97 protein-coding genes and 1 tRNA gene (1 of these 98 running past the window's edge) are annotated in these 115,343 nt (G+C 62.9%); 30 read left to right on the forward strand and 68 right to left on the reverse strand.

The window, feature by feature from the left end; all coding sequences use genetic code 11:
* Positions 1-945, forward strand: a 945-nt coding sequence (locus tag ACK4FH_RS14620; RefSeq protein ID WP_409815348.1) for an ATP-binding cassette domain-containing protein, incomplete at its 5' end; no start/stop codon positions are given.
* Positions 946-948: 3 nt separating this feature from the next.
* On the opposite strand, the gene cimA is transcribed toward ACK4FH_RS14620, so the two are convergent.
* From cimA to ACK4FH_RS14635, 3 genes are all read right to left on the reverse strand, one after another.
* Positions 949-2,592: a citramalate synthase gene (cimA, locus tag ACK4FH_RS14625; protein ID WP_409815350.1), complete on the reverse strand. Its 1,644-nt coding sequence runs from the start codon at positions 2,590-2,592 to the stop codon at positions 949-951.
* A gap of 209 nt (positions 2,593-2,801) precedes the next feature.
* Positions 2,802-4,154, reverse strand: a complete 1,353-nt coding sequence (locus ACK4FH_RS14630) for a glutamate--tRNA ligase (protein ID WP_409815351.1) — start codon at positions 4,152-4,154, stop codon at positions 2,802-2,804.
* Positions 4,151-5,818 (reverse strand): NAD+ synthase, encoded by a 1,668-nt coding sequence (locus ACK4FH_RS14635; protein ID WP_409815353.1) that lies wholly within the window; start codon positions 5,816-5,818, stop codon positions 4,151-4,153. Before ACK4FH_RS14635 ends, ACK4FH_RS14630 begins: the two co-directional genes overlap by 4 nt.
* Before the next feature lie 184 nt (positions 5,819-6,002).
* Here ACK4FH_RS14635 and ACK4FH_RS14640 point away from each other — a divergent pair, with 184 nt between their 5' ends.
* The 6 genes from ACK4FH_RS14640 to ACK4FH_RS14665 all read left to right on the forward strand — a co-directional run bounded on the left by ACK4FH_RS14640 (position 6,003) and on the right by ACK4FH_RS14665 (position 13,989).
* On the forward strand, positions 6,003-7,001 hold the full coding sequence (locus ACK4FH_RS14640) for an NADP-dependent oxidoreductase (RefSeq protein WP_409815354.1): 999 nt from the start codon (positions 6,003-6,005) through the stop codon (positions 6,999-7,001).
* 120 nt (positions 7,002-7,121) lie between these two features.
* The gene (locus ACK4FH_RS14645) at positions 7,122-8,351 is read left to right on the forward strand and encodes an efflux RND transporter periplasmic adaptor subunit (protein ID WP_409815356.1); all 1,230 of its coding nucleotides are present in this window, start codon (positions 7,122-7,124) and stop codon (positions 8,349-8,351) included.
* A 9-nt stretch (positions 8,352-8,360) separates the two neighbouring features.
* Positions 8,361-10,316, forward strand: coding sequence for a MacB family efflux pump subunit (locus ACK4FH_RS14650; protein WP_409815358.1), 1,956 nt, complete (start codon positions 8,361-8,363; stop codon positions 10,314-10,316).
* A gap of 4 nt (positions 10,317-10,320) precedes the next feature.
* Entirely contained in the window at positions 10,321-11,676 is a 1,356-nt protein-coding gene (locus tag ACK4FH_RS14655) for an efflux transporter outer membrane subunit (protein ID WP_409815361.1), read from the forward strand.
* A gap of 114 nt (positions 11,677-11,790) precedes the next feature.
* Positions 11,791-12,816: an NADP-dependent oxidoreductase gene (locus ACK4FH_RS14660; protein ID WP_409815364.1), complete on the forward strand. Its 1,026-nt coding sequence runs from the start codon at positions 11,791-11,793 to the stop codon at positions 12,814-12,816.
* Positions 12,817-12,975: 159 nt separating this feature from the next.
* Entirely contained in the window at positions 12,976-13,989 is a 1,014-nt protein-coding gene (locus ACK4FH_RS14665) for an NADP-dependent oxidoreductase (RefSeq protein WP_409815365.1), read from the forward strand.
* Here ACK4FH_RS14665 and ACK4FH_RS14670 read toward each other — a convergent pair.
* The 5 genes from ACK4FH_RS14670 to ACK4FH_RS14690 form a co-directional block, all read right to left on the reverse strand.
* Entirely contained in the window at positions 13,986-14,594 is a 609-nt protein-coding gene (locus tag ACK4FH_RS14670; RefSeq protein WP_409815368.1) for a hypothetical protein, read from the reverse strand. The genes ACK4FH_RS14665 and ACK4FH_RS14670 overlap by 4 nt on opposite strands.
* Positions 14,595-14,722: 128 nt before the next feature.
* Complete coding sequence (locus tag ACK4FH_RS14675; protein WP_409815369.1) at positions 14,723-16,114, reverse strand: class II 3-deoxy-7-phosphoheptulonate synthase; 1,392 nt, start codon at positions 16,112-16,114, stop codon at positions 14,723-14,725.
* Positions 16,115-16,266: 152 nt separating this feature from the next.
* Positions 16,267-17,649, reverse strand: a complete 1,383-nt coding sequence (gene gor / locus ACK4FH_RS14680; protein WP_409815372.1) for a glutathione-disulfide reductase — start codon at positions 17,647-17,649, stop codon at positions 16,267-16,269.
* A 127-nt stretch (positions 17,650-17,776) separates the two neighbouring features.
* Positions 17,777-18,475 carry a ribose-5-phosphate isomerase RpiA gene (rpiA, locus tag ACK4FH_RS14685; RefSeq protein WP_409815374.1) on the reverse strand — a complete coding sequence of 233 codons (699 nt, stop codon included), beginning with the start codon at positions 18,473-18,475 and terminating at the stop codon, positions 17,777-17,779.
* A gap of 3 nt (positions 18,476-18,478) precedes the next feature.
* The gene (locus ACK4FH_RS14690) at positions 18,479-19,939 is read right to left on the reverse strand and encodes an NAD-dependent succinate-semialdehyde dehydrogenase (protein ID WP_409815376.1); all 1,461 of its coding nucleotides are present in this window, start codon (positions 19,937-19,939) and stop codon (positions 18,479-18,481) included.
* A gap of 166 nt (positions 19,940-20,105) precedes the next feature.
* Between ACK4FH_RS14690 and ACK4FH_RS14695 the strand changes: the two genes are divergently transcribed.
* The 3 genes from ACK4FH_RS14695 to ACK4FH_RS14705 all read left to right on the forward strand — a co-directional run bounded on the left by ACK4FH_RS14695 (position 20,106) and on the right by ACK4FH_RS14705 (position 22,142).
* Positions 20,106-21,248, forward strand: coding sequence for a M14 family metallopeptidase (locus ACK4FH_RS14695; protein WP_409815379.1), 1,143 nt, complete (start codon positions 20,106-20,108; stop codon positions 21,246-21,248).
* Positions 21,249-21,313: 65 nt separating this feature from the next.
* The gene (locus ACK4FH_RS14700) at positions 21,314-21,994 is read left to right on the forward strand and encodes an HAD family hydrolase (RefSeq protein ID WP_409815381.1); all 681 of its coding nucleotides are present in this window, start codon (positions 21,314-21,316) and stop codon (positions 21,992-21,994) included.
* A gap of 72 nt (positions 21,995-22,066) precedes the next feature.
* A tRNA-Val gene (locus tag ACK4FH_RS14705) sits at positions 22,067-22,142 on the forward strand.
* A gap of 32 nt (positions 22,143-22,174) precedes the next feature.
* Here ACK4FH_RS14705 and ACK4FH_RS14710 read toward each other — a convergent pair.
* Both ACK4FH_RS14710 and ACK4FH_RS14715 read right to left on the reverse strand, forming a co-directional pair.
* Entirely contained in the window at positions 22,175-22,981 is an 807-nt protein-coding gene (locus tag ACK4FH_RS14710) for a sulfite exporter TauE/SafE family protein (RefSeq protein WP_409815384.1), read from the reverse strand.
* 149 nt (positions 22,982-23,130) lie between these two features.
* Positions 23,131-23,358: a hypothetical protein gene (locus tag ACK4FH_RS14715; protein WP_409815386.1), complete on the reverse strand. Its 228-nt coding sequence runs from the start codon at positions 23,356-23,358 to the stop codon at positions 23,131-23,133.
* A gap of 280 nt (positions 23,359-23,638) precedes the next feature.
* On the opposite strand from ACK4FH_RS14715, the gene ACK4FH_RS14720 reads away from it, so the two are divergent.
* Positions 23,639-26,104, forward strand: coding sequence for a patatin-like protein (locus tag ACK4FH_RS14720; RefSeq protein ID WP_409815388.1), 2,466 nt, complete (start codon positions 23,639-23,641; stop codon positions 26,102-26,104).
* Positions 26,105-26,108: 4 nt separating this feature from the next.
* Here ACK4FH_RS14720 and ACK4FH_RS14725 read toward each other — a convergent pair whose 3' ends face one another.
* The 8 genes from ACK4FH_RS14725 to ACK4FH_RS14760 form a co-directional block, all read right to left on the reverse strand.
* Positions 26,109-26,603, reverse strand: coding sequence for an Hsp20/alpha crystallin family protein (locus tag ACK4FH_RS14725; RefSeq protein ID WP_409815391.1), 495 nt, complete (start codon positions 26,601-26,603; stop codon positions 26,109-26,111).
* A 76-nt stretch (positions 26,604-26,679) separates the two neighbouring features.
* The gene (locus tag ACK4FH_RS14730) at positions 26,680-27,672 is read right to left on the reverse strand and encodes a lysophospholipase (protein ID WP_409815393.1); all 993 of its coding nucleotides are present in this window, start codon (positions 27,670-27,672) and stop codon (positions 26,680-26,682) included.
* 92 nt (positions 27,673-27,764) lie between these two features.
* The gene (locus ACK4FH_RS14735) at positions 27,765-29,882 is read right to left on the reverse strand and encodes a TonB-dependent receptor domain-containing protein (protein ID WP_409815396.1); all 2,118 of its coding nucleotides are present in this window, start codon (positions 29,880-29,882) and stop codon (positions 27,765-27,767) included.
* A gap of 43 nt (positions 29,883-29,925) precedes the next feature.
* Positions 29,926-30,372 carry a hypothetical protein gene (locus tag ACK4FH_RS14740; protein ID WP_409815398.1) on the reverse strand — a complete coding sequence of 149 codons (447 nt, stop codon included), beginning with the start codon at positions 30,370-30,372 and terminating at the stop codon, positions 29,926-29,928.
* Between the two features lie 91 nt (positions 30,373-30,463).
* Entirely contained in the window at positions 30,464-31,063 is a 600-nt protein-coding gene (locus tag ACK4FH_RS14745; RefSeq protein ID WP_409815400.1) for a uracil-DNA glycosylase family protein, read from the reverse strand.
* Between the two features lie 41 nt (positions 31,064-31,104).
* Complete coding sequence (locus ACK4FH_RS14750; protein ID WP_409815403.1) at positions 31,105-32,256, reverse strand: acyl-CoA dehydrogenase family protein; 1,152 nt, start codon at positions 32,254-32,256, stop codon at positions 31,105-31,107.
* Between the two features lie 87 nt (positions 32,257-32,343).
* Entirely contained in the window at positions 32,344-32,880 is a 537-nt protein-coding gene (locus tag ACK4FH_RS14755; protein WP_409815406.1) for a PAS domain-containing protein, read from the reverse strand.
* A 126-nt stretch (positions 32,881-33,006) separates the two neighbouring features.
* The gene (locus ACK4FH_RS14760; protein ID WP_409815409.1) at positions 33,007-33,516 is read right to left on the reverse strand and encodes a PAS domain-containing protein; all 510 of its coding nucleotides are present in this window, start codon (positions 33,514-33,516) and stop codon (positions 33,007-33,009) included.
* A gap of 154 nt (positions 33,517-33,670) precedes the next feature.
* On the opposite strand from ACK4FH_RS14760, the gene ACK4FH_RS14765 reads away from it, so the two are divergent.
* Positions 33,671-34,123, forward strand: a complete 453-nt coding sequence (locus ACK4FH_RS14765; protein ID WP_409815412.1) for a PaaI family thioesterase — start codon at positions 33,671-33,673, stop codon at positions 34,121-34,123.
* Between the two features lie 38 nt (positions 34,124-34,161).
* Entirely contained in the window at positions 34,162-35,223 is a 1,062-nt protein-coding gene (locus ACK4FH_RS14770) for an LLM class flavin-dependent oxidoreductase (RefSeq protein WP_409815415.1), read from the forward strand.
* Positions 35,224-35,238: 15 nt separating this feature from the next.
* Here ACK4FH_RS14770 and ACK4FH_RS14775 read toward each other — a convergent pair whose 3' ends face one another.
* From ACK4FH_RS14775 to ACK4FH_RS14785, 3 genes are all read right to left on the reverse strand, one after another.
* Positions 35,239-36,654, reverse strand: a complete 1,416-nt coding sequence (locus tag ACK4FH_RS14775) for an MFS transporter (protein WP_409815418.1) — start codon at positions 36,652-36,654, stop codon at positions 35,239-35,241.
* A 248-nt stretch (positions 36,655-36,902) separates the two neighbouring features.
* On the reverse strand, positions 36,903-37,514 hold the full coding sequence (locus ACK4FH_RS14780) for a glutathione S-transferase family protein (RefSeq protein WP_409815421.1): 612 nt from the start codon (positions 37,512-37,514) through the stop codon (positions 36,903-36,905).
* 23 nt (positions 37,515-37,537) lie between these two features.
* Positions 37,538-38,797: a NupC/NupG family nucleoside CNT transporter gene (locus tag ACK4FH_RS14785; RefSeq protein ID WP_409815424.1), complete on the reverse strand. Its 1,260-nt coding sequence runs from the start codon at positions 38,795-38,797 to the stop codon at positions 37,538-37,540.
* Between the two features lie 250 nt (positions 38,798-39,047).
* On the opposite strand from ACK4FH_RS14785, the gene ACK4FH_RS14790 reads away from it, so the two are divergent.
* A complete protein-coding gene (locus tag ACK4FH_RS14790) occupies positions 39,048-39,953 on the forward strand; it encodes an SDR family oxidoreductase (RefSeq protein ID WP_409815425.1) in 906 nt (301 codons plus the stop codon).
* A gap of 125 nt (positions 39,954-40,078) precedes the next feature.
* Here ACK4FH_RS14790 and ACK4FH_RS14795 read toward each other — a convergent pair whose 3' ends face one another.
* The 3 genes from ACK4FH_RS14795 to ACK4FH_RS14805 form a co-directional block, all read right to left on the reverse strand.
* Complete coding sequence (locus ACK4FH_RS14795; RefSeq protein ID WP_409815428.1) at positions 40,079-41,287, reverse strand: acyl-CoA dehydrogenase family protein; 1,209 nt, start codon at positions 41,285-41,287, stop codon at positions 40,079-40,081.
* 19 nt (positions 41,288-41,306) lie between these two features.
* Positions 41,307-41,603 (reverse strand): putative quinol monooxygenase, encoded by a 297-nt coding sequence (locus ACK4FH_RS14800; protein WP_409815431.1) that lies wholly within the window; start codon positions 41,601-41,603, stop codon positions 41,307-41,309.
* Between the two features lie 144 nt (positions 41,604-41,747).
* Positions 41,748-42,548 (reverse strand): crotonase/enoyl-CoA hydratase family protein, encoded by an 801-nt coding sequence (locus ACK4FH_RS14805; protein ID WP_409815433.1) that lies wholly within the window; start codon positions 42,546-42,548, stop codon positions 41,748-41,750.
* Between the two features lie 215 nt (positions 42,549-42,763).
* Here ACK4FH_RS14805 and ACK4FH_RS14810 point away from each other — a divergent pair, with 215 nt between their 5' ends.
* Complete coding sequence (locus ACK4FH_RS14810; protein ID WP_409815435.1) at positions 42,764-44,245, forward strand: sensor histidine kinase; 1,482 nt, start codon at positions 42,764-42,766, stop codon at positions 44,243-44,245.
* 4 nt (positions 44,246-44,249) lie between these two features.
* On the opposite strand, the gene ACK4FH_RS14815 is transcribed toward ACK4FH_RS14810, so the two are convergent.
* The 4 genes from ACK4FH_RS14815 to ACK4FH_RS14830 form a co-directional block, all read right to left on the reverse strand.
* The gene (locus ACK4FH_RS14815) at positions 44,250-45,335 is read right to left on the reverse strand and encodes an SDR family oxidoreductase (RefSeq protein ID WP_409815438.1); all 1,086 of its coding nucleotides are present in this window, start codon (positions 45,333-45,335) and stop codon (positions 44,250-44,252) included.
* Positions 45,336-45,456: 121 nt separating this feature from the next.
* Positions 45,457-46,587, reverse strand: coding sequence for an acyl-CoA dehydrogenase family protein (locus tag ACK4FH_RS14820; RefSeq protein ID WP_409815440.1), 1,131 nt, complete (start codon positions 46,585-46,587; stop codon positions 45,457-45,459).
* 44 nt (positions 46,588-46,631) lie between these two features.
* Positions 46,632-47,819, reverse strand: a complete 1,188-nt coding sequence (locus ACK4FH_RS14825) for an acyl-CoA dehydrogenase family protein (protein ID WP_409815441.1) — start codon at positions 47,817-47,819, stop codon at positions 46,632-46,634.
* Between the two features lie 229 nt (positions 47,820-48,048).
* Positions 48,049-49,029, reverse strand: a complete 981-nt coding sequence (locus ACK4FH_RS14830) for a nicotinate-nucleotide--dimethylbenzimidazole phosphoribosyltransferase (RefSeq protein WP_409815443.1) — start codon at positions 49,027-49,029, stop codon at positions 48,049-48,051.
* Between the two features lie 235 nt (positions 49,030-49,264).
* On the opposite strand from ACK4FH_RS14830, the gene ACK4FH_RS14835 reads away from it, so the two are divergent.
* Entirely contained in the window at positions 49,265-49,513 is a 249-nt protein-coding gene (locus ACK4FH_RS14835; protein WP_409815445.1) for a DUF1289 domain-containing protein, read from the forward strand.
* A 412-nt stretch (positions 49,514-49,925) separates the two neighbouring features.
* Here the strand turns inward: ACK4FH_RS14835 and ACK4FH_RS14840 are convergent, their stop codons facing one another.
* Together ACK4FH_RS14840 and cobA are read right to left on the reverse strand one after the other, a co-directional pair.
* Entirely contained in the window at positions 49,926-50,144 is a 219-nt protein-coding gene (locus ACK4FH_RS14840) for an alkylphosphonate utilization protein (protein ID WP_409815448.1), read from the reverse strand.
* Between the two features lie 69 nt (positions 50,145-50,213).
* The gene (gene cobA / locus ACK4FH_RS14845; RefSeq protein WP_409815451.1) at positions 50,214-51,110 is read right to left on the reverse strand and encodes a uroporphyrinogen-III C-methyltransferase; all 897 of its coding nucleotides are present in this window, start codon (positions 51,108-51,110) and stop codon (positions 50,214-50,216) included.
* A gap of 135 nt (positions 51,111-51,245) precedes the next feature.
* Here cobA and ACK4FH_RS14850 point away from each other — a divergent pair, with 135 nt between their 5' ends.
* From ACK4FH_RS14850 to ACK4FH_RS14860, 3 genes are all read left to right on the forward strand, one after another.
* Positions 51,246-51,944, forward strand: a complete 699-nt coding sequence (locus tag ACK4FH_RS14850) for a TIGR02281 family clan AA aspartic protease (protein ID WP_409815454.1) — start codon at positions 51,246-51,248, stop codon at positions 51,942-51,944.
* 113 nt (positions 51,945-52,057) lie between these two features.
* Positions 52,058-53,557, forward strand: coding sequence for a phosphomannomutase/phosphoglucomutase (locus ACK4FH_RS14855; RefSeq protein WP_409815457.1), 1,500 nt, complete (start codon positions 52,058-52,060; stop codon positions 53,555-53,557).
* 4 nt (positions 53,558-53,561) lie between these two features.
* Complete coding sequence (locus ACK4FH_RS14860) at positions 53,562-54,665, forward strand: phospholipase (RefSeq protein WP_409815459.1); 1,104 nt, start codon at positions 53,562-53,564, stop codon at positions 54,663-54,665.
* 3 nt (positions 54,666-54,668) lie between these two features.
* Here the strand turns inward: ACK4FH_RS14860 and ACK4FH_RS14865 are convergent, their stop codons facing one another.
* The 7 genes from ACK4FH_RS14865 to ACK4FH_RS14895 all read right to left on the reverse strand — a co-directional run bounded on the left by ACK4FH_RS14865 (position 54,669) and on the right by ACK4FH_RS14895 (position 62,352).
* On the reverse strand, positions 54,669-55,502 hold the full coding sequence (locus tag ACK4FH_RS14865; RefSeq protein ID WP_409815460.1) for a sulfite exporter TauE/SafE family protein: 834 nt from the start codon (positions 55,500-55,502) through the stop codon (positions 54,669-54,671).
* 14 nt (positions 55,503-55,516) lie between these two features.
* The gene (gene dusA, locus ACK4FH_RS14870; protein ID WP_409815462.1) at positions 55,517-56,512 is read right to left on the reverse strand and encodes a tRNA dihydrouridine(20/20a) synthase DusA; all 996 of its coding nucleotides are present in this window, start codon (positions 56,510-56,512) and stop codon (positions 55,517-55,519) included.
* Positions 56,513-56,621: 109 nt separating this feature from the next.
* Positions 56,622-57,818 carry an LLM class flavin-dependent oxidoreductase gene (locus ACK4FH_RS14875; RefSeq protein WP_409815464.1) on the reverse strand — a complete coding sequence of 399 codons (1,197 nt, stop codon included), beginning with the start codon at positions 57,816-57,818 and terminating at the stop codon, positions 56,622-56,624.
* Positions 57,819-57,989: 171 nt separating this feature from the next.
* Positions 57,990-59,471, reverse strand: coding sequence for a flavin-containing monooxygenase (locus ACK4FH_RS14880; protein WP_409815467.1), 1,482 nt, complete (start codon positions 59,469-59,471; stop codon positions 57,990-57,992).
* A gap of 172 nt (positions 59,472-59,643) precedes the next feature.
* A complete protein-coding gene (locus tag ACK4FH_RS14885) occupies positions 59,644-60,282 on the reverse strand; it encodes an OmpW/AlkL family protein (RefSeq protein ID WP_409815469.1) in 639 nt (212 codons plus the stop codon).
* A 136-nt stretch (positions 60,283-60,418) separates the two neighbouring features.
* A complete protein-coding gene (gene mltF, locus ACK4FH_RS14890) occupies positions 60,419-61,774 on the reverse strand; it encodes a membrane-bound lytic murein transglycosylase MltF (RefSeq protein WP_409815471.1) in 1,356 nt (451 codons plus the stop codon).
* A gap of 134 nt (positions 61,775-61,908) precedes the next feature.
* Positions 61,909-62,352: a MarR family winged helix-turn-helix transcriptional regulator gene (locus ACK4FH_RS14895; protein WP_409815473.1), complete on the reverse strand. Its 444-nt coding sequence runs from the start codon at positions 62,350-62,352 to the stop codon at positions 61,909-61,911.
* Between the two features lie 122 nt (positions 62,353-62,474).
* Here ACK4FH_RS14895 and ACK4FH_RS14900 point away from each other — a divergent pair, with 122 nt between their 5' ends.
* Positions 62,475-63,125, forward strand: a complete 651-nt coding sequence (locus ACK4FH_RS14900; RefSeq protein ID WP_409815475.1) for a glutathione S-transferase family protein — start codon at positions 62,475-62,477, stop codon at positions 63,123-63,125.
* An 87-nt stretch (positions 63,126-63,212) separates the two neighbouring features.
* On the opposite strand, the gene ACK4FH_RS14905 is transcribed toward ACK4FH_RS14900, so the two are convergent.
* From ACK4FH_RS14905 to ACK4FH_RS14920, 4 genes are all read right to left on the reverse strand, one after another.
* Entirely contained in the window at positions 63,213-64,442 is a 1,230-nt protein-coding gene (locus ACK4FH_RS14905; RefSeq protein ID WP_409815476.1) for an acyl-CoA dehydrogenase family protein, read from the reverse strand.
* A 24-nt stretch (positions 64,443-64,466) separates the two neighbouring features.
* Positions 64,467-65,594, reverse strand: coding sequence for an acyl-CoA dehydrogenase family protein (locus ACK4FH_RS14910; protein ID WP_409815479.1), 1,128 nt, complete (start codon positions 65,592-65,594; stop codon positions 64,467-64,469).
* Positions 65,595-65,792: 198 nt separating this feature from the next.
* Positions 65,793-67,064, reverse strand: coding sequence for a serine hydrolase domain-containing protein (locus tag ACK4FH_RS14915; RefSeq protein WP_409815481.1), 1,272 nt, complete (start codon positions 67,062-67,064; stop codon positions 65,793-65,795).
* Between the two features lie 37 nt (positions 67,065-67,101).
* Positions 67,102-67,602 carry a MarR family winged helix-turn-helix transcriptional regulator gene (locus ACK4FH_RS14920; protein ID WP_409815483.1) on the reverse strand — a complete coding sequence of 167 codons (501 nt, stop codon included), beginning with the start codon at positions 67,600-67,602 and terminating at the stop codon, positions 67,102-67,104.
* Positions 67,603-67,694: 92 nt separating this feature from the next.
* Between ACK4FH_RS14920 and ACK4FH_RS14925 the strand changes: the two genes are divergently transcribed.
* The 5 genes from ACK4FH_RS14925 (at position 67,695) to ACK4FH_RS14945 (ending at position 77,584) form a co-directional block, all read left to right on the forward strand.
* Entirely contained in the window at positions 67,695-68,867 is a 1,173-nt protein-coding gene (locus ACK4FH_RS14925; protein WP_409815486.1) for an efflux RND transporter periplasmic adaptor subunit, read from the forward strand.
* A gap of 22 nt (positions 68,868-68,889) precedes the next feature.
* Positions 68,890-72,030, forward strand: coding sequence for an efflux RND transporter permease subunit (locus tag ACK4FH_RS14930; RefSeq protein WP_409815489.1), 3,141 nt, complete (start codon positions 68,890-68,892; stop codon positions 72,028-72,030).
* Positions 72,031-72,145: 115 nt separating this feature from the next.
* Positions 72,146-72,682 carry a hypothetical protein gene (locus tag ACK4FH_RS14935; RefSeq protein ID WP_409815491.1) on the forward strand — a complete coding sequence of 179 codons (537 nt, stop codon included), beginning with the start codon at positions 72,146-72,148 and terminating at the stop codon, positions 72,680-72,682.
* 93 nt (positions 72,683-72,775) lie between these two features.
* Entirely contained in the window at positions 72,776-75,427 is a 2,652-nt protein-coding gene (gene pepN, locus ACK4FH_RS14940) for an aminopeptidase N (RefSeq protein WP_409815494.1), read from the forward strand.
* Positions 75,428-75,679: 252 nt separating this feature from the next.
* Complete coding sequence (locus ACK4FH_RS14945; RefSeq protein WP_409815496.1) at positions 75,680-77,584, forward strand: PAS domain-containing sensor histidine kinase; 1,905 nt, start codon at positions 75,680-75,682, stop codon at positions 77,582-77,584.
* On the opposite strand, the gene ACK4FH_RS14950 is transcribed toward ACK4FH_RS14945, so the two are convergent.
* From ACK4FH_RS14950 to ccmI, 18 genes are all read right to left on the reverse strand, one after another.
* Positions 77,581-78,966 carry a glutamine synthetase family protein gene (locus ACK4FH_RS14950; protein WP_409815499.1) on the reverse strand — a complete coding sequence of 462 codons (1,386 nt, stop codon included), beginning with the start codon at positions 78,964-78,966 and terminating at the stop codon, positions 77,581-77,583. The two genes, ACK4FH_RS14945 and ACK4FH_RS14950, sit on opposite strands and share 4 nt — an antisense overlap.
* A gap of 77 nt (positions 78,967-79,043) precedes the next feature.
* On the reverse strand, positions 79,044-80,384 hold the full coding sequence (locus ACK4FH_RS14955; RefSeq protein ID WP_409815502.1) for an NAD(P)/FAD-dependent oxidoreductase: 1,341 nt from the start codon (positions 80,382-80,384) through the stop codon (positions 79,044-79,046).
* A 54-nt stretch (positions 80,385-80,438) separates the two neighbouring features.
* The gene (locus tag ACK4FH_RS14960) at positions 80,439-80,987 is read right to left on the reverse strand and encodes a periplasmic heavy metal sensor (protein ID WP_409815504.1); all 549 of its coding nucleotides are present in this window, start codon (positions 80,985-80,987) and stop codon (positions 80,439-80,441) included.
* Positions 80,984-81,499, reverse strand: a complete 516-nt coding sequence (locus tag ACK4FH_RS14965) for a hypothetical protein (protein ID WP_409815507.1) — start codon at positions 81,497-81,499, stop codon at positions 80,984-80,986. The genes ACK4FH_RS14960 and ACK4FH_RS14965 overlap by 4 nt, the downstream gene beginning before the upstream one ends.
* 11 nt (positions 81,500-81,510) lie before the next feature.
* The gene (locus tag ACK4FH_RS14970; protein WP_409815509.1) at positions 81,511-82,107 is read right to left on the reverse strand and encodes an RNA polymerase sigma factor; all 597 of its coding nucleotides are present in this window, start codon (positions 82,105-82,107) and stop codon (positions 81,511-81,513) included.
* A gap of 115 nt (positions 82,108-82,222) precedes the next feature.
* On the reverse strand, positions 82,223-82,921 hold the full coding sequence (locus ACK4FH_RS14975) for an EF-hand domain-containing protein (protein WP_409815511.1): 699 nt from the start codon (positions 82,919-82,921) through the stop codon (positions 82,223-82,225).
* A 145-nt stretch (positions 82,922-83,066) separates the two neighbouring features.
* Positions 83,067-84,365, reverse strand: a complete 1,299-nt coding sequence (locus ACK4FH_RS14980) for an aminomethyltransferase family protein (RefSeq protein ID WP_409815514.1) — start codon at positions 84,363-84,365, stop codon at positions 83,067-83,069.
* A complete protein-coding gene (locus tag ACK4FH_RS14985; RefSeq protein WP_409815516.1) occupies positions 84,362-85,942 on the reverse strand; it encodes a phytoene desaturase family protein in 1,581 nt (526 codons plus the stop codon). The genes ACK4FH_RS14980 and ACK4FH_RS14985 overlap by 4 nt, the downstream gene beginning before the upstream one ends.
* Before the next feature lie 3 nt (positions 85,943-85,945).
* A complete protein-coding gene (locus ACK4FH_RS14990; protein WP_409815519.1) occupies positions 85,946-87,544 on the reverse strand; it encodes a phytoene desaturase family protein in 1,599 nt (532 codons plus the stop codon).
* 220 nt (positions 87,545-87,764) lie between these two features.
* Positions 87,765-90,698, reverse strand: a complete 2,934-nt coding sequence (locus ACK4FH_RS14995) for a bifunctional [glutamine synthetase] adenylyltransferase/[glutamine synthetase]-adenylyl-L-tyrosine phosphorylase (RefSeq protein WP_409815522.1) — start codon at positions 90,696-90,698, stop codon at positions 87,765-87,767.
* 69 nt (positions 90,699-90,767) lie between these two features.
* A complete protein-coding gene (locus ACK4FH_RS15000) occupies positions 90,768-92,168 on the reverse strand; it encodes a sensor histidine kinase (protein ID WP_409815525.1) in 1,401 nt (466 codons plus the stop codon).
* Positions 92,155-92,832 (reverse strand): winged helix-turn-helix domain-containing protein, encoded by a 678-nt coding sequence (locus ACK4FH_RS15005; RefSeq protein WP_409815528.1) that lies wholly within the window; start codon positions 92,830-92,832, stop codon positions 92,155-92,157. The genes ACK4FH_RS15000 and ACK4FH_RS15005 overlap by 14 nt, the downstream gene beginning before the upstream one ends.
* A gap of 150 nt (positions 92,833-92,982) precedes the next feature.
* Entirely contained in the window at positions 92,983-94,434 is a 1,452-nt protein-coding gene (locus tag ACK4FH_RS15010) for a DegQ family serine endoprotease (protein ID WP_409815633.1), read from the reverse strand.
* Between the two features lie 177 nt (positions 94,435-94,611).
* Positions 94,612-95,088, reverse strand: coding sequence for a cytochrome c-type biogenesis protein CcmH (locus tag ACK4FH_RS15015; RefSeq protein WP_409815531.1), 477 nt, complete (start codon positions 95,086-95,088; stop codon positions 94,612-94,614).
* A 4-nt stretch (positions 95,089-95,092) separates the two neighbouring features.
* Positions 95,093-97,075: a heme lyase CcmF/NrfE family subunit gene (locus tag ACK4FH_RS15020; RefSeq protein ID WP_409815534.1), complete on the reverse strand. Its 1,983-nt coding sequence runs from the start codon at positions 97,073-97,075 to the stop codon at positions 95,093-95,095.
* Positions 97,072-97,554 carry a cytochrome c maturation protein CcmE gene (ccmE, locus tag ACK4FH_RS15025; protein WP_409815535.1) on the reverse strand — a complete coding sequence of 161 codons (483 nt, stop codon included), beginning with the start codon at positions 97,552-97,554 and terminating at the stop codon, positions 97,072-97,074. Before ccmE ends, ACK4FH_RS15020 begins: the two co-directional genes overlap by 4 nt.
* A 119-nt stretch (positions 97,555-97,673) precedes the next feature.
* Positions 97,674-98,606, reverse strand: a complete 933-nt coding sequence (locus tag ACK4FH_RS15030) for a chitosanase (protein WP_409815538.1) — start codon at positions 98,604-98,606, stop codon at positions 97,674-97,676.
* 31 nt (positions 98,607-98,637) lie between these two features.
* A complete protein-coding gene (gene ccmI / locus ACK4FH_RS15035; protein WP_409815541.1) occupies positions 98,638-99,741 on the reverse strand; it encodes a c-type cytochrome biogenesis protein CcmI in 1,104 nt (367 codons plus the stop codon).
* A gap of 154 nt (positions 99,742-99,895) precedes the next feature.
* Between ccmI and ACK4FH_RS15040 the strand changes: the two genes are divergently transcribed.
* Entirely contained in the window at positions 99,896-102,055 is a 2,160-nt protein-coding gene (locus ACK4FH_RS15040) for an acylase (protein ID WP_409815544.1), read from the forward strand.
* Between the two features lie 3 nt (positions 102,056-102,058).
* On the opposite strand, the gene ACK4FH_RS15045 is transcribed toward ACK4FH_RS15040, so the two are convergent.
* Positions 102,059-103,915, reverse strand: coding sequence for an ATP-binding protein (locus ACK4FH_RS15045; RefSeq protein WP_409815546.1), 1,857 nt, complete (start codon positions 103,913-103,915; stop codon positions 102,059-102,061).
* 188 nt (positions 103,916-104,103) lie between these two features.
* On the opposite strand from ACK4FH_RS15045, the gene ACK4FH_RS15050 reads away from it, so the two are divergent.
* Both ACK4FH_RS15050 and ACK4FH_RS15055 read left to right on the forward strand, forming a co-directional pair.
* Positions 104,104-105,327, forward strand: a complete 1,224-nt coding sequence (locus ACK4FH_RS15050) for a CaiB/BaiF CoA transferase family protein (protein WP_409815548.1) — start codon at positions 104,104-104,106, stop codon at positions 105,325-105,327.
* Between the two features lie 3 nt (positions 105,328-105,330).
* Positions 105,331-106,356: a D-cysteine desulfhydrase family protein gene (locus ACK4FH_RS15055; RefSeq protein WP_409815550.1), complete on the forward strand. Its 1,026-nt coding sequence runs from the start codon at positions 105,331-105,333 to the stop codon at positions 106,354-106,356.
* A gap of 5 nt (positions 106,357-106,361) precedes the next feature.
* Here the strand turns inward: ACK4FH_RS15055 and ACK4FH_RS15060 are convergent, their stop codons facing one another.
* Positions 106,362-107,783 (reverse strand): hypothetical protein, encoded by a 1,422-nt coding sequence (locus ACK4FH_RS15060; protein ID WP_409815551.1) that lies wholly within the window; start codon positions 107,781-107,783, stop codon positions 106,362-106,364.
* Between the two features lie 284 nt (positions 107,784-108,067).
* Between ACK4FH_RS15060 and ACK4FH_RS15065 the strand changes: the two genes are divergently transcribed.
* Entirely contained in the window at positions 108,068-108,274 is a 207-nt protein-coding gene (locus tag ACK4FH_RS15065; protein ID WP_409672473.1) for a cold-shock protein, read from the forward strand.
* A gap of 129 nt (positions 108,275-108,403) precedes the next feature.
* Complete coding sequence (locus tag ACK4FH_RS15070) at positions 108,404-109,765, forward strand: YihY/virulence factor BrkB family protein (RefSeq protein ID WP_409815554.1); 1,362 nt, start codon at positions 108,404-108,406, stop codon at positions 109,763-109,765.
* A 602-nt stretch (positions 109,766-110,367) separates the two neighbouring features.
* Here ACK4FH_RS15070 and ACK4FH_RS15075 read toward each other — a convergent pair.
* The 7 genes from ACK4FH_RS15075 to ACK4FH_RS15105 form a co-directional block, all read right to left on the reverse strand.
* A complete protein-coding gene (locus ACK4FH_RS15075; RefSeq protein WP_409815557.1) occupies positions 110,368-110,847 on the reverse strand; it encodes an RT0821/Lpp0805 family surface protein in 480 nt (159 codons plus the stop codon).
* Positions 110,848-110,969: 122 nt separating this feature from the next.
* Positions 110,970-112,349: an ATP-binding protein gene (locus tag ACK4FH_RS15080; RefSeq protein WP_409815560.1), complete on the reverse strand. Its 1,380-nt coding sequence runs from the start codon at positions 112,347-112,349 to the stop codon at positions 110,970-110,972.
* On the reverse strand, positions 112,339-113,010 hold the full coding sequence (locus ACK4FH_RS15085) for a response regulator (RefSeq protein ID WP_409815563.1): 672 nt from the start codon (positions 113,008-113,010) through the stop codon (positions 112,339-112,341). Before ACK4FH_RS15085 ends, ACK4FH_RS15080 begins: the two co-directional genes overlap by 11 nt.
* 18 nt (positions 113,011-113,028) lie before the next feature.
* The gene (locus ACK4FH_RS15090; RefSeq protein ID WP_409815566.1) at positions 113,029-113,346 is read right to left on the reverse strand and encodes a PepSY domain-containing protein; all 318 of its coding nucleotides are present in this window, start codon (positions 113,344-113,346) and stop codon (positions 113,029-113,031) included.
* A 72-nt stretch (positions 113,347-113,418) separates the two neighbouring features.
* Positions 113,419-114,090 carry a nitroreductase gene (locus ACK4FH_RS15095; protein WP_409815568.1) on the reverse strand — a complete coding sequence of 224 codons (672 nt, stop codon included), beginning with the start codon at positions 114,088-114,090 and terminating at the stop codon, positions 113,419-113,421.
* A 28-nt stretch (positions 114,091-114,118) separates the two neighbouring features.
* Positions 114,119-115,138, reverse strand: coding sequence for an acyl-CoA dehydrogenase family protein (locus ACK4FH_RS15100; protein ID WP_409815571.1), 1,020 nt, complete (start codon positions 115,136-115,138; stop codon positions 114,119-114,121).
* A gap of 12 nt (positions 115,139-115,150) precedes the next feature.
* Positions 115,151-115,343, reverse strand: partial view of an acyl-CoA dehydrogenase family protein gene (locus tag ACK4FH_RS15105; RefSeq protein ID WP_409815572.1) — the 3' end only. 959 nt of this gene lie beyond the right edge of the window; the window shows 193 of its 1,152 coding nt (coding positions 960-1,152); its start codon lies beyond the right edge, outside the window; the stop codon is at positions 115,151-115,153.

The raw sequence follows: 115,343 nt of genomic DNA on the forward strand, positions 1-115,343 counted from the left end.
AACTGGAGCCACTACCGCGCGCAGAAGGTAATCGAACTTCAGGCAGCGGAGCACGACCTTGTGATTGCCCAACGAAAACTGAAGGACACCGCACGCAAGTCTCAAGAGATCCGCGAGAAGCAGGCGCAGCGGGACAAGCGGGGGCGAGCGAAAAAGGCGAAGGGTGCCCTGCCGCGCATTCTGCTCGGCGGCCGCAAGAATAGTGCCGAGGCGGCGGGCGGCAAGAATGCCCGGCTTGCAGAGAAACGGCAGATGCAGACCAAGGAGACAGCTGAAGCAGCTTGGGTCAAGATTGAAGTGCTGCAGCCGTTCACCGTGACGCTGGCATCCACGGGTCTTCACGCTGGACGCGTGGTGCTGGAGGCGCACGACCTCCATGGCGGCTACGACCCCGACGGACCGATCATTCGCAATTTTTCGCTGATCGTCGCAGGGCCGGAGCGTATCGCGATTGCCGGTGCGAACGGGTCGGGCAAGACGACGCTGCTGAAAATGCTGACGGGGGAACTGCCGCCATTCTCCGGTGCCGCCCGGATCCATGTTCCTTTCGCCATGCTCGATCAGCAGGTGAGCGCCATCGACCGGAACCAGACGGTGATGGAGAACTTTCTGCGGCTCAACCCCGATATGGACGAGAATTCATGCAGGATGGCTCTCGCCCGGTTCCGTTTTCGCGCCGAGGCGGCACTGCCGCGGGCGGGCACATTGAGCGGTGGCGAGATGCTGCGCGCGGGGCTTGGTTGTGTGCTTGGGGGCCGCCGCCCTCCCTCGCTTCTCATTCTCGATGAGCCGACAAACCATCTTGACATGGAGTCGATCGAAATTCTTGAAGCCGGGCTCTCGGCCTATGACGGCGCGCTGGTCGCAGTCAGCCACGACGAAGCGTTCCTCGATGCTATCGGCATCAAGAGGCGGGTAACGATCGGAGCGGAGAAGATGCGCTGACGCTCACGCCCCGGCCTTCTCCCGGCGCGGTGCATTCTTCGCCGGTGCGCCATCTCGCAGCAGCTTCCAGACGATCGAGTCATTCAGCGCCTGGAAGGAGGCGTCCACGATGTTGGGCGAGACGCCGACTGTGAACCAGCGATTTCCCTTGCCATCCATGCTCTCGATCATCACGCGCGTCACGGCTTCGGTGCCGCTTGTGAGGATACGCACCTTGAAATCCGCAAGGCGCAGATCCTCGATATAGGGCGAGTATTTGCCGAGATCCTTGCGGAGCGCCTGATCGAGCGCGTTGACGGGGCCGTTGCCCTCGCCCACAGAGATCAGCTTGTCGCCATCGACTACCACCTTCACCGTCGCTTCCGACACGGTGACGAGATCGCCGAGCGCGTTGTAGCGGCGCTCGACAAGCACGCGGAAGGATTCGACGTCGAAGAATTCCGGTACTTCGCCGAGGATGCGCCGCGCGAGAAGCTCGAAGGAGGCTTCTGCGCCATCATAGGAATAGCCGAGGAATTCGCGCTCCTTCACCTCGTCCAGCAGGCGCTGGATGCGGCGGTCCTTCGGGTCGAAGGCGATGCCCGCCTCTTCGAGGCGCGCGAGGATGTTCGACTTCCCGGCCTGATCGGAGACGGCGATCTTGCGCTTGTTGCCGACGCTTTCCGGCGGCACATGCTCATAGGTTTTCGGGTCCTTCAGGATCGCCGAAACATGGATGCCGGCCTTGGACGCGAAGGCGCTTTCGCCGACATAAGGCGCATAGCGGTTCGGCGCGCGGTTCAGCACTTCGTCAAGCGTGCGCGAGACATGGACGAGGCTCTTCAGGCGTTCAAGAGTGACGCCGATCTCGAAGCGGTCCGCATAATGCGGTTTCAGCAGCAACGTCGGGATGAGCGAGACCATATTGGCATTGCCGCAACGCTCGCCGAGCCCGTTCAGCGTGCCCTGCACCTGGCGCACGCCGGCGCGGATGGCGGCGAGCGAATTTGCCACTGCGTTCTCGGTGTCGTTATGCGCATGGATGCCGAGACGGTCGCCCGGCACGCCCGATGCGATCACATCGCCCACGATGCGCTCCACTTCATCCGGCAGCGTGCCGCCATTGGTGTCGCAGAGCACGGCCCAGCGCGCACCATTGTCGAGCGCGGCGTGGACACAGGCGAGTGCATATTGCGGGTTCGCCTTGTAGCCGTCGAAGAAATGCTCGCAGTCGATCATGGGCTCGCGGCCCTTTGCCGCCACGGCCTTCACGCTGTCCTCGATGCTTTCGAGGTTTTCCTCATTGGTGATGCCGAGAGCGACCGCGACCTGAAAGTCCCAGCTCTTCGCGACGAGGCAGACGGCATCCGTATCCGCGTCGAGCACAGCGGCGAGGCCCGGATCGTTCGAGGCCGAGCGCCCGGCCCGCTTCGTCATGCCGAAGGCGGTGAATTTCGCGCGTGTAAGTTTCGGGCGATCACCGAAGAAGGCCGTGTCGGTGGGGTTCGCGCCGGGATAGCCGCCCTCGATATAGTCGAGCCCAAGTTCATCGAGCAGGCCCGCAATCAGGCGCTTGTCCTCGACGCTGAAATCGACGCCGGTCGTCTGCGCGCCGTCGCGCAGCGTGGTGTCGAAAAGATAGAGGCGCTCTTTGCCTGTCGTGCTCATGGTTCCATTCCGCATCGTGGAGGGCGCAAAGGCCCGTCATTGGGTGGCAATCCGCCACCGGCCCGTCCGTGTTCCACAATGTTTGCAAGCGTGCTTGTACGGCGGCGGCGGAGCTATGTCAGCCGCTAATAATCAGACCCTGGATGATCGGGAAAGCCGGGTTCATGCCGGTATCCTCAGTCACTCGCCGTTAACAAACTCTAACGATTTCAAGCCGTTAGACCGGAAAGCCGGGCTTCGGCCCGCTTCCTTCCGATGAGAGGTAGCAGGTTTTTCAGTTCCGGTCCATGCGGCAAGGCGGTGAGCGCGAGGCGGAGCGGCATGAAGAGCGCCTTGCCCTTGGCGCCTGTTGCGGCCTTCACGGCATCCGTCCAGAGACCCCATGTCTCCGGCCCCCAGGGCTCGGGCGGCAGCGCGGCGGCGGCGGCGGAAGCGAAGCCCATGTCATCGATGACGGGCGCCACCGGTCCTTCGACCACGCGGGCCCAGTCCGCGGCTTCCGCAAAAAGCGCGAGATTGGGCTTCACCGCCTCCCAGAAAGCTTCGCCGAGATCGCAGGAGAGCGCGGCGAGGCGCGGCTTCGCATCCGCATAGGACATGAGGTGGAGGCAGGCGGCGTTGATGCGGGCGAGGTCCGCCGGGTCGAAGCGGATGTCGGCGCGGCCGAGGCGCGATATGTCAAAATGCGCCGCCAGTTCATCGAGCGAGAGCGAGGCCTCTACCGCATCGGGCGTGCCGAGGCGGGCGAGAAGCGAATTGAGCGCCATAGGCTCGAAGCCTGCCTCGCGCAGCGCGCGCAGCGAGTATTGCGCGGCATCGTTGCGCTTCGAGAGCGGCTTGCCGTCCGGCCCGTTCAACAGCGAGTAATGCGCGAAGACGGGCGGTACAGCGCCCAGCGCGCGGATGATCTGGATCTGCACACCTGTGTTGGTGATGTGGTCTGCGCCGCGAATGACATGGGTGATGGCGAAGTCGATGTCGTCCACGATGCTGGGCAGGGTGTAGAGGAAGCGGCCATCCTCGCGGATCAGCACCGGGTCCGACAGTGAGGCGCCATCGACCTCGACATGGCCCTGAATGAGGTCCTCGAAATTCGTGTGCTCGTGGTCGAGCTTGAAACGCCAGTGAGGCTTGCGGCCTTCGGCATCCAGTGCGGCGCGCTCGTCCGCCGTGAGCTTGAGCGCCGCGCGGTCATAGACCGGCGGCAGGCCGCGCGCGAGCTGGCGCTTGCGGCGGCGGTCGAGTTCGGCGGCGCTTTCATAAGCCGGATAGAGACGGCCTGCTGCCTTCAGTTTTTCTGCCGCCGCCTCATAGGCTGCGAGGCGGTCCGACTGTCGGGCAAAGATGTCGTGGCGCAAGCAGAGCCATGCAAGATCGGCCTCGATGCCAGCCGCATATTCCGCGGTCGAGCGCTCATCATCCGTATCGTCCATGCGCAGCATGAACTTGCCGGCATTCTTCCTTCCAAAGAGGAAGTTCAGCAGCGCCGCGCGGGCATTGCCGACATGGAGCTCGCCTGTCGGCGACGGGGCGAAGCGGACGATGACGGGACTACCGCTCATACATCCTGATCCCGGAAGCCGTTGACGATCGGGTAGCGGCGGTCGCGTCCGAAGTTGCGCGCGGTGACCTTGACGCCCGGCGCAGCCTGACGGCGCTTGTATTCGGAGATATAAAGCAGATGCTCCACGCGCTTCACGAGATCTCGGTCATGGCCACGTTCGACGATTTCGCGCACCGACATTTCCTCTTCCACGAGGCAGTGGAGAATGTCATCGAGCTGCTCATAGGGCGGCAGCGAATCCTCGTCCTTCTGGTCGGGACGGAGTTCGGCGGAGGGCGGGCGCGTGATGATACGCTCGGGAATCACCCTGCCCTTCGGCCCAAGGCAGCCCTTCGGCATGTTCTCGTTGCGCCAGCGCGACAAGCGGAATACGCGGGTCTTGTAGAGATCCTTGATCGGATTGAAGCCGCCATTCATGTCGCCATAGATGGTGGCATAGCCCGCCGAGACTTCGGACTTGTTGCCCGTTGTCAGCAGCATGGAGCCGAACTTGTTCGAGATCGCCATGAGAATGACGCCGCGCGCACGGGACTGGAGGTTTTCCTCCGTCGTGTCGGTCTGCGTGCCCTCGAAGAGTTTTTCGAGTGCGACGGTGAAACCCGTCACCGGCTCCTCGATCGGCACGATGTCGTAGCGCGCGCCAAGTAGCTTTGCGCAGGCTTCCGCATCTACGAGGCTTTCCGAGGAGGTGTAACGGTAAGGCAGCATGACGCAATGAACCTTGTCGGCGCCCAGCGCGTCGACGGCGATGGCGGCGACAAGTGCGCTGTCGATGCCGCCGGAGAGGCCGAGCACGACGCCCGGAAAGCGGTTCTTCTTCACATAGTCGCGAAGACCCTGCACCACTGCGAGATAGAGCGCCTCGTCGCCTTCCTCGATGGGCGCCACTTCGCCCTGCGCACAGACCCAGCCCTTTTCGCCGCGCGACCAGTCGGTGATCGCGATCTTCTCTTCCCAGGCCGGCATCTGCAACGGCAGCGAGAGATCGGCATTGAGCACGAAGGAGGCGCCATCGAAGACGAGTTCGTCCTGTCCGCCGAGCTGGTTCACATAGGCCATGGGCAGGCCGCTTTCCCTGATGCGGGAAATCACGAGCTGCATGCGTGCGTCGAACTTGTTGAAATCGTAGGGCGAACCGTTCGGCACCAGCAGGATTTCCGCGCCTGACTCCTCAAGGCACTCGACCACATCCGGGAACCAGATGTCCTCGCAGATGGGCACGCCGATGCGCACGCCGCGCACGTCGAAGGGACCGGGCATGGGCCCATCGTCGAAGACTCGCGGTTCGTCGAAGACGGAATAATTCGGCAGGTGCACCTTGGCGCGATAACCGCGCACCTCGCCCTTGTCGAGATAGAGCACGGCATTGAAGAGCTTGCCGTCATCGGCCATCCAGGGGCAGCCGATCAGTACGCCGGGGCCGCCATCGACCGTCTGCCGCGCGAGATCGATCGCGGCGGCGCGGGCGGCGCGCTGGAAGGCGCCTTTCAGGACCAGATCCTCGGGCGGGTAGCCCGTAAGGAACAGCTCGGAAAAAACGATCAGATCCGCGCCCTCAATCTCGGCCTCGCGGCGGGCCTCAACGGCCTTTTGCAGATTGCCGGCAATATCGCCCACCACGGGGTTCAACTGGGCCAGAGCTATGCGAAGCTTGTCGGTCATTTTTCGAAGCAATTCCGGGCGGTTATGCCCCAAGGATATGGGGATTCAGCCTCGCGGTTTTAGCCGTTGAGGGACGCACTCACAATAGTTCAGGCGTGAACAAGCCAAAGCGGCTTTGAGGGATGCACCTCCACGCCGGGGCAGCTAGGCTGCCCGGAACCGCAAAACACCTGAGGAGGACCCGATGACCGTGAATCGCCAGATCCTGCTGACCGAAACGCCGCAGGGGAAACTCGCCGAAAGCCATTTCAAGCTTTCAGAGGGTCAGGTGCCCGAGGCGAAGGACGGCGAATTGCTGCTGCGGACGCGGCTCATCTCGCTCGATGCAGCAAACCGGGCGTGGATGCAGGGCGCGACCTATCGCTCGGCCGTGAATGCCGGAACGGTCATGGCGGGGGGCTCCGTCTCGGAAGTCGTGGAAGCAAAGGCGCCGGGCTTTGCGAAGGGTGATCTCGTTTTCGCCGATACGGGCTGGCAGGACTATGCCGCCCTGCCCGCCAAGGCCGCACAGAAACTGCCGAAGATGGAACCCCTCTCCCACCTTCTCAGCGTCTATGGCATCGCGGGACTCACGGCCTATTTCGGCCTTCTCGAAGTCGGCAAGCCGAAGGCGGGCGACACAGTAGTCGTTTCCGCGGCGGCGGGTTCCGTCGGCACGATTGTCGGGCAGATCGCGAAGATCAAGGGCTGCCATGTCATCGGTATCGCGGGCGGCGCGGCGAAGTGCAAGCTGCTGACCGATGAACTCGGCTTCGATGCGGCCATCGACTACAAGGCCGAACCCGTGGGCAAGGCGCTGCGCAAGGCGGCGCCGAACGGGATCGACGTCTATTTCGACAATGTGGGCGGCGACATTCTGGAAGCCGTTCTCTTCGGCATGAACAATTATGGCCGCATCGCCTGTTGTGGGGCGGTGTCGCAATATGACGGCGCGGCGCCGGCGCATGGGCCACGTGGCATTCCGGGCCTCGTCGTCGTGAAGCGGCTTACCATGCAGGGCTTCATCGTGACGGACTATCAAGACAAGCAGAATCAGGCGCTGGCCGAGCTTCAGGGCTGGGTCGCATCCGGCAAGCTGAAAGTGAAGGAAGACATCATGGACGGGCTCGAGAACACGCCGAAGGCGCTGGTCGGGCTGCTGGCGGGCGATAATATCGGCAAGCGCATGATCCACGTTTCCTGAGCCACTTGTTTTTCGCTGCTTTCGGCCGATTTTCAGGAAGGCGTCCGGGTTCCTGCGACGGAACGGGCGCCTTTCTCCGTTATAAGGAATGGGGACGCTTCGCAAAGGCCGGCAAGACGCATGGGATATGAGAGCGATACGAAGAACGGTGCTTCCTCCGGCACGCTGGCGCTGGCCACGCGCCTTGCGGCCACGTGGCGCAACTTCCCCGCTGCTGTCCGCTGGGGTTCCATCGCGGCTATTGCCCTGATCTTCTACTGGATCGTCTCCAGCCTTTTCTTCGGCGGCGAGAAGGTCTCCTATCGCACCGTGCCCGCGACACGCGGCACCATCGAACAGACAGTGACCGCGCTCGGCTCGTTGCAGCCGAAGAACTATGTCGATGTCGGCGCTCAGGTTTCAGGTCAGCTCAAAAGCGTCCATGTCGAGGTGGGCGATACGGTGAAACAGGGCGACCTGCTCGCCGAGATCGACGCCAAGGTTTACGAAACGGAAGTGGCAGGGGCGCGCGCGAGGCTTACCGATCTCGAATCGCAGCTTGCAGGCGCGGAGGCCGAACTTGTGCTCGCGCGGCGGCAATATGCGCGCAATCTCGATCTTGCCAAGATCGATGCCGTGAGCCGCGATGCGCTCGACACGAGCGAGACATCCGCCAAAACCGTCGCTGCACGGATCGGCTCGCTCAAGGCGCAGATCGAACAGCAGAAATCCACCGTCGAAGGCGGCGAAACCAATCTCGGCTTCACGCGCATCTATGCGCCGATCGATGGCACGGTGACGGCACAACAGGCATTGCAAGGCCAGACGCTCAATGCGAACCAGACCGCACCCACCATCATGACGGTTTCGGACCTTGCCACCATGACGGTCGAGGCGCAGGTGGCGGAGGCCGATGTCAGCAAGCTGGAAGCCGGGATGCCGGTCTATTTCACCACGCTTGGCGCACCGGAGCGGCGCTGGAATTCCACAGTCCGGCAAATCCTTCCAACACCCGAGATCGTCAACGAAGTTGTGCTCTATACAGTGCTGGTCGATATTGCCAACCCCGACGGGCGGCTGATGAAGGACATGACGGCGCAGGTGTTCTTCGTGCTCGGCCGCTCGGAAGACACGATCATCGTGCCGGTGAACGCGGTGACAGAGAGCCGCGACGGCACAGCGCGCGTCAGCGTGATGGGCGAACGCGGGCCTGTGGAGCGCGAAGTTCAGCTCGGCCTCACCAACCGCATGAACGCGGAAATCCTCTCCGGCATCGAAGAAGGCGAGCGCGTGGTGACAGGTGTCATTTCCGGCAGTGCGCCTGCGAGCGGCGCAGGCGGCCGCACGACGCGCCGCATGGGCTTCCTGTAGGGGACGGTCATGCATGCACCCGACCCACGAGGCAAGCCGCCTCTGATCGAACTCAGGGATGTGACCAAGGTCTATCGCACCGGCGGACAGGAAGTGCGCGCGCTGGACGGTGTGTCGCTGACGATCCGGCATGGCGAATTCGTCGCCATCATGGGTCAGTCGGGCTCCGGCAAGTCCACGCTGATGAATATTCTCGGCTGCCTCGACCGGCCTAGCGGCGGCTCCTATGAAGTTACAGGCACGAATGTCGCCACGCTGACGAGCGATGAACTGGCCGCGCTGCGTCGCGACACGTTCGGCTTCGTATTTCAGCGTTACAACCTGCTCTCCACCATGACGGCGACGGAGAATGTGGAGCTTCCGGCCATCTATGCGGGCACCACCCGGATCGAGCGGAGCGCGCGCGCGAAAGGCTTGCTGGCAAGGCTCGGCATGGCCGACCGCGCGGCGCACCGGCCCGGCGAACTTTCCGGCGGTCAGCAGCAGCGCGTTTCCATCGCACGCGCCCTGATGAACGGTGCCGACGTTATTCTCGCCGACGAACCCACCGGCGCGCTCGATACGCAAAGCGGTGCCGATGTGCTCAAGGTTCTGAAGGACCTGAACGCGGAAGGGCATACGATCATTCTGATCACGCATGATGCGGAAGTTGCGCGACATGCCGACCGCCAGATCCATATCAGCGACGGGAAGATCATTTCCGACAGCGGCGCCAGTTCACCACACAGCATCGCATCGCCTTCCGACGCACCAGTCGGACACGGATTCGTCATCCAGACTGAAATCGCAGAAGCGGTGAAAATGGCTTTCCGCTCGCTCCGCGCCAACATCTTCCGTACGGCGCTGACATTGCTCGGTGTCGTCATCGGCGTCGCGGCGGTTGTCGTCATGCTCGCCATCGGAGACGGCAGCAAGGAGAATATCGTATCGTCGATGCAGAGCATGGGCACCAATCTTCTTGTCATCAGGCCCGGCGCGCCGGGCATCAGGTCGAGCGGCGACATAGCCACGCTGACCACGGCGGATGCGGAAGCGATCCGTGAAGTCGACAATGTGGTTGCCGTCGTTGCAGAGCGCAGCACGGCGAGTACGCTGCGCTTCGGCAATGTGGACTATCGCACACAGGTCGAAGGTACCTGGCCTGAGATGACGACCGTGCGCGACTGGCACGTCGCGCAAGGCGGCTTCTTCACCGAAGCGGACCTCAACGGCTATGCGCCGGTGATCGTGCTCGGCCAAACGGTCGTCAATGCCCTCTTCCCAAGCGGCGAGCACGCAGTCGGCCAGTATGTGCTTGTCGGTAATATTCCCTTCGAGGTTGCAGGCGTGATGGCGCCGAAAGGTGCCGCCGCCTTCGGCCGGGATCAGGACGATGTCGCCTTCGTGCCGCTGACAACCGGCTTCATGCGGCTCTTTGGCCGGCAATATGCAAATTCAATCACCGTAAAGGTGGCCGATTCCGACCGTGTGGCGGAGACGGAAGACACAATCCATGCCCTGCTTCTGGCGCGGCACCGGACCGAAGATTTCCAGATCCGCAATACGGCCTCGATGCTCGAAACGCTCGAAAGCATGTCGAACACAATGACGATCCTGCTCGGCTCCGTCGCAGCGATATCGCTTCTTGTTGGCGGCATCGGCGTCATGAACATCATGCTGGTAAGCGTGACGGAGCGGACGCGCGAGATCGGCATTCGCATGGCAACGGGTGCGCGAATGAGCAACATTCTCGTTCAGTTCAACACGGAGGCGCTGGTGGTCTGCGGCGTCGGCGGACTTATGGGCGTCGCGCTCGGACTCTCATTGGCACAGGGACTTTCGGGCGCCGGGCTCAATATTGCGATCAATCCCATGCCGTCGATCCTCGCCTTCAGTTGCGCCGTGCTGACGGGGCTCGTTTTCGGCTATCTGCCGGCCCGCAAGGCGGCGCGGCTAGACCCCGTGGTCGCGCTGGCATCGGAGTAGAGAAATGAAGACCTGCTTGCATCGTTTCACCGTTGTTGCCGCTACCCTCGCCCTCGCCGCCTGTTCGATGGCGCCGGACTATGAGCGGCCGCAGACAGGCGCGGCGCAGGTGTGGAGCGGGCCGCAGGCGGCGGGTACGCCGGTGGGCGCCGAATGGTGGACCTCTTTTGGCGACCCGGAACTGACGCTGCTGATGCAGATGGCGCTGTCGGCCAATCTCGACATTGCGCAGGCTCTCGCCCGTATTGACCAGTCGCGCGGCGCTGCCCGCGCCTCAGGCGCATCCCTGTTGCCGCAACTTTCTGGAAGCGGTGGCGCTACGACACGTGCAACCGATGGCGGCTCATCCCGCGAGAGCGCCGATATCGGCCTGTCGGCAAGCTACGCTCTCGATATCTGGGGCCGCTATCGCAATCAGGCGAGCGCGGCGCGCTTCTCGCTCGATGCCACGACCTTCGACGGCGAAACGACGGCGCTTCTCGTTCAGTCGCAGGTGGCGGCAACCTATTTCACGATACTCGCCGTGAAGGACCAGATCGCGATTGCCGAGGAGTCGCTTGCGGCGGCGCGCGGCACGCTCGACATTGTCGAAGCGCGCTACAATGCGGGCAGCATTTCCGGCCTCGATCTCGCGCAGCAGCGCAACACGGTGGCGAGCATCGAAGCGGGGATACCCTCGCTCAAGGCGAACCTTGCCGCGCAACAGAATGCACTCGCAATCCTCATCGGGCGGACGCCGGGCGCCTTCGGCATCGAAGGCGAGACGCTCGCGCGCGCCACCTTGCCCGCGATTGCAGCGGGACAGCCATCCGGCCTTCTGGAGCGGCGTCCAGACATCAAGAGCGCGGAGGCACGGCTCAAGAGCGCAAATGCCGATATCGGCGCGGCGCGGGCCGCCTTCTTCCCGAGCCTCGATCTTTCGGCCTCCCTCACGCGGAGCTTCGCCACCGCCTCGCCTGCCGAGACTCTGACATCGGCTGGCGCCTCGCTCCTCGCGCCGATCTTTTCCGGCGGCTCGCTGGAAGGCAACCTTCTATCCGCAAATGCGCGGCAGCGGGAACTTGCCGCGGGCTATCAGCTCACCGTTCTCAACTCGTTCGGCGAGGTCGAGAATGCCCTAGTCAATGTGGAAGCAACGGCGGAGCGCGAACGGCTGCTAACCATCGCCGCCGAGGAAGCAGGCAAGGCCTATCAGCTTGCGGAAGCGCGCTACCGCGCGGGCGCGAGCGATCTCCTTTCCGTGCTCGATGCGCAGCGCACCTGGCTTTCCGCGCGCGACAGCGCGGCGCAGGCAAAGCTCAACCGCTATACGACGGCGGTGGACCTTTTCGTGGCGCTGGGCGGTGGCTGGCGGAGCTGACCGTTCATCCCTTCACAACCTGTTGTTCAGCAGCGAAGGGGGCTTTGCTTCCACCGGGGGTGAAAGGCGGCTAGGCTCCACCCAACGAAAATCCCAAAACGGTGGAGGACCCCCATGACCAATCTCAGCTCGAAGGAAATCCGGCTCAAGGCGCGGCCTGTCGGCATGCCGAAGGAAAGCGACTTCGAACTCGCGACAGCCGATGTGCGCCAGCCGGGCGATGGCGAAGTGCTTGTGCGCAACATCTGGATGTCGGTCGATCCCTATATGCGCGGACGCATGATGGACCGCGAAAGCTATGTGCCGCCGTTCCAGATCGGCAAGCCGCTTGAAGGCGGCGCCATCGGCCAGGTCGTCGAGTCGAAAAGCGGCAAGCTGAAAGTCGGCACCTATGTGAACCATATGTGGGGCTGGCGCGAATATGCGACGGGCCCTGCGGAAGGCTTCACGCCGGTCGATCCGGCGCTTGGCCCCGTCGAGGCGTTTCTCGGCGTGCTCGGCATGCCGGGCATGACGGCCTGGGCCGGTCTCTTCAAGGTGGCGGGCCTCAAGGACGGAGACACCGTGTTCGTCTCCGCCGCTTCGGGCGCTGTCGGCGCTGTCGTCTGCCAGCTTGCCAAGGCGCATGGCTGCTATGTGGTGGGTTCCGCCGGCTCCGACGAGAAGTGCAAGTGGCTCACCGATGTCGCCGGTATCGACAAGGCCATCAACTACAAGACCTGCGGCGATCTCACCAAGGCGGTGGCGGATGCCTTCCCGAAAGGGATCGACGTCTATTTCGAGAATGTCGGCGGCGCGCATCTCGAAGCGGCGATCAACGCCATGCGTCCGAACGGACGCATGGCGCTCTGCGGCATGATCGAGCAATATAACGACACCACGCCGCGGCCCGGCCCGACGAACCTCATCCAGATCGTCGGCAAGAGCCTGATGCTCAAGGGCTTCATCGTTTCCAACTACTTTCAGCATATCGGCGAGTTCTATGCCGAAATGGGCCCGCTCATTCAGGGCGGCAAGATGAAATGGGAAGAAACGATTGAAGACGGCATCGAGAACGCGCCCAAGGCTTTCCTCAATCTCTTCAAGGGTGCGAATTTCGGCAAGATGCTGGTGAAGATCGGCCCCGACAAGGCAGTGTGAGCGGTACCCACATCTACTCCTTCACTCGTCATGCCCGGACTTGATCCGGGCATCCAGAGCCGCCTGGTTCAGCGCCTGCGGCTCTGGATTGCCGGGTCAAGCCCGGCAATGACAGAATAAGAAAAGACGGGACAAGAAAGCCGGGGAGGAACGAAAACCATGCCGACAAAAGCGAAACGCTGGGTGCTGGCTTCGCGGCCGGAGGGGAAGCCGAAGGCGGATAACTTCCGTCTGGAGGAAGTTGAGCTGCCGGAGATCGGCGACCACGAAATCCTGATTCGTACGGAACATCATTCCGTCGATCCCGGCATGCGCGGGCGGCTTTCCGGCGACAGCTACACGGCGGCGCTTCCCGTTGGCCAGACCATCGACAGCGCGATGGTGGGCGTGGTGGAGCAGTCGAAGAACGAAAAGTTCAAGCCGGGCGACCGCGTGACCGGCGGCTTCGGCTGGGTGACGCATGCCATCTCGAATGGGCGCGGCGTGCAGATCCTTCCGCCGGAGATGTATCACGGCAAGCTCCGCCCTACCGCCGCCATCGGCGTGCTCGGCATTCCGGGCCTCACATCCTATTTCGGCCTGCTCGATCTCGGGCAGCCCAAGGAAGGCGATACGGTGCTGATCTCCTCCGCCGCCGGTCCCGTCGGCGCAACTGCCGGGCAGATCGCCAAGATGAAAGGCTGCCGTGTCGTCGGCATCGCGGGCTCGAAGGAAAAATGCGATTACGTGAAGGGGCTCGGCTTCGACGCCTGCTTCTCCTATCGCGGCGTGGACCTGAAGGCCGCCATCAAGGAACACTGCCCCGAAGGCGTCGACATCTATTTCGACAATGTGGGCGCGGAAATGCTCGATGCGGCAATCCTCAACATGAAGGAGCATGGCCGCGTCGTCGTCTCCGGGCAGGTCAGTGAATATAACCGCGCGGATGACGAGCTTGTCGGCATCCGCAATGTGACGCGCTTCATCACACATCGCCTGCGCATGGAAGGCCTCGTCGTTTTCGACTATTTCAAGCAATTCCGCGAGGCGCAGACCGAAATGGCCGGATGGATACATGCCGGCAAGCTGCAATATACCGAAGACGTGTCGGAGGGGATCGAAGGATCGGCCGCCGCCTTTATCGGCCTCTTCGAAGGCGAGAATCTCGGGCGGCGGCTTATCAAGGTGAGCTAGAAGTCGTAGCGCAGGCCGAGCGTTACGAAGTTCGAGGCGTCCGTCACGCCGTTGAACAGGCCGAAGACGCCTGAGCGGTGCTGCAGCCGGGTGACGAGCGAGATATCGGGATGGGCCGGGAGCGCGAACGTCGCCTGCAGGTTGAACTGGTTCAACGTGCGCGAGCGGCTGCCATCCGGCTGGCGCTCAAGCTGCGGAAACTCGGTCGTGTAGGACGGGCCGAGACCGACGGCAGCCGTCGTCACCAGATATTCATTCCACGGGAAATCGTGCCAGCGCGCATAAATCGCTGTGCCGAATTCGTGATAATTCTCGCGGCCATGATGCCAGGCATACATGAGCTCGCCTTCGAAGCTCAGCGACTGGCCATACCAGCCGAGCAAACGCGAGACGGTGAGCGCCGCCACATGGTCGGATGTACCTTCGACATAGAAGAAGTTTTCCAGCACATCGCTGAAATTGTCTTCCGTTCCCTCGCCAATAAAAGCGGTGACGGCATAAAGCTTGTCGTCCTCGGCGGGGCCACGCCATTTCGAAGCGTCGGCAGGCGCCGCGAGCGCGCACATGAAAAGGACCGCCGCAGCCAGATGCAGCGGCGAAGACATGATTTTCGGGCTCACTGGCGCTCCTTGTGCCTGTAATGCCCCCCCGCTCCCTTTTACCGATTCCCAGCCGGCAATGCAAAAGGCCCGGCGTTTCCATCGGGCCTTTTTACTTCATCCGTGAACCGATCTTACCAGGCGCCTAGGGCGACCTGTTGTTCGCGGCGGGCTTCGGCCCGCTCCTTCTTCAGCCCTTCGGCGATGAGGAAGGCGAGTTCGAGCGACTGGCTGGCATTGAGACGCGGATCGCAATGCGTGTGATAGCGGTCTCCAAGATCGGTTTCCGAAATCGCCTGCGCGCCGCCGATGCATTCGGTGACGTTCTGGCCGGTCATTTCGAAATGGACGCCGCCCGCATGCGTGCCTTCGGTGCGATGCACGGCCATGAAGGCCTGCACCTCGGCGAGGATGCGGTCAACTGGCCGCGTCTTGTATCCCGACGATGCCTTGATCGTGTTGCCGTGCATCGGATCGCAGGACCAGACCACCTTCTTGCCTTCGCGTTCGATGGCGCGAATGAGCTGCGGCAGATGCTTCTCGACATTTTCTGCGCCGAAGCGGCAGATAAGCGTGAGCCGTCCGGCCTCGTTCTTCGGGTTGAGAATATCCGTCAGACGGATCAACTCTTCCGGGTCGAGCGAGGGACCGCACTTCATGCCGATCGGGTTCTTGATGCCGCGCATATACTCGACATGACCGTGATCGGGCTGGCGCGTGCGGTCGCCGATCCAGAGCATATGGGCCGAGGTGTCGTACCATTCGCCCGTGGTGGAATCGATGCGCGTCATCGCCTGCTCGTAACCGAGCAGCAGCGCCTCATGGCTCGTGTAGAAATCCGTCGTGTGAAGCTGCGGCTGCGATGCGCCGTCGATGCCGCAGGCGCGCATGAAGTCGAGCGCCTCGGTGATGCGGTTCGCAAGCTCCTCATAGCGCGCGCCTTCGGCGCTGTCAGCGACGAAGCCGAGATTCCAGCGATGCACGAAATCGAGGTCGGCATAGCCGCCATTCGCGAAAGCGCGAATGAGGTTCAGCGTCGAGGCAGACTGCGAATAGGCGCGCAGCAGCCGCTCGGGATCGGGCACGCGTGCCGCCTCGTCGAACTCGATGCCGTTGATGTTGTCACCCAGATAGGACGGCAGCGTGATTTCGCCGATCGTCTCGGTGGGCGAGGAACGCGGCTTTGCGAACTGGCCGGCGATGCGCCCGACCTTCACCACGGGCGAGGCGGCCGCAAATGTCAGCACCACCGCCATCTGCAGCAGCACGCGGAACGTGTCGCGAATATTGTCGGCGGAAAATTCGGCGAAGCTCTCGGCGCAGTCGCCGCCCTGCAGCAGGAAAGCACGGCCTTCGCAGACCTCTGCGAGATCTGCCTTCAGCTTGCGGGCCTCACCTGCAAACACGAGCGGCGGATAGGAGCGCAGGCGCGCTTCAACGGCGGCAAGCGCCGCCTCATCCGGGTATGCCGGGAGATGCTTGGCGGGCTTTGCGCGCCAGCTCTCCGGTTTCCAAGTCTCCGCCATCGTCTTCTCTCCGAAACGCAAGAAAGGCCACGGGCCCCGCCCGGTCCGGCGGCTGCCCCACACCCTTCATATGGAAGGCGGATATATAGTCCACAAGGGCTCTAAAGGGAAGCCTAAGCCCTTGATCCGGCTCAGGGACGCGGGAATCGCGGTTAATCTGCGGCCTTTGCGGCGGGCGGCTGCCACTTCTCGCGCAGGGTGACGAGTTCCTCCGCCGCCGTGGGGTGGACGGCGATGGTCATGTCGAACTGGGCCTTGGTCGCCCCCATCGTCACGGCAATGCCGACCGCCTGGATGAGTTCGCCCGAACCCGGCCCCATCAGATGAACGCCAAGCACCTTGTCCGTCTTCGCATCCACGATGAGTTTCATGAAGGTCCGCTCCTGAGAGCCGGAGAGCGTGTTCTTCATGGCGCGGAAAGTGGTCTTGTAAAGGTCGATCTCGGCGCATCGGGCGCGGGCGAGCGTTTCGGTGAGGCCGACCGTGCCAAGCTCCGGCTGGGAGAAGACGGCGGTCGGAATGATCGAGTGATCGACCATCACTTTCCGGCCGCCATAGACCGTGTCGGCAAAGGCATGGCCTTCGCGGATCGCCACCGGCGTCAGGTTTGCGCGATCGGTCACGTCGCCCACGGCATAGATGCTCGGGACGGAGGTCTGCGAATATTCATCCACGATGACTTCGCCGTTCTTACCGAGCTTCACGCCCACAGCTTCGAGGCCAAGGCCTTTCGTGTTCGGTACGCGGCCGGTCGCATACATCACGGCGTCCGCTTTCACGACATCGCCATTGGTCAGCGTCAGGCGAAGCTCTCCCCCGGCCTTGTCGATGGATTTGATGTCGGCGTCCATCCTGAGGTCGACGCCCTTCTTCGCCATCTCCTCGGCAAGAAGCGCCCGCAGGTCGTCGTCGAAACCGCGCATGAAGAGCGGCCCGCGATAGAGCTGCATGGTTTTTGCACCAAGTCCGTTGAAGATGCCGGCGAATTCGACTGCGATATAGCCGCCGCCCACGACCACCACCCGCTTCGGCAGTTCTTCGAGGTGGAATGCCTCATTGGAGGTGATCGCATGTTCGATGCCGGGAATCTCCGGCAGGAAGGGCGTCGCGCCGACCGCGATCAGGATACGCTCGGCAGTCACTTCCCTGCCCGTCGCCTCAAGGCGCACCTTGTGCGCATCGACGACCGTCGCGCGGCTTTCGATGATCTCGACGCCGGCGTTCTGCAGGTTGCGAATATAGATGCCATTGAGGCGATCGATTTCCTTGTCCTTGTTGGAAATGAGCGTCTTCCAGTCGAAGCGGGCGCCCTCGACAGTCCAGCCGAAACCAGCCGACTCCTCGAACTCATCGGCGAAATGGCTTGCATAGACGAAAAGTTTTTTCGGGACGCAACCCCGAATGACACAGGTGCCGCCAACGCGATATTCCTCGGCGACGGCCACGCGTGCGCCGTAATTCGCCGCGATGCGCGCAGCGCGCACCCCGCCCGAACCCGCACCGATAACGAAGAGGTCGTAGTCATATTTGGTCATGGCGAAGCTTCCGCTTTATCTACTTCGTCATTGCCGGACTTGATCCGGCAATCCTGGGGCCGCGCGCACCGAACTTGCGGCTCTGGACCCCCGGGTCAAGCCAGGGGTGACAACAATTAAAGTGTTGTCATTTTTTCTCGATGATATCGGTACCCGAAGGCGTTCCCACAATGGCAAGCGTGGCAATGCCCACAAACAATCCATTGTCGACGACGCCTGGAACACGGTTCAGCGCCGGGGCGAGCGCATCCGCGTCCGGAATGACACCGAAATCGCAGTCATAGATAAAATTGCCATTGTCGGTGAAGAAGGGCTCGCCATATTCATCCGCGCGGCGCGACATCCTGCCTGTGCAGCCGAGAGCGCCCGCCACTTCCGCAATCTTGCGCGCGGTGACAGCGGCGCCAAAGGGCACCACCTCGACGGGCAGCGCAAAGGCGCCAAGCGTCTTCACAACCTTTGACGCATCGGCAATCACGATCATGCGGTCGGAAGCGGTCGCGACGATCTTTTCTCGCAGCAGCGCGCCGCCGCCGCCCTTGATGAGCCGAAGTTCGAGGTCCAGTTCATCGGCACCATCGACGGTCACGTCGAGATGCGGCATATCGTCGAGATTGGAGAGCGGGATGCCGAGACTTTCGGCGAGCTTGCCCGTGCGCTCCGATGTCGGAACGCCGACAATGTCCAACCCCTGCTTCACCTTTTCGCCGAGCGCGCGAACAAAGTGTTCCGCCGTTGAGCCCGTCCCAAGGCCGAGTTTCATGCCGGGTTTCACGAAATCCAGCGCGCGAATGGCGGCTGCTTTCTTCTGTTCGTCAGCATTCATCGCTCAAAGCCCCGCCATCGCGACATATTTCACTTCGAGGAATTCCTCGATCCCCCAGGGTCCGCCTTCACGGCCGAGCCCCGACTCCTTGAAGCCGCCGAACGGCGCGACTTCGGTCGATATGATGCCGGCATTGACGCCGACGAGGCCATATTCCAGCGCCTCCGCCACGCGCCAGACGCGACCGATGTCGCGGCTGTAGAAATAGGAAGCGAGGCCGAAAGGTGTGTCGTTTGCAAGTGCGATCGCTTCCTCGTCCGTCTCGAAACGGAAGACCGGCGCAAGCGGCCCGAACGTTTCCTCGCGTGAAGCCATCATCTCCGGCTTCATGCCGGTCACGACGGTCGGCTCGAAGAAAGAACCGCCCTTCGCATGGCGCTTGCCGCCGGTCGTCACTTTCGCGCCGCCTGCGAGCGCATCGGCGATATGTTCCTCGACCTTTTCGACGGCTGCCATGTCGATCAGCGGGCCTTGCGCTACGCCTTCCTCGAAACCGGAACCGACCTTCAGTGCCGCGACTTTCGCCGTCAGCTTTTCCACGAAGGCATCATGCACCTTCGCCTGCACGAGAAAGCGGTTGGTACAAATGCAGGTCTGGCCGGTGTTGCGGTATTTCGAGGCGACAGCGCCTTCCACGGCTGCATCTATGTCCGCATCGTCGAAAACGATGAATGGCGCATTGCCGCCGAGTTCAAGCGCGACCTTCTTCACAGTGGCGGCGGATTGCACCATCAGCTCCTTGCCGATTTCGGTGGAGCCTGTGAACGTTACCTTGCGCACCAGCGCGTTCGACGTCATTTCCCCGCCAATGGCACCTGCCTTGCCGGTGATGACGCTGAGGAGGCCAGCGGGAAGCCCGGCACGGGCGCCAAGCTCCGCCAGTGCGAAGGCGGAAAGCGGTGTCGCCGTTGCAGGCTTCACCACCATCGAACAGCCGGCGGCGAGCGCCGGTCCTGCCTTTCGCGTAATCATGGCGGCCGGAAAATTCCACGGCGTGATGGCGGCGCAAACGCCGATAGGCTGTTTCAGCACGACGATGCGCCGGTCGCTTGCCGGTGCGGGCACGATGGAGCCGTAGATGCGCTTTGCTTCCTCCGCGTAATATTCGACGAAGGAGGCGGCATAGGCGATCTCGCCTTTGGCTTCGGCGAGCGGTTTGCCCTGCTCAGCGGTGAGGATCGCGGCGAGGTCGTCCTGATTTTCCATCATCAGGTCGAACCAGCGGCGGAGCACGGCAGCGCGCTCCTTCGCCGGACGCGCTGCCCAGCCCTTCTGTGCCTGGTGCGCCGCCTCGATGGCCTCGCGCGTTTCCTTCACACCGAGCGAGGGCACGGTGGCAATCACTTCTCCAGTTGCCGGATCGGTGACGTCGATCTGCGCCGCATCGCCGCCCGCCCATTTGCCATCGATGAAACACCGGGTTTTCAGCAGGGATTTATCCTTGAGGCGCGTCACGAGGGTCATGAAAATTCCTGAAATCCGGCGCTTCCGGCGGGCATTCTTGCGTTTGCCTGCCTCACCGCGTGATATAGTTAAAAGAAGTGCGCAAGTTGGCCCCGCAGCAGGGCCATTCCCTTGTTAGCATTTCACGGCGGGTGCCGGAAAGGCCCCGGAAGGACATTGCAGCGGCATGAAGGCGAGCGCGTATTTTTCAGAGACATATGAGCAGGCCCGCAGGCGCTTTCTCAGCGCTGCGGAAGCGGCCGGCGCGCGCCTCGAATCATACGAAAACCCGAATGCGCTGGGGCCCGGAGGCATGCGCCTTTTCATGGACACGGCCTGGTTCGGCCCGGCCAACGCCGAAACGGTGCTGCTCAATGTGAGCGGCACGCATGGCGCCGAAGGCTATGGCGGCTCCGCGGCGCAGACCGCCTGGATCGCCGAGATGGGCTCTGCGGCACTGCCCCATGGCATTGCGATGCTGATGGTCCATGCGGCCAATCCTTTCGGCTTTGCCTGGGGTCTGCGCGGCACCGAAAACAATGTCGATCTCAACCGCAATTTCCTGGACCACACCAAGCCGCATCCTGAAAACGCCCTTTACGACGAGTTGCACAAGATCCTCTGCCCCAACTCCATGAGCGAAGACGCCGTGCAGAAGATGCTCGCGGAGGGAGCGCGCTTCGTCGAGAAATACGGTCAGTGGGCGCTTGAAGATGCGATTAGCCGCGGGCAATACACGCATCCCGACGGCTACCATTTCGGCGGCACGGCGCCCGAGTGGTCGAATACGACGCTCAAAGGCATCATCGCGCGCGAACTCGCGTACACCCATCGCGTCGGCCTTGTCGATTGGCATTCGGGGCCGGTGGGCGACGGGGAACTCATCTATCTCTGCTATTCGGAGCCGGGCAGCGCCGCCTTCACCCGTGCTGCAAACTGGTGGGGCCGCGAGGCGCTTGATCCGAAGACCGTCGACGCCATGTGGGGCTCGAAGCGGCCAACGCGGCGCGGCACCATGTTCTGGGGCATAGAGGATATGCTCGCGCCCCATGCGCAGTTCAGCGGCGCCGTCGTCGAGTTTCGTTCGGCTCAGGCAAAGAACAATGCAGCGAAGGCCATGCGCGTTCCGATGCTCGAGCGATGGCTGCGTTTCATCGGCGGCTTCGACGCGCCCGAGGCTCCACTCTATTTCGAGGAGATCCGTGAGGATTACGCGCCGCGCCGTGAAAGCTGGCGCGAGAATGTGATTACGAACGGGCTTGCCTGCTACGAGACAACGCTCAATGGCCTCGCCGAGTGGTCGCGCGAGGGGCTGAAGGCCGCCGATTGAAGCCGGACTTGCGCGACGCCATGCGCCGTGCGAGAGAGGCCCGTGTCACATTGTTTCGGACGATCATGCCCCGCCCCACCCTTCTCTTCGATCTCGATGGAACGCTCGCCGATACGGCAGCCGACCTCTGCGAGACGCTGAACGTCATTCTCGAACTCCACGGGCGCGAGCGGGTACCGAACGACAGGGTGCGGCATCTGGTCGGTGGCGGCGCGCGGGTGCTGCTCGAACGCGGCTTCCGTGAGACGGGAGAGCCCGCCAGCGAGGCACTGCTCGACCGCAGCTTCCACGAATTCCTCGACTATTATGGCCGGCACATCGCCGACCACACGAAGCTCTGGCCGGGCGTGCGCGACCAGCTCGACCTTCTGGCCGAACGCGGCGCGCTGATGGCCGTCTGCACCAACAAGGTGGAAGACCTGTCGCGAAAGCTCCTCGAAATGCTGTCGATCGACCATTATTTCCCGGTCGTGATCGGCGGCGACACGCTGCCTGTGAAAAAGCCCGACCCCGAACATCTTTTCGAGGCGATCCGCAGGCTCGGCGGCGAGAACGCACATTCCGTCATGGTGGGCGACAGCGAGACCGACGTGCACGCGGCGAAAAACGCGAAATTGCCCTCGATCTGCGTCACCTTCGGCTATACGCGCATCCCCGTGGCCGAACTCGGGGCAGAGGCGACCATCGATCATTTCGACGAGTTTCCGGCAGCACTGGCAAGGATCCTGCCCGCCCATTTCGGCTGACAGGCGCTTGACTTCGGACAGGGCCCGCGCCTATAGACGGGCTCCCTCGCCCGAGGGCGCGCCTGGCGCAGCGGACGGTTAGCTCAGTTGGTAGAGCACTGTGTTCACATCGCAGGGGTCACTGGTTCGAGTCCAGTACCGTCCACCATTTTCCCAGCATCTTTAGTGACTTGGCGGCGTTCACAGGAACGCAGCCATAGCCGGTATGCCGGACCAGACGATGTAGACGCCGGTAGCGATGACGATTGCGGCGAAGACGACCGAGAGCGCTTGGCGCGAGCCGGCGAGGCGCTTTGCCAGCGCGAGGCCGGCAAGCGAACCGGCGAGACCGCCCGCCACCATCAGCCCCGCCGCCTGCCAGTCGATCAGGTCCGAAATGGCATAGCTCGTTGCCGTAGTAAGGCCGAAGACCGTCACGGAGACAAGCGACGAACCGATGGCGTTCAGCATCGGCATGGCCGTGGCGGTGATGAGGCCGGGGACGATGAGGAAGCCGCCGCCGATCCCGAAGAAGCCGGAGAGACCGCCCACCATGAAGCCGGTGCCTGCCAGCGGCGGCAGGAGGCGCGGCGCCGATGCCCGGTCGAGGCGGACATCCGGATTGCCGCCCTGCCCGCGGCGGATGAACATGGCAGCACCGACCAGCACCATGACGCCGCCGAATAGCGCCAGCAGCACCTCGCCATTCATCGCCTTGCCGAGGCGCGCGCCCAGCGCCGCACCGGCGATGCCGGCTGCGGCAAAGACCAGCGCACAAGGCCATTTGACGGTATGGGCGCGGGCATGCATGGCAAGGCTGAAGGCAGCATTTGCGGCCACCGCCAATGCCCCTGTGCCGATGGCGATATGCGGGGAACCGACCCCGACGACATAGAGCAGCAACGGCACAGCGAGTATCGAGCCGCCGCCGCCGATGAGCCCGAGCGAAAGGCCAACCAGCATGCCGGAAAGGACGGCCAGCAGGCCGAAGGCAAGTGCTGGATCCATGGTGCATCTCTCCATGATGGAGCCACAGATCACCTGCAGCCGTCCCGCAATATTTACATATTTTGGCGGTAATATAAATGATGCATCCTGCCGCATGTACGCTATCGGCCGGGATGGCGGCGTCATGGAGCGGCCTCTCAAGGCCGCGCCTATTTCGCGTCCGGCAGCGGCAGGAACGCGGAAATCGCCGTGCCCTTGCTGGGCGCACTCTCGACGCGCGACTTGATCCACTGCCGGTCCTTGTCGATCAGGGAAACGAGCGCGATCGGCGTTTCGAAAATCAGGGACGCTATTCGCGACAACCGGTTGAAGGCTGCTTCAGCCGGCGTGTCCAGAATTTCATATTGTCGGAGCGCCTTGAGACGCGCAGCTTCCATTTCGGCGTCCATTTCCAGACGAGACTGTCTCAACTTCCCAAAGGTGGCGTTCGAGTCGCCGTCTGCCGTCATTTGACGGGGATTCGTGTGCCGGGTGATCGGGCGGCCGCCTTGCCTGCCCGTATCAGCCTCGAAATGGCACCGGAATCCCGGGTTTTGCCAAGGGATTATGGTCCCATTGCATCGTTAATTGGTCGTGAAATCCTGTTCCACTAGACTTAACCGGGCGGAAGTGCCGCGGGACACCGGGGCAAAGGCCGGATAGGGGCAGCGGCGTGTCATGAAGGAAAAGGAACTCAGGATCGCGCTGGTCTGCTATGGCGGCGTGTCGCTCGCCGTCTATATGCACGGCGTGACCAAGGAAATCCTGAAGCTGGTGCGCGCTTCGCGCGTCTATCACCACGACCTCGGCCGCTCGCACAAGACCAACGCAGCCTATTCCGATGTCGACCACCCAGACCGCGAGACGGATACCGAAGAACTCTATTTCGAACTGATCCAGGCGATCGGCCAATCCGTTGAACTGCGCGTTTTCGTCGACACGATCGCGGGCGCTTCCGCGGGCGGCATCAATGGCGTTCTGCTCGCGCGCGCACTGGCGCATGACCTGCCGGTCGATGCGCACCGCAAGATGTGGCTCGAACAAGCCGACATCGTTGCGCTGATGGACGAGAAACATATCGCCGGACGCTGGGACAAGCTGTTCATGAAGCCGCTGTTCTGGGGGATGACCGATAAATGGCTCGCCCGCTATGCGCCCGATATCGAGATGCGGCAGAAGCTGCAGCGCTTCACGCGGTCGCGCTGGTTCCAGCCGCCTTTCTCGGGCTCGATCATGAGCGGGATGCTGCTCGATGCGTGCCGCGCCATGGGCGAGCCCGAGCCCAAAGGATCATCGCTTCTGCCCACCGGTCACCGGCTCGATCTGATCGTCTCCGTGACCGACTTTCACGGCTACAGCCAGAACATTCCCCTGCACGACCCCGCGTCGATCCGGGAACGCGAGCACAGGCATGTCCTCAAATTCACCTATTTCCAGCACCCGAGCGGCGCGCTGCAGAGCGATTTCGATCTCGATCATGTGCCGGGCCTCGTCTTCGCGGCACGCGCAACATCCTCTTTCCCCGGCGCTTTCCCTCCTGCCCGGATCGGCGAAATCGATGGCGTGTTGAAGGCGCAGGAGATTGAGTGGCCCACAAGGAACGAATTTCTTGCGGCGAACTTCTCACCGCTGATCGCAGCGGGCTCGGACCCGGTGAAGGCGTCCTTCATCGACGGCAGCGTGCTCAACAACAAGCCGTTCGCGGAAGCGATTGCTGCCATTCGCGGCAGGCCCGCCTACCGCGAAGTGGACCGCCGCATCGTCTATATCGACCCGGACCCGAAGGGTGCGCGCGTCGAAGGCGGCGGGGCGGCGCCCGGCTTCTTTCACACGATCCGTGGCGCGCTTTCCGACATTCCACGCAATCAGCCGGTTCGCGACGAACTTGAAGCACTCCATGATTTTTCGGAGCGGGTGCGCCGCTACCGCCAGATCGTCTCGGCGACAAGACCGCATGTGCGCGCGCGCGTCCTCGAACTGTTCAATGGAAGCGCCGCAAAACTTCCGGATGCCGATGAGCTTGTCTCATTGCGCAACAAGGCGAATGCGCAGGCCGCCATCGAAGCAGGTTATGCCTATGACGCCTATGTGCAGCTCAAGGTTGCCTCCGTTCTCGACCGGATTACCAATATTGTCGCCGATCTCAGCGGCTCGGTGAAACACCCGAGCGACAGGCTGGCGCTGTCGCGCACGGTTGAGACATGGGCAAACGAAAGCGACATCTTCCCCGTCAAATGGGCACTCCATGCGGCAGGCGGGACGGAGCCGAGCAAGGAAGATGCGTGGGTGCGCTTCCTGCGCGAATTCGACATCAGCTTCCGCGTCCGGCGGCTGCGCTTCGTGATCCGCCGCCTGAACGAGCTCTATCAGAATATCGAGACGGATGGCGACGGCGCCGCCGCGGAAGCGCTGGACGAATTCAAGACAAGCCTTTATCGCTGCCTTGAACGTGTCCAGTCGGAAACGTCGGCCCGGCTGCGCACGCCGGAAACGAGGCGCCTGTGCCGTCTCATCTATGATGATGGCATAGCAGAGCCGCACGAGATCGATTCATTCACGGCGCATATCGCGCCGCAGATCAATCTTGTCGGGCTCGACAAGGAAGTCGATGCGCGCTTCATAGCGATGGCCGAAACCGGACTGCCGGACGAAATTCGCAATGAACTTTTACAGGCCTATGTCGGCTTTCCCTTCTTCGACGTGCTGACGCTGCCGCTCAACAAGTGGCAAGATCTCGACGATGTGGACACGGTGCTGGTGGACCGGATAAGCCCGGAAGATGCGCGCGCGATCCGCGAAGGCGGCGCCCCCGCCACACTGATGGGCCGCGACCTCGGCTATTTCGCCGCCTTCTTCAGCCGCCGCGCGCGCGAGAACGATTATCTCTGGGGGCGGCTCCATGCCGCCGACAGGCTGGTCGACATCGTGGCAAGTAGCGCGCCCGGCGCCATCGCCAAGGCGGGGCTCGACCTCGACCAGCTCAAGGCGCGCCTCTTCCGGGCTATCCTGAAGGCCGAGCGCGCACATCTCGAGCATGTGCCGGAACTCTTCGCCGATCTCGAACGGGAAATCCGGATTCGCTTCGGCGAGGAAAAAGCGCCTGCCGGCGACTTGCACGGCGAGGCGCTTTCACAACAGGCTTGACGCGTCAGCCCTTGCCTATCGAAATCCGCCGGCTAGCGGGCCTTGCGCCGGCCCGTTTGGGCATGGTGACGGTGAGTACGCCCCTGTCGAACTTCGCGGCGATCTTCTCGTCATCGACATCGGAGGGAAGTGTGAAGACGCGCTGGAAGCTGCCATAGTTACGCTCCAAGATGCGCGCCTTGTCCTTTTCGTCCGTCTTTTCGTATCGCTTCTCGCCCTTCAGCGTCATCACGCCTTCATGGACGGAAAGGTCGACATCTTTTTCGTCAAGGCCAGGCAGTTCGGCCGTGAGCGAATATTCCTTGTCGGTTTCGTGAAGATCGACGCTCGGTGCGATCTGACCTGCGCCGAAGCGGGCGAAGCCCGGCATGTCGAGAAATCCACGACCGAACGCTCGGTCGATCAAGCCGTTCATTTCCTCGCGAAACGAGGAAAAGGGGTCGTGGGAGAAAAGCGACGGCAACCGGCCGTCTTCATTCTTGCTGACTTCATTGGCCATTTTTCCTCTCCTTTCAGACCAAGACAGCGCCTTTAAGAACAGGATCGGGTGTTGAACCCGCATGGAATCTAGGCGTTCATCCGGGATTCGCAAGAGGGCCACAAGGTCGCAGGTCGGCATCCGCGCCAGAGGGAAGCGGCGCTTGCCGCGCCTCGACCCAGGCGGCGATGTCGCGCCAGACGGTCTCGCGCTGCTTGTCGCGCAGCAGCATGTGATGGCCAGCCGGATAGCAGGCAGGCTTTACCTCGACCTCTCCCGCCCGCATGGAACGCAGGGCGGCAGCGGCGGCATGGGACGGCACGATCTCATCCCTTGCACCATAGAGCAGCAGCACCGGAACGGGAATCCGGTCCGCCGCCTTGAAGGCCTCGTCCATCAGCGTGACGAGACCGTGAAGCGTGCCGATTTTCGTTTCCTTGATGACAAGCGGATCGCGACCAAGCGCGCGCAGCATGTCGATATTGTCCGAGGGCCAGATTTCGAGGCCGCTGCCGGTGAGCGTTGCCGAGGGCGCAAGCCGCGCGGCCGTCCAAAGCGTTGCGGCATAGAAGCGGTTGAGGTTCTGCCAGCCCCAGACGGCGGGTGCGGAAAGAACAAGCCCGTCGACTTCCGGCGGTTCTGGCAGCGCCATCATGCGCATGGCGACGGCCCCGCCCATGCTGGTGCCAAGCACATAGAGCGGCAAGCCCGGATGACGCTTTCGGATAAGCGCAACTGCGGTCGCGGCATCTTCAGCCATGCGCGTATCGCCCGCCCAGAGCCCGCGCCCCGGCGCGCTGCCAAAGCCGCGCTGGTCCATCGCGTAGACCGCAATACCCTGCCCGGCAAGAAATTCGCCGGGACCGAAAGCACCGAACGTGTTGGAATAGTCGTTGAAGCCATGCAGGCCGAGAATGACAGCCTTCGGATTATCCGGCTCGAAGACCAGTAGCGGCAGATGTGCGCCATCGGCCATGATCGCGCGAAGGGGCGAGGCCGTTGCAAGGCGCGGCTCGAAAACGGGATCGCCCACGGCCATGAGGCGCGGCGCACAGGCAGAAAGCGCAAGCGAGAGCAGAATGGCGAACAAGACATGCGGCATCTGCCAAGAATAGCGTATCGCACAGGCCGATACGAGATCGCGGAGGGAGGCGGCGGATTGCGCGCCGCCTCCCTCCGATTTCAGAACTCGAAATTCATCTGCAAATAAGCCGAACGGCCCGGCTCGTTCACCTGAACAACCGTCGGGTCGAAACCATTGGCGCGGTTCAGATGAGACGCATAGGACGCGTCGAGAATATTCGCGACGCCCGCCCGCAATTCGACCGCTTCGGCGAGTTTCCAGCTGCCAAAGATATCCAGTGCGGCATAGCCAGGTGTTTCCTGAACATCCAAGCCCGAGCCCGTCGCCGGATCGAGATCGACGCGCGTCTGCTGTGCCGCCCAACGCATGCGCATGCCCGCGCTCCACTCCGTCACCTGACGGACTATCTCCACGCTGCCGCTCAAGGGCGGGATCTGGTAGAGCGCGCGACTGTCGGTCGTATTCTTGCCCCAGGTATAGGCAAGATTGCCGTTAACGCGCCATGACGGGGCAAATGCCCACTCCGCCGCCATATCGAAGCCCGCAAGCTCAGCATCGACATTGCGGTAGATATTCGCGCCATTGGCAACGAGAACACCAGCCTGACCGCGCGCCCTGTCGCGGGTGATGTAGTCCGACACATTGTCGTACCAGACGCTTGCCGAGGCTTTCCAGTCGCTGCGATCGGTTTCGAGCCCAAGATCGATCTGATGGTGCTTTTCCGGATCGAGCCCCGGATTGCCAACCCATGCATTCGCATTCAATGGGCCGCGGGCAATGCCGCGCTCGGTCGCATCTGCGGTACGAACCGCGCGGCTCGCGCCGACCCAACCCGAGAACGAGCCGAAATCGTGCGTCACACGGACGAGACCGCTGACATTGGTTTCATTGCGATCGGTATCCGATATGCCATAGGTCGCGGCATAGAGTTGGCGGGCGGCGATTGCGCCCATCCCGGCCGGCAGCAGATCGGCCTTCGTCGCCTTGACCGAAACGAAATCCGTGCGGATACCGGCTGTGAGTTCCGTTCTTGCTGCCAGAGGTGCCTTTGCCTCGGCGAAGACGCCAATATTCTCGATCTCCATACCTGGCCAAGTGTAGTTGGAAATGGCCGTTGGCGGAACGGCAAGCATCATCGAGGAATAGCTCACCGCGTCGCGCTCATTGCGGCGGTAGTCGCCACCGAGTGTCAGTTCCACTTCGCCAAATCCGAAGACGCCCGCAAGACGGCCACCCACCGTATTGGATTCCGCCTCGGTCAGCATGGTCATCATGGCAGGTGCGCGAAGCGAGAAATTGTCCATCACGTGATCGACATATGAACCGTAGATGTTGGCCTCGATGCGCTCGAGCGCAGCACCGCCTTCGACATTGTGACCGAGCGACATGCGGTAGGTATTGGTTGCGGTCCAGGGCGCATCCATGCCTGCGCCGGCGAACAAGGCATCCTCCACGACATTGCGCTCGGCGGACAATGCGATGGCCGAACCTGCGCCGTAGCGCCAGCCGACTTCGCTGCCACCGCCAAACTGCTCGAAGGCGGAGCGCACTTCGCGCCCGTTGCCGTCATCGTAATTGTCGGCGCGGCGCGCGGTTGCGAAAGCCCTTGCATATCCGCCATCTGCCGACAGACGGCCCTGAGCGAGGCCATAGCGTTGAAATCCGTTCGATTCGATTCCGGCTTCCACATTGCCGGAGACGCCTTCCTTGAATGCCGCAGGATCGGCGCGGTCGATGGAGATGGTGCCGCCAGGTGCGGGCGGACCATCGATCACTGTCTGATAGCCGCGGCGCAGGGTGATGCTGTCACCCGATAGAAGCATCATCGACGATGAAGGCGGGTCCATGCGGTTCGGGCAGGCACCGAACACATAGGCACCGTCGCTGACGACGGCGACGCGGTCTTCCGACATGCCGCGAATGCTGATGTCCGATCCGTGGCCGCCCTGACGCCCCGCCGAGACGCCGCGGAGCCGGCCCAGGAGTTCGCCGAGATCGCGGGCGGGCGGGCCTGCCACTTCGTTGGGATTGATTGTTTCGGCTGCCTCGACCCGCCCGATGACGACGAGTTCTTCAAGGGCGATGCTGACTTCGATTTTGGCCGCGTCTTCTTCGGCGAATGCCGATCCGGCACTGAAAGCTGTCATCAGAGCGATGGATGCGACGCCCGCGCGCAATGCGGTACGGCGCTCCATAAAGGAACGATTGAGAAACATTTTCAGGATTTCCTGTCTTGTATGTCTGAATTCGGAGATATCTTCAGACTTGGACAGGTGGACCCCTTGTGAGGGCAGGCGGCGTTTCCGTGCCGTGTGGCATCAGAATCGCTTCGGCAGGACGGGAAAATTCGGGAATACGCGCCGGCCGCAATCGGGTGAAGATTTTGTCGCGAAACTCAACCAGCGCGGCAGTCGCCATCGGTGCACAGAAACCGATGGCAGGCGCATGTTCCTCATCCCTTTCAGGCAAGGGGGCGCCTGCTTCGTCCAAATAGATGACCTTCATGCCGCTGCCGGTACAGATGACGATGCGATCACCGAACAGGCCGGACATCTCGGAAGGTTGCGCGGAAAAGCTGCCTGCAAAGGCAGGTGCAATCATCGTGAAGGCAATGAATGAAAGGAGAATATGCGACACAAGCAGGGGCACACGACGACGGCGCCGCGATGCACTTCCTGTCTTCCTTGTGTATTGCAAAACAGCCACCGGCCCAATCCCCAATTCTTTCTAGTATCGGCGGCGCGCCGGCGGTGTCAAAACGCTTGGGCCCACAGCGATGTGACGTGATGACGCAGCTTCATGCGAGAAGACGCCGGACGTCGTGTTTCAGCACAGGCAGCAGTTCTTCCTCGAACCACGGATTGTGATTCAGCCACGCATTGTTGCGCCATGAAGGATGCGGCAAGGGAAGGCAGCGGGGATAGTATTCCTGCCATGCCGCGACTGTTTCCGTGAGGCTCTTCTTCCGCGCCGGGCCCGGATGCCAAGCTTGCGCATATTGCCCGGCGGCAAGCACGAGCTCGATTTGCGGCATGAGGTCGAACAGTGGCGCACGCCAGCGCGGCGCGCATTCACGGCGTGGCGGCAGGTCGCCGCCCTTCGCATCGAGGCCCGGAAAGCAGAAGCCCATCGGCACGATGGCGATGCGCGACACATCGTAGAATTCATCCGGCGTCACACCCATCCAGTCGCGCAGCCGGTCGCCGCTCGGATCGGTGAAGGGCGTGCCGGAGGCATGAACGCGGGTGCCGGGCGCCTGACCGGCAATGCAGATGCGCGCCTTGCCCGACACGCGAAAGACAGGACGCGGCTCATGGGGCAATGCCCCGCCCTTCGGCGCCTCGACGCAAAGGCGGCAGGCGCGGATCTCGGCCGAGAGGCGTTCGAGCTTCGTCATGCCCTCATTGTGCCGCGCCGCCCGCCGAACGCCAATCGCGCTTAGCTCACCGCCCGCAGAAGGTTGCGCGCGATGATGACCTGCTGCACCTGGCTCGTGCCTTCATAGATGCGGAAGATGCGCACATCGCGATAGAAGCGCTCGATGCCGTAATCGGCGACATAGCCGGCGCCGCCATGCACCTGCACCGCGCGGTCGGCGATGCGGCCCACGGCCTCCGAGCAGAAGAGCTTGCAGCAGGAACTTTCGGTCGCAACATTCTCGCCCGCATCCCGGCGGCGGGCAGCGTCGATCACCATGCAGCGGCCGGCATAGGCTTCCATCTTGGAATCCGCAAGCATCGCCTGCACGAGCTGCAGATCGCCGATCGGCGCGCCGAACTGTTTGCGCTCGGCGGCATATTTCACGCTGTCCTCGACGAGCCGGTCGGCCACGCCGATGCAGACGGCGGAGATGTGAAGGCGGCCGCGCTCCAGCACCTGCATGGCGGTGACGAAGCCCTTGCCCTCTTCCGCGCCGAGCAGGCAGGAAGCGGGAATGCGCGCATCCTCGAACACGACGTCGCAGATATGCGCGCCCTGCTGGCCCATCTTCTTTTCCGGCTTGCCGATGTGGATGCCGGGAATGTCGCGTGGCACGACGAAGGCGGATACGCCCTTCGCGCCTGGCGTCTTCGGATCGGTGCGCGCCATCAGCGTGAAGGCGTCAGCCTTGTTGGCATTGGTGATGTAGCGCTTGGTGCCGTTCACGACATAGTGGTCACCGTCGCGGATCGCGGTCGTCTTGAGCGAAGCGGCATCGGAGCCCGCTTCCGGCTCTGTCAGCGCGAAGGAGATGATCGCCTCGCCGCTCGCAATTTTCGGCAGCCAGTATTCCTTCTGGTCCTGACGGCCATGCATGACGATGCCCTGGCTGCCGATGCCGACATTGGTTCCGATCACGGAGCGGAAGGCGGGGGAGGTGCGGCCAAGCTCGAACATGAGGAGGCATTCCTCCTCCATGGTGAGGCCGAGGCCGCCATATTCCACAGGTACGGAAATTCCAAACAGGCCGAGTTCCTTCATTTCCTCGACGATCTCGTCCGGCACCTTGTCGGTTTCGGAGACCTTGTCCTCGATCGGACGGAGACGTTCGTCCACAAAGCGGCGGACGGAGGAAATGAGTTGTTCGCGTGTTTCGGCGTCGAGGGCCATGTGCATTCCCGGAGCTTGATTTCTGAAAGGCTGCGGGAATTTAGGGCATGGGCCGCCGGGGGTCAAAACCCCGTGACCGGGCCGAAATCAGGATTTCGGGAGCGCTCGCGAAACGGCGGCGCCAAGGATGCGGTCGGTCCGCTCTCCGCCCACCGTCAGCGGCAAGTAGACCGCCTCGACCTCCACGCGGCCGCGGGCGGTATATTCCATCGTTCCGGCAACGGCATAGGGGCGCTGCCCCTCCGCCACGAAGCGATAGAACTCGAACAGGACTTCATTGAAGCGGCCGGTATGCGTGTGGCTTTCGATGACGCGCTGGCCTCGGTAATTCGTTCCATGCGCATCGACAAAATCACCCCCCAGCAGCCGGTAGCTGACATCGAAGGGCTCCCAGTCGATCTGCACGACCAGAAGATTGGGCATGTGGCGCGCGAAACGGACAGGGTCGATTTCATCGGGGCGCGGCATGACGCACTCGCCGCGCAATTCGTTCCAATAGGCAAGCATGTCGATGCAAAGCGGTTCGCGCAGGTCCTTCAGGCGTCGAAAGGCAATGCCATGCGCGCAGGCTTCCGCCAATACATCGCCGGACTCCATCCTGCGCTCTTCTGCGAGAACTACCATGCCCATACCCGAACTGCACAGCGGCCGGGAGGCCGCCCCTTAACGCGCAAGATTGACCCCATTTCCCTAACGGACCTTGAATCCGAATGGTAAATACCGGACGAAATGACCGTCCCGGAATGGGGCTCAGGCGTCGTAGTGAGCCGCACCGAGAATCCGGTTCACCCGGCCGTGCTCGTCTGCTACCGGCAGATAGATCGCCTCGAAACGGCGGAACTCCTTGTCGAGGAAGCTCATCGCGCCACGCGCCGCGACCGCCTCCCGGCCGGCCGCTACATAGGAATAGAAATCGTGGAGGGAGGCGCCATAGCCCGGCCAGGGCCTGTCCAGGTCGCGGACATCCTGGCCCTTGAAGTTCGATCCATGAGCATCGATGTTCTCCTCGCCGACCAGCGTGTAGCTGAAGACCGGCGGCTCGCCCGTGACCTGAATGATGAACATGCGCGGCAGCAGGCGCGGAAAGCGAATCGGGTCGACTGCCGAACGCAGGGGTAGCCCGCCCTCAGGCCGTTTTTCGAGCCAATGATGCCAGAAAGCGACCAGGGCAGGATCGCACAATTCTTCCGGCGCTATCCGCTGCGCGCTTTGTTCGATACGCCGGTTTTCCTGCATGGCCGCCATTGCGAGATGCCGCATTTCAGTTCCCAATGGGAGCAGAGTGGCCATTTTCTGTAACGAAGGACTTAACGCACCATCGTAAAGCGGGCGCGACGCTCGCTGCGGGCTTTGGAATGTGCCGTCTTCCTGATAGTAAGGCGCGCAACCGCCAATCACGACAAGTCGAGTACCGATGAATACCAGCCTGAGCAGCCGCCTCGCCGGCTATGAAACATGGGAAGGCCACGATCCTTTCGAGGATCATGCCGGGCCATTCTTCTTCCGGAAAAACGATGACGGGAGCGTGACCTGCGCCTTCGAGGCAACGCCGCTGCACTGCAATGGCGGCGGGTTCCTGCATGGCGGACTGCTGATGACCTTCGCCGATTTCTCGCTCTTCGCTTTCGGCCGCGACATTCTGCAGGGACCATCGGTCACGGTTTCCTTCTCGGCGGAGTTCACCGCCGCCGCAGGCGCCGGTGAGTTCATCGAGGCGCGGGGCGAAATCGTCCGCAATACGGGCAGCATGGTCTTCGTTCGCGGTCAGGTATTCACCGGCAAGGGCGCGGACGAGCGCATCCTTCTCAACTATTCCGGCATCGTGAAGCGCGTGAAGAAGCGGCCGCTGGAAAAGCAGGAGTCCTGATCCACAATTCAGGGAGACTGAAGCAGGAGGCGTGTTCGATGGTCAGCTTGAGCGTTCTCGATCAATCCCCGATCCGCAAGGGCGGCACGGCGGCGGAAGCCTTCGCCAACACGATCGGACTCGCGAAGGCTGCCGAAGGCTTCGGCTATTCGCGCTACTGGCTTGCCGAACATCACAACACGTTTTCATTCGCAGGCTCTGCACCCGAGGTTTTGATTGCCGCCGTCGCGGCGGCGACGAGCCGCATCCGCGTCGGCTCGGGCGGCGTGATGCTGCCGCATTACAGCCCACTCAAGGTCGCGGAATGTTTCCGTGTTCTCGAAACGCTTTACCCGGGGCGCATCGACCTAGGGCTTGGCCGTGCGCCGGGCGGCGACATGCGCACCACACGGGCACTGCAGCCGGGGCCTCAGGCCTATGATGTCGGTGTCTTTCCGCAGCAGGTGGAATTGCTCCGGCAGTTCCTCGAAGATTCGATGGGCCTGCAGGGCGAGGAAGGCGGCTTTCCTTCCGATCACCCCTATCGCGGGCTTCACGCAACACCGCGCGGACCGGGCTTGCCCGATCTCTGGATGCTCGGCTCCGGCGGCGATGGGGCAATCATCGCAGCGCAATACGGCATGGCCTATTGCTTCGCGCATTTCATCAATCAGGATGCCGGTACGCAACCGCTTGAAATCTACAGGCGCAACTTCCGCGCCTCGCGCGATCTGGCGAGCCCGCGCGGCGGCATTGCCGTCTCCGTAACCGTTGCCGATACAGAGGAGGAAGCGAAACGCATCGCCTCCTCGCGCAATCTCTGGGTCATGCATCTGTTGCAGAACCGGGCCGGCGCCTTCCCTTCCATCGAGGAGGCGCTCGCCTATCCCTACACCGATCAGGACAGCGTCATGCTGCGCGCCATCGAACAGCGCGGCTTTGCCGGTGCGCCGGAACAGGTGTGTGCGAAGCTGCTGGCACTTGGTGAGGCGCATGGCGTGGACGATTTCACGATCCTCACCATCACCTATGACCAGAAGGACCGGCTGCGCTCATATGAGCTGCTTGCAGACGTGATGGGCGTAACGGCTTTGCGGACCGGGGAGACGATTTCCGCCTGATTTACCTGCCCTTTGCTAGTCCGCCATCATGCGGCGCATTTCGGTTCGCCGCGCGATGCGCCGTTCCAGCGCCGTGCGCAGACGCTGCTGGCGCGCCTGCGTGATCGGATAGCGCAGGATGATTGCGATGGATATGAGCCAGAGGATCAGAGGCACGATGCAATACATCGCCAGCAGCACGAACAGCGCTTCGGGCGAATTGTCCCTCGACGTGGCGCTGAAACCGGCAAAGGCGAGAATGGGCAGCGCGAGCCCGACGCCCATCGCCTCGAATATCTTGCGGATCATCCCGGTGAAGGCAAAGAGAAAGGCCGCCCGCGGCTCCCCGCTTTTCAGCGTATCGAGATCGACGACATCGGCCATGATCGAGGGCCCGAGAATGGGCGCCGCGCCGAGTGCGAGCCCCTGCACAATGTTGATGAGCACGAGGCAGGGCAGCACCCAATCGGGTGCGGCCGGTTTCACCGCATAGATCACGACCGGCACCAGCGCAAATACGAACATGGAGGCAAGGCCTGCCACCGCGATCGCCTTGTGCTTGCCCATGCGCCCGCCAAGCCAGACCCAGAAGGGCGAACCGATGACGCCGGAGACGAACAGCACGAAAATCAGGATCGTGCCCGCCTGACCGATCTCCGCCACATGTTCGAAGAAGAAGATAACGACACCGATATTGATGGAACCGGCGAGGGCGCCGAAGATCGAGCTCAGCAATACAATACGGAACGGTCCGTTCTTCATGGCAACGCGAAGGCCGCGCCGGAAGGGAATGGTGTTCGCCTGAAAAATGGCGGGCTCCGGCACCGAGGCAAAAGCAATGAAGGCGCAGAGCGGCAGCAGGGCAAATGTGAGCCAGCCAAGTATGCCGACCGCGGAGCGGCTGGCCGCTCCTTGTGCTTCTTCCGCGCCGTCCAAATAGGCACCGGCAATGGGGGCCGAGATCGCGATCAGGAGCCCGATCAGCAGGAATATCTCGCGGCTGCCGGTGATGCGGTTGCGCTCGCGGTAGTCGCCGGAGAGTTCGGCGCCCCATGCGCCATAGGGAATCGTGATGAGCGTGTAGCCGAAATAGATCGCCGCAATCCAGGTGAGGAGGTAGAGATTTGAAACCTCTTCAGGCGGCACAAACAGCATCAATGCCGAAATCATCATCACGGGCACGCCTGCAACTACCCAGGGGCGGCGGCGGCCGAAGCGCGTCCGTGTACGGTCGGAGAGACGGCCGATCAGCGGGTCGGTAAACACATCCGAGAAGCGCGCCAGCATGAGGATAAAGCCAACGGCGGCAAGATCGAGCCCGAGTGTGCTGGAATAGAAAGGCGGGATATAGACCGCGACCGGCAAACCGATCACGGCAAGCGGCACCACGAGCTGGCCATAGGCGACAAGCTGCCAGTTCGTCAGGCGCTTTTCGCCATTCACCTCCGCCATAAGTTCCTCCCAAAGCGCTTGGCCCGGCCGATAGTAAATTCAATTTACTAACTTGTCAGCCCGGATCAATCGAAACCGGCGCGCTCCCGCGATTTTCCGGTTCAGCCTGCGTTCAGGTTCGGGACGCCATTCTCAGCCTTGCCGATGCGTAAACAGTATGTCGGTCACGTTTCCGCTCCGGTCCTTCAGGCAGGGCGGAACGTATTGGCGGCGTCCATTCCGTACCCCGTGGACGCCGCCTTTCCTTTTCAGGCGGCCGCGCTCGGCCGGGACGATACCCGCTTGTGCCAGGCATGGAGATGCGGCGTCTCCTCCGGCATGTCGAGCCCGGCAAATTTCGCAAAATCCACAACGCAAAGCGCCATGATGTCGGCGGCGGAGAAATAGCCGCCAAGGATGAAATCGCGTCCCTCAATTTCGCGGTCGAACCAGCGCATGGCCGCTGCCGTCGCCTCCCGGTTCGACTCGCCGAACTCCGGAAACTGCTTCACGACTTTCGCCGTGTAGGGATGGGCGTGGCGCCAGAAATTGCCGACCGGCCCCATCAGCACGAATTCGACGCGGCGGAGCCACATATCGACCTGCGCCCGCTCCAGCGCATTGCGGCCGAAGAGCGGATTTTCCGGGTGCAACTCCTCGAGGTAGCGGCAGATCGAAACGCTTTCGGAAATGATGGTACCGTCGTCGAGTTCAAGTACCGGCGTCTGGCCGAGCGAATTCTTTTCGCGGAATGCGTCCGACTTGTGTTCACGCTTTGCGAGCGCGACTTCCTCAAGTGGAAGATCGATCCTTTTTTCCGCCGCGAAGATGCGCACGCGGCGCGGGTTCGGCGCAGGCATGGCCGAGTTATAGAGTTTCATTCATTCCTCCCCTTTTTTGTTTTTCAGATGATGAGACCGATCACCGCGCCCGTCATGGAGGTCGCGAGCGTGCCGGAAACGATGGCGCGTGTACCGAGCGTCACTATGTCATGCCGCCGCGAGGGCACGAGGGCCGTCAACCCGCCGATCAGGATGCCGACCGAGCCGAAATTCGCAAATCCGCACAGCGCATAGACCATGATGAGGGTGGAACGATCCGACAGCGCGCCTTCCTGCAAGCCGGCGAGATTGAGATAGGCGATGAACTCGTTGAGGATTGTCTTCGTGCCCATCAGCTGCCCGGCGGCATGCATCTCGCTTGCAGGAATGCCCATGGCCCAGACGAGCGGCGCAAAGACCCAGCCAAGCATGCGCTGAAGCGTCAGCGCCTCGCCCGCCACATCCGGCAGCAGCGCGAGAATGATGTTCACCAGCGCGACCAGCGCCACCATGACGACAAGCATGGCGATGATGTTGAGGAGAAGCTGCAGCCCTTCGAAGGTGCCGCGCGTGACCGCATCCATGCTGCTCTGATATTCGAGGAAGGGTACGTCTTCGCCTATGCCGGTTGGTGTCGCGCAGGGCTCTTCGGGCACCATCAGGCGCGCGATCAGGATGCCGGCGGGCAGCGAAATGAGCGAGGCAACGAGAATCTGGCCAAGCGCGCCGGGGACGACGGGCGCGATGATGCTCGCATAAAGAACGAGGACGGTGCCCGAAACCGTTGCGAGGCCGACCGTCATGGTCATGAAGAGTTCAGCGCGGGTCAGACGCTCCAGATAGGGGCGGATAAGGAGCGGCGCTTCCACCATGCCGACGAAGGCATTGGCGGCGGAGGCAAGCCCCACGGCGCCGCCGATGCCCATCGTTTTCTGCAGCACATAGCCAAAGCCGCGCGTGACCCAGCCAAGGATGCGCCAGTGCCAGAGCACGGCGGAAAGCGCCGACATGACGAGAACGAGCGGCAGGGCCTGAAATGCGAGGATGAAGCTGTTTTGCGGGGCGCTCGCCTCGAAAGGCGGTTCGCCGCCGCCGGCATAGCCGAATACGAAGCCCGTCCCCGCCCGTGTCGCCTCGGTCAGCGCATCAACAACGCCATTGAGAGCCAGCAGGGCGCCCTGCGAGGCCGGGAGTTTCAGCAGGACCAGCGCAAGGCCGATCTGGATCGCAAGGCCCACTGCCACCGCCCGCAGAGAGAAGGCGCGGCGGTTCTCGCTCAAGCCCCAGGCGAGCGCGATGAAGAGGGCGAGGCCGAAGGCGCTCTGCAGGGCGTAGGCGGTCATGGGCGGTAGGTTTCCGGGCTGATACGGCAAGGGAATCTGCGGGTTCGGCCATCATAGGGGTGGCGCTGCCTCACGCAACGGGAGGCCCCTTTTTCGGGCGGCCCCCCTGCCCTTGACCCCCGCCCGGCACTCATGCACAAAGTCCCGCAAGTTATTCCGGGCTCTGCCCTGAGCCCTTTAAACCAAGGGTTCCGGCGGCCCTTTTCTTCCCGGTCCACTCGGCCCGACAGTCCAACTGGAGAATATACCCATGAGCATTCGTTTTGACGGCAAGGTCGCCATTGTGACCGGCGCGGGCGGCGGTCTTGGCCGGTCCCACGCGCTGGAACTCGCGCGGCGCGGCGCGAAAGTGGTGGTGAACGACCTGGGCGGCGACCGCACGGGCGCCGGCGGCTCGTCGGAAGCGGCCAAGAAGGTCGTCGAGGAAATCAAGGCTCTGGGCGGCGAGGCGATCGCCAACGGCTCGTCGGTGACGGATGACGAAGGCGTCGCCAACATGGTCAAGCAGACCATGGACCAGTGGGGCCGCATCGACATTCTCATCAACAATGCCGGCATCCTGCGCGACAAGTCCTTCTCCAAGATGGAAATCCAGGACTTCCAGCTCGTGGTCGACGTGCACCTCATGGGCACCGTGAAGCCGACCAAGGCCGTCTGGGAAATCATGAAGGCGCAGAATTACGGCCGTATCGTCGTGACCGCCTCCTCGACCGGCCTTTACGGCAATTTCGGCCAGACCAACTACGGCGCGGCGAAGCTCGCAGTCGTCGGCTTCATCAACACGCTGAAGCTCGAAGGTCAGAAGAACAACATTCACTGCAACGCGCTGGCGCCGGTCGCCTATACGCGCATGACCTCCGACCTTATGCCGCCGGAAGCCGAACAGATGCTGACGCCGGACAGCGTGTCGCCGGGCGTGATGTTCCTCGTCTCCGAACAGGCGCCGACGGGCATGGTGCTCTGCGCGGGTGCCGGCGTGTTCGCTGCCGCGCGCATCGAGGAGTCCGAAGGCCTGTTCCTTGGCCGCGAAGGGCTCACCGCCGAGAAGGTTGCCGAGAACTGGGACAAGATCTCCGACTTCTCGAACGCCACCCCCTTCTTCATGGGCGGCGAGCAGACCGGCAAGTTCCTCAAGCTCGCGACGGGCGGCAAGTAAGCCTCTCGCGCAAGCCCGAGAGATCGAAGGGGAGCCCGAGCGGCTCCCCTTTTTGCTGCGGCATTGTTAAAGCAAAACGGGCGCCGAGTGACCGGCGCCCGCTTCTTTTCGGTTTGCGCTGTGGCTCAGAGGCCGAGCACGGCTTTCGCCATGATGTTGCGCTGGACTTCGTTCGAGCCCGCATAGATCGAGGCCTTGCGGAGCGAGAAGTAATAAGGCGCCGCGGTGAAGGCGCCTTCCGGTCCCACTTCCGGTTCGTTCGTGTCGATCAGGCCGTTCTCGATGGTCGGCTGGGCATAGTCGCCGAGCACTTCCACCATGAGCTGCGAGACTTCCTGCTGCAGCTCCGTGCCGCGGCATTTCAGCAGCGAGCTTTCAGGCCCGACATTGCCGCCGATCGAGAGCGAGGAAAAGATGCGCAGCTCCGTGAACTCCATGGCCGTGATCTGGCTGCGAATGTCGGCATAGCGCGCCTTGAAGGCGGGCGTATCGGCGACAGGCGTGCCATCCACGAGGACTTCCTTCGCCATCTCGCGCACTTCGTCGAGCGCGCTGTAGAGGCCCGGCGAATAGGGATTTCCGCGCTCGAACTCGAGCAGGTATTTGGCGTAGGTCCAGCCCTTGTTCACTTCGCCGATCAGGTTTTCCTTCGGCACCTTCACGTCCTGGAAGAAGACCTGGTTGACCTCCTGGTTCGGCGCCGACGTTGCGTCGAGGCAGATGATCGGATCGACGGTGATGCCCGGCGTCTTCATGTCTATCAGCAGGAAGGAAATGCCTTCCTGCGGCTTGCCCTCGTTCGATGTGCGGACGAGACAGAAAATCCAGTCCGCCCACTGGGCGACAGAGGTCCAGATCTTCGAACCGTTGACGAGGAAATGGTCGCCCATGTCCTCGGCCTTGGTCTTCAGCGAGGCAAGGTCCGAGCCCGCGCCCGGCTCCGAATAGCCCTGGCACCAGAGCACATTCGTTTCAAGGATGTCAGGCAGGAAACGCTTCTTCTGTTCCTCGGTGCCGAATTTCATGATGACGGGCGCCACCATGGTCGGGCCGAAGGGAATGGTGTGCGGCACGCCGGCACGGCCCATTTCCACGTTGAAGATGTATTTCTGCGACTGGGTGAAGCCCGGACCGCCATATTCCTGCGGCCAGTTGGGTGCAAGCCAGCCCTTCTTTGCCAGCGACTTCTGCCACTGGATATGGGCTTCCTTGGTGATGTAGCCGTGTTTCGAACGGGCATGCAGACGGCGCATTTCCGGCGTGTAACACTCGTCGATGAACTGGCGGACTTCCTGACGGAAGGCCTCGTCTTCCTTGCTGAATGCGAGATCCATGTGCGAATTCCGTTGTGGATTACTCGACCTTGTCGAGGAACTGAAGCGTGGGAGCACCGCCGAGAACCGCACCGAGGGCGGGGCCTGCAGCACGGAAATAGTCCGTCTTGCCATGAACGTCCAGGTCAGCCTGGGTGGCGTACTGCTCCATGACGATATAGGTCGAGGGGTCGGACTTCGACTTGAAGAAGTCGTACTGGAGGCAGCCCTTCTCGTTGGCCTTCACCTTGGCGCGGAGTTCGCCGAAGACTTTCTCGAATTCGGCTTCCTTGCCGGCCTGGACCGGAAGAGTGGCCACAATACCGATGATGCTCATGTTTCGCTCCCGTGTTCGGAGGGCTCTCGGCCCGTTTTGATTTGTTGCGGGGGACTTTAGGGGCAAAGCGCCCCCGCTTCAATGCGCACCGCCCCCTCTGCTGTTCGCCGGAGACGGGGGTGCTGTTCAATTCCTGACGGCGGTTCAAGACCCCTTGTAGTTTGGCGCCCGCTTTTCGAAGAAGGCGTCCAGCGCCTCCTTGTGGTCGTCCGTGTGGTGGGCCAGCGCCTGCATCGAGGCCGACATTTCCATGATGGTATCGAAGTTGGTCAGCATGCCCTGACGGAGCAGCTGCTTCGTCATGCGCAATACGTCGGGCGCCTGATTGCAGATCTTGGCAGCGACCGCTTTGGCTCTGTCCATCAGCTCGGCCGCAGGCACCACTTCGGAGACGAGGCCCCAATCCTTTGCCGTGGCGGCGTCGATCGTGTCGCCGGTATAGAGAAGCTCCGAGGCGCGGGCCATGCCGATGATGCGCGGCAAGAGCCAGGCGCCGCCATCGCCCGGCACGAGGCCGATCTTCAGGAAGGTCGCGCCGAAGATAGCGCTGTCGGCGGCGATGCGCGTATCTGCGAGACAGGCGACGTCATTGCCGAGGCCGATCGCCGGGCCGTTGACTGCGGCGATCACCGGCACTTCGATGCCCCAGACGGATTTGACGATGCGGTGGATACCGTTGCGGTAGCGCTCGCGGATATGGACGCCGGGTCCGCCGAAACCGTCGCCGCCCTCGCGCATGGCCTTCACATTGCCGCCGGCGGAGAAGGCTTTGCCCGCCCCGGTGAGAATCACACAGCGCACGCCGCGATCGGCATTGATGCGGGCTGCGGCTGCGGAGAAGTTCTCCGCATCTTCCGGCGCGCCCAGCGGGTTGCGGCTTTCGGGCCGGTTGATGGTCAGCGTCACGACCGGACCGTCTTTTTCGAAAATCAGCGGATCGCTCATTCCTGAATTGCCTCTCTGATGTGCATTTTTCTTGCAGCCTTATCGCACGGCCTGCCCGCTGTGCAAAAATTGCCGGATCGAGAGCGGATTATGGCCCCTTAACCATGTCTCGGAAAACCTTATTAAGACTTTTGCCCGAGGCTGGCGCTTGAGGATTCCGGCAGCCGCCCACGGGCAGCACAGCCGGATAGAGGTGGGCCGATAAAGGGCGACTCATGGCACTCGGCGATCCGCGGCGAACATCCGAAATGCCGCGCCAGTATAGCTGGCGCAGCATGATACTGCCGTTTCAGGCGCGCGGCCCGAACGGGGAAAAGCTTTCGCCCGAAACCCGGCTTGAACAGATGCGGATGCTGGTGGAAAGCCAGAGGCTGCCCGTGCCTTATGCCTTTCCCATGTTGATGGTGCCATATTCTCTTTGCTTTCTGAGCAACCTTGCCTGGTACTGGATCGCGATTCCGGTTCTTCTTGTTTTTGCGGCAAACTGGCATAACCGGCAGACGATGGCGGCCTTCGAGGCAGCGCAACCCACTGCAGCCGACGTTCCTTACTGGGAAAAGCGCTTCGTCATTGCTGTCGGCCTGTTTGCGGCAAGCTTTTCGTCCACGGCCTATTTCCTCTGGGTGCCCGGCGATCTCATTCTGCAATCCATCGTACTGGTCGCACTGCTGATCGTGCTGGCGCCGATCGCCCTAATTACATCCTGCTTCCTGCCGGCATTCTATGCGAGCATCGTTCCGCTGGTCGGTGCAGCGGCCTTCGTGACGCTCAGCCACGGAGACCTTTTGCATCTGGCGACTGCCGCCGTACTGATCGTGTTCGCCGCCTTGCTGGCGCAGCTCACAGCCCGGCTCAACCGGATCATGTTGCATTCGATAACGCTCAGGGAGGACAAGTCCGGCCTGATCGAGCAGCTATTCAAGGCGAAGCGTGACTCAGATGCGGCGCGCGCCCGCGCCGAAGAGGCAAACCGTGCGAAATCTCATTTCCTGGCCAATATGAGCCATGAGCTTCGCACACCGCTCAACGCCATCATCGGCTTCTCGGAAGTGATGTCGTCGGAAATCTTCGGCAAGCATGCCATTCCGACCTACAAGGAATATGCCCACGACATCAACCGCTCCGGCCAGCATCTCCTCGGCCTCATCAACGATGTGCTCGATCTTTCGCGCATCGAGGCGGGGCGCTTCCAGATCACGGAAGAGGAAGTCGATATTGCGCAGCTTGCGGAGGACTGCCGCCGGATCGTGGAGATTCGCGCGCAAGCCCAGCGCATCGGAATCGTCGCCGAGTTTGAAGGCAATCTTCCGATCGTCTACGGCGATGCACGGGCGCTACGCCAGACCTGGATCAACCTGCTGACCAATGCCGTGAAGTTTTCGCCGCCCGATACAAATGTCCGCCTGTTCGCGCGAATGGAAGAAAATGGCGAGTTGCGCTTCGGCGTCCATGACAATGGGCCGGGCATTGCGGAATCGGAAATCGAGAAGGTGCTGCAGGCCTTCACGCAGGGCGCCTCCGGCCTTGCGCAGCCGGGCAAGGGCTCGGGCCTTGGCCTCTCCATCGTGAAGGGCCTGCTTGCCGTGCATGGCGGGCGCTTCGAACTTAAGAGCGAGCTTGGCAAGGGCACGCAGGCAGAATGCGTACTGCCGCCGCAGCGGCTGCGGGCAAAGCGGCATATGGCGCGCATCGCCTGATCGCTCAACGCGGCGGGAGCAGCCGCTTTTCCTGAAACAGCCGGAAATACTTGCGGAACATCTCTTCCGTATCGATGAACTCGTGGAAGCCCGCGCGGCGCAGCGCGATGGTGGAAACGATGGCGGCAGGCGTGTCGCGATCTGCGCCATAGGCCATCGTGAAATCCGCATAGAAGAAGGACTCACCGACGAAGGATGCCATGTCCGGCGCGTCGAGATTGTATTTCGCGCGGATCGTATCCCACTCCCCTGCCCGCTTCGGCATTTCGGCGCCAAGCGACATGGGCACGGTCTCGCCGGGCTTCATGCCCAGCGCATCCGCGATGGCGGGCCAGACATTCTTCCAGACAAAGACATCGCCATTCGTGACATTGAAGATCGCGTTTTCCTGCCGGTCGCGGACACCGGCCCAGGCAATGGCATCGGCGAGAAGATCGGCATCGACAGCTTCCAGCACGGATGAGGCGCCGCCCGGATAGGCGAGCGGCCTGCCCTGTTCTTTCAGCAGCGCGCCATAGACGCCGATGGCGGGAATGAGGTTCATCGCCGCGCCAAGCGAGAAGCCAAAAATGATCTGCGGACGAAAGATGGTCCAGTGCCAAGGGCGGCCCTGTTGCTTCGCGCGGAGATAGTCTTCCTGATCCCAATAGAAATTGGGCTGCTCCTTCATTTCGTCGCGATCTTCGCGCGCGGGCACGGAAAGCGGGCGGACATGGGCGCCATAGGCTTTGGTGCCCTGCAGCAGCGAGACATGGCGAAGCCGCGGCGCGGCTTTCTCCAGCGGGTCGAACAGGTTTTCCAGCATCCGCCTGTTTGTCTCGATCTGGTCTGCTTCACACCAGCCGGCGACGAGACCGGGCTTCTCGTAAAGCGCCGCATAGACGATGCGCGTGACATCGCTCATGCCCGAGAGCGCATCGGCACAGGCGGCACGGTCCGTCAGATCGAGCGGGAGATGCCTCGCGCCGAACGTCTCGAAGGGCTTTCGGCGGGAAAGCGCCGTCACCTTGTAGCCGCGCTCGGCAAAATGCTTCATGGCGGCAAAGCCGACAAGGCCCGTGGCGCCCGCGACGAGAATGTGTTCCTGCATGGCTTTCCTCCCTGTTCTTAATCTTACCTCAAAGCCTAGAAGCGGGGATAAGCGAGGTCAAAGCACCAAAAGAAAAAGGCCGCTCCGGGGAGCGGCCTTGATCGTTTGAGCTTGAAGCAACTTACGCGGCTTCCGAGTAGCGCTTCAGCTGGTAGTCGACATTGCCGAACTGGGTGTCGATCATGGTCAGGCGCTTGAAGTAGTGGCCGACATTGAGCTCGTCGGTCATGCCCATGCCGCCATGAAGCTGCACGGCCTGCTGGCCGACGAAACGGCCGGCCTTGCCGATCTGCACCTTGGCGCCGGCAGCGGCGCGGGTGCGCTCGGCGTCGTTTTCGTCGAGCTTCAGGTTCACCATGTAGGTCATGGAGACGGACTGTTCATAGGCCATGAACATGTCGACCATTCGGTGCTGCAGCACCTGGAACTTGCCGATCGGCACGCCGAACTGCTTGCGCGTCTTGCAGTATTCGACGGTGGCGGTGTTCAGCTCCTTCATGCAGCCGATAGCTTCGGCCGAGAGGGCGGCAATCGCCTGATCGGTGATCTTCTCGACGAGGGGCAGACCCTTGCCTTCGGCGCCGATCAGCGCATCCGCATCGACCTTCACGTTCTCGAATGTGATTTCCGAGGCACGGCGGCCATCGACCGTCGGATAGTCGCGCGTGGACACGCCCGTTGCCGACTTGTCGACGATGAACACCGAAACGCCGTCACGGTCGCGCTGGCCTCCCGAGGTGCGGGCCGTCACGATGAGCTTCTGCGCCCAGGGCGCGCCGAGCACGACGGCCTTGTAGCCGTTGATGACGTAGCCCGAGCCATCCTTCTTCGCCGTCGTCGTGAGATCGGCGAGGTTGTAGCGGCCCTGCGGTTCGGCATAGGCGAAGGCCCAGACCGTTTCGCCGCCGATGATGCCGGGAATATGCGCTTCCTGCTGCGCGGCCGAGCCGCCTTCACGCAGGAAACCGCCGGCGATCACCACCGTCTCGACATAGGGCTCGATGACGAGGTGGCGGCCGAACTCTTCCATGACGATCATGGTTTCGATCGGACCGCCGCCGAGACCGCCCATCTCTTCGGAGAAGGGCGCGGCGAGCAGGCCAAGCTCGGCGAACTGCGCCCAGATTTCCGGACGCCAGCCATCGGCCGACTTCGCAACCTTGCGGCGCGTATCGAAGTCATATTTGTCGCTGAGCAGGCTCTGCACGGTATTGCGGAGCAGGGTCTGCTCTTCGGTGAACGAAAAATCCATCTCTTCCGACCTTCCCCTGTTGGTGTTCTTTTTGTGCCCGAACCTTAAAGGCCGAGCACCATTTTCGCGATGATGTTGTGCTGAATCTCGTTCGATCCGCCATAGATCGAGGTCTTGCGCATGTTGAAGTAATCCTGCGCAACGCCCTGCGACCCTTCGGGGCCGGGGATGAACTCGTTGCCGGTGACTTCGAGGCGCGGCGCCTGAACGAGCGCGTAGTTGCCGACGGCTTCGACGGCAAGCTCGGTGATGCGCTGCTGGATTTCCGTGCCCTTGATCTTGAGGATCGAGGCTTCAGGTCCGGGGCCACGCCCCTTGCTTTCGGCGGCGAGCGTGCGCAGCTCCGTCACTTCGAGAGCCGAGAGATCGATCTCGACTTCGGCGACCTTGCGGGAGAACTCGTCCGTCTTCATCAGCGGCGTGCCGTCGACCAGCTCGGCAGTGGCGAGCTTCTTCAGGCGTTCGATCGCCTTCTTGGAGCGCGCGACGCCTGCAATGCCCGAGCGTTCGTTGCCGAGCAGGAACTTCGCATAGGTCCAGCCCTTGTTTTCCTCGCCGATGAGGTTTTCGGCCGGCACCTTCACGTCTTCGAGGAAGACTTCGTTCACTTCATGCGAGCCGTCCATCGTGATGATGGGGCGGACCGTGATGCCCGGCGTCTTCATGTCGATCAGGAGGAAGGAAATGCCTTCCTGCTGCTTGGCCTCCGGATCGGTGCGGACGAGGCAGAACATCCAGTCGGCATGCTGGGCCAGCGTCGTCCAGGTCTTGGAGCCATTGACGATGTAGTGATCGCCTTCGCGGACAGCCTTGGTGCGCAGGCTCGCAAGGTCCGAGCCCGAACCGGGCTCCGAATAGCCCTGGCACCACCAGTCGTCGCCCGAGAGGATGCCCGGCAGGAAGCGCTTCTTCTGTTCTTCATTGCCGAAGGTGTAGATGACGGGGCCGACCATCGAGAGGCCGAAGGGCAGAAGCGGCGTCGTCTCGGCGCGCGCATTCTCCTCGTTCCAGATATAGCGCTGCGTGATCGTCCAGCCGGTGCCGCCATATTCGACCGGCCAATGCGGCACGACCCAGCCCTTCTTGTAGAGTACGCGGTGCCACTTCAGGATGTCGTCCTTCGACATCTCGCCGCGGCGAGCGCCCTTCAGCTCGTGGGGATAATTGTTGGCGATGAACTCGCGCACTTCGTCGCGGAAGGCGAGCTCGTCGGGGGAGAAGCGCATATCCATGGGTCAACCTCCATAGCGGCAGTCGCGCGAGCGGGCGATACCACCGCGCTGTCCTGCCGGATTACCATTGCACTGGCCCGGTGCCGCCCCGAGCGGTTTACCCGCCAATCCCGCGTCCTGAAGCCTTTTATTTTGGCGGTGATAATAGTGCCAAGCGTCTGCGTTGCAAGGGCACCCTCATATAAGCAACGAACGGGGCGCTGAACGGATTTGAACGGCGCCGCCGTATTCAAAGCATGTCCCGCGTGACGGTCCCACCATGCACCGCGAGGGCCGATTTCACGAGGCCGAGGGCGAGTGCTGCGCCCGCCCCTTCCTCGAGCCGGATGCCGGTTTCGATGAGCGGCCGCTTGCCGATGGCGGCGAGAAGACGCGCATGGGCCGGGTCGCCCGAGGCGTGGGCAGCGAGGCAATGGTCGATTGCGGAGGGCTTCAGCTTCCAGAGAAGCGCGGCCGCCGCGCAGGTGACGAATCCATCGAGCAGGACCGGGATGCGCTGGTAGCGCGCGGCGAGGATGGCGCCTGCAATCGCCGCGAGTTCGCGCGAGCCAAGACGGCGCAGCGCCTCCAGCGGGTCGGCGAAATGACCGTCATGGGTGGCGAGCGCCCTGGTGGCCGCTTCATTGGCGAAAGGAGACCCATCGGACCAGTCTTCCGCGCGGCCACCAAAAAGGGCCGCCATGAGCGCCGCGGCGGCGATGCGCCCGCCCGCGCCCGCCGCGCCGAGGCAGAGGAGATCCGTGCCGCCCGCGATTGCCTCCATGCCGAAGGCCATGGTCGCGGCGCAGCCTGCTTCGGACAGCGCCTCGCGGTCACGGATGTCGGGCACCGGCATGTCGAGCGCGAGGTCGAAGACCTTGAGGCCCGCTTCCGCGCCGAGGGCAAGCTGGTTCACCGGGGCGCCGCCCGCGGCATAAAGCTCGACAAGGCGGTGTGTTGCATTGGGTTCCGCACCCGGCATGGCGCGGCCGAGTTCGCTGGTGCCCGCGAAGATCGCGATGAGCGGGCGGGAAATGGCGGGTTTCGTCATTCCGGCCCAGGCGGCCATCCATTCGGCGATTTCGGCGAGGCGGCCAAGCGCGCCGGGGGCGACCGCGAGTGCCGCGGTGCGGGCGGCAGCGGCCTCGCGCGCCTCCGCATCTTCGGGCGGCAGGCCCTCCAGAAGGTTCCTGATATCGTCGAATGGCAGGCCGGTTGCCGCGCGGGACATTGACGCCTCGGTTCTCGCGTGAAAGGAAGTGACGGCTCTATATACTCTTGTGCGAGTGGAGAGAACCCCGGGTAATCCGAGACGCACGTTACTGCAGCTTTACTTGATTGCCCTCAAACGCCGGGCGCGCCCATCCAGGCGCTCGACTTGCGCGCCTAGCGGCGCGGCGGGCGGTCGCCCTTGCCGTTTTCGGTAAACCGAAAACGGTAATCAATGTCCGATAGCAAGGTTTTCCATGAGTGTTTCCCAGTCCATCAAAAGCCCCTGCCTTCGCGTCTGCGCCGTGGACGGGCGAGCGAATGCCTGCCGGGGCTGCGGGCGGTCGCTCAAGGAAATCGCCAATTGGGGTGCGATGAGCGAGGCCGAACGCGACGATGTGCTGCAGCTCCTGCCCGCGCGGATCGAGGCGCTGGGCGAGCGGGCGAGCAACCGCGACGAGGCGCTCACAAAGATTGCCGATCTGCTCGGCGACCGGGCGCACTGAAGCAGCCGCTCGGGCCGAAGCCTTTACGGGTTTGCCAAGGGAAGGTGCGCGGGGCGCATCGAACTCGGCCGCACATGTTTACATGTGCATGTCATGTGGGAGCGGCTTCGTTCCGCCCCGCGCGTTGCGGCGCTCCCTTTGGAGGAGACTCCCGGGGGCCGGGCTCTGGATCGCCCTTTCCGCAGGACCGCAACCCCACTCCACACATCAGGCCAGTCCGGACGCGCCTTCCCATGAAGCGGGTGCGATTAATATGGGGGCGGATTCAGGGGCGGGGATAAGTTTTTTTCGGAAGGAAAAAAGACGTGGATGGCCCGGACCAGCCGGGCCATGACGGTTTGGGTTGATGATGAGGGTGCGGCCCTGGACCCCCCGGGTCAAGCCCGGGGGTGACATGCTGAGGAATGGTGCGTCAGGCCTTCTTCAGGAATTCGGTCTTGAGGACGACGCCCTTCACTTGTGGGGTGTTGCACTCGATATTGGCCGGGTCGCCGGTCAGGCGGATATTCTTGATGAGGGTGCCGCGCTTCAGTGTGACGGATGTACCTTTGACCTTGAGGTCCTTGATGACGGTGACGCTATCGCCATCGGCGAGAATGTTTCCGTTGCTGTCCTTCGTTTCATCCGACATTCGGCTGCCCTTCCTTCCGGCGTTGAAGGTCCTCTTTAGGCAGCGGGAGGGAGAAGCGCAAAATCGTGCCTAGACCGCGTCTTCAATGCCGCGGAGGTTCAGCGGGTCGCGTTTCAGGATGCGGCCTTCGAGGGCGCCGAGCCAGTCGAGGCCTTCGCGGAGTTTCACGACATCGCCGATGACGATGATGGCCGGGGCCCTCAAGTCCGCGCGGGCGACGTCTTCCGCCGCATTGCCGAGCGTCGTTTCGAGGACCGACTGGTCCTTCAGCGTGGCGTTGCGGACGAGGGCGACGGGCTCATCGGCGCGGCGGCCATTTTCGATCAGGAGTTTCGAGATCGCGCCGAGATGCGACATCGCCATGTAGAGGACGATGACGGGCGAGCCCTTCGCGATCGATGGCCAGTCGAGATTTTCCGGCACGTCGCCGCCCGCCATATGGCCGGTGACGAAGGTGACGGCGTGGTTCACATCGCGGTGCGTGACCGGGATGCCGGCATAGCCGAGGCCGCCAATGCCCGCCGTGACGCCCGGCACGAGGCGGAACGGGATGCCTGCATCGACAAGCGCCAGAGCCTCCTCGCCGCCGCGGCCGAAGACGAAAGGGTCGCCGCCCTTGAGGCGCAACACACGTTTGCCGGCGCGGGCGAGCTCCACCAGACGGGCGGAAATATCGCGCTGCTTCGGGCTCGGCTTGCCGCCGCGCTTGCCGGAATATTCGAGCGTGGCGCGCGGGTTTGCGAATTGCAGGACGGTTTCATCCACCAGCGCGTCATAGACGACGATATCGGCCTGGCGGAGCGCGTTCAGCGCATGAAGCGTGAGGAGGCCCGGATCGCCCGGCCCGGCGCCGACGAGCCAGACCCAGCCCGGCTCGAAATCCGGCAGGCCAAGACGCGACGCAGCCTCCACCGCACCTTCCGGTGCGGGGCTGCGACCGAGCGATATGACCTTGCCATCCGTCATTTTACCAAATCTTTTGGTTATTTAATCTCTTCGCCAATCATAACATGTAAATAAGGAGCTGTCGCGCATCTTAAAAGGGGTAAAATCGGCCTGCGCGTTACGCATTTCACACCCTCCTGCGCTAGACTCCCGGCCATGAGACAGAACAATTGGACATGGGCCGCGCTCTTTCTGCTCGGGCTTGCGGCACTCGTGCTTTTCCTGATGAACCGCTTTCCCGACGCGCTGGAAAGCGAAGACAAGCAGATGCGGCTCGTCTACAGCCTGCTGCTGCTGACCTTCGTGGGCGGGAGCCTGATCCTCGGCTGGCGCGAGCGAGCCGGCCTCGCGCTCAAGCAGGCGCTGGCCTGGGTGGCGATCGGGCTGGTGCTTGTGATCGGCTATTCCTACCGCGATGTTTTTTCCGACATGGGGATGCGGGTGCAGTCCGAACTTGTGCCCTCCTCGCCTGTCGAGCGGGAGCCGGGGACGGCCTATCTTTCGCGCGGGATGGGCGGGCATTTCCATGCCGATGCGCTGGTCAACGGAACGCATATCCGCTTTCTCGTGGACACGGGCGCGAGCGATGTGGCGCTGACGCAATCGGACGCGCGACGCCTCGGCATCGATCCGGCAGCACTCAACTACACAATCTCCTACCAGACGGCGAATGGCGTCGTCCGCGGGGCACGGGTGATGCTGGACGAGGTCAGCGTCGGCGCGATCTCGCTCAGGAACGTGCAGGCCTCGGTGACGGAAGGCGACGGACTTGGCGTGTCGCTGCTCGGCATGAGCTTTCTCGGGCGGCTTGGCGCCGTGGAGGTGCGCGGCGAGCGGCTTGTCTTGCGCGAATAGAAGCCTAACTACTGCCGCAATCGGCGCCCAGAAATTCGTGCCTCGACTTATCCCCGCCCCGCTGTTCCGGTATATAACCGCCAGATTCCGGCAATTCCGCCTTCGGAGACCTCATGTCATTCAAGCCCCGCGCCGATCTCAAGCCCAACACGCCCGAATTCGAGAACCTGCCGCTCGTCTCGCCGAACGGCTTTCGCGAATATGATGCGCGGTGGCTCTTCGAGAAGGAAATCAATCTCGTCGGTATTCAGGCGCTGGGGCTCGGGCTCGGCACGCTGATCCATGAAATGGGCGTGAGCCCGCGCATCGCGGTGGGCCATGACTTCCGTTCCTATTCCACCTCGATCAAGCAGGCGCTCATCATCGGGCTGATGAATGCTGGCTGCGAGGTCCACGACATCGGGCTTGCACTTTCGCCCGTTGCCTACTTCTCGCAATTCGCGCTCGATGTGCCCTGCGTCGCGATGGTGACGGCGAGCCACAACGAGAATGGCTGGACGGGCGTGAAGATGGGCGCGCAAAGGCCGCTCACATTCGGGCCGGACGAGATGAGCCGCCTCAAGGAAATCGTGCTCTCCGGCAATGGCAAGCCCCGCGATGGCGGGCGCTATATTCGCGTCGAAGACATGGCGGCGCGCTATATCGCGGACCTTACCGATCGGCCGAAAATAAAACGCAAGCTCCGCGTGGTCGCGGCCTGCGGCAATGGCACGGCGGGCGCCTTTGCGCCGAAGGTTCTCGAAGGCATCGGCGTGGAAGTGATCCCGCTCGATTGCGAGCTCGACTGGACATTCCCGCGCTACAACCCGAACCCGGAAGACATGGAAATGCTCCATGCGCTGCGTGACAAGGTGCTTGAAACAGGCGCCGATGTGGGCCTCGGCTTCGACGGCGATGGCGACCGATGCGGCGTGGTGGACGATACGGGCGAGGAAATCTTCGCCGACAAGGTGGGCGTGATGCTGGCGCGCGACCTTTCCGCGCAACACGCCAATGCGCAATTCGTGGTCGACGTGAAATCGACAGGTCTCTTTCTCACCGACCCCGTTCTGATCGCCAATGGCGCGAAAACGGACTACTGGAAGACGGGCCACTCCTATATCAAGCGGCGCGCGCATGAACTGAAGGCGCTGGTCGGCTTCGAGAAGTCCGGCCACTATTTCTTCAATCCCCCGATCGGGCGCGGCTATGACGACGGGCTCGTCTCGGCCATTGCGATCTGCGACATGCTGGACCGCAATCCGGGAAAGAAGATGTCGGACCTGCGCGAGGCGTTGCCGAAGACATGGGGCTCGCCCACCATGTCGCCCTATTGCGCGGACGAAAAGAAATACGAAGTCGTGGACCGGATGGTGCGGCTCTTCGAGGAAATGGAGACGAAGGGCGAAAAGCTCATCGGCCAGAAGATCCGCGACATCGTGACGGTGAACGGCGTTCGCGTGACGGTGGAAGACGGAACATGGGGCCTTGTGCGCGCCTCGTCCAACAAGCCGGGGCTTGTGATCGTGGTCGAAAGCCCGACATCGGAAGCAAACATGCGCGCCATCTTCGCCGAGATCGACCGGCATCTCTCGGCGCAGCCGGAAGTCGGCGAATACGACCAGAAGATCTGAAGCGGTGTCCGCCACGCCCCAGGAAAAGCTGATCGACGCGATCGATACGCTGCTGCCGGCGTTGCTGCAGGGGATGGACGCGATGTCGTTCATCGCGCGGCATCTGCACCCGCCGCTGCTGCCGTCGCTTGCCGAACAGGCGGCGCCGATTGCAGCGAAGCTGAAGGAGGCGCGGACGCCCTTCGATGCCGTCGAATGGCCGGAGGAGCTTCGCGCTTTCGCTGTCCATGTGCGCGAGGCGACGGACGAGACGGAAGCGGCCTTCGAGGGGCTGCGCGCGGCGGCGGACGACCGTGAGGCATCGGCATCGGGCGGGCCGGTCTTCGCGGCCTATCGCGCGCTCCGCCACGGGCCTCGCGCCATGGAAGCGCTCTACCCCGTTTCGGCGATGCTGGCACCGGTCAGCCGCTTCTTCCTCGACGACGATGCACGCAACGATGCGGTGCTGATCGGGCGGCTGACGGAAGGCGCGGCGCGCGCGAATACCGGCGTGCATCACTTCGGCAATGCAAAGGGAGACCGCGGCGGCTTTTCGCTTTATGTGCCGGAGACCTATGACGGCACCGGAGCGCTGCCGCTCATCGTCGCGTGCCATGGCGGCAGCGGGCATGGGCGCGGTTTCCTGTGGAGCTGGCTCAGGACGGCGCGTTCGCGCGGCTGCCTGCTGCTCTCGCCGACCTCTCTCGATGCGACATGGTCGCTGATGGAGCCGGAAACGGACGGGGCGAGCCTTGCGCGGATGATGGCGCATGTGCGCGGGACGTGGCGCGCGGACGAGAGCCGCATTCTCCTCACCGGCATGAGCGATGGCGGCACCTTTACCTATCTTGCGGGGCTTGCGGGCGGGCCCTTCACGCATCTCGCGCCCGTTTCCGCCGCCTGGCACCCGATGCTGATGGGAATGGCGAGCCCTTCGCGGATTGGGGGGCTGCCGGTCTACATCACGCATGGCGCGCTCGACTGGATGTTTGCCGCCGACATGGCGCGGCTTGCCTATGCCGAACTCTCGGCGGCGGGGGCGAATGTCACCTACCGTGAAATCGCTGATCTCTCGCATACCTATCCGTCGGAAGAGAATGCGCGGATCGCGGACTGGTTTCTCGGCTGAGGGTCAGCCGAAGAGCCGGTAGAACATCTGGAAGGATGTCAGCACAAGGAAGAATGCGAAGGCGCGGATGAGCGCCTTCTGGCTGATGGCGTGGGCCAGAGCGGCGCCCCAGGGCGCGGCGAGCACCGAGAGCGGCGCGATGAGCGCCATGCCGACAAGGTTCACATAGCCGAGGCTCAAAGGCGGCAGGGCCGGATCGTTCCAGCCCGCCCAGACGAAGCCGATAACGGCAGGCACCGCGATGAGCACGCCGAGGCCGGAAGATGTGGCCACCGCCTCCCGCGCGTCCTTGCCGTAAAGTGTCATGAAGCTGACGGCAAATGTGCCGCCGCCGATACCCATGAGTGCGGAGAGGACGCCGATGACGCTGGCGACGGAATATTGCGCGGGCATGCCCGGCAGTTTGGTGCCGAGGCGCCAGCTCTCCTTGCCGAAAGCGAGATTGGCGGCGACGAGAAGCGCGATGGTGGCGAAGACGGCGGTGAGAACATCGCCGCTGACCCAGGCTGCGATCAGCGTGCCGCAGACGACGCCGACCAGAATGGGCAATGCCCATGAACGCAGCATCTCCCAATCGACCGCACCCTTTTTCGCGTGCGCGCGGACGGAGCGGATGGAGGTCAGCACGATGGTGCCGAGCGATGTGCCGACGGCGAGATGCATGCGCACCGCCTCGTCGATGCCGAGCAGCGTGAAGACGTGATAGAGCACCGGCACAATGACGATGCCGCCGCCGACGCCGAGGAGGCCGGCCAGCACACCCGCGACAAGCCCTGTGACGATGAGGCCCGCCGCGAAGGGCGCGAGTTCGATGAGCGACATGGATTCGATGGGCATGGAGCGGCGGTTCTCTATTGGGCGGCGGCGGCCGCAGGAAGGCTTGAGACTTTCTGCATGGCCTCGCGGATGACTTCGATTCCGGCGCCGGCGCGGGGCGCATTTTCCGATATGTGACGGCGGAAGGCGCGCGCACCGGGCTGGCGCTGAAAGAGGCCCAGTATATGGCGGGTCATGGCGTGCAGATGCGTGCCTTGCGCGAGTTCCCGCTCGACATAAGGCAGGAAGGCTTCCAGCACATCATGGCGCGAGAGCGGCGCGGCGGCTTCGCCATAGAAGCGTGCATCCACCTCTGCCAGAACATACGGGTTCTGATAGGCGGCGCGGCCGAGCATGGCGCCATCGACATGGGCGAGGTGATCCGCCGCTTCGTCGAGCGTCGCAATCCCGCCATTGATGATGATTTCCATCTCCGGCATCGACTGCTTCAGGCGATAGACCAGCGGATAATCAAGCGGCGGGATGTCGCGGTTCTCCTTCGGCGAGAGACCCTCGAGCCAAGCCTTGCGCGCATGGACGATGAGCGTTTCGCAGCCCGCCTCGCGGACAGCGCGCGCCATCGCCGGGAGCGCCTCTTCCGGTTCCTGCTCATCGACGCCGATGCGGCACTTCACGGTGACCGGAACGGATACGGCCCCGCGCATCGCCTCGACGCAGCGCGCCACGAGATCCGGCTCGCGCATCAGGCAGGCACCGAAGCGGCCGGACTGCACGCGGTCGGACGGGCAGCCGACATTGAGGTTCACCTCGTCATAGCCAAAGCCTTCCGCGATCCGCGCGGCCTCGGCGAGATCGGCTGGCTCCGAGCCGCCAATCTGCACGGCGACGGGATGTTCCGATGCGTCGAAGCCGAGAAGACGCTGGCGATCCCCATGCAGCACGGCGCCCGTCGTCACCATCTCCGTATAGAGAAAGGCGCGGCGCGAAATGAGGCGTAGGAAGAACCGGTCGTGACGATCGGTCCAGTCCATCATGGGCGCGACGGAGATGGTGGCGCGACTTGCGTTCACAGGCTCTGTCCAAGGATGCGAACCGCCCGGCACGGCCGGGCGGTTGCTTTGGGTCACAGACGGGTTTTAGCCCGGGGGCACCTGAAAATGCAAAACGGCCTTGAGGCGACTACTCACCCGCCTTCTTCTGCGCCTTGGCCGCGCGTTCGTCGGCGTGTTTCTGGATCATGGCGCCGGCGGCCTGCATGGCCTGACCCATGAAATTCGCGCCGTTCTCCGTCACCCATTCGTAGGAGGCCTGACGGCTTTCATTGGCGCGCTTGAACACGGGCGCGATATGCTCGGCCCAGAGGCGATAGGAATTCACCGTCGCGTCCCAAGGCGCCCAGTTATGCGCAAGCTGGAGGAAGGCGCCGAACTGGCCCTGCTTGGCCTGAAGCCGCTTGATCTGTTCGATCGCATCATCCGGCGTACCGATCACGGCCTGACCGCTTGCGATCATCGCATCGACAGGGTCCATGCCTTCAGGCAGCGGCGGCGCGAGCGGATTGAGATTGGCGAAATATTCGCGCCACTTGTGAAGCCCCCATTCGACATTCTTGCGGGCCTGTTCGCGGCTTTCGGCAATATGCACCGGACCGACGAGGCGCAGCTTGCCGCGGTCCATCACCTGCCCGTTCTCGGCGGCGATTTCGCGGGCGATCTGCCAGTTGGTCGAAAGTGCATCGAAGCCATCGGCATTGGTCGCGGCGACGCAGAGCATGCCGAGGCCATATTTGCCGGCGGCGCGACCGCCCGACGGGCTTACCGCGCTTGCGACGCAGATTTCGGGATGCGGATGCGAATAGGGAGTGAGATGCGCGCGAGCATTGACGAGGTTGTACCAGTCGGTCTTTTCGGTCACGACCTCGCCATTGAAGAGGCGCATGATGACGAGCAGACCCTCGAGCATGCGGTCGCGCTGCGTCATCGGGTCGATGCCGAGCATCATCGCATCGGACGGCAGCAGGCCGGGGCCGACGCCGAACATCACGCGGCCGCGCGTCATGTGATCGAGCTGGAGGATGCGGTTCGCCGTCATCAGCGGATTGTGATAGGGCAGCGAGACGACGCCGGTGCCGAGCTTGATGCGTCTGGTGCGTTCGGCGGCGGCGGCAATGAAGAGTTCGGGGCTAGAGATGATTTCAAACCCTGCCGAATGATGCTCACCAATCCAGGCCTCTTCATAGCCGAAGCGGTCGAGATGCTCGATCAGTTCGAGGTCGCGCTGGAGCGCTTCCGTCGGGTCGCGATCGGTCGGATGGAACGGCGCCATGAAGATGCCGTTGCGCATGGGCACGAAGTCCCGGTCATTCGCTGCAGTCATCTGGAGTTTCCCCGTATTGCCGGCCGTTTTTTTTGCGGCCGCTGTCGTTGCATTCAAAAGCGATGACCGATCATCGCCCCTGAAATGCGCAGAGTCGAGACTGCCCGAACAAATCTGCTCGAACGCCAGCCTGCCGTTGAGGAAATCAGCTTGCCTTGAAGGTCTCGCGTCTCAACGTCCGACGAGAGAAAACTCATCGAAATCCGGGTGGCGCATTTCCCACCAGTATTTGGCGGTGAAGCTCGACCAGTTGTTGGTCACGCGGCCATCCGCCGTCTTGTACCAGCTCGAGCAACCGGCAGCCCAGACGGTCTTCTGCATGTCCTGCTGGAGGTTACGGTTGAATGCTTCCATCGCGGCGGGCTTCACATCGAGATAGCGCAGGCGATCCTTTACGATCGTTTCGATGCACTGGGAAATGTAGTTCACCTGGCATTCGAGCATGAAGATGATCGAGTTGTGACCGAGATTGGTGTTCGGTCCGTAGAGCATGAAGAAATTGGGGAAGCCTGCGACGGCGACGCCGCGATGCGCCTCTGCGCCGCGCGCCCACACGGCATTGAGATCGGCATGGCCGCGGCCCGTAACCTTCATCGGCGCGAGAAAGTCCGTCGATTCGAAGCCGGTCGCACAGATGATGACATCGGCGGGATACGAGACACCGTCTTCCGTCACCACGGCGTTCTCCGTCACCCTGGCGATGCGGCTTGTCTCGACATGGACATTGTCGCGGGCGAGCGCGGGATACCAGTCATTGGTGAGCAGGATACGCTTGCAGCCAGCCGGATAATCGGGCGTCAGCTTCTTGCGGAGTTCGGGATCCTTGATATGGGTTTCGAGTTCCTTCAGCGCCGCCTTCTCGAAGAGCTTGCCGAAGAAGCTGCCCTGCACGAAGGCAAGGTAGTTCCGCTCCAGCATCAGATATGTCCACCAACGCTGCAGGCGGACGAGCGCGGGCACGGCGCGAAAGAGATTCTTCTCCCATTCGCGAAAGGGACGGTCGGGCTTCGGCACGCACCAGTTCGGCGTGCGCTGGAAGATGGTGAGATGCCCCACCTTCGGCGCGATTTCCGGCACGAACTGGATGGCACTTGCGCCATTGCCGATGACGGCGACGCGCTTGCCTGCGATACCGACCGAGTGATCCCAGCGCGCGGAGTGGAAAGCCGCGCCCCTGAAGGTCTCAAGCCCTTCGATCTTCGGGAAGGCGGGACGGTTCAACTGGCCGACGCCCGAGACGACGGCATTGGCCGTAAATTCCTCGCCCGAAACCGAGCGGATGCGCCAGAGGCCCCGAGCCTCGTCGAAATGGGCTTCCGCGATCTCCGTGTTGAAGCGGATATGCGGCAGGAGCTTGTATTTGCGCGCCACGCCTTCGAAGTAGTCGACGATTTCCGGCTGGGGCGCGAATTTGCGGCTCCAGTCCGGCTTCGGCTCGAAGGAATAGGAATAGAGCATGGAGGGCACATCGCAGCCCGAGCCCGGATAGGTATTGTCGCGCCAGGTGCCGCCGACGCTTGCCGCCTTTTCATAGATGGTAAAGGGGATGCCCGCCTTTTGCAGGCTGATCGCCATGGCAAGTCCGCCCGCGCCTGCGCCCAGAATGGCGACGCTGAAGGCCAATCCCGCCTGCGGCTTTACACTCTCGCTCACGCTCACTCTCCCCGGTCGGCAGTCTATTGGTATTTCAGCGGCAAAAGAGGCTAGCAGGCCCCGAATTGCCTAGGGTGTTTGCCCTATCTGCTACACCAAATGACGGCCGGGCTCAATTGGCCCCGGCGCCGGGAGAAGCGGGCGGGCCGGCGCTCGGCCCGCCCTGCCCTTGTCAGAAACGGTAGCCGACACCGACACCGAAGAGCCAAGGATCGAGATCGACCTTGGCGTTGATCGCGCCGCCGTTGATCGACACGTCGGTGGAGAGGAAAATCTTCTTCACGTCGAAGTTCACATACCAGCGATCGGCAACCGCATAGTCGACACCGGCCTGCAAGGCCCAGCCGAAGCTGTTGTCGTAGTCGATGCTGGTAACGGCGCCGCCCGGTGCATCTTCATTGTAGAAGACGGTGTAGTTCACGCCCGCACCGACATAGGGGCTCAGGCGCTCCTTCGGCATGAAGTGATATTGCAGCGTCAGCGTCGGCGGCAGGAGGCTCACCTTGCCGAGATCGATGCCGGTCGGCGTGTGCGATACCTTGTGGCGCGTCGTGCCGGCAATGAGTTCCAGCGCGATGTTGTCGGTGAGGAAATAGGTGAAATCGATTTCCGGTACGACGTCATTCGACACATTCACATCGCCGCCCAGCACGGTGACGGAGGCGCTTTCGTCCGGCACCACCCAGAGGGCGCGCGCACGGACCATGATGTCGCCTGCCGATTTGCCCGTGAAATCCGCATGGGCGGGAGCCGCCGCCAGCAAGGCTGCAGCGACCGCGACGCCTGCGCTCAGTTTCCGCTCGATTTTCATTTGGTGTTTCTCCGGTTCGATGCGCCGAGCCCCGTCGGCGGCGCGCTACCGGATTACTTTCCGCCTAATATCCATAATTTGAGAGTGGTCATTCGGTCGCAGGCCGCGCGCGAAATGTCGCAGTTTTTACAGGGGCTTATGTCCCAGCGCCGCCGTCAAGTATGTGCATATAGGTGCGGACCTGCTGGACAAAATGGACCGCCTGCCCGCCCCGTGCCCGGCCGTGGCGGAGGCTTTCGGCATAGTTGGCATTGTTGAGCAGGGGCAAAACCTGGCGCAGATCCGCCCAGCTATCCCGGTCGCGGCCGAGGCGGGTGGCAAGGGCACGTGCGTCATAGACATGGCCGAGGCCGAGATTGTAGGCGGCGAGCGCGAACCATGTGCGATCCGGCTCCTCGACACTGACCGGGATACGGCTTTTCAGGTCGGCAAGATAACGTGCAGCGGCGTTGATGCTTTCATGGGCGTCAAGACGATCCTGGACACCTAGCTCGCGCGCCGTCTGCTGCGTCAGCATCATGAAGCCGCGCACGCCTGTGGGGCTCACGGCATCGGGGCGCCAATGCGACTCCTGATAGGCGATGGCGGCGAGCAATTGCCAGGGCAATCCATTGTCGCGAGCGGCACGGCGAATGACCTTTTCATAGTCCGGCAGGCGCTCTTCAACGGCGCGGCGGAAGGCGCGGATGTCGACATAGTCGAAACGCGGCAGGAACCCGAAGAAACGCCTTTCCAGTGCGGCGAATGTGCCGGACTTCTTCATGCCCGCCAGCCAGAGGCGCATGGGCTCGGCGAGGTCTTCCGAACCTGGCGCCAGAAGCCATGCAAATGGCATTTCGCCCGATATGGCAAAGGCCTCCGCGATTTCGGGGTGATAGGGGTTGGCCACGCGCAGCAGGATGGAGTCGAGCACGACGCAGTCGAGACGGGCTTCCGATATGCGGCTCAGAAGCTCCTCCGCCGACTGATTTTCAATCGACGGGCGCACGCCATCCACGCCCTCGAGCGCGGCGAGCAGGGCTTCCGCCGCCGGTGTGCCTGCCGAGGCGGCGACGGAGAGCCCTTTCAGACCGGCGGGCGCCTTCGGGCGCGGCAGATCGCGGCGGCAGGCGACAAGCTGGCGAACCCGCTCATACTCACCGCCGACCGCGAAGGCCTCCCTGCGGGCCGGAGTGAGGCCGAGCCCGGCCGCGGCGATGTGGCCCTTACGGGCCGCGAGCGCCTTCATCACGTCCTTCTCGGTGTCGTAGAGACGGAATTCGACAGTGACATCGAGCGATCTGGCGAGGCGCTGCATCGCCTCATATTCGAAGCCGGTCAGACCATCTATACCGTCGTAATAGGTCGTCGGTGCCTCGCGCGTCAGCACGACGAGACGGCCCGCTTCGCGAATATTCTCAAGACCCTGCGGCACAGGCGGCACATAGACATAGAGATAGATGAAGTGATTGACGCCGAAGAGTGCCAGCAGAACGGGAACGACCCAGGGCAAACGGCTGCTGCCACGGGGCAGCAAGCGCCGCAGCGAGCTTCCCATCTTTGCAATGAATTGAAGCAAACAGCCCCGCCGCTCGATGTTCCCGACGGCGCAGATTAGCACAAATCGGGCACGACAGGATCAGCCGGTCACGCGATAGCGCTAAGCCCTGCGCGCAGCGCATCGGGGTCGCCGCCGATTTCCTTTTCGAGCGCGGCGTGCTCGCTTTTCCACACTGGCACGGCTGCGCGCAGCACCTTGCGGCCTTCAGCGGTCAGGATCAGTTTGCGGCTGCGCCTGTCTTCAGGGTCCACCTCGATCGAGATCAGGCCCTGACGTTCGAGCGGCTTCAAATTCGCCGTCAGCGTCGAACGGTCCATTGCAAGGAACTTCGCGACCGGGCCCATCGCCACCGGCTCGCGCCGGTTCAGCACGTTCAGCAGTGAGAACTGCCCACTGGTGATGCCATAGGGACGCAGCGCATCGTCGAAACGGCGGGCGAGCGCGCGGGCGGCGCGCTGCGCATGCAGGCAAAGGCAGTGATCGCGAATATGGATCGTCGCCTCGGCAAGGTCGTTTTCTTTTCTGGTCATGTCCGTCGCCCGCCAGATTATTGTTGATATCAAACTTTATGTATTATATTGATATCAAAACATTACTGCAAGCGGCGCGTTGTCGCCCCCCTGCGCAGGACCAGACCAACAGGAGCATGAGCATGAGGACCTTCAGTTCGTTCGAATGGGTGCCGGATTTCGCTCGCGGTCACGTGAAGGAGTTCCGCGTACGCTGGGCGCTGGAGGAAGCGGGCCTTCCTTACGAGGAGTTGTGCATCTCGCAGGACGACAAGGTCACGCCCGCATATCTGCAGAAGCAGCCTTTCGCGCAGGTGCCCTGCTACGAAGACGGCGAGGTCTCGATGTTCGAGTCCGGTGCGATCCTGCTCCATCTCGCGGAAAAGTCGGAAGTGCTGATGCCGCGCGATGCACAAGGCCGCGCGCGGACCATGAGCTGGGTCTTCGCGGCGCTGAACTCGGTGGAACCTGCAGTGTCCGCTGTCACGCATATCGACCTTTTCTTCAAGGATGAGGAATGGGCGAAACTCCGCCGCCCGGGTGCGGTGGAATTTCTCCAACATCGTCTGCGGCAACTCGCCGGATGGCTTGGCGACCGCGATTGGCTCGAAGACCGCTTCACCGCTGGCGACCTGATGATGACGACGGTGCTCCGCGAAGTGCGGCAAGAAGATGTACTCGCCCAGTTCCCGACCTTGCGCGCCTATCGCGCGCGCTGCGAGGCGCGCCCCGCCTTCCAGAAGGCGATGCGCGACCACCTCGCGCTTTACGCCAATGCCGACGCGGCGGCGTGAAGAAATCACTCGACACAAAGAGAAAGGCCGGATCTTCCGATCCGGCCTTTTGCTTTTCGTCAGAAGGAAAGTCCTACATTCCCTTCTTTATTTTCCTTTGGGTGCCTGATTGAACGGCAGATCCTTGTCCACGCGGACATCGCCCGGAAGCCCGAGCACGCGCTCGGCGACGATGTTGCGGAGGATTTCGTCCGTGCCGCCCGCGATGCGGTAGCCGGCCGCGCCGATCCACTGTTCGGTATAGGCGCCGTCGGCCGGCGAGAGCTTGCGGTCGCGGATGACGCCGCCCATGTCCTGCAGGTCCATGCCGAAGGAGCCGAGATCCTGCATCTTCTTCGCGGCGACGATCTTGGAGATCGACGATTCCGGCCCGGGCGTCTCACCTTTCGACAGAGCGGTGAGCGTGCGGAAGCGGGTGAACTTCAGTCCCTGCGCCTGCACATACCAGTCGGCAATGCGCTCGCGCACACCGCCATGGCGGATCGCCGGTTCGCCCGCGATGGTCACGTCGCGCGCCAGCTCGATGAGATCGTCCGTATCGGCATTGCCCTGAGAGCCGCCAACCGCGAGACGCTCGTTCATCAGCGTGGTAAGCGCGACCTTCCAGCCGTCGCCGACATTGCCGAGACGCTGGCTGTCCTTCACGCGGAGATTGGTGAAGAAGACTTCGTTGAACTCGGCGCCGCCCGACATCTGCTTGATCGGACGCACTTCCACGGCCGGGTCCTTCATGTCGATCCAGAACATGGTGAGGCCCTTGTGCTTGGGCACATTGGGGTCGGTGCGGACGAGCAGGATGCCGTAGTCGCAGAAATGGGCGCCCGACGTCCAGACCTTCTGGCCGTTGATGACCCATTCGTCGCCATCCTTCTCAGCCTTGGTACGCAGGCCTGCGACGTCCGAGCCGCCAGCGGGTTCGGAGAAAAGCTGGCACCAGATCTCGTCGCCGCGCACGGCGGGAGCGACGAAGCGCTTCTTCGCTTCTTCGGAGCCCCAGGCCATCACGGTCGGAATGCACATGCCGAGACCGATGGCGAAGATGCCGCCGGGCACGAGATAGTTCGCCTCTTCCTGGCCGTAGATCACGTTGTGGATGGTGGTGCCGCCACCGCCGCCCCACTCCTTCGGCCAGGTGATGCAGGCATAGCCGGCTTCGGCCTTCTTCGCCTGCCAGGCTTTCGACTGGGCGATCATTTCCTTGAGGTCGCGCGGCAGCTCAGCGCCCTTCGCGTCGGCCTTGCGGGTTGCGTTCTTGTCGAGCCACGCGCGCACCTGCTGGCGGTAGGCGGCTTCTTCCGGTGTATCGTTGAAATCCATTTTCGTTTCTCCCGAATGTCCTGATTAGGCCGCGTTCTTCGCTTCAAGGCGCGAGACGAGTTTTTCCTTCCACTGGATCGGCGCGCCGATCGTGAGGGCAAGGAGTTTCGCGCGGCGATAATGGAACTGGCAGTCGGATTCCCATGTGTAGCCAATGCCGCCATGCGTCTGGATATTTTCCTGCGCAGCAAAGACATAGGCGTCCGAGCCGGCAATGCGAGAGGCTGCGGCAGCTTCGGTGAGTTCGGCACCCTCGTCGTTGAGCATCATGGCGCCGAAATAGGCGTTCGACTTCGCGAGTTCCTTCTTCACATACATGTCGGCGAGCTTGTGCTTGATCGCCTGATAAGAGCCGATCTGGCGGCCGAAGGCATAGCGCTCCAGCGCATAGTCGCGCGCCATTTCAAGCGCCGCTTCTGTACCGCCCACCTGTTCGAAGGCAAAGAGCACCGCCGCGCCGTCCAGCACGCGCGAAAGCTGCGACCAGCCTTCACCCTGCTTGTCACCGAGAATTTCGGCGGGCGCATCCTTCAGCGTCAGCGTGACGTGCTGGCGCGAAGGGTCGATGGTGCGGACAGGCTCGGACGAGACGCCGCCGGCCTTGAGATCGACGATGGCGAGCGAAATCGCCTGCTCGCCGGAGCCGCCGGTGTTGACCGCCACGATGGCGACCGAGGCCGCGGCACCATCGGCAACGGGCTGCTTCACGCCGTTCACCTTGCCGCCCGCAAACTTCGTTTCGATGTTGCGCGGGTTGGCGGCGTGGAGACCTTCGGAAACGGCGACCGTGCCGATGATTTCGCCAGCGGCGAGCTTCGGCAGCCATGCTTCTTTCTGTTTCTGCGTTCCGAAAAGCTTGATCGCCTCGGCCGCGAGATAGATCGAGGACGAGAAAGGAACGGGCGCGGCGGAGCGGCCAAGCTCTTCCGCGATCACGCAAAGCTCAAGCGCCCCGAGGCCGAGACCGCCGAACTCTTCCGGGATCGCGGTGCCGGTGAGACCCATCTCGACAAGGCCCTTCCAGACCTCTTCGGCATAGGCCTCTTCCTTTTCGAGCACACGGCGCGTCACCGTCATCGGGCTCTTGTCCGAGAGGAACTTGCGCACCTGCTCCTTCAGCATTTTCTGGTCGTCGGAAAAATCGAAATTCATGATGTCTCCCTTTATGCCTTTCGGGCGTAAGTCATGCGTTTCTCGGGGCGCATCGGCGGCCCGGGCACGTTGTTTGGCGCGCATTCTCCCTACATTGAGGGCATATGAAAAGGGCCATGCAATTGACGCCGCGTCGGCTTGGGATGTGGCGGCGCCGCCCGGCCGAATCCCCGCCCATATGCGGGGTTTCAGTGTGAATTACGATGATTTCGGGCTTTCGGATCGCCGCCGTCGTACTATCAGGATTGCAGCCGCAATGAGGATCACGGCCCAGCCCGCAAGCAGCGCGAACCCGGCCAAAGGGATCATCGCGTCGAGTGCCCGCATATCCACGCGGCCGGTGTGCCAATAGACCCATTCGCCGCCCAGCGTTGCCGCGAGGTCAGGATTGCCGGTCGCGAGCATGATGATGCCGTCGCCGGTTTCCGGATCAAGCCGGGCGGTGGTTTCTATTGCCGGGAAGTTCATGCCGTCATGGCCAATGATGAAGCCGCCGCCCGGCGCTTCGGCATAGAGCATGACGCCGAGCCCCCAGATGGGCACACCATATTGCGAGGCATGGGGCGCTGACATGGCGGCTGCGAGGGCGGGCGGCAGAAGGCTGCGGCCTGAGCCCTGCATATGCGCTTCCAGGAAACGGATGAGGTCAGCGGCACTTGCATGCAGCGATGCGGCGGCGGGCGCGGCGAAGTCGCGATAGGCGCAGGGCTCACCCGCCTCATCGAAACAGGGGGCAAGCCCGGCCCTCTCCGCATCCGCCGGATCGAAAGTCGCCCCCGACATGCCAAGCGGCTCGAAAACCTCACGCCTCATATATTGGCCGAACGGTTCACCCGAGATTTCCTCGATCAGAAGCTCAAGCAGCGCATAGCCGCCGCCCGAGTAGCTCCAGGTGCTGCCGGGTGCGAGGCCAACGCGGGTCCGCCCATCGGCGCCGGGCATGGGGTCTGCCGCCTCTGTAAGCGATGCCTCGAGCGTCTGAACAGGTGTGCCCGGCTCGAAGCCGAGATAGCCGAGGCCATCCGTCAGGCCGGCGGTATGAGACAGCAGCCGCCGCGCGGTGACGCCCTGCGTTCCATATTCGCTTTCAGGAAGCTGCCAGCGCGTCAGGTAGCGCGACACGGGTGCATCGAGGTCGAGCTTTCCATCGGCGGCCAGTTTCATTACGCCGAGCGCTGTCGCCCATTTGCTGAGCGAGGCAAGCTGAAACAGCGTGTCGCGGGTAACGGGCTCGCCGGCGGAAACATAATGTTCACCGAAGATATCGCCCTTTTCGATCAGCACGAAGGCGACCGCGCCCTGCTCCGCCGCGTCGATTGCCTCAATCGAAGTCGAGAAGAACGATGCCACATCTCCGTGCGGAGCGGAGCCGGCGCGCCACCAGCCCTGGGTGGTGCCGGCGAAAAGAAGCGCGGCCCAAAGCGCCATCGCCAGCAAGGTAGACAGAAATAGAATCGAGAGCCTGCGCATAGGCGATGGTTGCCGATTGCGCGGCGCGCCTCAAGCCTCAACGGGCGGCGGCGCGGTCGCTTCGTGGCGCCTGCTCCTGTCCCTGTTCGGCTGCTTCAAGGTTATCCTTGATGCGGCGAAGCATGGCGAGAAAGGCTTGGTATTCCTCGGGTGTGAACCCTTCGAGCGCCACGTCGAACATGGCGAAGGCCGCGCCCCAAAGGGGATCGTAGAGGCGTTCGATGGCATCGGTGAGATAAACGCGGCGGACGCGGCGGTCGGCCGGGTCCGGGCGGCGCTCGACAAGGCCAACTTCCTCCATCCGGTCGATGGTGCGGCCAAGTGGCGCCTTTTCCATCATCACGAGGTCGGCAATCTCGGTCTGGGTTAGCCCGTCGTGCTGGCGCAACGCGGCAAGGACGCGGGACTGGGGCACGGTAATGCCCGTGCCGGAGGCCTGCAAATGCCGGTCCCAGGCGCGCTGGAAGAGCCGGTACACATCGCGGTGCAGCCAGCCAAAGTCCTGATCTGGGCTCGCCTTTGCCTTTCCGGCGGACATGAAACGCCTTTCCTGAATCCTCTTCCTCTATATCGTAACCAAGGATACCATAACAAGATACAAGTTCTCCCCGCCGCGCGCCGGGGATCCAAGTGAGGTTCGACATGCTGTTCCAGGCGATCCGTTTCCCCGCCCTCGCGCTTGCCGCGCTCATGCTTGCCGGCTGTGGCGAAGACGCGCCGGAACAAGAGGCGGATGCCGGGCGCGACGCGATCCCGGTTTTCGCGGAAACGGTCACCGCAGAAGAACTGGCGGAACCGGTCACCGGCACAGGCACCATCGCCGCACACAAGACAACGCCGCTCGGCCCACGTGTCGACGGCATCATCGAGGAAATCTTCGTGCGCGTGGGCGATCGTGTGAAGGAGGGTCAACCGCTCTTCCGCACGCGCGATGCCGAATGGAAGCTCAAGGTCGCCGAACTCGAAAATCAGGTGAAGCTCGCCGAGGCCGATGTGCGCAACGCGCAAAAGACCTTCAACCGTTCGTCCGAACTGCACGAAAAGGGATTTGTCTCAAGCGGCAATCTCGACGATGCGCGGCGCGGCCGCGATGCCGCGAATGCGCGCCTCGGCATGGCAAAGGCGCAACTCGCCTCGGCCCAGCAGATGCTCGACGACTGCGTCGTCACCGCGCCCTTCGACGGCGTCATCACGGCGCGCGATGTGGACGAAGGCAAGTTCATGGCAACCCGCATGGGCGGCATGGGCGGACCCGGCGGCGTGCTCGAAATCATGAAGATCGACATCGTGGCTGCGATCGTGAACGTGCCGGAAGTCTATCTCTCCAAATTCGAGGTTGGCACCAAGGCGACGATCTATATCGACAGTATCGACCGGTCCTATGAATCCTATGTGGCAATCATCAACGACCGTGTGGATCATGTGACGCGCTCGGTCGAAATCCGCCTGCCGATCCGCAACGAAGATTATGAAGTGAAGCCCGGCCTGTTTGCGCGGGTCGAGGTGCATCCGCGCGCCCGCCACGTGCTGACATTGCCGCGCACCGCGCTGCTCGGCACGGAGGCGGCCCGCTATGTGTTCACCTCGGACGCCGGGAAGGCGAAGCGTGTCAACATCGCCGTGCGCCAGATCGATGCCACACGCGTGGAAGTGCTGGACGGGCTGAAGGAAGGCGACAATGCACTGACCGGGCCCAATCTGCCGCTTCTGGTCGAAGGGATGCCGGTACGTATCGAACTGCGCCCCGGACAGGTGGATGTCACGGCGGCGAGCAACCCGGACAGCGGGACGGCGACGCGCTGAGCGCGAGCGAGGAGTAGACCCCATGTGGATTGCCGACGTTTCCATACGCCGCCCCGTTTTCGCCATCATGATTATCGGTGCGCTGGTCGTATTGGGGTGGATTTCGCTCGGGCGCGTAGGCGTCGACCTGTTTCCGAAAGTCGAGTTTCCCGTCGTCTCGGTGACGACCAAGCTCGAAGGCTCTTCGCCTGAAGCTATCGAAAGCGACGTGACCGATCCGATCGAAGAGCAGGTCAACACGACATCGGGTATCGAAACGCTTTCCTCCACCAGCGCGGAAGGTCTGTCGCAGGTCGTCATTCAGTATGACCTCGATGAGAATGTCGACGTGAAGGCGCAGGACGTGCGCGACAAGGTTTCGCTGGCGCGTGCCAACCTGCCTCAGGATGCCGAGCAGTCCATCGTGCAGAAGGTGGACCCGGACGCACAGGCCATCATGTCGGTAATGATCGCCGGCGATCTGCCGATCCGCGACCTCACGCATTTCGCCGACAAGACGGTGAAGGAACGGCTGCAGCGCATTTCCGGCGTGGGCTCCATCAGCGTGGTGGGCGGACGAGACCGGGAGGTTCGCATCTGGCTCGACGCCGTGAAGATGCGTGCCTATGGCGTGACAGCTGATGATGTGACATCCGCGATCCGCCGCGAACATGCAGAAATTCCTGGCGGCCGCCTCGAAGCCATGGGCGGTCTCACCGAATTCTCAATGAAGACCAAGGGCGAGATTTCATCCGTCGAAGGCTTCCGCAGCATTCTCGTCGCCTTCCGGCAGGACGGCGCGCCGACCACCATTGGCGATGTTGCACGCGTCGAGGACGGCATGGCGGACGAACGCTCCTATGCCGAACTCAACGGCAAGCGAGGCGTCTCCCTCGAAATCCGCAAGCAATCGGGCCGCAATACGGTCGAAGTGGCCCGTGCGATCCGGCAGGAGCTTGACGAAATCCGCAAGATCGCACCCGACAGCGTCAATATCGAAACGGCGCGCGACACGGCAGTCTTCATCGAAGGATCGGCAGCAGACGTGTTCGTCGATATCCAGCTTGGCATCGTTCTCGTCATCGCCGTCACGCTCGCCTTCCTGCTTTCGATCCGTGCGACATTGATCGTTGCCGTGGCCATGCCGACGGCGCTCGTATCGACCTTCTTTGCCTTCTATGTGATGGACTTCACCATCAACATGATGACGCTGATGGCGCTTTCGCTTGCAGTGGGCCTCCTCGTGGACGATGCCATCGTCGTACTGGAAAGCATCTATCGCAAGCTCGAGGAAGGCATGCCGCCGATGCAGGCCGCCTCCGAAGGCACAAAGCAGGTCGGCCTTGCGGTGCTCGCCGCCACGTTCTCGATCTGCGCCGTGTTCGTTCCGATTGCCTTCATGGATGGCGTCGTCGGCCGCTTCTTCTTCCAGTACGGCCTTGCCATTACCTTCTCGGTGCTCGTTTCGCTGCTGGTATCGCTGACGCTGACACCGATGCTTTGCTCGCGCGTGCTGAAACCGGGCGAAACAGACCCTGCGAGCTATAATCGCGTCGCGCGGTTCTTCGACGATGCCTACAATTCTCTCGACCGCTTCTATGGCCGGGTTCTCGGATGGGCGCTCGGTGCGCGCTGGGTCGTTGTTCTTGTCGCCATATTCTCGCTGTTTCTTGCCGTCTTCGTGGCGCGCACAATCCCGATGGCATTCGACTCGCGCGCCGACCGCGCGGAATTCCTCGCAACCGTGGAACTTCCTTTCGGTGCCGGGATGGAGGAGACGCGGATCGTCGCATCGCGCGTCGCCCATGCCATTTCAGGGGTCCGCGAGGTGAGGACGGTGTTCTACACCATCGGCTCCGATGCGCAGCAAAGCGTCAACAAGGCCTCCTTTTATATTGGACTGACGGCGAAGGACGAACGCAAGGACAGCTTCATCCCGATCATGGATGAAACGCGCCTCGCCATGCAGCGCGCGGCGCCAGAAGCCAAGCACATTTCGCTTGCCGATGTGCCCTGGATCTCCGGTGGCGGTTTTGCCGACTTCGCCATGATGTATGTGCTGCAGGGGCCGGACCTTGCGGTGCTGGAGGAAAACGCCAATCACGTCGTCGCACGGATGCGGCAAAGCCCGCTCTTCGCCGACACCAAGACGAGTTACGACTCCGGCAAGCCGGAAGTGCAAGTTCAGGTGGACCGGCGCCGCGCGGCCGATCTCGGCGTGCCGGTGCGCGCGCTTGCGGAAACGGTGCGTGCGACGGTGGGCGGCATGAAGGCGGGCAGCTTCGAGGAGTTCGGTCAGCGATTCGACGTTCGCGTGCGGCTTGAGGAAAGCCAGCGCGACGACATTTCGAAGCTCTCTCTCATTCAGGTGCGGGCCGCGAATGGCAGCCTGATCGACATTTCCAATGTGGCGCGTTTCGATGTTGCCGAAGGTCCGGCACAGATCGAACGGCAGAACAGGGCGCGGCGCATCGCGATCCTTGCAAACAACCCGGAAGGCGCAGCACTCGGGCCGGCTTCCGCCGAGGTGGAGAAATATCTAAACGAGCTCGAGCTGCCCGCCGGCTATTCATGGAGCGCGGAGGGCCGCTCCAAGCGGATGAAGGAAACGGGCGCCGCCATCGGCTTTGCCTTCATGCTTGCGCTCATTGCGCTCTACATGATCCTCGCCTCACAGTTCAACAGCTTCGCCCAGCCTGCGATCATCATGCTGTCGGCGCCGCTCTCCTTCGCGGGCGCCTTCATCGCGCTGAAGATTTCCGGTCAGGAAATGACGATGTTCAGCCAGATCTCGCTGCTGGCCCTGATGGGGCTCGTGATGAAGAACGGCATCCTGCTCGTCGACTATACGAACCAGCTGCGCGAGGCGGGCGCCACGGCCCGCGAAGCCGCGCTGAAAGCAGGGCCTGTCCGCTTGCGCCCGGTGCTGATGACGCAGATCGCGACCATATGCGGCCTGATCCCGGTTGCCTTGTCGACCAGCCAGGGGGCCGAGTTCCGCAATGCCATGGGCATCCTCGTCATCGGCGGCCTCATCTCGTCCACTGCGCTCACGCTTGTCGTGGTGCCGGTCGCCTATACGCTGATGGAAGATGCACGCACCCGGATTGGCCGGATCGGCGGCGCTTTCCGGCGGATGGGGGCGAAACTCGGCGGCAAGGCGCCCGGCGCACCCGCGGAATAGCGCCGATTTTCCGGCAGATCGCTCTAAATCAGCCGATTTCCTTAAGCGAATGCTTACCGCCTGAGGCGCATCATCCCACCCGGATTCACCTATTCGGGCGGAGGCTCCTCGTCAGATGGCGAAAGCGCAGTTCCATAAAAACCAGCGGGTCTATGTGCGCCCGGTGGGCACCTGGGCGACGATCGAGCGGATCGTGCCGCAATGGGTGAAGGACATGGATGAGCCGCTGCGCATCCATTACGACGTCGGCCTTGGCCGCGACTTCGCCGCGAAGGAACTCGAAACCGAGGAAGTCGCCACGCTTTCCCATCTCGATCCCGAGATGGAGGAATGGCATGTGGTGCGCGTCGCCAACAAGTGGCGGGGCGCGGATGAATGCGCCAATCATCCCATTCCAGGCACGCATCCCGTCGTCGTGACGGGCAGCCATGAAGGCGGCGGCTGGCGCGTGCCGGGCGTCGAATACGATCTCACGCCGGACCGCGTGGAATTGCAGGCCAAGGTGATCGCCGCCTCGCCCAAATTCCTCGTCCTCCTGCGCCGCCTTGCCGACTATGCGCGGCACAACCCGGAAAACCTGCCGGACGATGTCATGGCGATCGCGAATGACGCCGATGCGATCGTGACCAGCATCATGGGCCCGGCCACGTAAGGCACGCCGCCCCAATTCCGCCATTCCTCTCGCGAAAATGACGGCCTTGAGCTATCAAGACCGTACGCCTTTTTCCGTGAGTACCGAGCCGCCATGCGCACCGACGACCCCCGCCCGATCCGCCTCAAGGACTATACGCCGCCCGCCTTTGCCATTGCCGAGGTGACGCTCGATATCGAGCTGGACCCGAAGGCGACGCGCGTCCATACGACACTGAAGATGGAACGGAATCCGCATTCGACGGACCGCGTGGCGCCCCTTGCACTCGACGGCGAGAAGCTGAAGCTTCTCGAAGTGAAGATCGATGGCGAGGTGCTGGGCAGGAACCGCTACAGCCTCAGCGACACGCAGCTCCTGATCCATGAGGTGCCTGAAGGCGGTTTCACGCTCGAGACGGTTGCAACCTGCGCGCCGGAGGAGAACACGGCGCTCGAAGGGCTCTATCTCTCGAACGGCATCTATTGCACGCAATGCGAGGCGGAAGGCTTCCGCCGCATCACCTATTATCCGGACCGGCCGGACGTGATGTCCGTTTTCCGGACGCGCATCACCGGCGACCGCAAGGCAACGCCCGTGCTGCTGTCGAACGGAAATCCGGTGAAAAGCGGCAAGACGAAAGACGGGCGGCATTTCGTCGAGTGGCACGACCCCTTCCCCAAGCCCTCCTATCTCTTCGCGCTTGTGGCTGGCGATCTCGCGCAGGTCGAAGACCGCTTCACCACCATGTCCGGCCGCGAAGTGACGCTTCGCATCTTCGTCGAAAAGGGCAACGAGGATCGCTGCGCCTATGCGATGGAAGCACTGAAGCGCGCCATGAAATGGGACGAGGAACGCTTCGGCCGCGAATACGATCTCGACATCTTCATGATTGTCGCGGTGAGCGCCTTCAACATGGGCGCGATGGAAAACAAGGGCCTCAACGTCTTCAACGACAAGTACATCCTCGCGCGGCCAGATACGGCGACGGATGCCGACTATGCCGCGATCGAGGCGATCATCGCGCATGAATATTTCCACAACTGGACGGGCAACCGCATCACCTGCCGCGACTGGTTCCAGCTTTGCCTGAAGGAAGGGCTGACCGTCTTCCGCGATCAGGAATTCACGAGCGATATGCGCTCGCGCGCTGTGAAGCGGATTTCCGATGTGCGGCTCCTGCGCGCCCACCAGTTCCCGGAGGATGGCGGGCCGCTTGCCCATCCTGTGCGGCCGGACAGCTATATCGAGATCAATAATTTCTATACGGCGACCGTCTACGAGAAGGGCGCCGAGCTTTGCCGCATGATCCACACCATGGCGGGCCCCAAGCGCTTCCGCAAAGGCATGGATCTCTATTTCGAACGGCATGACGGCGAAGCAGCGACGGTGGAGAATTTCCTCGATGCGTTGGCCGAAGGCGCCAAGCTCGATCTGTCGCAGTTCAAGCGCTGGTACGAGCAGTCGGGCACGCCGGAAGTACTTGCCTCCGGCCGCTACGACGCGGCGCGCAAGACCTATACGCTGAAAATGAGCCAGGTCTGCCAGCCGACGCCGGGCCAGCGCGTGAAACAGCCCTATCATGTTCCGGTCGCCATCGGCCTTGTCGGACCGGATGGCAAGGACATGCCGCTGACGCTTGACGGCGAGGAGAAACCCGGCGCGAAAACGCGCGTGCTGCATCTGACCGAGCGCGAGGCGACATGGCGCTTCCGCGATGTGAAGGAAAAGCCGGTGCCGTCGCTGCTGCGCGGCTTTACGGCGCCTGTGAAGCTCAATGCCAATCTCAAGGAGCGCGATTTCGTGTTTCTGATGCGCCATGACAGCGACAGCTTCAACCGCTGGGAAGCGGCGCAGCGCTATGCGACAGGACTGCTTGCCGGCATGGTGGAGACGGTGAAGGCGGGCGGCAGTCCCCGCAAGGGCACCGGCTTTGCCGGGATGGTGCGCGACATCCTGCGCGCGAAGAAAACCGATCCGGAATTTGCGGCACAGATCGTTCTCCTTCCGAGCGAGCAGGCGCTTGCCCAGATCATCGGCAAGGATGTCGATGTCGACGCCATTCACGACGCTCGCGAGATTCTGCGCGTATCGATCGCCGTGGAGGCAAAGGATGCGCTTCTCGATTGCTACAACCGCATGGAAGTGAAAGCGGCCTACAGCCCCGATGCCGAGCAGGCGGGGCGGCGCGCCTTGCGCAACACCTGTCTTGCCTATCTGGCCGCCGCACCGGATGGCGATGGCGTAGCGCTGGCAGCGGAGCAATTCCGCCGGGCCGACAACATGACGGACAAGATCGCCGCGATCACCGTGCTTTCCAACATCGACTGCAGTGAACGCGAGGAAGCGCTCGCCGCCTTCCACGACCAATGGAAGAGCGATCATCTCGTCATGGACAAGTGGTTCACCATTCAGGCGCTCTCCTATCTTCCCGGCACGCTTGCCGAAGTGAAGCGCCTCACGGGCCATCCCGCTTTCACCATGAAGAACCCGAACAAGGTGCGCTCGCTGATCGGCAGCTTCGCCAATGCGAACCAGCTTCGGTTTCATGACGCGAAGGGCGCGGGCTATCGCTTCGTCGCTGACAAGGTGCTGGAACTCGACAGACTCAATCCGCAGGTCGCCGCGCGCATGCTCGGTGCCTTCAAGAGCTGGCGGCAGATGGAGCCGAAACGCCGCAAGCTCATGCAGGCCGAGCTGAAACGGATCGTGGGGGTAGAGGGCCTCTCGCGCGATGTTTTCGAGATCGCCAGCAAAACGCTCGCCTGAGCCGTCCCGCCGCGGGACGAAACGGCCGATGGCAGTTAACCCTCTCTTCAGGTTAACCGCTTATTAGGAGTGAATCGGGCCGTTCCCGGTGAGTCCCGTTTGCATCGGTTAACAAAAAGTTAACGCCAGCTATGGACAGCGGGACTCCAAGGCCGAATCATCGTTTCAAGCGCGGTGATTCGTTTCGGCCATGATTGGCGCCACATATCTATTCGGGTGTGGCGCATGGTAGGGTACGAGACGGCGCCGCAGGTGAGTAACAAACGGGGCCATAGCCCGGAGCGGACGGACGAGCGCATGAGCGATGCGACGACGACACGCGAGGACGCAGCCAGGTGGCAGGAAGCCGCGGCGCCGAAGCGGCGCGCACTGCCTGCCGGACTTCTGCCGCGCCTTGCCCTTGGCCTTTCCGCGGTTGCGCTCGGCGCGCTGAATGTCGCGCTCTTCTCGCAGGACGGATTCTCGCGGGCGCTCGCCTTCTCGTCGCTGCTTTCGGGCGGCTATATCATCATCGCCTATATGCTGGTGCGGCTGCGCGAGTCGAAGCTCGATGCGGAAGCGGCCCTTGTCGAGAACCAGCACCGGTTCGACATGGCCTTTGCCGGCGCACGTTGCGGCATCTGGGACTGGGATATCAGCGAAAACCGGATTTACTGGTCATCCGCCATGTTCGACATGGTGGGGCTGAAGCAGCCGTCGAAGCGGTTGTCGTCTGCCGAGATCAAGGTGCTCGCCCATCCCGACGACGCGGACGCGATCGACGAGATTGCCAATGCCGTCAACCGGCCTTCCCGCTCCTACGACACCACGTTCCGTCTGCGCCATGCAGATGGAAGCTGGGTCTGGATGCATGCCAAGGGCCAGGTCTGGAGCGGCGGCCGCTCGGCCGGGTTCCGGCGCAGCGGTGCATCGGCGCTGCAGGCGGGCGACCGGCTTGTCGGCATCACCATCGACATTACCGAACAGAAGCTCGCCGAAGAGCGTGTGTCGGAAGCGAATGAGCGGCTGCGCGACGCCATCGAAAGCGTCGGCGAGGCATTCGTGCTCTGGGATGCGGAGGGGCGCCTCGTCACGGCGAACAGCAAGTTCAGCGAATTCCTCAATATTCAGGAACCCGAGGCAGGCACATCGCGCGGTGCGCTGATGGCGCGGGCCGGCATCGGCGAAGCCTGGCCGGTCGCGAGCGAAAGCGGAGGCGATCAGGCCGTCACCGAAATCCGCCTGCCCGGCGGGCGCTGGCTGCAGATCAGCGAACGGCGGACGAAGAATGGCGGTCATGTGAATGTCGGCACCGACATCACCGGCATCAAGGAACAGGAAGCGGCGCTGACCGACAACAAGCTCGCGCTCGAAAAGACGGTGCGCGACCTCGAGGCATCGCGGCGGAAGCTGCAGGAACAGGCGCGTCAGCTCGTCGATCTCGCCGAGAAATACGCTTCCGAAAAGACGCGCGCCGAAGCGGCGAACCGATCCAAATCGGAGTTCCTCGCCAATATGAGCCATGAGCTTCGCACGCCGCTCAACGCAATTATCGGCTTCTCGGAAATCATGGGCTCGGGCCTCTTCGGCGAACTCGGTTCGCCGAAATACAAGGAATATGCTTCCGATATTCATGCGAGCGGGACGCATCTGCTTGAACTCATCAACGACATTCTCGACATGTCGAAGATCGAGGCGGGCCGCATGACGCTCGAAACGCAGGAACTCGACGTGGCCGAGGTCGTGGACGAGTCGCTCCGCCTCGTTTCCGGCCGCGCCGAACTTGCAAGCGTGAAGGTCGAGAACCTGCTGCCTGCGCTTCCGGCCGTGAATGCCGACAAGCGCGCCGTGAAGCAGGTGCTGCTCAACCTCCTGTCAAACGCGGTGAAGTTCACGCCGGCCGGCGGATCGATCTATCTCAAGGGTGCGACGAAGGATGGCATCGTCACCATCGCCGTCGAGGATACCGGCATCGGCATCCCGGCAAGCGCCTTGCCGAAGATCGGCCGGCCCTTCGAACAGGTGGAAAGCCAGCACTCGAAGTCGCACAAGGGCACGGGCCTCGGCCTCGCCCTCTCCCGTTCGCTCGTGGAACTTCATGGCGGTACACTCACCATCGAGAGCACCGAGGGTGTCGGCACGACGGTGAGTTTCACGCTGCCTGTGGCGGCAGCCTAAAGATACCAGTCATATTCCAGCGGCGAGATGGCGCGCTGGAACTTGTCGAATTCGAGCATCTTGGTTTCGGCATAGACGTCGACATAGAGATGGCCGAGATATTCCCGCATCACTTCTGAATTCCGGAACCGCTTCAGCGCGCTTGGCAGGTAGAAGGGGATGCTCTCGTCCATGTTCTCGCAGGCATTGCCTTCCGCCGGCTCGCCCGGGTCGATCTCGTTCACGATGCCGTGGTGAATACCGGCCAGGATCGCGGCGAGCACCAGATAGGGATTGGCATCCGCGCCCGTAACGCGATGCTCGATACGGCGCGAATCCGGCGAACCATTCGGCACGCGGAACGCGACGGATCGGTTATTGTATCCCCAACTTCCGTTCACCGGCACGAAAAGATTGGGCCCGAAGCGGCGGTATGAATTGATGTTCGGCGCGAATATCGCCATGGCGTCCGGCAGCGTCGTCTGCAAACCGCCGATCGCGTGGCGCAGCCGGGCCGAACCTTCGTCTGTTCCATCGTCGAAGATGTTGTTGCCCTTCTCGTCCAGCACCGAGCAATGGACATGCATGCCGTTGCCCGTCTGGTTGACGAAGGGTTTGGCCATGAAACTCGCGAGAAAGTTGTGCTTGCGGGCCACGGCGCCGATCAGGTGCCGCAGCATGATCGCGTGATCGCCTGCAATCACGACATCATCCTCATGCTTGAGGTTGATTTCGTACTGGCCGGGGGCGAATTCCGCCGTTGCTCCCGATGCAGGCACGCCCTGCCCCGCCGCCGCTTCGTCTATTTCCTTCAGCAGCGACATGAAGCCATCGAGCTCGGTAATGCCATAGACCTCATGCGCTGTCTCGCGCGCGCCGGTCGCCGGATTGATGGGAGGCTGGGGCCTGCCCTTCCGGTCCAGCTCCTTGTCGAGCAGGTAGAACTCGAACTCGCAGGCAACGGTTGCACGCAGTCCGATCCCGGACAGCTTGTTCGCGACATTGGCAAGAATATTTCGCGGCTCAAGCATATGCGGCGCGCCGTCATTGTCGAGCATGGTCATAAGAACCTGCGCCTGCTTCATCGAGGCCCAGGGAACGGGAACGATGGAACCGGCAACAGGCCGCGACTGCCGGTCCGGGTCGCCGTCGGAGAAGCCCATGCCGAGCACGTCTTCGTTGACGCCGGTCACATCGAAAAAATAGATCGATTGCGGCATCTGCACGCCGGAGGTGAAAACCTTGTCGGCCTCTTCGGAGGGAAAGCGCTTGCCGCGGACAGTGCCGCACATGTCGACGAACACAGCGTCGAGATAGTCGATTTCGCCATTCTCGGCGAGGAAGGCGTTGAACTCGCCAAGCGTGGCCCAGCCCTTCGGTCCCTGTCTTTCCCGATCGCTCATGATTTCCTGCATGTCTAGTACGCGCAATCCACACCGGCGGGGACACCCCCGCCCGCGTTCGAAACTGCTGTCGCGCCCTATAGGTCCATGAGGCGATAGTAGCCGAGGGCCGCACGAAGATACCAGCCACGCAATGCCGGAAACGGTATGGAAGCGGGAACCCCTCGCATCGCCGCTGGAATGGCCGAAAAATCCTCTTTGTCGCCAATGACTTGCGCTAGCATGCGCCCGGACCAAGGGGCCGCTGCGACGCCGTTTCCGTGATAGCCGAGCGCGAAATAGACGGACGGCTCGTCCGGCAGGCTGCCGATGGATGGCGTTCCGCCAAGGCTCATGCAGACAAAGCCCCGCCATGAATGCGTGATTTCCACCTGCGCCCAGCCGGGAAAGACCTCGCCAAGGCGCCGCTCCATGTAACGGCGCATGCGCGCGCCGTCTTCCGGCTTGCCTGTGGTATCGCCGCGCGCGCCGAAGAGGAAACGACGGTCCGGCAGCATCCGGTAGTAGAAAAGAAGACTGCGCGTATTGGCACAAGGCGATTCGGTCTGCCAGTTCTGCGTCGCAATCTCGTCATCGGTGAGCGGGCGCGTCACCAAGATGTTCGACATGACCGGGATGATGCGGTCCGCAAGCGCGGGTGGCATGGGCGAGCGGGTGAAGCCGTTGGTTGCAACGACGACCCGTCGCGCGCGGATCGTGCCCGAAGGCGTCACCAGAAGATGGTCCGCCCCTTTCCGTTCCCAGCGTATGACCGGCGAGGCTCCATGCAGTTTTGCGCCTGCACGGGCTGCCGCGGCGGCCAGCCCTCGTGCCAGGCGGAGCGGATGGAGGCCGAAACCTGTCGGCATCAGCAGCGCGCCGAATTGCTCGCGCGAGTCGTAGAATCGTTCCGTCACTTCCTCGCGCGGCAGAAGCTTTGCCGATATGCCGAATTTCTCTTTCAGTATCCGCGATTCTTCCGCAAGCCCCGCATAGCGCGACGGCGCATGGGCGACATGAAGTTCGCCTTCGCCTTGCGGTTCGATGGCGAAGCCCTGCTTAGCTGCGAATGAGCGCACGAAGGAGATGGCTTCAAGCTGCGAGAAAATGAAGCGCTTCGCTTCGGCCTCGCCGAACCGCGCGAGTAGCGATTGCAGTGGAAGGGAGGATGGCGGCAGGGTACAGAAGCCGCCATTGCGGCCGGATGCGCCCCAGCCAAGCGTTCCCGCTTCAAGCAGGCGGACATCCGTTGAAAATTCACTTGCAAGATGGAAGGCGCAGGAGAGGCCGGTATAGCCGCCACCGATGATGGCGACCTCGCAGGTCTCGTCGCCACAAGGCCCGAGATCGGTCCCGGCCGGAAGCGGCGGCGCCGTTTCCTCCCAGATGCTGCCGGCGGGCTTTGCCGCATCGTACATGCCGGGGTGATACCAGGTCATTCCGCTTCATCTCCCAGGAATCGCGCCGGGAGACTATACAGGGTCAGGTGCCGGTCACTCCATCGGCGGCGGCATATCGTCCGGCCCGGTTTCCCGGCCATCCCTGCGCCAGCGCATCATCCGGTCGCGATCCTTTCGCATCGCGTCGGCCACGCGCTTGCGCTGTTCGGGTGTCAGCTTGGCAAAAGTTTCCAGCATCGCATCGCGGCCCATATCGCTCATCGCCATCATCGCGGACGACATGCCGTCAAAAGCAGCGCGAACCGCCGCCTCGTCATAGGGCTCGGCCGCGAGCGCGCCGGCAAGCGCATCACGCGCTTCGTGCATTTCCTTGAAATGTGGCCGAATCTCGCGGAACTTCTCGCGCATGGCGCGGCGAATTTCCTGCCGGTCCTCTTCCGGCAGTTCCCTGAACGCCCCCTGCATCAGGGCAGGCCCGTGGCCGCGCGGTATCGGGCCAAATCCGCCGTCGCGGGGCCCCTTGAAGAAGGGAACCGAAATAAGCGCAACCAGGAACAGGTTAAGCGCCAGCGATATCAGAAGCGCGGGGCCGAGCCAGCGGCGCAGGGGCTTTCCGGCAGGCGTTGGGGACATGTCGCTCATTGCATCCACTCCTCGGGCCAGGTGATGTCGGCAAGCGCGAGCGCGATCAGCCGGTCGCCGGCTTCCGCCTCATCGGAGGCCGCCGCTATCTGATTGCCGTCCAGAACGGCGATTTCGGATACAGAGCCCAGCGCAATGCCGAGCATGATCGAAGCCGCGAGAGCGCCGGTCGGCAGCGCGGGCGATCCGTAGGGCCAGATCGCAGAAATCAGCTCACGGAAGAAACCCTGCTGCTTCGGCGACGAAACCTTTGCAGTGGCGGGGCGCGGGCGCGACGCCATCAGACGCTCGACAAGCGCACCGGAGGGCGCTTCCACCGGGGCCGCCGCCAACATGCCATCAAGTGCGCGGGCCTCGGCGAGAAGCGCACGCGCGTCGGCGGAGACGGCAAGCAGCGCCTCGGCGGCCCTGCGCTCTCCCGACGGCCAGCGCGCAGGCGATGCCCCATAGGCATCGACAATCGCCGTAAACCTCTCCAGTGTGATTTCCCTGTCCATCGCCTTCAGTTCCATTCGAAGCGCGCTCAGGCGCTTGTTTGCCTTGAACGCAACAACTCGTCCTTTTCCGTCGCCAACAGCGTCCGCAACTGCCGGCGCCCGCGCGACAGCAGCGACTCCACCGCCTCCACGCTAATATCCAGAATTTCCGCCGTCTCGGTGTTGCTCAGACCCTGATAGTGCGAAAGTGCAATAGCGGCACGCTGCCGCTCCGGCAATTGCTGGAGGGCTGCCTCAACACGCGCTGCAAGTTCGTCCGCCTCCAGCCGCTCGTCAGGCCGTGGATCGCCACTCACGAGATTGGGCAAGTAGTCATCGATGTCGACGGTGCTCCGCGTTCGGCGCAACCGATCGAGACAGAGATTGGCGGCAACGCGATAAAGCCATGTGCCGAACTGCGCCCTGCCCGGCTCCCACTTCCCGGCATGGGTCCAGACCCGCAGGAAAACCTCCTGCGCCACCTCCTCGGCATCCGCCTGATTGCCCATCATGCGGCGGGCAAGCGCGACGATACGCCCGAGGTGACGCTGCATCAGCACGCCGCAGGCCTGACCGTCCCCCGTGGCGACCGCTGCAACCAGTTCGTCGTCCGGCGCATCCTGCACGCGCGCACTTCCTCCCATGCCGGTCCCGGCCAATGCAGGTAATGGGCCCCGGCCGATGCCGGTGCCCATTACCCGTTCGGGTGTGTCCAGCCGAAGCCTAGCGGGGTTCGGCCGGAGATTCATCCCTGCTGCTTCAGCGGCTCATACGGCCTTCGCCACGTTCGATCTTGCCATCGCTGTTGCGATCGAGCCGCTCGAACATCCGGTCGGCACTGGCGAGGAACTCGGCTTTCGAGATCCTGCCATCGCCATCGGCATCGAGGCGCGAGAAGTGATCGCCTCGCTTGCCATCCTTCTTGCCGTCGCGCTTCGCATCGGTCTTGCCGTGATGCTTCTTCGCGGCCTGCATTTCCTCAAGCGTCAATGCGCCATCGCTGTTTGCATCGGCCTTTTCGAAAAGGGCCGCCATGCGCTCTGCAGAGCGATCGGAAAGACCGCCTTCCCTGCCACGTTCGGCCATGCGCTTCTCGGCCGCCTGCTTCATTTCGTCGAGCGTCACCTTGCCATCGCCATCGGCATCCATCGCGGCGAAGCGTTCAGCGGGATCGCCGCGTCGCGCTTCGTACCTCGTGCGCATTTCGGCACGGGCAGCCGCCATTTCTTCCTTGGTGACATAGCCATCGCCATCCTTGTCCATCGTGGCAAAGCGGGCTTCGGCGGCAGCGCGGAATTCTTCCTTCGTGACGTCGCCGCCCTTGTCCGCATCGGCCATGCCGAACAGATGCGCGCCGTGGCCATACTTGCCGGGGCCAGCATGGGAAAGGGCCGGAATCGTCATCGCCATAGCAAGGGCGGCAGCCGTTCCGAGCAGGCCATATTTCAGCTTTTTCATTTCGATCGTCCTTTTTCCAGTTTCCGCCCCCCGGAGGCTGAACAAGGAAACGCCGCCGCATCAGGCAAGCGCAGACGGGCAATGCCGCCATCCTTATTTGTAGAAACGCGCGGGAGGCGCCATTCCGTCGCTGGTGAAGGAGAAATCAGCCGCGTGAGGGCGCAGGCACCGTGAAGCGGCGCGGATGGGAAAAGGCCGGTTCCCTGAGAAGCCGGGCCGGAAGGCGGAATTCCGAGACCGAAATCCCTTCCTTGCGTTCCGCCGCAACGGACAGGCCGCCCGCACCGGCAACGGCGGTTTCGATGGTCGCCAGCGCGATATTCGCCCCGAGAGCCGGGGAAAAGCCGGTACTGGTGGCGGTTCCCACCACCCGGCCGCCAAGCGAGATGGCAGCAAACCGCACCGGTTCCAGCCCTTCCACCGCGAGGCGGACGACGCGGCGCGCAGGCACAATGCCACCGGCAGCGCGAAGCGCGGCGCCCCCGTTGAACAGGCCTTTCGAGGGATCTAGGACGAAGCCCGGCCAGACGGACGCGGGCTGCAGTGCATCCCGCGGGTCGATGGCGGCGAAAGCCGACAGATAGTCATGGCCGGCGCGCGGATGACCCGCTTCGAGCCGGGCGAGTTCCCTCAGTGCAAAGCCTGCCGGCTTCAGGCCGAAGGGCGCAGCCTTCGTCATCACCTCGCGCCAGACATGGGGTGCATCTTCCGCGTCGCACCACAGCTCATAGCCGAGATCACCCGTCGCGCCGGTGCGGCTCGCATAGACCGGCATACCGCCAATCGCGATCCAGCGTGCGGCGCCGGGCGCAAGAGCTGCCATGTCTTCAATGCCAAGCCCGGAGAACATGAAGCAGGAATACGGCCCCTGAAGCGCAAGCACAGCCAGCGTGGCACTGACATCCTCGATGCGGACGCGGAAACCTTCCGCGCTATCGGTCAGCCAGGCGAAATGGGCTTCTTCCGCCACCAGACGATATTCGTCCTCCGCAAGGCGGAACAAAAGGCCGTCGCCGAGAACGAACCCGCCGCCATCGCAGAAGATCACGTGGCGCGAACGGTCGATGGCGAGCGGGGCAACCCGAACCGCAAGAAGACGTTCGAGACAGGCAAGCGCATCGCGTCCGGCGATGCGATATTTCACCAGTGGCGACAGATCCATCAGCACCGCCGCACCGCGCAGGGCGCGATATTCATCGGCGAGATCGCTCAGCACCTCCGGCACGGTATAGCCGTTCCAGCCGGTCCAGCGGTTGGTGCGGCTTTCCGCCGCCGTTTCAAGGTGAAGAGGCGTCGTCGCCACGGCGCGCATGTAAGGCGGCTCTTCCGGCACTTCTTCGAAAAGGGCCGGGTCGACAGGTGCACGTTCATCGGCGGGATCGGCCACTTCGCGAGGCATCTCCGCTTGTTCTTCATTGGGCTTGGGCAAGGTGTCGGGGGTCATTGGCGGCCCTCCCCCTGCTGCATCGCCGCCTCGACGGCAAGCCAGCCCGGCAAGCCTGTCACGCCGCCACCCGGATGGCTGCCAGCGCCGCACAGATAGAGCCCCGCAACCGGCGTTTCATAGCGGCCGAAGGCGGGCGTGGGACGGAAGCCGAACAGCCGGTCGAGGCGCAGATCGCCCTGATGCCAGGCGCCGCCGGCGAGGCCGTATTTCCGTTCGATATCCGGTGGCGTCAGAATTTCACCCGCAATCATCGCGTCCTCGATGCCCGGCGCAAAGACGGCGATGGCCCGCACGATCTTCTGCACGAAGATTTCGCGCTGCATGGTCCAGCCGCCTTCGGCTTCATAGGGCACATTATGCACGATCACGGAAAGAATATGCTGGCCCTCCGGCGCAAGGGTACGGTCGGCAATGCTCGGCACGTGGATTTCGAGGGCTGGTTCGCAGGCAAATCGTCCCTCGCGGCAGGCAGTCGCCGCATCGTCCATCGCTTCGACAGACGGCACGACGAGCAGGCGCGCACCATAAAACTCGGCGGCGAGCCGCGGAAAGACGGGCGCGCGTTCAAGGGCGAGATTGAGCTTTGCCGCGTTGCCGGGGCGCGGCGCATGGCAGAGTTCCATCGCCTGCTGCGTTTCGAGCTTTTCGGCGCCGAGCAATCCGATCAATGTCGCGCGCGGATTGATTGCCGAGAGCACCAGCGGCGCACGCATGACCATGCCGTCGGCCAGTTCGACGCCGGCTGCCACACTGCCTTCGACGACAATCCGCTCGACGGGCGTGTTGAGGCGTATCTCGCCGCCTTGCGTATTGATGATGGAAGCAAGCGCATCGCACAATGCGCCGGTGCCGCCTTCAAGCTGGCGAACCCCCTGCCCCTGCATGCGCATTGCTTCGCGCCAGACGGCCCGGAACGAAGTACCCGGCGCATAGGGCCCCTCGGCTCCGCCAAGCGTGGCTTCGAATGCAAGCGCGCCCTTGAGAAGCGGCGATTCGAACTCGGCATCGAGCCGGTCGCCAATGCTTTCAGGCAGCGTCTGCATCAGGCTTTGCAGCGCCGCCTGCCCGGAAAAGGCCGTGCGCCATACGAGACGCCGGCAGAAGCGGCGGAGCGCATCTACGTCACGCATATCGGGCGGCAATTCGCCGAGCAGCGGCTCGATAAGCGATGCCTGCGACCGCACCAGCGCAACGCGGTCCCGATAGGCTTCTGCATCGCGCGGCAGGGCTTTCGCAAAGCGAGCGAATTCCTTGCGGTTGCGCGGCAGCGTCAGGTGTTCGCCATCCGGGTTCAGAACGACGGTCGGAATGTCGCGTGCGGCATAGCGCAGACCGTGCTTTCCGAGTTTCAGGCCGCGTTCGATGTACCTGGGAAAGCTGTCGACGAGATGCGCGACGGCAGGGCCGACATAGCCCGGCACGATTTCAGACGTCGCCGCCGCACCGCCTATCGCCTCCGCCGCTTCGAGGACGAGCACCTGACGGCCGGCGCGGGAAAGGCGCGCGGCGGCAACGAGTCCGTTATGGCCCGCGCCGATCACGATGGCGTCATAGGTGTTGCCGCGGCGGCGCATGGCTCAGGCCCTCCCCTTGCGGGTGGCGAGAACTTCCGCCGCGGCATTCGCGCCCGGAGCGCCCATGACGAACGGGCCTGGATGCGCGCTGGGAGAACAGAGATAGAAATTTCGCAGCGGCGTCGCGGCTCCGCCCTGACCGGGGAATGGCCGGTTCGAGAAAAGCTGGTCGAGCGTCGTTTCGCCATAGGCCAGGTCGCCGCCCGTGAGCCCGATCTCGTTTTCGATATCGCCAGGCAGCAGCACTTCGCAGGCAAGGATGCGCGTTTCGATGCCGGGGCTCACGGAAGCAAGACGCGCCGTCACGAGATCGCGCAGCGCATCGCGACGCTCTTCCGTCCAAGGTCCGTCGTGCAGTTCCTCCGGCACGAACTGTACGAGCGCAGAGAGGACATGCTTGCCCGGAGGTGCGAGCGACGGATCGGCGATCGAGGGGATCAGCATGTCGAACACCGGATCGCGCGGCGGCATCCGCTCGCGCCAATCGGCGAAGGCGCGGTCCATTGCCGGGATCGTATTGGCAAGGCGCAATCCGCCACCGAGCGACGGGCAGCCTTCCGGCAGACCGGGAAAATCCGGCATTGAGTCGAGCGCAATATTGACCTTGGCGGCGACGCCTTTCATGCGGATGCGGCCGATCCGTTCGACAAGTCCGTCCGGCAGGTCCTTCCAGCGGAAAAGGCTGAGGAAGCTCCGCTTCACATCGAGGCCCGACAGCACCACATCCGCGTTGATTGCCTCGCCATTGGCGAGTTCGACGCCGCGCACCTTCCGGTCCTTGATGAGAATGTCGGTCACTTCCGCTTCCAGGCGGATCGTGCCGCCTTTGGCGCGAATGGCGTCCATGAGCGCCGCCACAAGCGCTGCCGCGCCGCCATGCGGCATCAGCGTGTCGGGCGCGCCGCCCATTGCATCGCCGGGCTCGGAGAGCCATGCCAGCGCGAGCCGCGCTGCACTCATTGGCGACGAGGGCCCGAGCGTACTGCCGGCAAGCGCGGCGGCGGCAAGATGCGCCTTCACGTGACCTGACTCGAAATACCGGTCGAGAAATTCGGACGCAGGCAATGTCCACAGCCGCAGCATGTCTGCCATGCCGGATGCCGGAAGTTCTGCGAGCCTGTCGGCCAGTGCGAGACGCGCGCGCAGTCCTGACAACAATCCTCTTGCGGGCCCCGAGGCGGGCCGCGCAAGAAGCGGCGCAAGGCCGCGCGCGGCGCGCAGCATGTCGCGCCGATAGCGCGTCCAGGTATCGGCATCCCGGCGCGAATGGCGCGCGAGTTCGCGGCGGTGAACTAGACCGTCGCGGTAATTTGCGACATGACGTCCATCGGCAAAACAGGTGACGCCGCCATCGGCACGGATGAAGCGGAGGCCAAACCGGGCAAGATCGAGATCGGTTGCGATGCGCGGCGGCAGACCGCCGCTGCCCAGCGTATAGCGCGGCAGACGGAAACCCGGCGCTATTTCATGCGGCATGAGGATGCCGCCAGGTGCGGAAGCCCGGTCGAGCACAAGCACATCGAGCCCGGCGCGCGCCAGATAGGCAGCGGCGACGAGCCCGTTGAGCCCGGCTCCGATCACGATTGCGTCGTGACGCTCCATGCGTCCTAACCCCACACACTACCCGGCCTGGGACGCGCCCAGGTTTTGTCCCATCCGAAGCGTATCGAATTGACACGTTTCGCGCCGGGCAAACACGCATCGCTGCCGAGACGACGCGCGCGTTAACCACGAATTGCCGGGAATTGTCGCGATTTCACCGCGCATCCCCGAACAGAGTTAATGCGCGGCGTCCCGGCCGGCATGGAAGCGGTGCAAATATTCAGCCAGCAGCGGACGTCACGATCGTCTCGAAAGCGTCACGCACCCGGCGCTGGCTTTCCAGAAGATCGGCTTCGAGCATCGCAAAATCCGGCGCATCGCCTGCCCGGGCGAGGCGGAACTTCAGTCCGATGGGTGCCTCTGCCGGATTGAACACGCCTTCGACACAGACGCGGATGACCTGCGTCAGATTGTGATTGAGCGAAATGGCATGCACGAGCATTTCCGCGATCTCGTCTGGCAGCAGCCTTTCCTCGGCAATGCGGGCGAGCGCAGTGCGCGTATGCGTGTTGCGGATGGCGGGGTGCTCATGCGCATGGACGAGCTGCAGATACTGGCAAATGAACTCAATATCGACGAGACCGCCGCGGACATGCTTCAGCTCCCAAGGGTTCTGGCTCTGGCGTTCCTTCGCTAACCGTACGCGCATCTCCGATACATCTGTCGCGATCTTCGCCTTGTCCCGCTTTCTCAGGATCGTGTCGGCAATCGCCTTCTCGATGCGTCCTCGAAGTTCCTCAGGGCCCGAGATCACCCGGGCGCGCGTCAGCGCCATGTGTTCCCAGGTCCAGGCTTCCGCTTCCTGATAGGCAACGAAACTGCCGAAAGCCGTCGCGATAGGCCCCGCATTGCCTGACGGGCGGAGCCGCATATCGACTTCGTAGAGCTTGCCTTCTGCTGTCGGCGCCGTCAGCGCATTGATAAGCTGCTGGCAAACACGCGCATAGTATTGCGAGGCATATAGCGGACGCTCCCCATTCGATTGCACCTCTGCATCGGGTGCATCGTAGATGACGATGAGATCGAGGTCGGAGCTTGCGCCCATTTCCTCGCTGCCGAGTTTCCCCATGGCGACAACGCAGAAGCGCCCGTCTTCGATATGGCCATGTTTTTCTGCAACCTTGTCTTCGGCGGCTGGCGCCAGCGCCGCTACCAGTTCTGAGGCAAGCGCGGCATAGGCGGGGCCCGCCTCTTCCGCATCGGCGCTGCCCGACAACACACGCACACCGAGGCGGAAGCGATATTCGCGTGCCCAGACACGCGCGAAATCGAGTATGTCCTGATAGTCCTCCGCATGGACAAGCGCATCCTTCAGGCTGCGATTCAACTCCTCTCGGCCCGGCAGCACCTTGAAGAAATCAGGGTCGACGACCGCCTCCAGCACGCGTGGGTTCTGGCTCAAATAGGTCGCAAGGCGCGGTGCCGTGCCGCAAATACCGGCCAGCAGGTCCAGCAGATGCGGATTGGAATACAGCATCGAGAATAGCTGCACGCCCGCCGGCAAGCCGGTGAGGAACTTGTCGAAGCGATCGAATGCCGTATCCGGGTTCGCCGTGCGCGAAAGCGAACGCAGAAGTGCGGGCATGAGGCTTGTCAGCAGCTCGCGAGAGCGCGTGGCGCGCGTCGCGGGAAACCGGCCTGTATGCCAGCCGCGAATGGCCTCCGACATTTCGGATGGACGCGTAAAACCGAGGCTGCGCAATGTTTCAAGCGTTTCTGGGTCGTCCTCCGTTCCTGTGAAAACGAGGCTGCCGCCCTCCTCGCCAAGCGGCGGCGCGGATTCGAAGAGTTTGGCATAGTGATCGCGAACGCATTCGAGCCGCCGTGTCAGCGCCTCGGCAAAATCCGCACGCCCCGCGAAGCCCATGAAGCAGGCGACATGGTCGAGGTCGGCGTCGGAGGCGGGCAAGGAATGGGTCTGCTCGTCATCGATCATCTGCAGCCGGTGTTCGAGCGTCCGCAGGAAGCGATAGGCTTCCTTCATCTCTTCGGCGGTCTCCGGCGCTATCCACTGCTTCGCGGCCAGTTCATCTAGCATCGGGCAGGTCTGTTTGCCGCGAAGATCGTGGTCGCGGCCGCCCGCGATCAATTGCTGCGTCTGCACGAAGAACTCGATCTCGCGGATGCCGCCACGGCCAAGCTTGATGTTATGGCCGGCAACGGCGACGACGCCATGGCCGCCTGCCGCATGGATCTGGCGCTTCATTGAATGAATATCGTCGATAGCCGCAAAGTCGAGATTCTTCCGCCAGATATAGGGCGTCAGCGTTTTCAGCAGGCGTTCGCCCGCCGCCATGTCGCCCGCCACCGGGCGCGCCTTGATGAAGGCCGCGCGTTCCCAGTTCTGGCCGCGGCTTTCGTAGTAGCTCTCGGCGGCAGGAAGCGACACGGCAACAGGTGTGCCTCCGGGATCGGGGCGAAGGCGCAGATCGGTGCGGAAGACATAGCCTTCCGCAGTTCTCTCCTGCAGCATCTTCACGAGATCTTTCGTCACGCGAACGAAAAACTCGCCGTCGTCGAGCCCGTCTTTCAAAGGCAGCTGGCCGGGCTCGTAAAAGACGACCATATCGATGTCGCTTGAGTAATTCAGTTCGCGGGAGCCGTATTTGCCCATGCCAAGCAGAACGAGGCCGGAGCCTTCGGGCGAGACTTCTTCCGGCGCGCGGAGAATTTGTCCTCGCGTGGCGGCATTGCGCAGCAGCCAGACCACGGAACTGTCGACAGCCATATCTGCGAAACCGGTGAGGGCGCCCGTCACCTTCTCCAGCGGCCAGGCGCCGGTAATATCCGCCATTGCCACCAGAAGCGCGGCTTCCGCCTTGGCGTGGCGAAGCGCCGCCATGACATCTGCCTGTTTCTCAAGATTGCGGGCCGCAGCGGCACGCGCAAGAAGATCGCTCATCGCTTCTTCCGGTGCGCGGTTTAGAAGACGCGGCAGCCAGTCGGGATGGAGGCGGATGATGCGGCCGAGAAAAGGCGAATTGCCGAAAATGGAACAGATCAGATGCCGGGCACCTGCATCAGCGGCGAGCGAGGCCAGCGCCGGATCGCCTTTCGCCTTCACCGCCGCTTCAAGATCTTCCATCTCACGGGCGACGCGCGCCCTGTCGTGGGGTGCAGGCGCTTTCGATCCGTATTCTCGAAGTGTCGTCATCTCTTTCCCGCCCGGCACAAGCGCCTCAAACCAAGAAACGGCGCGCAGCCTAGCAGATTCCCGTGCAATTCAACGCCCGGCAACAGGTAGCGACAGCGACACGCGAAGACCTGGTTCATTGTCCGCGAGTTCGACCACACCGCCATGTAACCGCGCGACTGCAGCGACAAGGCTCAGGCCAAGGCCGGAGCCGGGCGTGTTGCGGCTCGCCTCCAGCCGGACGAACCGTTCCAGTACGTGCTGCCGCTCGCCCGGCGGAATGCCGGGCCCCCTGTCCGCAACTGACAGCACGACGCCGCGCCCGGCTCGCGTTGCATCCGGTTTGGCCGAAACCTCGATCTCGCGTTCGTTGGCGGCATCCTGCGGCAGGCCATGCTTGATCGCGTTGTCGAGGAGGTTTGCCACGGCTTGCGACAGCAATTCGCGGTTCCCCCAGATCATCAATCCTTCTTCGGCTTCAACCTTCAGTTCGAGGCCATTTTCTTCCGCCAGCGGCTCATAGAGTTCGGCAACGTCCTGCACCGTGGCGCTGAGATCGACCCATGACATGGCATCGCGCAGCGAACCGGCTTCCGCCCGCGCGATCATCAGCAGTGCGTTGAAAGTGCCGAGGAGGTAGTCGGCTTCGGCAATCGTTTTCTCAAGTGCATGCTTGTAGTCCTCTTTGGATGCGTCCTGCATCAACGTCACTTCGAGACGGTTGCGCAGGCGGTTGAGCGGACTTCTCAGGTCATGTGCGATATTGTCCGTCACTTGCCGCATGCCGCTCATCAGCGCCTCGATCTGCTCGAGCATCGCATTCAGGTTCTGGCCAAGCTGGTCGAGCTCGTCGCCCGTGCCTGCGATCGGCAGGCGCTGCGAAAGATCGCCGCCCATGATGTCTAGGCTCGAGCGGTTGATCTCGTCGACGCGCGCCAGCATGTTGCGGCTCATGAAAAGCCCACCGGCAAGGCCGAGCGCGACGGTCAGGCCAATGGCCCAAATCAGTGCGTTGGTGATGAGGCTTTCGATTTCGCGCCGTTCCTGCACGTCGCGGCCGACCAGCAGGTAGAAGCCCTCCTGCAGATAGAAGGCGCGGGCGCGGGCGGCCTTGATCTCAGTCCCGTCCAGCGTCTTGCGGTTGTAGCTGAAATCGAACCAGCCATCGGGGCCGGCCTCCACCTGCGGCCGCGCATCGAGCGTACCGGCCAGTACGCGCCCCGCCGGGTCGAGCACGAGATAGAGGCTCTGGCCCGGATCGCGCGAACGCTGGATGACGGTGTGAACGAGAAGCGGCAAGCCGCCCTGACGGTATTGTTCGGCAAGGCCGCCGATCTCCGCCTCCACCGCCTCGTCGGTCTGGCGGGCGAGAAAGCCGGCCGTATTCCAGTAGACATAGGCCAGCAGCGTGATCGCCGAGGCGGCGAACAGGGCGAGGTAAATGACCGCGAGCCGGAAGGTCGAGGTCTTGAGGAGTTTAATCAGCGGCACGTAGCGAGTATCCCGCACCCCGCACGGTGTGCAAGAGCGGCTGCTCGAAATTCTTGTCGATCTTGGCCCGGAGCCGCGAAATATGGACGTCGATCACGTTCGTTTGCGGATCGAAATGATATTCCCAGACATTTTCGAGCAGCATGGTCCGGGTGACGACCTGGCCGGCATGTTTCATGAGATATTCAAGAAGGCGGAATTCGCGGGGCTGGAGGTCGATTTCCTGCCCCTCCCTGATGACCTTGCGGGCCAGCAGGTCGATCTCGAGGTCGCCCACCTGAAGCCTTGTGCGCACCTGGTCCGGGTTGGCGCGCCTCACCAGCACCTCGATACGGGCCAGCAGTTCGGCAAAGGCATAGGGCTTGGTCAGATAATCGTCGCCGCCTGCCTTGAGGCCCTTGATGCGGTCGTCCACCTCGCCAAGTGCGGAGAGGAAGAGAACGGGTGTGCGCACGCCCTCCTCACGCAGCGTTTCGACAACCGAAAGCCCGTCGCGCTTCGGCAACATGCGGTCGACGATCAGTACATCGAAGGAACTGGACAGCGCGAGCAAGAGTCCCTCCTCGCCATCTGCCGCGTGATCGACGATATGGCCGCTTTCGCGCAGACCCTTCACCGCATAGGCGGCGGCTTCCAGATCGTCCTCAATTACAAGAATGCGCATTGCTTCACCAGGTCCTGACCTTGGGCGGCAGACGACGCCGCCGATGCCGCGGGGGATGAGCATCGGCGGCGCGCCTTTGCGATCCCTCCTTCGGAAAGGCGAGGACCGCGCGTTCCGCGCGGACACCCGTCCCCCGACGGCGTCCGTCCGTTACGACTTCTCGATCGTCAGCGCCACAAAGCGCTGCTGGTCGTTGCTGCGAAGGAGCAAGAGCACCGAGCTCTTCTTTGCCTTCGTCGCTTCTTCGACACCGGCGACAACATCCGCCGGCGATTTCACGTCCTTGCCCGACACCTTGACGATCACGTCACCGGGGCGGATGCCCTTTTCGGCGGCGTCGCTCGCCGGGTCCACCTTCTGCACCACGACGCCGTCGGGCGAATTGGCAAGCGAGAGACCGAGGCTTTCGGTCGTGCCCGCCGCCGGTGCCGTTTCGGCGGGGCCGGCGGCGGCCATGTCGAGATTTTCCGGGAAGGTGCCGATGCGGGCGCGGATGGAGCGGCGGCGCTCATCCCGCCAGACCACGATCTCGGCCCGCGTGTCGGGCTGCAGATCGGCGACCGTGCGGCTCACCGCGCGGACATCTTCCATTTCCTTGCCGTTGATGTTCACGATCACATCGCCGGTCCGGATGCCTGCATTCTCGGCCGGGCTTTCGTTCGCCACCTGCGCAACAAGTGCCCCGCGGGCCTTGTCGAGACCGAGCGATGTGGCGAGATCGTCGTCCACCTGCTGGATCGTCACGCCGAGCCAGCCGCGCGTCACCTTGCCGTCATCCTTGAGCTGCGCGATCACGCGCTGGGCGATCGAGGAGGGAATGGCGAAGCCGATACCGACGCTGCCGCCAGTCGGCGAATAGATGGCGGTGTTCACGCCGACGACATTGCCATGCACGTCGAAGGTCGGGCCGCCGGAATTGCCGCGGTTGATCGAGGCGTCGATCTGAATGAAATCGTCATAGGGCCCGGCGCCGATTTCACGGCCGCGCGCGGAAACGATACCCGTCGTGACCGTGCCGCCAAGACCGAAAGGATTGCCGACCGCCAGCACCCAGTCGCCGACGCGCACATTGTCGGAATTGCCGAAGGCCACATAGGGCAGCGGCGTTTTGGACTCGACTTTCACCAGCGCAAGATCGGTCTTCGGATCGCGGCCGATGAGCTTCGCTGTCATTTCCGTGCCGTCGTCGCGCACGGCGGTGATGTCCTTGCCTTCGCCGACAACATGATTGTTGGTGACGATGTAGCCATCTTCGGAAATCAGGAAGCCAGAGCCGAGCGATGTCGTCTGGCGGCGGCGCGGTGCGCCGTCACGGCCTTGCGGTTGCATGTCGCGGAAGAAGCGTTCGAAGGGGCTGCCTGGCGGGAAGGGCAGTTCGGGCACGCCGGCCTGTGCGGCCACTTCCTCGTTGACGCGGATTGAGACCACGGCAGGGCTCACCTTCTCCACCAGATCGGCAAAGCTCGGCAGGCGTTCAAGTGCATTGGCGGAAGGCGCCGCAGAGCGTGTGTCGAGCGGCTCCGTATTCGCCACCACGTTGGCCGAACCAAGGCCAAGCGCGACGACGCCCGCCAATACGAGCGTCAGCGCCGGGCGGCGCATGGTACCGTTTCGACCGTTCCGCATCTCTCAAACTCCCGTCACGTTGTTCCGGCCTGCCTGCCCCGGCGGGGCATGGATGGCGGCATGGTTGGGGACCAGCATCATGTCCCGATCCTTTCCAAATCATGTCCGGAATATTACATCGGTGTAAGGCAAAATCGTGACGGTAAACCGGCGTCAATCGCGCGGATTCTCGTCCTTTTCGAGCAGGGCAGCGAGCTTCGCCGCCTCCACCGGGCTCAGCCTCGGTTCGGCCTGGCGATCTTTCTGGCGGCGCATCACCGCAATGACGATGCCGCCGCCGAGCACGAGCACCAGCAGGGGACCAAGCCAGAGCAGAAGGGTCGCCGGGCCGAAGCGCGGCGTCATCAGAACGAAATCACCGTAACGCGCCACCACGAAGTCATAGATTTCAGCGTCCGTGTCGCCAGCCTCGATGCGCTCGCGCACGACGCGGCGAAGATCGCCTGCGAGTTCGGCGTCGGAATCGTCGATCGACTGGTTCTGGCAGACCATGCAGCGCAGGTTCTTCGAGATGGCGCGCGCGCGCTGCTCCTGCACCGGGTCATCCAGCCGTTCCGACGGATCGACAAGCGCGAGGGACGGCGCGGACATCGCGAAGAGAAGGCAAAGCGCGGCAATGAGGCTGCGCATTTCCCTACTCCGCCGCCGCGGGCACGAGCCGCTGGCGCGCACCGGTTGGCGCGCCGACGCGAAGCCTTCGGTCCATCAGCGAAAAGACGCCGCCCATGGCCATAATGCAACCGCCGATCCAGATCAGCGGCGCCAGATTGTTGTGATAGGCGCGCAGCACCCATTTGCCGTCGCCGGCCTGCTCGCCAAGCACGACATAGAGATCGGAAATGCCGTTGGTGCGAATGGCCGGTTCCGTCTTTTCCTGACGCTCGGCGGAAAAGCGGCGCTTCTCCGGCGTGAGCACGCCCAGATCGCGGCTATCGCGCGCGACGCGCACGACGCCGACCATCGCATCGAAGTTAGGCCCGTCGCGGAGTGCGACACCTTCAAGCGTCAGCGTGTAGCCGCCGATCTCCGCGCTCTCGCCCGGCGCGACCGAGGTGATGAGTTCCTCGCTCCACGCCGTAACGCCAATGATGCCGGCAAGGCAGATGCCGAGGCCGCCATGCGCAAGCGCCGTGCCCCAGGCGGCGCGCGGCAGACGGCGCGCGCGGCCCATGCTTTCGCCAAGTGATGTCGAGAACAGCTTGATACGGAGCGCGATTTCCGACAGCGCGCCTGCAACGAGCCACACGGCAAGCGCCATGCCGAAAGGCGCGAGGAACGGCCCGTCGTAAAAGAAAGCGAAGGAGGCAAGCAAAGTGACGAAGGCAAGGCCTGCCGCGATGTAAAGACGCTCCGCGGCGGCTGCAATATCGGCACGTTTCCAGCCAAGCAACGGGCCGAACGGCACAAGGAGAAACAGCAGCACGAAGATCGGCGCAAATGTGTAGTTGAAGAAGGGCGGCCCCACTGTAATCTTCGCGCCGGTCAGCGCGTCGAGGAACAACGGATAGAGCGTACCGATGAAGACCGACGCCGTTGCCGCCGCAAGCAGCATATTGTTTACCAGCAGCGCGCCTTCGCGGCTGACCGGCGCGAAAATGCCGCCGGTCTTCAGCAGCGGCGCGCGCCAGGCATAAAGCGCGAGCGAGCCGCCAACGAAGAAGATCAGAATGCCGAGAATGACGCTGCCGCGCGCGGGGTCGACGGCGAAGGCATGAACCGAGGTCAGCACACCAGAGCGCACGAGGAAGGTGCCGAGCAACGACAGCGAGAAGGCGAGGATTGCCAGCAATATCGTCCAGCTTTTCAGCGCGCCGCGCTTTTCGGCGACGATGGCCGAATGCAGCAGCGCCGTGCCCGCGATCCACGGCATGAGCGACGCATTTTCTACCGGGTCCCAGAACCAGAAACCGCCCCAGCCGAGCGTGTAGTAAGCCCACCATGAACCCATCGCTATGCCGATGGTGAGCGAGAGCCAGGCCATCAGCGTCCAGGGCCGGACCCATCGAGCCCAGCTCGCATCGACGCGGCCTTCGATAAGGGCCGCGACCGCAAATGAGAAGGTCATCGAGAAGCCGACATAGCCCGCATAGAGCCAGGGCGGATGGAAGGCGAGCGCGCGGTCCTGCAGGAGCGGATTGAGACCCGTGCCTTCGAAGGGCGCCGGATCGAGGCGGGCAAAGGGGTTCGAGGTGAAGACGACGAAGAGAATGAAAGCAAGCGCGATCGATGCCTGCACGGCGAGGACGCGCGCGCGCAGCGTGTCCGGCAAGTTCTTGCCGAAGAAGGCGACCATCGCGCCAAACAGCGCGAGGATCAGCACCCAGAGCAGCATCGAGCCTTCGTGGTTGCCCCAGACGCCACTGATCTTGAAAATCATCGGCTTCATGGAATGCGAGTGGTCATAGACGAGCTTCACGGAGAAGTCGGAGACGACGAAGGCCCAGGTGAGCGCGCCGAAGGAAAAGGCGATCAGCGCGAGCTGCAGGATCGCAGCCGGCTCACCGACCCGCATGAGCTGCGCATCGCGGCGATGCGCGCCGATGGCCGGCACGATCGTCTGCACAATCGAGACGGCAAGCGCGAGGATCAGCGCAAAATGGCCAAGCTCGACGATCATGGATAGGCGCCCTGACCGTAGGTTTCGGAATGGGGCGCTTCGGCGCCCTCGCCCTGCCACTGGCCGGAGCGCTTCAGCGCATCGGCAACTTCGGGTGGCATGTAATATTCATCGTGCTTCGCCAGCACATTGGTGGCGGTGAAGTTGCCATCCTCGCCGAACGAGCCTTCGGTGACGACGCCCTGCCCTTCGCGGAAGAGATCGGGCAGCACGCCGCGATAGGTGACGGTGACGGTCTCCACAAAATCCGTGACGTTGAAGCGCAGCCTCGCATCGCCGAGATCTTCCAGCGATCCCTGCTCGACAAGTCCGCCAAGCCGGATGCGCTGGCCGGGCTCAACGCCGCGTTCCACGACATCGCTGGGGCTATAGAAGAAAACGATGTTGTCGCGCATCGCAAAGAGCATCAGGCCCACGGCAAGGCCGAGAATGCCAAGGCTGACGGCGATGAATGTGGCGCGGCGCTGCTTGCGCGTCATGTCGGTTCCGTTCCTCTTTCGGCCGGGACAGGCCAGCGTTTCGAGATATAGCCCGGGGGCCCCACCCGGCCAAACCGCTAAATCGTCGCGGCTCTGCCGATTTTTTCCCGGAATCGGCGTCAAATTCCCAGCATCAGCCTTGTTGCCGGGCCGGCGATACCGTCATCCACAAGGCCATAGTCGCGCTGGAAGGATTTGAGGGCCGTTTCCAGCCCGGCATCGAAGACGCCATCCTGATTGATCGCATAGCCTTCTTTCGCCAGCGCCGCCTCCAGCGCGCGGACGTCGTTTCCGGTCATTGGCGGATTGGTGAGGCGGAGATTTCGCGTTGCCGCATCGATGGCTGAAGCCATCACCGGCGGCCGTATGCCCAGCACATCGGCATCGACCCTGACGCCACGCACTACCATCGGCAGGTCGAGCTTCCAGTTACCCGCCGCGACGAGCGCCTTCAGCGTGTCCATGCGATAGACGGTTTTCCGCAGCAGCGTGTTCGAGTGATTGGCAAGCCAGTCGCGCCGCATATTGAGATAGGCGGCCGCCCATTTTCGCTCGCCTGCGCGCGCGGCGTCGCCCATCCTGGCGATGGTGCGGTCGCGCATGGCGACCCATGAGCCATGCACAACGCTGTCATAGACGATGGCGACGGAGAGCGGCTCGGAGAGACCGGCGCGCGTAGCCGCGGCAACGGCGGGCGTCCAGAAAACCCGGTCGAAAAAGGCGTCCTGCGTTTCCCGCATCACAGGATCGCCGCCCGCCTCCTTCAGCAGGCTGCGAAAGGTCCAGTCGGTATCGAGGCGGAGGTCGATATCGGCAAGGCGCGGCAGATAGTGCCTGAGTGCCCGCGCACAAAGCGCGCCCGGCGCATCGCAATAGGCCTTGATGAGCAGGTAGAGATTGCCGCTGCCGAGGGTCGTCTGCGCACGGCCATAGGTCAGGTGGCCGCTATCGCCTGTGAGGAGCGTGACCCGCGCATAATCGCCGCGCGCTGAGCCCGTTTCGAAAATATTGACGATGGCTTTCGCCGTTTCCTTCTGAAGATCGCTCAGCATGTGCCCTGCCTCCTGTCGAGTCAGGCACATTCTAGCGCGGCGCTGTTGACCCCGGGGATAAGTTGTCGAGCCGGGCCAGCGCTTCGGCATCATCCGCGAAGGTTTTCCGCGCCGTTTCGAGCGCCTCGAGAGCCTTTTCGCGGTCCTGCAGCACATCGTAGGAACGGACAAGGCGGATCCAGCCTTCGATGTCATTCGGTTCTTCGGCAAGCCGCGCGGCGAGCCCTTCGACCATGCCGCGAATCATAGGCTCGTCCTCAGGCGCTATGGCGGCCCGCCCCTCGACCGCGTCGATCCGTCCGCGGATCGCGGGCGCCCAGGGCGCATCTGCGGGGGCGGAAGCCAGAAGCGCCTTCCAGCGTGTCAATGCCGCCTCGCGATTGCCCTCGTCGAGCTCCGCCAGCCCCAGCAGATATTGTGCGCGCGGTTCCATCGGTTCGAGCTCGATCGCCTTTTCGAGATCGGCCTTCGCGCCCGCGCCAACAGTTCCCTCATTCGCCAGCACCCGCGCCTCGCCGCGCGCGGCAAGGCGCTCCGCCGTTACACCGCCTGCAATCATCGCCCGCGTCCAGGCGCGCACGGCTTCCTCATAGCGGCCAAGCATCACATAAGCAGGTGCAATCGTTTCCCAGCCCGCCACATCGTCTGGGTTGTCCTTCAGGCGGCGTTCGACGCGCACGATCAGGCCTTCGACGGGAAGTTCATCGGCGGGCTTGTCGAGCCGCGCCTCGATGGGCTGGCCTTCAAGGCCGGGCGCGCCCTCCCCGAGATAGATAAAGAGCGTCAGCATGGGCAGGCCGAGCGCAAGCGCGACAGCTGCCCCGCGGCGCCAGCGCGGGTCGCTCGGCTTCGTCACGTTGCGCGCGGCTTCGGCCTGCGCCTCGCCTGCGGCAATGAGCCGTCGCGATACCTCGACGCGCGCCGCTTCGGCCTCCGCTTCGCCGATCGTGCCCCGATCGAGATCACGGGCGATTTCGGCGAGCTGGTCGCGATAAATCGCGATTTCGCTCTCGCCCACGTCCTGCGGAACAGACGATGCACCCGCCCGCAAGGGACGGAGCAACAGCCAGAGAACAAGCCCCGTCAGACCCGCGAAAGCGAGGAAGAGCAAAATTTCATTCGCCGAAAGCAGCAAGGGGATCGCCTGTCGCCGGGTTTCGAGATGGCACCTTGTATAGAGGGTATGCCCGCCCGCGCAAAGCGGCGGAGGGACGCAGGCCAAATGCCCGCCCGATTGACGGCGCGGCATCTGCCGCTAGGCTTCGCGCAAACAGAAAGAGGAACGCCGCGTGCTTCGCATTGCCAAAACCGGACTTCTCGGCCTTTTTGCCATCGCATTCACCGTGCTTGCCGTCATCCTTGCCCGCGCGGCCATCGAGGCACCGGTGCCTGCCGATCCCGCGCCGCTTGTCGCACGGGCGGGTGCGTTCGACGTCACGATCAAGCGCGACGAATGGGGCGTGCCGCATGTCTATGGGCCGCGCGACGTCGATGTCGCCTTCGGTATCGGCTTTGCTCATTCCGAAGACGATTTCGCGACCATCCAGGAAGTGCTGATCGCCACGCGGGGGCAGCTTGCCGCCATAAAGGGCGAGCGCGCAGCTGTCAGCGATTTTCTCGTCAACCTCATGGGCATATGGGAAACGGTCGAGACGCGATATGAAAGTGATCTTTCACCGGAAGTTCGCGCCGTGATCGAGGCCTATGCCGATGGCGTGAATTATTTTGCGGCGCTTCATCCCGAAAAGGCCGTTCCGGGCACACCGCCGGCAACGGGCAAGGACATTGCCGCCGGCTTCATGTTCAAGGCTCCTTTCTTCTACGGGCTGGACAAGGCGCTGATCGCCGTTTTCGAAGGCCGCATCGGCGACAGCGAGGGTTTGTCGAAGGAAGGCGTGGATGCCTTCCTGCCCGCAACGACACAGCTTCCGGTTGGCTCCAATGCGGTGGCGGTGAGCCCTGCCCGCTCCGCCGATGGCGCGACGCGCCTGCTCGTCAATTCGCATCAGCCTTTTACCGGGCCTGTTGCCTGGTATGAAGCCGTGCTTCAAAGCGACGAAGGCTGGCATGTCGCGGGCGGATTCTTTCCCGGCTCGCCCTTCATGTTGCACGGTCACAACGCTCATCTCGCCTGGGCGAATACAGTGAACGAGCCCGATCTCATCGACATCTATCGGCTCACCCTCAATCCCGACAATGACAATCAGTATCTGCTCGATGGCAAATGGCGCGACTTCGAGAAGGGCACGGCCACGATCCGCGTCGATCTCTGGGGACCGTTCTGGTGGACGGTTGAGCGCGAGGTATTGCGCTCCGAACATGGCCCGGTTCTGCGTGCGCCGAATGGCGCCTATGCCGTGCGCTATGCCGGGCTCGGAGAAATACGCCAGGTCGAGCAATATTTCGCACTCGACAAGGCACGCAATCTCGCCGAATGGATCGAGGCGATGAAGCTGCAGGCGCTGCCAAGCATCAACTACATATATGCCGACAGGCAGGGCAACATTGCCTACGTGTACAACGCACAACTCCCCGACCGGAAGGAAGGACCGGACTGGTCGGGCGTTCTGCCGGGCGACGATTCCTCGCTGATCTGGAGGGGTTATGTGCCTTTCGAGGAGATGCCCAAAATCTACAATCCGAATTCCGGCTATCTCTACAATGCGAACAACACGCCCTTCCGCGCCACGGCAGCGAACGACAATCTGAAGCCCGCGGATTTCCCTGCGCGCATGGGTATCCAGACCGACATGACGAACCGCGCCATGCGGATCGAGGAGACCTATGGTGCGGATCGTTCGATCACGCGCGATGCCTTCCACGCCTATAAATACGATCTCGCCTATAGTGAGACGTCGCGAATGGCCGAAATCGTTACGGAGATTCTCGCACTTGATGCGGGGGGCGATACGGACATCACCACAGCACAGGACATTTTGCGCGGCTGGAACCGGCACACCGATGCCGCCAATCGCGGCGCAGCGCTTGCCGTCATTGCAGCCGAGCCTATCGTCCGCGCCGAGCTGCGGCGCGAGACGCCACCCGCTACGCTTGATCGGCTGCGCGAGTCTATTGACCATCTCAAGGCCAACTTCGGCCGTCTCGATCCCGAATGGGGCGAAGTCAACCGTTTCCGCCGCGGCGAGGTCGATCTGCCGGTCGATGGCGGGCCGGATATTCTGCGGGCGATATATGGCTTTCCGGTGGAAGACGGCACGCTCACCGCGCGTGGCGGCGATACGCTCATCATGTTCGTCGAATGGGACCGGGCGGGGAACATCCGCTCGGAAAGTATCCATCCCTTCGGGTCGGCAACGCTCGACCGTTCGTCACCCCATTATGCCGATCAGTCGCCGCTGTTCGTCGCCATGCAAACGAAGCCCGTCCGCTTCACACGGGAACAACTCGAGCCATATGTGAAAGAGAGCTATCGCCCGGGTGAACGATAGAAACTAGAGCGCGGCGCGCTCGTCTTCGGCGCTGGAGCCGATCACGCGCGAGAGCGGCAGGTCGATATGGACTGCTGTTCCCTCGCCGAGCTTGCTCTCGATCCGGAGCTCGCCGCCATGAAGCTCCGTCAGGTGCTTGGCTAACGGCAGGCCGAGACCCGTGCCTTCATGCGTACGCGACAGCGAACCGTCGAGCTGGGTAAAGGGCGTCAGCGCGCGGGGAATGTCTTCGGGCGCAATGCCGCTGCCTACATCCACCACCGAAATCCGCAGGCAGTCGGGCCTGATCTGGGATTCGATCCGCACCAGGCTGCCGTCCGGGCTGAACTTGACCGCATTCGAGACCAGGTTGATCAGCACCTGCTTCAGCGCGCGCTCATCCGCGACAAGCGCGATGGGTGGTTGGGGCAATGACAGTTCGATTTCAATATTCGACTGCTGTGCCCTGTGGCGCACGATGCGTGTGGCAGCGCAGATGACGTGATTGAGGTCCGTGTCGTCCTCATGCAGTTTGAAGTGCCCGGCCTCGATTTTCGAAAGATCGAGAATGTCGTTGATGAGGCTCAGCAGGTGTACGCCGCTGTCATGAATGTCCTCGGCATATTCGCGGTAGCGCGGGCTGCCAATGGGACCAAAGAGTTCGCGTTCCAGCGCCTCGGAAAAACCGATGATCGCATTGAGCGGGGTACGAAGTTCGTGGCTCATATTGGCGAGGAATTCCGATTTCGAACGGCTTGCAGCCGTCGCCTGGTCGCGGGCGTCGCGCAGCGCTTCCGCTTCCTTGCGTTTGGCCGTGATGTCCTGCATGCCGATGAGCAAGGCGCGCCGGCCTTGGAAATGGGCGCTTGCCGCCGAGACGAGCACATGGATGCCGATACCGTCCTTCCGCTTCATGCGAAATTCGACCGGCGTACCTATTCGGCTGCTTGCCAGCAGCACCTCGATGCGGGCGGGTAAATCCTCCTCGTCGAAGAGCGAGCGCACGTCGATGCCCGCACCATCTTCCTCGGACAGGCCGAAGAGATTGAGTGCCGCCATATTGGCCTGCATGACGCGGTAGCTCGCCGGCTCGACAAGCGCAATGGGTGTCGGCGCGGCATGGAAGATGCTCTGAAAGCTCTCCTCCGTATTGCGGACGTTCGCTTCCGCCTCCTCCCGGCTCTCCACTTCCTGCTTCAGCCGGTCGTAGAGTTCCTGCTGGCGCATCAATGTGAGAAAGCCATCGCGACGCAGGCGATTTGCCGCGCGCACCATTTCGATGCCGATGGCATTCACCACCGCGAAGAGAAGGCATATCTGCAGCAATGTAAATGTGTCGACCTCCGTCAGCGATGGCGCGATAACGGCAAAGCCGACGCAGAGCGCAGACGACAGGGCGACATTTGCGGTAAGCCGCGTCGGCACACCGATGTAGAAGGCAAAGAGAATTACAACAATACTGAGAAGCGCCGCGGCGAAATTCACTTCGCCAATATACAGCGAGACAGGCGACACGACGACAACGCAAAGCTGTGTCGCGAAGGCGCAGAGCGTAAAGCCGCGCTGCTTGTCCGCCGACGTAAAAACCTTGAGCGCTAGCGTGATGGCGGCGAGTGCTCCCAGGCGGCCGAGCAGCAGGCCGGCGAAAGCCCAACCCAGGCCAAGCGCCATAAAGTCGAACGCTGCCCAGGCAACGAAAATGTAGACGGCGATGAGAACGGCATTGAGCCGCGAGCGGATCTCATCCCAGCTCGCGCGAACATAGCTGTCCTCGAGCTGCGCATCGGCAAACTCTCCGGTCCAGCGATATGCATGCGTCCCTGCAGGCGTTTGCGGCGTTTCATGCAGCAATGCCCCGACCGCGTCTTGCGATCCCCTCACCCAGCCTCCGAACTGCGCTTCCGCGCTTCTCCCGTTCCCCGAGCGGGCCAAGACTACGGGGCAAAGCCTAAATAAAATGCAAAATTTGTATTGCAGGCTTTCTCGACATGACGACACCGCCTATCGTTTGCCTGCCTGTCCGGCGTATCAAAACGAGACAGGATAAATAATCTCGGGAGACTGATGACATGACGGATCAAGGCGGCGCATCCAAAGGCATTCTGACGGGCATTCGCGTCCTCGATTTTGGCCGCTACATCGCCGGGCCCTATTGCGCGGCGCTGCTGGGCGACATGGGCGCCGATGTCATTCGTATCGAGAAGCGCGAGGGCAGCGAGGACCGCTTCGTTCAGCCAATCGTACCGGGCGCTGCCTCCGGCGAAGGCGGCGAAGGTGCGATGTTCCTTCAGATGAACCGCAACAAGCGCGGCCTCACCCTCGATCCCATGACGGAGACCGGCCGCAAGATCGTCCGCCGCCTCGTCGCGACGGCCGATGTCGTCGTCGCCAATCTGCCGCCTTCGACCTTGAAGGCGATGGGCCTCGACTATGAAAGTCTGGTGGAGGCAAAGCCCGACATCATCCTCACGACCGTTTCCGCCTTCGGACATGGCGGGCCCTACAGCGAGCGCACCGGCTTTGACGGCGTGGCGCAGTCGATGGTGGGCGCCGCCTACCTCACCGGCCATCCGGAAGAGCCGGTAAAGAGCTATGCCCCCTGGGTCGATTTCGGCACGGCATCGCTTTCCGCCTTCGGCACGATGGCCGCGCTGATGGAACGGGCGCGCTCCGGCCGGGGCCAGGTTGTCGAGGGCTCTCTGCTTTCCACGGCTCTCGCCTATTTCAATTTCCATTTGATCGAACAGCAGCTTCGCCAGACAAACCGTGTCGCCATCGGCAACCGCTCGCCCTACGCGGGTCCGGCAGATATCGTTCGCACAAAGGATGGCTGGATTCTGGTGCAGGTGATCGGCATGCCGCTCTTCAAGCGCTGGGCAAAGCTCATGGGCGAGGATCACTGGCTCTCCGATCCGCGTTTCAAGGACGATCTTTCGCGCGGCGACCATGGCGAAATCCTTTCCGAACGCACGGCGCGCTGGGCGGCGGAACGGACGAGCGAGGAAGCGCTGGCTGAACTCGAAAAGGCGCGCATTCCGGGGGGGCCCATCTATTCGCCGCAACAGGCACTAGACGATCCGCATATCAAGGCGATGAATTTTCTGAAGCCGGTCGATTTTCCCGGCCTTCCCGGTCCCGCCCCGATCATGGAAACGCCGCTGCGCCTCTCCCGTTCGCCCGGCACATTGCGCGAGCGTGCGCCAGTACTCGGCGAGCACACGGAGGCCATCCTTGGCGAGCTGGGGTATTCGGCCGCCGAGATAGCAGCCTTCCGCGATGAGGGGATTATCTGATCCATGCCGATTTCGCTCGACACATTTGCGCGCTTTCCGCTGGCTCACCTGCCAACGCCGCTTGTGGAAATGAAACGGTTGCGCGAGGCGCTGTCGCGTGAGACGGGGCACAAGTTCCCGCGCCTTTTCATCAAGCGGGACGACTGCACCGGGCTTGCCGGCGGCGGCAACAAGACGCGCAAACTCGAATTCCTGATCGGCGAGGCGATCGCGGGCGGTGCCGACACCGTGGTCACGACAGGTGCCGTCCAGTCGAACCATGCGCGCCAGACGGCCGCCGCCGCCGCCGCGGCAGGGCTCGCTTCGGTCCTCGTACTGTTCGACACGGTGCCCTATCAGGGCCGCTCCTACCGCCGCTCGGGCAATCTGCTGCTCGATGCGGTGCTGGGCGCGGAAGTGCGGATCGTGCCGGGCGATGCCGATGCCGGTGCGGTCTTTGCCGGCGTGATGGACGAACTCAGGGCCGCGGGACGCACACCCTATTTTGTGCCGGTCGGCGGATCGAGCGCCGTCGGATCGCTGGGCTACGCGGCGGCCTATCACGAACTTGCCATACAGCTAGAGGATGCAGGCATTGGCGATGCAGCGCTCATTCATGCCTCATCGAGCGGCGGCACCCAGGCCGGGCTCATCGCAGGCGCCTGCCATCGCGGTCGCGGACCGGAAATACGGGCGGTCAATGTCTACCGTGCGGACCCCGATCACATGGCGCAGGGCATTCATGCGCTGGCCTGCAAGACGGCGGCGCTGATCGAAGCGCCAGCGCCCGCGCCGGGCGCGGTGGTGCTCGACAGCGACCAACTTGGCGAACGGTACGGGCTACCGACCGACGCCATGCGCCGCGCAGTCGAGCTTGTCGCACGGACGGAAGGCGTCTTGCTCGATCCGGTCTATACCGGCAAGGGCATGGCGGGCTTCATCGCACAACTGCTCGCGGGTGTGTATTCGCAGCGCGACGCCGCTATCTTCCTGCATACAGGTGGAATGCCAGGCCTTTTCGCCTATGAGGAGGAATTCGTCGCCTCGTGACGCGGTCAGCCGCGAGCGGCAACCTGACCCCGGCGGCGCAAGACTTCGGCCTGCTTGTCTTCGCCGAGGGCTCCACGGAAATCCGCGGCCACTTCGATGAATTCTTCCGCATTCGAACGCGCGACCCCCTTGGCGATCCGCAGTTCCTCGAGAAGCCTGTCTTCGTAGGACGACAGATAGGTCTCGATCTGCTGGCGGATGCTGCGGCTGTGGCTTTGTACGCCAACGGACTCGCAAATCGTCGACAGACCGTTGACGAAGCGCAAGCAGCTCATCATGCGTTCGATGCGTGCCCGGTCCGGTGCCTTCGCCACATCAGGTTTCATGGGGCCGCCGCGTCCATATTGTCCGATCTGGTGAAAGGGTAGCGCGCGGACAAGTTCTGTTTCGAAGCGCGATATTTCCTGGGAGACCGCGGCCGAGACACGGCCGCGCGCCGCGAGAAGACGCTGACCCCACTCACCGTTGCGGCGCAGGTCGATTTCGGCAGTGACGCCCTTCGACAGATGTGCGAAGCGGCGAATATCGAGCAGCATGGCCTCAAGATCGGAGTGACCGGGGCGCTGCGTGTCGACGCGCCGTGCAATGTCTTCCATCTCGGCAAGAAGAACCTCGCCGAACACGGCCAGCTCGCATCGGCTGATCATCATGTCGTTGCGCTGATGCGCGATCTTGCGCACGAAACGGAGGATCTGTGAGGGCTCCGCCAGTCGGCGCATCACCATGAACGGCAGATAGATAGCTTCGTCCGGCGCGTACTCATGTGTCTCGTCGTAGACGTGCTTGAGCGCCGTCACCATTTCTTCACTGAAGTTCAGGATCGGCTTCGGCAGTTCGGCCTGCAGCTTCAGCATGGCCGGCGCAATGGAGAGGATGGCGCCGATTTCGCGCGCATCCTCAAGGCCGCCTTCGCCGCCGATACGCCTTTCGAGTTGCTTGCGTTTTTCGGGGTTGCCCCGCGCTTCCTCGATCGCCGCGAGGATCGCCTTGGCGGCGGAAGCATGCAGCACCGAAACCGCCGCTTCCAGCGCCGGCTGGTCGTTCTTCAGGGTGTGGTCGGCGATCCGCTCCTTCAGATCGGGAAGCGCATCAGGCAGTAATTCCTCGCCAAGCCACTCCCAGACGCGGACCATGGTGCTGCGCGAAATGGCGCCCTGGCTGCGGCCGTCGTCGTCGCCATTCACCAGCAAATCCTCGAACGGATTGCAGAACTGGCGAAGCGCATCCGGCATTCCCGGACGCTCGCCGCGCAGACCCGCGAGCAGCGGACGGAGGCCAGAGAGGATCATTTCATAAGGCAGGCCAGTCGTGCCGCGCAGCTTTTCGCGCTCCAGACCCGAGGCGAGCTTGATGACAGCAGGCGGCGGCAACTGCGCCAGATAGATGGCGAGTTTCTGTCGGATCGAGGCTTGCGGTTCGGTCGTCATCCCAACTCCGGCGCAATGGAGCCCGCTGGCATCGCGGCCGTATTTGCGGCAGCGGGCGGCCTTGGCGGTTTCCCTTCCCTGCCCAAGCTAGCCAGCCGTGCTTAATATTTGGTTCCGCAGGCGGAAACCCGCCGGATTTGTCCGTAAACCAGCCGTTAATTCCGCTTGCCGGGACCGCTATTTTCGATATGCCACAATAAATTTCGGTGATAGCGTTTTTAGCCGGATGGCAGCGTTCATGCTGGTATCCGTTCTTTATCTCTACACGAGGCATTCAAGTCACTATGGCTAGCGGAGTCGTGAAGTGGTTCAACGCCACTAAGGGTTATGGGTTCATCGCGCCGTCAGATGGCGGAAAGGACGTCTTCGTCCATATCTCGGCTGTCGAGCGCGCTGGCCAGAAATCCCTGCAGGAGGGTCAGCAGATCCAGTATGAACTGGTCGAGGGGCGCAATGGCCGCTTCTCCGCCGAAAATCTGGTTCTCGGCTAAAACCGGCATCGGGCGGATCGGGCGCGCACCCGTATTCGAGACAATCAGGGCCCTCCACCTTCGGGCGGAGGGCCTTTCCATTTCCAACTGTGGCTGGCCGAAGCCCCTTCTGCCGATTAGCATAGGCCCATGTTCGGCTCCAATTCCTTTCTAGAACGCGCCCATGCTCTCATCTGGGAGCCCGTCATCGACGAATTGCCATTCTGGCAACGGGCGCTTTACCTCTCTGCGCGCATCGGATGGGCCGTTGTTCGCGATTTGCTCGGCGGCACACTCAGCCTCCGGGCGATGAGCCTCGTCTACACGACGCTGCTTTCCATCGTGCCTGCGCTTGCGATCGGCTTCGCCATCTTCCGCGCCTTTGGCTTCGACGCCTATCTCGAAACCATGGTCGCAGACTTCCTCACGCCGCTCGGCGACGAGGGCGCGGCGATCACGCAGCAGATGATGGAATTCGTACAGCGCGTGAATGCGAATATTCTCGGTACGATCGGCTTCTTCTTCCTGCTCTATACGGTGATCTCGCTCATCAACAAGGTGGAAGCCGCCTTCAACGTGATCTGGCGCGTCGAGGCGAGCCGCTCCTTCGCGCGGCAATTCACCGAAATCATCAGCATGAGCGTCCTCGGGCCGCTGCTCGTGCTTTCCGTTTTCGGCATCATGGCGGGCGCACTGTCGAATTCCTATTTCGGTTCGCTGGCGGAATATGAAGCCGTGCGCTATGCGCTCGAGCAGTCAAGCCGCCTGCTGCCTTACGCGGTGCTGATCGGCGCCTTTGGCTTCATCTATGTGATGATACCGAACACGCGCGTAACACTGGCCGCTGCGGCCGTGGGCGCCACGGTAGCCGGTATCGCCTGGGGTGCTGCGGGCTGGACCTTTGCGACCTTCGTCGTGAAATCCGCTCAATATGTCGCGATCTATTCGGCCTTCGCCACCCTCGTCTTCTTCATGATCTGGCTTTATGCGGCCTGGCTCATTCTGCTGGGCGGCTGCGCCATCGCTTTCTACTACCAGAACAGGGCCTATCTCTCGCCCTATGCCGGGGTGAGCCTTCTCGCGCTGCGCCAGCTTGACCGCATGTCGGTGCAGGCGCTGCTGCTCATTCATGAAGCCTTCGAAAAGGGCCAGACCCCATGGACGGCAGAAACACTCGCGAAGCGCCTTCATGTGCCGATGGAGGCGATGAGCGAGATTTCGGGCGCACTCTCGAAAGCGGGGCTCGTCACTTATTCGACAGGAACGCCAAGCCGCTTCGTGCCCGGCCGTCCGGCCGGCAAGACGGCCATATCGGATGTATTTGCGGCAACCCGGTCATATCGCTATGACCGGAGCGTGATGGACGACACGCTTGCTCATGAACCGCGCGTCGAAGCCTTTTTCGAGAAGCTCGCCGAGCAGGAAGCCTCGCTCGCCGAGCCCGTCACCATCGCCTCGCTGATGGAGCGGAGCGAGGAAGAAACGGCCACCACGTCGCCCGCCGGGGATTGATTCGCGCGCTTCGTCTCCCGCATGCCTCACCGCACCGGTTTCCGGCCAGTCCCGAGTCTCCGATCTGTATCTGCAATCGGCTCGAAAAGCGCACAATCGTGCGGGATGCGAACACCCGATGCAGTAGGCATCGATCTTTCACATACATTTCCTTGACGTGAGCGGCGCGCGGATTCACGCTCAAGTTCCTAGGTTCAACATTTGAAAGGAGGTGATCCGATGTCTAACGGTCTGGTGACACCGTTTGCCATCGCCAAAGTTTCGATCTCGACAGAGGGTCGTGTGGCGAGGCAGGTATGGTCGGATACTTCCAGGGACCTTCCTGTCTGAGCCTTAACCTATTTCGCCGCGCGGGCATGCCGCGCGCGGTGACTCTGCGGATGAAACGGATTGGTGCAAACGGGGCGGTCCCGTAAAACACATAATGGCGACCGCGTCGCTGCCGTTCCGAACTGGCCGCCGCCTTCCAACGGGAAAGCGGCGGCCTTTTCACGTCGACCGGCTAGAAAAAGTGGCCTCACCCAGGCGCTGGTCGGGGGACGGATTTCACCAGGGGTGAGGCCGAACGGCCTTTTGGGCCGTTCATCTCGTAAGGCGTGAACTCAGTTCACGATCTGCCAGCTTCCGTCCGGCTGGCGGCAGGCGGTGCCATAGGCGTTCTGCGGCTGGCCGCCGATATAGACGGTCTGGGAATATTCGCGACAGTAGGACCCTGCGGTCTGGTAGGAACGGCCGGGCTCGACATAGCCGTAATTGCCGCTCTGCGGGTTGTGCCAGCGCTGCGGCTGGCCCGTCTGGAAGGCGCCATAGGACGCCTGCTGCAGATAGGCCTGATCGGCGCGGTCGAGGCTGCGGCCGATATTGTTGCCAACCAGCGCGCCGACAAGGACGCCCGCGCCCGTCGCCCAGAGGCGGCCCGAGCCCGAGCCGATCTGCGAGCCGGCAAGACCGCCGGCCACCGCACCGGCGACAGTGCCGATGCCCTGTTTCGGGCCGCCGCTATAACCGTAGGGGTTGCCGGTCTGGCAGCCCGCGAGCGCAACGGCAAGAGCGCCGACAAGAAGTGCTGATTTGATCTTCATGACACGTACCCCGTTTCCCAGTGGGTGATCCGATGGTCATGAAGATAGGCAATCGCCCTTGAGCGAGGCCTGAATGCGCCGTTCATATGGCGTTCAGCCAGAATGGCGGGAAAGGCCGGTTTTCAGGCAGTGGTGGCCGATGCGGGCAAGTAAAGCGCTGCCTTGAGACCGCCAAGCGAAGAAGATTCGAGTTTCAGATCGCCGCCGTAGAGTTCTGCGATCTCGGTCACAATCGACAGGCCGAGGCCGGAGCCCGGCTTCGATTCATCGAGCCGCGCACCGCGCTTGAGCACCGTCTTGCGCGCCTCTTCCGGCAGGCCCGGCCCGTCATCTTCGACCGTCACCAGCAGATAGGGCCGGTTGCGCCTTTCAATGCCCGCCGCCGTCACGGTAAGGCGCACTTCTTCAGATGCCCATTTGCAGGCATTGTCGAGCAGGTTGCCCACCACTTCCTCGAGATCCTGCGCTTCGCCGCGGAAGCCCGCCTCGTCCGGGCAGTCCACCTCGATCGACACGCCGCGTTCGGCATGGATGCGTTCCAGCGCATTGGCGAGGCGAAGGAGAACCGGCTTCACCGGCGTATTGGCGCCAAGCACATTGGCGGATGCAGCCATGCGCGCACGGGCGAGGTGCCTGTCGATCTGTTCGCGCATCTGCATTGTGGTCCGTCGCACAGTCTCGCCGAAAGGTCCGTCATGGCTGCGTGCCTCGTTGGTCAGCACACTGAGCGGTGTTTTCAGCGCATGGGCGAGATTGCCGACATGGGTTCGCGCCCGCTCCAGCACTTCGCGATTGCCTTCGAGCAGCCCGTTCAATTCCTCCGCCAGCGGTTCGATTTCGAGCGGAAACTCCCCCTCAAGCCGTGTCGCGCGGCCACTTCTGATTTCGGACAGCGCCTTGCGCACGCGCTCAAGCGGGCGCAGGCCGAAGCGCACCTGAATGAGCAGCGCGACAAGGAGCCCAAAGCCCATCGCCGCCATGGAGCCGAATACCCAGGTATTGAAGCTCTGGATTTCCTCGTTCATTTCCGAACGGTCGGCGGCCACGGCGAAGGAAACCGGCACGTCATAGCCCGGCAGCGTCACGCGGCGCTCGACGACGCGCAGAGGCTGATTTTCGGGGCCTACCGTATCGAATATCTTGAGGCCAACTTCGTTACGATCGATCCTTTCAGCGTCCGACAGGTCGAGCGACTGATCGAACAGCGAACGCGAGCGCAGCGCCGGCCGCTGGGCGACCGGCCAGATCTGCCAGTACCAGCCGGAATAGGCCAGATCGAAGCGCGTTTCGGAAAGGCCGCGGCCGCGCTCGATTTCACCACGGTCGTTGATTTCGGTTGTGGCGATCAGGCTATGCAGCAGCACGTTGAGGCGGCCGTCGAAGCTGCGTTCAACGGAGCCGCGGAAGATCGCCGAGAGAATGAGGCCGCCCGCGACAAGCGCGATGGCGCTCCAGAGCGCCGCGCCTGCGATCAGGCGGAAGGCAAGGCTGTCACGCCGCATCTTCCGCCGCCGTCAGCCTGTAGCCGAGGCCGCGCACGGTCTCGATCACATCCTTTCCGAGCTTGCGGCGGAGACGCCCGACAAAAACCTCGATGGTGTTGGAATCCCGGTCGAAATCCTGGTCGTAGAGATGCTCGACCAGTTCGGTGCGCGAGATCACGCGGCCTTGATGATGCATCATGTAGGAAAGAAGCCGGTATTCGAGCGAGGTGAGCTTGATGGCGCGGCCATTGACGGTGACGCGCGAGCTTTTCGTGTCGACGCGGACGGAGCCGCATTCGAGTTCGCTGGTCGCGTGGCCGGTGGCCCGGCGGAGCAGCGCCCGCAGGCGCGCCAGAACTTCCTCCATATAGAATGGCTTGGCGACATAATCGTCGGCACCGGCATCGAAGCCTGCCACCTTGTCGCTCCAGCGGTCGCGGGCGGTGAGGATCAGCACGGGCATCACCTTGCCGTCGCGGCGCCACTTTTCAAGCACCGTCACGCCGTCCATTTCCGGGAGCCCGAGGTCCAGTACCACCGCGTCATAGGGCTCGGTGTCGCCGAGAAAATGGCCTTCCTCGCCATCGCTCGCGCTGTCCACCACATAGCCCGCCTCTTCCAGAGCGGAGACGAGTTGGCGGTTGAGATCGGGATCGTCCTCGACGACAAGCAGCCGCATTTTCCTGTTCCCCTGAGCCTAGTTCGCGCCCACGACGCGGCCTGAAGCCGCATCGACGGTCACGACGACGACCCTGTTCTGGGCCGTCATGATCTTCACGTAATAGGCGTTGCCGCCAAAACTCATATCGAGAAACTGGCCCGGATAGCGGGCGAGAGCCGCCTGCTTTGCCTGTCCGGGCGAAATCGCCTGGCCGGAGCGCACGGCATCGCGCGCCCTGTCCTGCTCGGAATGCCACTGGGCAGGCACAAGAAGTTCGTCTGCCCGCGAGGGGCCAACGCCCGCCGCGAGGAAGAAGACGATCGTCAAGGCGATCCATGTGGTTTTCTGCGTCATGCCCCCGTACCTAAGCCATTGACGCTGAACCCGGGATGAACGATCCCAGCAAGGAACCTTCAGGAAGCGCCGTCAGAACCCGCTGAGCGTAGCAAATTCCTCAAGCGGTGCGCGATCCGTTCGCAATTGGTTAATCGGCGCGCTTTCATCCATGTATCCGAGCCCCAGCCCACAGAAGAGCATAAGCTCTTCGGGCATCTCCACAAACTCGGAAACGGTCTTGTACCAGATGGCCCAGGCTTCCTGCGCCGCCGTGTGGAGGCCATGTTCGCGGGCGGCGAGCATCACCGACTGGATGAACATGCCGAGATCGGACCACTGGCCGAGGCCCATCTGGCGGTCGATGGCGAAGAACATGGCGACCGGCGCATCGAAGAAGCGGAAATTGCGGGCGAACTGCATAAGCCGCCCTGCCTTGTCTTCGCGGGAGACGCCAATGGTCGCATACATGTCCTCGCCGCATTTGAAGCGGCGGGCCTTGTAGGGCTCGGTCAGGCCCTTCGGATAGATGTCGTATTCTGTGCCCTCGCCGAAGGGATTGTCCTTCTGCTTCTCCGCAACAATGCCGAGGAACTCCTCAAGCTTCTTTCCCGTCAGCACATAGACATGCCAGGGCTGGAGATTGCCGCCCGACGGCGCGTATTTCGCCTCCTCGAGAATCTGGCGGACGGTCGCCTCCGGCACGGGCTTGCCGAGAAAGGCGCGGCAGGTGATGCGGCTTTTCAGGGCTTCGGAAACTTTCATCGGGCTTGTCCTTGTCTGGTTTCGAATGTCAGCGGGCGGTCACATGCGGCCAGAGCGCATCCGCGCCGCCCTTGATCGTTTCGCGGCCGAGCCGCTTTGCCCACTCCGTGCCAGAGCCGAATTCGGCGCGCCATGACCAGAGACGGCGCGTGGCAAAATGCAGGCCATGTTCATAGGTGAAGCCGATGGCACCATGCACCTGATGGGCAATCGAGGTGGCGACGCTGGAGGCATCGTCGACGCGGATTTTCGCCGCGGCGATCTCAAAGGCGGCATCGGCGCCGCGCTTCACCGCCTGCGCACAGGCAAAATCGGTGATGACCCCGCAGGCGGCGGCCTGCGTGGACAGCACGGCAAGCTGCTGCTGGATTGCCTGGAACTTGCCGATGGGCTTGCCGAACTGCGTACGTTCATTCGCATAGGCGACCGACTGCGCCGAGAGATAGGAGAGCGCACCGGCCATCTGGCAGGCGCGGGTGAGCGCACCGTAAAGCTGCATCGCGTCGGCAGGAAGGCTTGCCTTCGCACTTTTCGCCGCTGCATCATTCAGAACGACATGGTCGCGCGGTTCGCGGGCGACGTTGAGGCCCGGTGTGATATTCGCGCCGGAAAGCGGCACCAGCACAACCTCGCCCCCCACAATGGCAACGCCATGCGACGCATCGCGGCCCCACGGTACGCGCTTCGCCTCGCCCGAGAGCTTGCCGCCCGAGTGCGTGAAATCGCCATCGAGCAACGTGATCACACCTTCCGGCACATCGAGTCCGGCTTTGGCGAGGAACCAGTTGGCGAGGATCGTCTCCGCGAGCGGCAGCGGCGCGACATGCTCGCCCGCCGCTTTCAGCACGATGGCGGCATCGGCCCATGTGGCGCCTGCACCGCCTAGTTCTTCCGGCACGAGCACGCGGGTGAGGCCGTTCGCCTCCACCTCGCTCCAGAGCGCGGCGGGGAAAGCACCCTCCTCCGCCTTCTGGATCAGCTGCTTGGTCACGCGGTCGGACAGGAGGCCGTTCACGCTGTCGGAAAGGATCGTCTGCAATTCATTCATTGTCGTCTCTCCTCAGCGAAGCCCAAGACCGCGCGCGATGATGCCGCGCAGGATTTCCCGCGTGCCGCCGCGCAGCGAGAATGATGGCGTCGTCTGTGTCAGATAGCCGAGCACTTCCTCATAGTCGCTGCCATCGCCGATGGTGGGGGCGATGCCGAGAAGTTCATGCGCGACGACCGGCATGTCCTGTTCGAAGATCGCGCCG

It is taken from the genome of Parvibaculum sp. (assembly GCF_046297875.1).
Lineage (GTDB): Bacteria > Pseudomonadota > Alphaproteobacteria > Parvibaculales > Parvibaculaceae > Parvibaculum.

Bases quoted from the DNA above. Each gene is read 5' to 3' on its own strand.
- ACK4FH_RS14895 (WP_409815473.1), bottom strand. From the start codon at position 62,352: ATGACCAGAAAAGAAAACGACCTTGCCGAGGCGACGATCCATATTCGC.
- ACK4FH_RS15055 (WP_409815550.1), top strand. From the start codon at position 105,331: ATGCCGATTTCGCTCGACACATTTGCGCGCTTTCCGCTGGCTCACCTG.
- ACK4FH_RS14905 (WP_409815476.1), bottom strand. From the start codon at position 64,442: ATGGATTTCAACGATACACCGGAAGAAGCCGCCTACCGCCAGCAGGTG.
- ACK4FH_RS14750 (WP_409815403.1), bottom strand. From the start codon at position 32,256: ATGGCCCTCGACGCCGAAACACGCGAACAACTCATTTCCTCCGTCCGC.
- ccmE (WP_409815535.1), bottom strand. From the start codon at position 97,554: ATGACGCGCAAGCAGCGCCGCGCCACATTCATCGCCGTCAGCCTTGGC.
- ACK4FH_RS14820 (WP_409815440.1), bottom strand. From the start codon at position 46,587: ATGGATTTTTCGTTCACCGAAGAGCAGACCCTGCTCCGCAATACCGTG.
- ACK4FH_RS14790 (WP_409815425.1), top strand. From the start codon at position 39,048: ATGAGCATTCGTTTTGACGGCAAGGTCGCCATTGTGACCGGCGCGGGC.
- ACK4FH_RS14825 (WP_409815441.1), bottom strand. From the start codon at position 47,819: ATGGATATGCGCTTCTCCCCCGACGAGCTCGCCTTCCGCGACGAAGTG.
- ACK4FH_RS14765 (WP_409815412.1), top strand. From the start codon at position 33,671: ATGAATACCAGCCTGAGCAGCCGCCTCGCCGGCTATGAAACATGGGAA.
- ACK4FH_RS14980 (WP_409815514.1), bottom strand. From the start codon at position 84,365: ATGACCCCCGACACCTTGCCCAAGCCCAATGAAGAACAAGCGGAGATG.
- ACK4FH_RS14650 (WP_409815358.1), top strand. From the start codon at position 8,361: ATGCATGCACCCGACCCACGAGGCAAGCCGCCTCTGATCGAACTCAGG.
- ACK4FH_RS14955 (WP_409815502.1), bottom strand. From the start codon at position 80,384: ATGACCTGGTATCACCCCGGCATGTACGATGCGGCAAAGCCCGCCGGC.
- gor (WP_409815372.1), bottom strand. From the start codon at position 17,649: ATGACCAAATATGACTACGACCTCTTCGTTATCGGTGCGGGTTCGGGC.
- ACK4FH_RS15095 (WP_409815568.1), bottom strand. From the start codon at position 114,090: ATGAAAGTTTCCGAAGCCCTGAAAAGCCGCATCACCTGCCGCGCCTTT.
- ACK4FH_RS14640 (WP_409815354.1), top strand. From the start codon at position 6,003: ATGACCGTGAATCGCCAGATCCTGCTGACCGAAACGCCGCAGGGGAAA.
- ACK4FH_RS14660 (WP_409815364.1), top strand. From the start codon at position 11,791: ATGACCAATCTCAGCTCGAAGGAAATCCGGCTCAAGGCGCGGCCTGTC.
- ACK4FH_RS14720 (WP_409815388.1), top strand. From the start codon at position 23,639: ATGAAGGAAAAGGAACTCAGGATCGCGCTGGTCTGCTATGGCGGCGTG.
- ACK4FH_RS14745 (WP_409815400.1), bottom strand. From the start codon at position 31,063: ATGACGAAGCTCGAACGCCTCTCGGCCGAGATCCGCGCCTGCCGCCTT.
- ACK4FH_RS15030 (WP_409815538.1), bottom strand. From the start codon at position 98,606: ATGCTGAGCGATCTTCAGAAGGAAACGGCGAAAGCCATCGTCAATATT.
- ACK4FH_RS14865 (WP_409815460.1), bottom strand. From the start codon at position 55,502: ATGCCCATCGAATCCATGTCGCTCATCGAACTCGCGCCCTTCGCGGCG.
- pepN (WP_409815494.1), top strand. From the start codon at position 72,776: ATGCGCACCGACGACCCCCGCCCGATCCGCCTCAAGGACTATACGCCG.
- ACK4FH_RS15020 (WP_409815534.1), bottom strand. From the start codon at position 97,075: ATGATCGTCGAGCTTGGCCATTTTGCGCTGATCCTCGCGCTTGCCGTC.
- ACK4FH_RS14950 (WP_409815499.1), bottom strand. From the start codon at position 78,966: ATGAGCGATCGGGAAAGACAGGGACCGAAGGGCTGGGCCACGCTTGGC.
- ACK4FH_RS14630 (WP_409815351.1), bottom strand. From the start codon at position 4,154: ATGAGCGGTAGTCCCGTCATCGTCCGCTTCGCCCCGTCGCCGACAGGC.
- ACK4FH_RS15070 (WP_409815554.1), top strand. From the start codon at position 108,404: ATGTTCGGCTCCAATTCCTTTCTAGAACGCGCCCATGCTCTCATCTGG.
- ACK4FH_RS14915 (WP_409815481.1), bottom strand. From the start codon at position 67,064: ATGCGCAGGCTCTCGATTCTATTTCTGTCTACCTTGCTGGCGATGGCG.
- ACK4FH_RS14850 (WP_409815454.1), top strand. From the start codon at position 51,246: ATGAGACAGAACAATTGGACATGGGCCGCGCTCTTTCTGCTCGGGCTT.
- ACK4FH_RS15015 (WP_409815531.1), bottom strand. From the start codon at position 95,088: ATGCGCAGCCTCATTGCCGCGCTTTGCCTTCTCTTCGCGATGTCCGCG.
- ACK4FH_RS14695 (WP_409815379.1), top strand. From the start codon at position 20,106: ATGAAGGCGAGCGCGTATTTTTCAGAGACATATGAGCAGGCCCGCAGG.
- ACK4FH_RS14775 (WP_409815418.1), bottom strand. From the start codon at position 36,654: ATGGCGGAGGTGAATGGCGAAAAGCGCCTGACGAACTGGCAGCTTGTC.
- ACK4FH_RS14930 (WP_409815489.1), top strand. From the start codon at position 68,890: ATGTGGATTGCCGACGTTTCCATACGCCGCCCCGTTTTCGCCATCATG.
- ACK4FH_RS15090 (WP_409815566.1), bottom strand. From the start codon at position 113,346: ATGACGCAGAAAACCACATGGATCGCCTTGACGATCGTCTTCTTCCTC.
- ACK4FH_RS14910 (WP_409815479.1), bottom strand. From the start codon at position 65,594: ATGAATTTCGATTTTTCCGACGACCAGAAAATGCTGAAGGAGCAGGTG.
- ACK4FH_RS14875 (WP_409815464.1), bottom strand. From the start codon at position 57,818: ATGACTGCAGCGAATGACCGGGACTTCGTGCCCATGCGCAACGGCATC.
- ACK4FH_RS15060 (WP_409815551.1), bottom strand. From the start codon at position 107,783: ATGACGACCGAACCGCAAGCCTCGATCCGACAGAAACTCGCCATCTAT.
- ACK4FH_RS15080 (WP_409815560.1), bottom strand. From the start codon at position 112,349: ATGCGGCGTGACAGCCTTGCCTTCCGCCTGATCGCAGGCGCGGCGCTC.
- ACK4FH_RS14735 (WP_409815396.1), bottom strand. From the start codon at position 29,882: ATGTTTCTCAATCGTTCCTTTATGGAGCGCCGTACCGCATTGCGCGCG.
- ACK4FH_RS14780 (WP_409815421.1), bottom strand. From the start codon at position 37,514: ATGAAACTCTATAACTCGGCCATGCCTGCGCCGAACCCGCGCCGCGTG.
- ACK4FH_RS15085 (WP_409815563.1), bottom strand. From the start codon at position 113,010: ATGCGGCTGCTTGTCGTCGAGGACGATCCCGATCTCAACCGCCAACTC.
- ACK4FH_RS14635 (WP_409815353.1), bottom strand. From the start codon at position 5,818: ATGACCGACAAGCTTCGCATAGCTCTGGCCCAGTTGAACCCCGTGGTG.
- ACK4FH_RS14995 (WP_409815522.1), bottom strand. From the start codon at position 90,698: ATGACGACACTTCGAGAATACGGATCGAAAGCGCCTGCACCCCACGAC.
- ACK4FH_RS15065 (WP_409672473.1), top strand. From the start codon at position 108,068: ATGGCTAGCGGAGTCGTGAAGTGGTTCAACGCCACTAAGGGTTATGGG.
- ACK4FH_RS14815 (WP_409815438.1), bottom strand. From the start codon at position 45,335: ATGCAGGAACACATTCTCGTCGCGGGCGCCACGGGCCTTGTCGGCTTT.
- ACK4FH_RS14835 (WP_409815445.1), top strand. From the start codon at position 49,265: ATGAGTGTTTCCCAGTCCATCAAAAGCCCCTGCCTTCGCGTCTGCGCC.
- ACK4FH_RS14885 (WP_409815469.1), bottom strand. From the start codon at position 60,282: ATGAAAATCGAGCGGAAACTGAGCGCAGGCGTCGCGGTCGCTGCAGCC.
- ACK4FH_RS14665 (WP_409815365.1), top strand. From the start codon at position 12,976: ATGCCGACAAAAGCGAAACGCTGGGTGCTGGCTTCGCGGCCGGAGGGG.
- ACK4FH_RS14975 (WP_409815511.1), bottom strand. From the start codon at position 82,921: ATGAAAAAGCTGAAATATGGCCTGCTCGGAACGGCTGCCGCCCTTGCT.
- ACK4FH_RS14770 (WP_409815415.1), top strand. From the start codon at position 34,162: ATGGTCAGCTTGAGCGTTCTCGATCAATCCCCGATCCGCAAGGGCGGC.
- ACK4FH_RS14670 (WP_409815368.1), bottom strand. From the start codon at position 14,594: ATGTCTTCGCCGCTGCATCTGGCTGCGGCGGTCCTTTTCATGTGCGCG.
- ACK4FH_RS14830 (WP_409815443.1), bottom strand. From the start codon at position 49,029: ATGTCCCGCGCGGCAACCGGCCTGCCATTCGACGATATCAGGAACCTT.
- ACK4FH_RS14900 (WP_409815475.1), top strand. From the start codon at position 62,475: ATGAGGACCTTCAGTTCGTTCGAATGGGTGCCGGATTTCGCTCGCGGT.
- ACK4FH_RS15005 (WP_409815528.1), bottom strand. From the start codon at position 92,832: ATGCGCATTCTTGTAATTGAGGACGATCTGGAAGCCGCCGCCTATGCG.
- ACK4FH_RS14810 (WP_409815435.1), top strand. From the start codon at position 42,764: ATGGCACTCGGCGATCCGCGGCGAACATCCGAAATGCCGCGCCAGTAT.
- ACK4FH_RS14920 (WP_409815483.1), bottom strand. From the start codon at position 67,602: ATGTCCGCCGGAAAGGCAAAGGCGAGCCCAGATCAGGACTTTGGCTGG.
- cobA (WP_409815451.1), bottom strand. From the start codon at position 51,110: ATGACGGATGGCAAGGTCATATCGCTCGGTCGCAGCCCCGCACCGGAA.
- ACK4FH_RS14715 (WP_409815386.1), bottom strand. From the start codon at position 23,358: ATGGAAGCTGCGCGTCTCAAGGCGCTCCGACAATATGAAATTCTGGAC.
- ACK4FH_RS14855 (WP_409815457.1), top strand. From the start codon at position 52,058: ATGTCATTCAAGCCCCGCGCCGATCTCAAGCCCAACACGCCCGAATTC.
- ACK4FH_RS14985 (WP_409815516.1), bottom strand. From the start codon at position 85,942: ATGCGCCGCCGCGGCAACACCTATGACGCCATCGTGATCGGCGCGGGC.
- ACK4FH_RS14965 (WP_409815507.1), bottom strand. From the start codon at position 81,499: ATGGAACTGAAGGCGATGGACAGGGAAATCACACTGGAGAGGTTTACG.
- ACK4FH_RS14990 (WP_409815519.1), bottom strand. From the start codon at position 87,544: ATGGAGCGTCACGACGCAATCGTGATCGGAGCCGGGCTCAACGGGCTC.
- ACK4FH_RS14795 (WP_409815428.1), bottom strand. From the start codon at position 41,287: ATGGATCTCGCATTCAGCAAGGAAGACGAGGCCTTCCGTCAGGAAGTC.
- ACK4FH_RS14690 (WP_409815376.1), bottom strand. From the start codon at position 19,939: ATGACCCTCGTGACGCGCCTCAAGGATAAATCCCTGCTGAAAACCCGG.
- ACK4FH_RS14970 (WP_409815509.1), bottom strand. From the start codon at position 82,107: ATGGGAGGAAGTGCGCGCGTGCAGGATGCGCCGGACGACGAACTGGTT.
- ACK4FH_RS15050 (WP_409815548.1), top strand. From the start codon at position 104,104: ATGACGGATCAAGGCGGCGCATCCAAAGGCATTCTGACGGGCATTCGC.
- ACK4FH_RS14675 (WP_409815369.1), bottom strand. From the start codon at position 16,114: ATGGCGGAGACTTGGAAACCGGAGAGCTGGCGCGCAAAGCCCGCCAAG.
- ACK4FH_RS14960 (WP_409815504.1), bottom strand. From the start codon at position 80,987: ATGAGCGACATGTCCCCAACGCCTGCCGGAAAGCCCCTGCGCCGCTGG.
- ACK4FH_RS14785 (WP_409815424.1), bottom strand. From the start codon at position 38,797: ATGACCGCCTACGCCCTGCAGAGCGCCTTCGGCCTCGCCCTCTTCATC.
- ACK4FH_RS14935 (WP_409815491.1), top strand. From the start codon at position 72,146: ATGGCGAAAGCGCAGTTCCATAAAAACCAGCGGGTCTATGTGCGCCCG.
- ACK4FH_RS14655 (WP_409815361.1), top strand. From the start codon at position 10,321: ATGAAGACCTGCTTGCATCGTTTCACCGTTGTTGCCGCTACCCTCGCC.
- ACK4FH_RS14755 (WP_409815406.1), bottom strand. From the start codon at position 32,880: ATGGTAGTTCTCGCAGAAGAGCGCAGGATGGAGTCCGGCGATGTATTG.
- ACK4FH_RS14760 (WP_409815409.1), bottom strand. From the start codon at position 33,516: ATGCGGCATCTCGCAATGGCGGCCATGCAGGAAAACCGGCGTATCGAA.
- ACK4FH_RS14700 (WP_409815381.1), top strand. From the start codon at position 21,314: ATGCCCCGCCCCACCCTTCTCTTCGATCTCGATGGAACGCTCGCCGAT.
- ACK4FH_RS15075 (WP_409815557.1), bottom strand. From the start codon at position 110,847: ATGAAGATCAAATCAGCACTTCTTGTCGGCGCTCTTGCCGTTGCGCTC.
- rpiA (WP_409815374.1), bottom strand. From the start codon at position 18,475: ATGAATGCTGACGAACAGAAGAAAGCAGCCGCCATTCGCGCGCTGGAT.
- ACK4FH_RS14800 (WP_409815431.1), bottom strand. From the start codon at position 41,603: ATGAGCATCATCGGTATTGTGGCCACTCTTCCGGTCCAGGCCGGCAAG.
- ACK4FH_RS14710 (WP_409815384.1), bottom strand. From the start codon at position 22,981: ATGGATCCAGCACTTGCCTTCGGCCTGCTGGCCGTCCTTTCCGGCATG.
- ACK4FH_RS14645 (WP_409815356.1), top strand. From the start codon at position 7,122: ATGGGATATGAGAGCGATACGAAGAACGGTGCTTCCTCCGGCACGCTG.
- ACK4FH_RS14805 (WP_409815433.1), bottom strand. From the start codon at position 42,548: ATGAGCGATCCGCTGATTTTCGAAAAAGACGGTCCGGTCGTGACGCTG.
- ACK4FH_RS15010 (WP_409815633.1), bottom strand. From the start codon at position 94,434: ATGCGCCGCCCGGCGCTGACGCTCGTATTGGCGGGCGTCGTCGCGCTT.
- ACK4FH_RS15100 (WP_409815571.1), bottom strand. From the start codon at position 115,138: ATGAATGAATTGCAGACGATCCTTTCCGACAGCGTGAACGGCCTCCTG.
- cimA (WP_409815350.1), bottom strand. From the start codon at position 2,592: ATGAGCACGACAGGCAAAGAGCGCCTCTATCTTTTCGACACCACGCTG.
- ACK4FH_RS14725 (WP_409815391.1), bottom strand. From the start codon at position 26,603: ATGGCCAATGAAGTCAGCAAGAATGAAGACGGCCGGTTGCCGTCGCTT.
- ACK4FH_RS14840 (WP_409815448.1), bottom strand. From the start codon at position 50,144: ATGTCGGATGAAACGAAGGACAGCAACGGAAACATTCTCGCCGATGGC.